The 112384-nt window shown below is 61.2% G+C and carries 108 protein-coding genes, 4 pseudogenes and 1 riboswitch (1 of these 113 cut by a window edge); of the genes and pseudogenes, 46 read left to right on the forward strand and 66 right to left on the reverse strand.

Annotated features, from left to right (window positions below; all coding sequences use genetic code 11):
* Nucleotides 1–125: the end of a molybdopterin-guanine dinucleotide biosynthesis protein B gene (gene mobB, locus QA644_RS09815; RefSeq protein ID WP_022715154.1), read on the forward strand. It extends 397 nt beyond the left edge of the window; the window shows 125 of its 522 coding nt (coding positions 398–522); its start codon lies beyond the left edge, outside the window; it ends in the stop codon at nucleotides 123–125.
* Between the two features lie 48 nt (nucleotides 126–173).
* Here the strand turns inward: mobB and QA644_RS09820 are convergent, their stop codons facing one another.
* Nucleotides 174–2300, reverse strand: coding sequence for an OmpA family protein (locus tag QA644_RS09820; protein ID WP_283072214.1), 2127 nt, complete (start codon nucleotides 2298–2300; stop codon nucleotides 174–176).
* A 323-nt stretch (nucleotides 2301–2623) separates the two neighbouring features.
* Between QA644_RS09820 and QA644_RS09825 the strand changes: the two genes are divergently transcribed.
* From QA644_RS09825 to QA644_RS09840, 4 genes are all read left to right on the forward strand, one after another.
* Entirely contained in the window at nucleotides 2624–3397 is a 774-nt protein-coding gene (locus tag QA644_RS09825; protein ID WP_074068473.1) for an ABC transporter substrate-binding protein, read from the forward strand.
* Between the two features lie 113 nt (nucleotides 3398–3510).
* Nucleotides 3511–4314 carry an ABC transporter permease gene (locus tag QA644_RS09830; protein WP_239598513.1) on the forward strand — a complete coding sequence of 268 codons (804 nt, stop codon included), beginning with the start codon at nucleotides 3511–3513 and terminating at the stop codon, nucleotides 4312–4314.
* Nucleotides 4311–5141 carry an ABC transporter permease gene (locus tag QA644_RS09835; RefSeq protein WP_283072215.1) on the forward strand — a complete coding sequence of 277 codons (831 nt, stop codon included), beginning with the start codon at nucleotides 4311–4313 and terminating at the stop codon, nucleotides 5139–5141. Before QA644_RS09830 ends, QA644_RS09835 begins: the two co-directional genes overlap by 4 nt.
* Nucleotides 5142–5299: 158 nt before the next feature.
* On the forward strand, nucleotides 5300–5566 hold the full coding sequence (locus QA644_RS09840; protein WP_039845088.1) for an usg protein: 267 nt from the start codon (nucleotides 5300–5302) through the stop codon (nucleotides 5564–5566).
* A gap of 5 nt (nucleotides 5567–5571) precedes the next feature.
* Here the strand turns inward: QA644_RS09840 and QA644_RS09845 are convergent, their stop codons facing one another.
* Complete coding sequence (locus tag QA644_RS09845) at nucleotides 5572–6297, reverse strand: DUF2270 domain-containing protein (RefSeq protein ID WP_074068482.1); 726 nt, start codon at nucleotides 6295–6297, stop codon at nucleotides 5572–5574.
* Between the two features lie 124 nt (nucleotides 6298–6421).
* Between QA644_RS09845 and QA644_RS09850 the strand changes: the two genes are divergently transcribed.
* The 3 genes and pseudogenes from QA644_RS09850 to QA644_RS09860 form a co-directional block, all read left to right on the forward strand.
* A complete protein-coding gene (locus QA644_RS09850; protein ID WP_194729853.1) occupies nucleotides 6422–7234 on the forward strand; it encodes a methyltransferase in 813 nt (270 codons plus the stop codon).
* Nucleotides 7235–7419: 185 nt separating this feature from the next.
* Nucleotides 7420–8112 (forward strand): glutathione S-transferase family protein, encoded by a 693-nt coding sequence (locus tag QA644_RS09855; RefSeq protein WP_283072216.1) that lies wholly within the window; start codon nucleotides 7420–7422, stop codon nucleotides 8110–8112.
* A pseudogene (locus QA644_RS09860) lies at nucleotides 8109–8375 on the forward strand (metalloregulator ArsR/SmtB family transcription factor); the annotation flags it as partial. The gene QA644_RS09855 and the pseudogene QA644_RS09860, both read left to right, overlap by 4 nt.
* 16 nt (nucleotides 8376–8391) lie before the next feature.
* Here the strand turns inward: QA644_RS09860 and QA644_RS09865 are convergent.
* From QA644_RS09865 to QA644_RS09880, 4 genes are read right to left on the reverse strand one after another with little or no spacing between them, the layout of a single operon-like run.
* Nucleotides 8392–9210 carry an ATP-binding cassette domain-containing protein gene (locus QA644_RS09865; RefSeq protein ID WP_283072217.1) on the reverse strand — a complete coding sequence of 273 codons (819 nt, stop codon included), beginning with the start codon at nucleotides 9208–9210 and terminating at the stop codon, nucleotides 8392–8394.
* A 10-nt stretch (nucleotides 9211–9220) separates the two neighbouring features.
* The gene (locus QA644_RS09870) at nucleotides 9221–10057 is read right to left on the reverse strand and encodes an ABC transporter permease subunit (RefSeq protein ID WP_283072218.1); all 837 of its coding nucleotides are present in this window, start codon (nucleotides 10055–10057) and stop codon (nucleotides 9221–9223) included.
* 25 nt (nucleotides 10058–10082) lie between these two features.
* Entirely contained in the window at nucleotides 10083–11258 is a 1176-nt protein-coding gene (ssuD, locus tag QA644_RS09875; protein WP_283072219.1) for an FMNH2-dependent alkanesulfonate monooxygenase, read from the reverse strand.
* 36 nt (nucleotides 11259–11294) lie between these two features.
* On the reverse strand, nucleotides 11295–12260 hold the full coding sequence (locus tag QA644_RS09880) for an aliphatic sulfonate ABC transporter substrate-binding protein (RefSeq protein WP_239598499.1): 966 nt from the start codon (nucleotides 12258–12260) through the stop codon (nucleotides 11295–11297).
* 271 nt (nucleotides 12261–12531) lie between these two features.
* Between QA644_RS09880 and QA644_RS09885 the strand changes: the two genes are divergently transcribed.
* Together QA644_RS09885 and QA644_RS09890 are read left to right on the forward strand one after the other, a co-directional pair.
* A complete protein-coding gene (locus QA644_RS09885) occupies nucleotides 12532–13401 on the forward strand; it encodes an NAD(P)-dependent oxidoreductase (RefSeq protein WP_283072220.1) in 870 nt (289 codons plus the stop codon).
* The gene (locus QA644_RS09890; protein WP_194729860.1) at nucleotides 13398–14081 is read left to right on the forward strand and encodes a DNA alkylation repair protein; all 684 of its coding nucleotides are present in this window, start codon (nucleotides 13398–13400) and stop codon (nucleotides 14079–14081) included. The genes QA644_RS09885 and QA644_RS09890 overlap by 4 nt, the downstream gene beginning before the upstream one ends.
* Before the next feature lie 272 nt (nucleotides 14082–14353).
* Here the strand turns inward: QA644_RS09890 and QA644_RS09895 are convergent, their stop codons facing one another.
* From QA644_RS09895 to QA644_RS09905, 3 genes are all read right to left on the reverse strand, one after another.
* On the reverse strand, nucleotides 14354–14842 hold the full coding sequence (locus tag QA644_RS09895) for an Lrp/AsnC family transcriptional regulator (RefSeq protein ID WP_074061474.1): 489 nt from the start codon (nucleotides 14840–14842) through the stop codon (nucleotides 14354–14356).
* A 68-nt stretch (nucleotides 14843–14910) separates the two neighbouring features.
* Nucleotides 14911–15540 (reverse strand): uracil-DNA glycosylase family protein, encoded by a 630-nt coding sequence (locus QA644_RS09900; RefSeq protein ID WP_283072357.1) that lies wholly within the window; start codon nucleotides 15538–15540, stop codon nucleotides 14911–14913.
* A complete protein-coding gene (locus QA644_RS09905; RefSeq protein WP_283072358.1) occupies nucleotides 15537–16043 on the reverse strand; it encodes a thermonuclease family protein in 507 nt (168 codons plus the stop codon). Before QA644_RS09905 ends, QA644_RS09900 begins: the two co-directional genes overlap by 4 nt.
* A gap of 153 nt (nucleotides 16044–16196) precedes the next feature.
* Here QA644_RS09905 and QA644_RS09910 point away from each other — a divergent pair, with 153 nt between their 5' ends.
* Complete coding sequence (locus tag QA644_RS09910; protein ID WP_283072221.1) at nucleotides 16197–17732, forward strand: MFS domain-containing histidine kinase; 1536 nt, start codon at nucleotides 16197–16199, stop codon at nucleotides 17730–17732.
* A 42-nt stretch (nucleotides 17733–17774) separates the two neighbouring features.
* A complete protein-coding gene (locus tag QA644_RS09915) occupies nucleotides 17775–18251 on the forward strand; it encodes a GNAT family N-acetyltransferase (protein ID WP_239598494.1) in 477 nt (158 codons plus the stop codon).
* Between the two features lie 11 nt (nucleotides 18252–18262).
* On the opposite strand, the gene QA644_RS09920 is transcribed toward QA644_RS09915, so the two are convergent.
* Together QA644_RS09920 and cobT are read right to left on the reverse strand one after the other, a co-directional pair.
* The gene (locus QA644_RS09920; protein WP_239598492.1) at nucleotides 18263–18655 is read right to left on the reverse strand and encodes a diacylglycerol kinase; all 393 of its coding nucleotides are present in this window, start codon (nucleotides 18653–18655) and stop codon (nucleotides 18263–18265) included.
* A gap of 122 nt (nucleotides 18656–18777) precedes the next feature.
* Nucleotides 18778–19794, reverse strand: coding sequence for a nicotinate-nucleotide--dimethylbenzimidazole phosphoribosyltransferase (gene cobT, locus QA644_RS09925; RefSeq protein ID WP_074068508.1), 1017 nt, complete (start codon nucleotides 19792–19794; stop codon nucleotides 18778–18780).
* A gap of 156 nt (nucleotides 19795–19950) precedes the next feature.
* Here cobT and QA644_RS09930 point away from each other — a divergent pair, with 156 nt between their 5' ends.
* From QA644_RS09930 to QA644_RS09970, 9 genes are all read left to right on the forward strand, one after another.
* Entirely contained in the window at nucleotides 19951–20733 is a 783-nt protein-coding gene (locus tag QA644_RS09930) for an adenosylcobinamide-GDP ribazoletransferase (protein ID WP_194729864.1), read from the forward strand.
* An 18-nt stretch (nucleotides 20734–20751) separates the two neighbouring features.
* Nucleotides 20752–20961, forward strand: coding sequence for a DUF1289 domain-containing protein (locus QA644_RS09935; RefSeq protein ID WP_074068513.1), 210 nt, complete (start codon nucleotides 20752–20754; stop codon nucleotides 20959–20961).
* Nucleotides 20958–21659, forward strand: a complete 702-nt coding sequence (locus QA644_RS09940) for a TIGR02281 family clan AA aspartic protease (protein WP_074068515.1) — start codon at nucleotides 20958–20960, stop codon at nucleotides 21657–21659. Before QA644_RS09935 ends, QA644_RS09940 begins: the two co-directional genes overlap by 4 nt.
* Nucleotides 21660–21872: 213 nt before the next feature.
* Nucleotides 21873–22196 (forward strand): metalloregulator ArsR/SmtB family transcription factor, encoded by a 324-nt coding sequence (locus QA644_RS09945; RefSeq protein WP_074068517.1) that lies wholly within the window; start codon nucleotides 21873–21875, stop codon nucleotides 22194–22196.
* Nucleotides 22193–22624, forward strand: a complete 432-nt coding sequence (locus tag QA644_RS09950) for an SRPBCC domain-containing protein (protein WP_239598486.1) — start codon at nucleotides 22193–22195, stop codon at nucleotides 22622–22624. Before QA644_RS09945 ends, QA644_RS09950 begins: the two co-directional genes overlap by 4 nt.
* Nucleotides 22625–22668: 44 nt before the next feature.
* Nucleotides 22669–22896 carry a hypothetical protein gene (locus tag QA644_RS09955; RefSeq protein ID WP_239598484.1) on the forward strand — a complete coding sequence of 76 codons (228 nt, stop codon included), beginning with the start codon at nucleotides 22669–22671 and terminating at the stop codon, nucleotides 22894–22896.
* Between the two features lie 5 nt (nucleotides 22897–22901).
* Nucleotides 22902–23369, forward strand: coding sequence for a DUF1801 domain-containing protein (locus QA644_RS09960; RefSeq protein ID WP_283072359.1), 468 nt, complete (start codon nucleotides 22902–22904; stop codon nucleotides 23367–23369).
* 9 nt (nucleotides 23370–23378) lie between these two features.
* Nucleotides 23379–23828, forward strand: a complete 450-nt coding sequence (locus tag QA644_RS09965) for a DUF1801 domain-containing protein (RefSeq protein WP_239598478.1) — start codon at nucleotides 23379–23381, stop codon at nucleotides 23826–23828.
* A 98-nt stretch (nucleotides 23829–23926) separates the two neighbouring features.
* Entirely contained in the window at nucleotides 23927–24136 is a 210-nt protein-coding gene (locus QA644_RS09970; protein ID WP_052451528.1) for a hypothetical protein, read from the forward strand.
* A gap of 241 nt (nucleotides 24137–24377) precedes the next feature.
* Here QA644_RS09970 and QA644_RS35150 read toward each other — a convergent pair whose 3' ends face one another.
* From QA644_RS35150 to QA644_RS09995, 5 genes and pseudogenes are all read right to left on the reverse strand, one after another.
* Entirely contained in the window at nucleotides 24378–24551 is a 174-nt protein-coding gene (locus tag QA644_RS35150; RefSeq protein ID WP_338112326.1) for a hypothetical protein, read from the reverse strand.
* A 72-nt stretch (nucleotides 24552–24623) separates the two neighbouring features.
* A complete protein-coding gene (locus QA644_RS09980) occupies nucleotides 24624–25385 on the reverse strand; it encodes an ABC transporter permease (protein ID WP_074061487.1) in 762 nt (253 codons plus the stop codon).
* Nucleotides 25382–26308, reverse strand: a complete 927-nt coding sequence (locus tag QA644_RS09985) for an ABC transporter ATP-binding protein (protein ID WP_074068527.1) — start codon at nucleotides 26306–26308, stop codon at nucleotides 25382–25384. Before QA644_RS09985 ends, QA644_RS09980 begins: the two co-directional genes overlap by 4 nt.
* A gap of 104 nt (nucleotides 26309–26412) precedes the next feature.
* Nucleotides 26413–27233 (reverse strand): annotated as a pseudogene (locus QA644_RS09990) (sulfite exporter TauE/SafE family protein).
* Between the two features lie 339 nt (nucleotides 27234–27572).
* Nucleotides 27573–27923: a VOC family protein gene (locus QA644_RS09995; protein WP_283072222.1), complete on the reverse strand. Its 351-nt coding sequence runs from the start codon at nucleotides 27921–27923 to the stop codon at nucleotides 27573–27575.
* Nucleotides 27924–28216: 293 nt separating this feature from the next.
* Here QA644_RS09995 and QA644_RS10000 point away from each other — a divergent pair, with 293 nt between their 5' ends.
* Nucleotides 28217–28660, forward strand: a complete 444-nt coding sequence (locus tag QA644_RS10000) for an SRPBCC family protein (protein ID WP_074068533.1) — start codon at nucleotides 28217–28219, stop codon at nucleotides 28658–28660.
* A 169-nt stretch (nucleotides 28661–28829) separates the two neighbouring features.
* On the opposite strand, the gene QA644_RS10005 is transcribed toward QA644_RS10000, so the two are convergent.
* Both QA644_RS10005 and QA644_RS10010 read right to left on the reverse strand, forming a co-directional pair.
* On the reverse strand, nucleotides 28830–30119 hold the full coding sequence (locus tag QA644_RS10005) for an extensin family protein (protein WP_283072223.1): 1290 nt from the start codon (nucleotides 30117–30119) through the stop codon (nucleotides 28830–28832).
* A gap of 111 nt (nucleotides 30120–30230) precedes the next feature.
* The gene (locus QA644_RS10010) at nucleotides 30231–32045 is read right to left on the reverse strand and encodes a methyl-accepting chemotaxis protein (RefSeq protein WP_283072224.1); all 1815 of its coding nucleotides are present in this window, start codon (nucleotides 32043–32045) and stop codon (nucleotides 30231–30233) included.
* A gap of 293 nt (nucleotides 32046–32338) precedes the next feature.
* Here QA644_RS10010 and QA644_RS10015 point away from each other — a divergent pair, with 293 nt between their 5' ends.
* The 3 genes and pseudogenes from QA644_RS10015 to QA644_RS10025 form a co-directional block, all read left to right on the forward strand.
* On the forward strand, nucleotides 32339–32725 hold the full coding sequence (locus QA644_RS10015) for an acyl-CoA thioesterase (protein ID WP_074068537.1): 387 nt from the start codon (nucleotides 32339–32341) through the stop codon (nucleotides 32723–32725).
* Nucleotides 32726–32729: 4 nt separating this feature from the next.
* Nucleotides 32730–33317 carry a hypothetical protein gene (locus QA644_RS10020; RefSeq protein WP_283072225.1) on the forward strand — a complete coding sequence of 196 codons (588 nt, stop codon included), beginning with the start codon at nucleotides 32730–32732 and terminating at the stop codon, nucleotides 33315–33317.
* Nucleotides 33318–33520: 203 nt separating this feature from the next.
* Nucleotides 33521–33670 (forward strand): annotated as a pseudogene (locus QA644_RS10025) (transposase); the annotation flags it as partial.
* A 165-nt stretch (nucleotides 33671–33835) separates the two neighbouring features.
* Here QA644_RS10025 and QA644_RS10030 read toward each other — a convergent pair.
* Entirely contained in the window at nucleotides 33836–34489 is a 654-nt protein-coding gene (locus QA644_RS10030; RefSeq protein WP_074068543.1) for an alpha/beta fold hydrolase, read from the reverse strand.
* 384 nt (nucleotides 34490–34873) lie between these two features.
* On the opposite strand from QA644_RS10030, the gene QA644_RS10035 reads away from it, so the two are divergent.
* Both QA644_RS10035 and QA644_RS10040 read left to right on the forward strand, forming a co-directional pair.
* Nucleotides 34874–35359, forward strand: coding sequence for a VOC family protein (locus QA644_RS10035; RefSeq protein WP_283072226.1), 486 nt, complete (start codon nucleotides 34874–34876; stop codon nucleotides 35357–35359).
* Nucleotides 35356–35577: a DUF4287 domain-containing protein gene (locus QA644_RS10040; protein WP_092587333.1), complete on the forward strand. Its 222-nt coding sequence runs from the start codon at nucleotides 35356–35358 to the stop codon at nucleotides 35575–35577. The genes QA644_RS10035 and QA644_RS10040 overlap by 4 nt, the downstream gene beginning before the upstream one ends.
* Nucleotides 35578–35731: 154 nt before the next feature.
* Here QA644_RS10040 and QA644_RS10045 read toward each other — a convergent pair whose 3' ends face one another.
* Nucleotides 35732–36058 carry a GYD domain-containing protein gene (locus tag QA644_RS10045; RefSeq protein ID WP_027509547.1) on the reverse strand — a complete coding sequence of 109 codons (327 nt, stop codon included), beginning with the start codon at nucleotides 36056–36058 and terminating at the stop codon, nucleotides 35732–35734.
* A 476-nt stretch (nucleotides 36059–36534) separates the two neighbouring features.
* Between QA644_RS10045 and QA644_RS10050 the strand changes: the two genes are divergently transcribed.
* Nucleotides 36535–38541: an ABC transporter ATP-binding protein/permease gene (locus QA644_RS10050; RefSeq protein WP_283072360.1), complete on the forward strand. Its 2007-nt coding sequence runs from the start codon at nucleotides 36535–36537 to the stop codon at nucleotides 38539–38541.
* Nucleotides 38542–38722: 181 nt separating this feature from the next.
* On the opposite strand, the gene QA644_RS10055 is transcribed toward QA644_RS10050, so the two are convergent.
* The 5 genes from QA644_RS10055 to QA644_RS10075 form a co-directional block, all read right to left on the reverse strand.
* Nucleotides 38723–39895: a DUF1501 domain-containing protein gene (locus QA644_RS10055; protein WP_283072227.1), complete on the reverse strand. Its 1173-nt coding sequence runs from the start codon at nucleotides 39893–39895 to the stop codon at nucleotides 38723–38725.
* A 9-nt stretch (nucleotides 39896–39904) separates the two neighbouring features.
* A complete protein-coding gene (locus tag QA644_RS10060) occupies nucleotides 39905–41428 on the reverse strand; it encodes a DUF1800 domain-containing protein (RefSeq protein WP_283072228.1) in 1524 nt (507 codons plus the stop codon).
* Between the two features lie 110 nt (nucleotides 41429–41538).
* Nucleotides 41539–41892, reverse strand: coding sequence for a DMT family protein (locus tag QA644_RS10065; protein WP_283072229.1), 354 nt, complete (start codon nucleotides 41890–41892; stop codon nucleotides 41539–41541).
* Nucleotides 41893–42034: 142 nt separating this feature from the next.
* Complete coding sequence (locus tag QA644_RS10070) at nucleotides 42035–42418, reverse strand: YciI family protein (RefSeq protein WP_194729877.1); 384 nt, start codon at nucleotides 42416–42418, stop codon at nucleotides 42035–42037.
* Nucleotides 42419–42704: 286 nt separating this feature from the next.
* A complete protein-coding gene (locus QA644_RS10075; protein ID WP_283072230.1) occupies nucleotides 42705–43952 on the reverse strand; it encodes a transposase in 1248 nt (415 codons plus the stop codon).
* 182 nt (nucleotides 43953–44134) lie between these two features.
* Here QA644_RS10075 and QA644_RS10080 point away from each other — a divergent pair, with 182 nt between their 5' ends.
* Nucleotides 44135–44443, forward strand: coding sequence for a transposase (locus tag QA644_RS10080; protein ID WP_283072129.1), 309 nt, complete (start codon nucleotides 44135–44137; stop codon nucleotides 44441–44443).
* Between the two features lie 249 nt (nucleotides 44444–44692).
* On the opposite strand, the gene QA644_RS10085 is transcribed toward QA644_RS10080, so the two are convergent.
* Together QA644_RS10085 and QA644_RS10090 are read right to left on the reverse strand one after the other, a co-directional pair.
* Nucleotides 44693–45943: an MFS transporter gene (locus QA644_RS10085; RefSeq protein WP_239598458.1), complete on the reverse strand. Its 1251-nt coding sequence runs from the start codon at nucleotides 45941–45943 to the stop codon at nucleotides 44693–44695.
* Nucleotides 45944–46130: 187 nt separating this feature from the next.
* Nucleotides 46131–46790 (reverse strand): dihydrofolate reductase family protein, encoded by a 660-nt coding sequence (locus QA644_RS10090; protein ID WP_283072231.1) that lies wholly within the window; start codon nucleotides 46788–46790, stop codon nucleotides 46131–46133.
* Nucleotides 46791–47013: 223 nt separating this feature from the next.
* Here QA644_RS10090 and uvrB point away from each other — a divergent pair, with 223 nt between their 5' ends.
* Nucleotides 47014–50088 (forward strand): excinuclease ABC subunit UvrB, encoded by a 3075-nt coding sequence (uvrB, locus tag QA644_RS10095; RefSeq protein WP_283072232.1) that lies wholly within the window; start codon nucleotides 47014–47016, stop codon nucleotides 50086–50088.
* Between the two features lie 197 nt (nucleotides 50089–50285).
* Here uvrB and QA644_RS10100 read toward each other — a convergent pair whose 3' ends face one another.
* The gene (locus QA644_RS10100; RefSeq protein ID WP_283068614.1) at nucleotides 50286–51644 is read right to left on the reverse strand and encodes an IS5 family transposase; all 1359 of its coding nucleotides are present in this window, start codon (nucleotides 51642–51644) and stop codon (nucleotides 50286–50288) included.
* 303 nt (nucleotides 51645–51947) lie between these two features.
* Nucleotides 51948–52553 carry a J domain-containing protein gene (locus QA644_RS10105; protein WP_028739613.1) on the reverse strand — a complete coding sequence of 202 codons (606 nt, stop codon included), beginning with the start codon at nucleotides 52551–52553 and terminating at the stop codon, nucleotides 51948–51950.
* Between the two features lie 787 nt (nucleotides 52554–53340).
* Between QA644_RS10105 and QA644_RS10110 the strand changes: the two genes are divergently transcribed.
* Nucleotides 53341–53553, forward strand: a complete 213-nt coding sequence (locus QA644_RS10110; RefSeq protein WP_018900054.1) for a cold-shock protein — start codon at nucleotides 53341–53343, stop codon at nucleotides 53551–53553.
* 64 nt (nucleotides 53554–53617) lie between these two features.
* On the opposite strand, the gene dusA is transcribed toward QA644_RS10110, so the two are convergent.
* Nucleotides 53618–54580, reverse strand: coding sequence for a tRNA dihydrouridine(20/20a) synthase DusA (gene dusA, locus QA644_RS10115; protein WP_283072361.1), 963 nt, complete (start codon nucleotides 54578–54580; stop codon nucleotides 53618–53620).
* Nucleotides 54581–54996: 416 nt separating this feature from the next.
* Here dusA and QA644_RS10120 point away from each other — a divergent pair, with 416 nt between their 5' ends.
* The 3 genes from QA644_RS10120 (at nucleotide 54997) to QA644_RS10130 (ending at nucleotide 56511) form a co-directional block, all read left to right on the forward strand.
* Nucleotides 54997–55356 carry a VOC family protein gene (locus tag QA644_RS10120; RefSeq protein ID WP_194729884.1) on the forward strand — a complete coding sequence of 120 codons (360 nt, stop codon included), beginning with the start codon at nucleotides 54997–54999 and terminating at the stop codon, nucleotides 55354–55356.
* Nucleotides 55349–55519, forward strand: a complete 171-nt coding sequence (locus tag QA644_RS10125; RefSeq protein ID WP_283072233.1) for a hypothetical protein — start codon at nucleotides 55349–55351, stop codon at nucleotides 55517–55519. Before QA644_RS10120 ends, QA644_RS10125 begins: the two co-directional genes overlap by 8 nt.
* A 287-nt stretch (nucleotides 55520–55806) precedes the next feature.
* Complete coding sequence (locus tag QA644_RS10130) at nucleotides 55807–56511, forward strand: substrate-binding domain-containing protein (protein WP_283072234.1); 705 nt, start codon at nucleotides 55807–55809, stop codon at nucleotides 56509–56511.
* 509 nt (nucleotides 56512–57020) lie between these two features.
* Here the strand turns inward: QA644_RS10130 and QA644_RS10135 are convergent.
* Nucleotides 57021–57560 carry a Pycsar system effector family protein gene (locus QA644_RS10135; RefSeq protein WP_283072235.1) on the reverse strand — a complete coding sequence of 180 codons (540 nt, stop codon included), beginning with the start codon at nucleotides 57558–57560 and terminating at the stop codon, nucleotides 57021–57023.
* A gap of 138 nt (nucleotides 57561–57698) precedes the next feature.
* Here QA644_RS10135 and QA644_RS10140 point away from each other — a divergent pair, with 138 nt between their 5' ends.
* The 4 genes from QA644_RS10140 (at nucleotide 57699) to QA644_RS10155 (ending at nucleotide 64757) form a co-directional block, all read left to right on the forward strand.
* On the forward strand, nucleotides 57699–61457 hold the full coding sequence (locus QA644_RS10140; RefSeq protein ID WP_283072236.1) for a FecR domain-containing protein: 3759 nt from the start codon (nucleotides 57699–57701) through the stop codon (nucleotides 61455–61457).
* Nucleotides 61457–63439 carry a CHASE2 domain-containing protein gene (locus QA644_RS10145; protein WP_283072237.1) on the forward strand — a complete coding sequence of 661 codons (1983 nt, stop codon included), beginning with the start codon at nucleotides 61457–61459 and terminating at the stop codon, nucleotides 63437–63439. The genes QA644_RS10140 and QA644_RS10145 overlap by 1 nt, the downstream gene beginning before the upstream one ends.
* Before the next feature lie 75 nt (nucleotides 63440–63514).
* Entirely contained in the window at nucleotides 63515–64216 is a 702-nt protein-coding gene (locus QA644_RS10150; protein WP_283072238.1) for a fumarylacetoacetate hydrolase family protein, read from the forward strand.
* Nucleotides 64217–64226: 10 nt separating this feature from the next.
* Nucleotides 64227–64757 carry a gamma carbonic anhydrase family protein gene (locus QA644_RS10155; RefSeq protein WP_283072239.1) on the forward strand — a complete coding sequence of 177 codons (531 nt, stop codon included), beginning with the start codon at nucleotides 64227–64229 and terminating at the stop codon, nucleotides 64755–64757.
* A 15-nt stretch (nucleotides 64758–64772) separates the two neighbouring features.
* Here QA644_RS10155 and QA644_RS10160 read toward each other — a convergent pair whose 3' ends face one another.
* From QA644_RS10160 to QA644_RS10170, 3 genes are read right to left on the reverse strand one after another with little or no spacing between them, the layout of a single operon-like run.
* Nucleotides 64773–65171: a Fur family transcriptional regulator gene (locus tag QA644_RS10160; protein WP_074068577.1), complete on the reverse strand. Its 399-nt coding sequence runs from the start codon at nucleotides 65169–65171 to the stop codon at nucleotides 64773–64775.
* Complete coding sequence (gene znuB / locus QA644_RS10165) at nucleotides 65168–65980, reverse strand: zinc ABC transporter permease subunit ZnuB (RefSeq protein ID WP_074068579.1); 813 nt, start codon at nucleotides 65978–65980, stop codon at nucleotides 65168–65170. Before znuB ends, QA644_RS10160 begins: the two co-directional genes overlap by 4 nt.
* Nucleotides 65973–66836 (reverse strand): metal ABC transporter ATP-binding protein, encoded by an 864-nt coding sequence (locus QA644_RS10170; protein ID WP_283072240.1) that lies wholly within the window; start codon nucleotides 66834–66836, stop codon nucleotides 65973–65975. The genes znuB and QA644_RS10170 overlap by 8 nt, the downstream gene beginning before the upstream one ends.
* 101 nt (nucleotides 66837–66937) lie before the next feature.
* On the opposite strand from QA644_RS10170, the gene znuA reads away from it, so the two are divergent.
* Nucleotides 66938–67924, forward strand: a complete 987-nt coding sequence (znuA, locus tag QA644_RS10175; protein ID WP_283072241.1) for a zinc ABC transporter substrate-binding protein ZnuA — start codon at nucleotides 66938–66940, stop codon at nucleotides 67922–67924.
* 219 nt (nucleotides 67925–68143) lie between these two features.
* On the opposite strand, the gene QA644_RS10180 is transcribed toward znuA, so the two are convergent.
* Nucleotides 68144–68881: an adenylate/guanylate cyclase domain-containing protein gene (locus tag QA644_RS10180; RefSeq protein ID WP_349254113.1), complete on the reverse strand. Its 738-nt coding sequence runs from the start codon at nucleotides 68879–68881 to the stop codon at nucleotides 68144–68146.
* Between the two features lie 238 nt (nucleotides 68882–69119).
* Between QA644_RS10180 and QA644_RS10185 the strand changes: the two genes are divergently transcribed.
* Entirely contained in the window at nucleotides 69120–69770 is a 651-nt protein-coding gene (locus QA644_RS10185) for a glutathione S-transferase family protein (protein ID WP_283072243.1), read from the forward strand.
* Between the two features lie 115 nt (nucleotides 69771–69885).
* Here QA644_RS10185 and QA644_RS10190 read toward each other — a convergent pair whose 3' ends face one another.
* The 12 genes and pseudogenes from QA644_RS10190 to QA644_RS10245 all read right to left on the reverse strand — a co-directional run bounded on the left by QA644_RS10190 (nucleotide 69886) and on the right by QA644_RS10245 (nucleotide 82981).
* Nucleotides 69886–70317, reverse strand: coding sequence for a hypothetical protein (locus QA644_RS10190; RefSeq protein WP_074068587.1), 432 nt, complete (start codon nucleotides 70315–70317; stop codon nucleotides 69886–69888).
* A 239-nt stretch (nucleotides 70318–70556) separates the two neighbouring features.
* Nucleotides 70557–70871: an RcnB family protein gene (locus QA644_RS10195; RefSeq protein ID WP_283072244.1), complete on the reverse strand. Its 315-nt coding sequence runs from the start codon at nucleotides 70869–70871 to the stop codon at nucleotides 70557–70559.
* A 113-nt stretch (nucleotides 70872–70984) separates the two neighbouring features.
* A pseudogene (locus QA644_RS10200) lies at nucleotides 70985–71296 on the reverse strand (GNAT family N-acetyltransferase); the annotation flags it as partial.
* 2 nt (nucleotides 71297–71298) lie between these two features.
* The gene (locus QA644_RS10205) at nucleotides 71299–72912 is read right to left on the reverse strand and encodes a glycoside hydrolase family 43 protein (RefSeq protein ID WP_283072245.1); all 1614 of its coding nucleotides are present in this window, start codon (nucleotides 72910–72912) and stop codon (nucleotides 71299–71301) included.
* Nucleotides 72913–73005: 93 nt separating this feature from the next.
* The gene (mgrA, locus tag QA644_RS10210) at nucleotides 73006–74037 is read right to left on the reverse strand and encodes an L-glyceraldehyde 3-phosphate reductase (protein WP_283072246.1); all 1032 of its coding nucleotides are present in this window, start codon (nucleotides 74035–74037) and stop codon (nucleotides 73006–73008) included.
* Between the two features lie 68 nt (nucleotides 74038–74105).
* Nucleotides 74106–75239 carry a Gfo/Idh/MocA family oxidoreductase gene (locus QA644_RS10215; protein ID WP_194729897.1) on the reverse strand — a complete coding sequence of 378 codons (1134 nt, stop codon included), beginning with the start codon at nucleotides 75237–75239 and terminating at the stop codon, nucleotides 74106–74108.
* A gap of 9 nt (nucleotides 75240–75248) precedes the next feature.
* Entirely contained in the window at nucleotides 75249–76010 is a 762-nt protein-coding gene (locus QA644_RS10220; RefSeq protein ID WP_283072247.1) for a sugar phosphate isomerase/epimerase, read from the reverse strand.
* Nucleotides 76011–76045: 35 nt separating this feature from the next.
* The gene (locus tag QA644_RS10225) at nucleotides 76046–78505 is read right to left on the reverse strand and encodes a glycoside hydrolase family 2 protein (protein WP_283072248.1); all 2460 of its coding nucleotides are present in this window, start codon (nucleotides 78503–78505) and stop codon (nucleotides 76046–76048) included.
* Between the two features lie 232 nt (nucleotides 78506–78737).
* Entirely contained in the window at nucleotides 78738–79823 is a 1086-nt protein-coding gene (locus tag QA644_RS10230; RefSeq protein WP_074068605.1) for an ABC transporter ATP-binding protein, read from the reverse strand.
* 2 nt (nucleotides 79824–79825) lie between these two features.
* Nucleotides 79826–80743: a carbohydrate ABC transporter permease gene (locus QA644_RS10235; RefSeq protein ID WP_074068607.1), complete on the reverse strand. Its 918-nt coding sequence runs from the start codon at nucleotides 80741–80743 to the stop codon at nucleotides 79826–79828.
* Nucleotides 80744–80755: 12 nt separating this feature from the next.
* Nucleotides 80756–81646 (reverse strand): sugar ABC transporter permease, encoded by an 891-nt coding sequence (locus QA644_RS10240; protein WP_074068610.1) that lies wholly within the window; start codon nucleotides 81644–81646, stop codon nucleotides 80756–80758.
* Nucleotides 81647–81745: 99 nt separating this feature from the next.
* A complete protein-coding gene (locus tag QA644_RS10245; RefSeq protein WP_239598427.1) occupies nucleotides 81746–82981 on the reverse strand; it encodes an ABC transporter substrate-binding protein in 1236 nt (411 codons plus the stop codon).
* Nucleotides 82982–83438: 457 nt separating this feature from the next.
* Here QA644_RS10245 and QA644_RS10250 point away from each other — a divergent pair, with 457 nt between their 5' ends.
* Nucleotides 83439–84479, forward strand: coding sequence for a LacI family transcriptional regulator (locus tag QA644_RS10250; RefSeq protein WP_074068614.1), 1041 nt, complete (start codon nucleotides 83439–83441; stop codon nucleotides 84477–84479).
* A gap of 429 nt (nucleotides 84480–84908) precedes the next feature.
* Here the strand turns inward: QA644_RS10250 and gndA are convergent, their stop codons facing one another.
* The gene (gndA, locus tag QA644_RS10255; RefSeq protein ID WP_283072249.1) at nucleotides 84909–86360 is read right to left on the reverse strand and encodes an NADP-dependent phosphogluconate dehydrogenase; all 1452 of its coding nucleotides are present in this window, start codon (nucleotides 86358–86360) and stop codon (nucleotides 84909–84911) included.
* Nucleotides 86361–86518: 158 nt separating this feature from the next.
* Between gndA and QA644_RS10260 the strand changes: the two genes are divergently transcribed.
* Together QA644_RS10260 and QA644_RS10265 are read left to right on the forward strand one after the other, a co-directional pair.
* On the forward strand, nucleotides 86519–86917 hold the full coding sequence (locus QA644_RS10260) for a polyketide cyclase (RefSeq protein WP_074068619.1): 399 nt from the start codon (nucleotides 86519–86521) through the stop codon (nucleotides 86915–86917).
* A 3-nt stretch (nucleotides 86918–86920) separates the two neighbouring features.
* Entirely contained in the window at nucleotides 86921–87277 is a 357-nt protein-coding gene (locus tag QA644_RS10265; protein WP_194729901.1) for a VOC family protein, read from the forward strand.
* Nucleotides 87278–87286: 9 nt separating this feature from the next.
* On the opposite strand, the gene QA644_RS10270 is transcribed toward QA644_RS10265, so the two are convergent.
* The 13 genes from QA644_RS10270 to QA644_RS10330 form a co-directional block, all read right to left on the reverse strand.
* Nucleotides 87287–87994 (reverse strand): PAS domain-containing protein, encoded by a 708-nt coding sequence (locus QA644_RS10270; protein ID WP_283072250.1) that lies wholly within the window; start codon nucleotides 87992–87994, stop codon nucleotides 87287–87289.
* A gap of 188 nt (nucleotides 87995–88182) precedes the next feature.
* Entirely contained in the window at nucleotides 88183–89118 is a 936-nt protein-coding gene (locus QA644_RS10275; protein WP_194729903.1) for a lipid A biosynthesis lauroyl acyltransferase, read from the reverse strand.
* 4 nt (nucleotides 89119–89122) lie between these two features.
* Nucleotides 89123–90151, reverse strand: a complete 1029-nt coding sequence (locus tag QA644_RS10280; protein ID WP_283072251.1) for a zinc-binding dehydrogenase — start codon at nucleotides 90149–90151, stop codon at nucleotides 89123–89125.
* Between the two features lie 54 nt (nucleotides 90152–90205).
* Nucleotides 90206–91492, reverse strand: coding sequence for a beta-ketoacyl-ACP synthase (locus QA644_RS10285; protein WP_239598414.1), 1287 nt, complete (start codon nucleotides 91490–91492; stop codon nucleotides 90206–90208).
* Between the two features lie 11 nt (nucleotides 91493–91503).
* Nucleotides 91504–92709 (reverse strand): beta-ketoacyl-ACP synthase, encoded by a 1206-nt coding sequence (locus QA644_RS10290; RefSeq protein WP_283072252.1) that lies wholly within the window; start codon nucleotides 92707–92709, stop codon nucleotides 91504–91506.
* Nucleotides 92706–93188 (reverse strand): 3-hydroxyacyl-ACP dehydratase FabZ family protein, encoded by a 483-nt coding sequence (locus QA644_RS10295; RefSeq protein WP_092585369.1) that lies wholly within the window; start codon nucleotides 93186–93188, stop codon nucleotides 92706–92708. Before QA644_RS10295 ends, QA644_RS10290 begins: the two co-directional genes overlap by 4 nt.
* Before the next feature lie 114 nt (nucleotides 93189–93302).
* Nucleotides 93303–93581, reverse strand: a complete 279-nt coding sequence (locus tag QA644_RS10300; RefSeq protein ID WP_027513277.1) for an acyl carrier protein — start codon at nucleotides 93579–93581, stop codon at nucleotides 93303–93305.
* Between the two features lie 190 nt (nucleotides 93582–93771).
* On the reverse strand, nucleotides 93772–94752 hold the full coding sequence (gene cbiB, locus QA644_RS10305) for an adenosylcobinamide-phosphate synthase CbiB (RefSeq protein WP_283072253.1): 981 nt from the start codon (nucleotides 94750–94752) through the stop codon (nucleotides 93772–93774).
* On the reverse strand, nucleotides 94749–95750 hold the full coding sequence (gene cobD, locus QA644_RS10310) for a threonine-phosphate decarboxylase CobD (protein ID WP_283072254.1): 1002 nt from the start codon (nucleotides 95748–95750) through the stop codon (nucleotides 94749–94751). Before cobD ends, cbiB begins: the two co-directional genes overlap by 4 nt.
* Nucleotides 95747–97054 carry a cobyrinate a,c-diamide synthase gene (locus tag QA644_RS10315; RefSeq protein WP_074068637.1) on the reverse strand — a complete coding sequence of 436 codons (1308 nt, stop codon included), beginning with the start codon at nucleotides 97052–97054 and terminating at the stop codon, nucleotides 95747–95749. The genes cobD and QA644_RS10315 overlap by 4 nt, the downstream gene beginning before the upstream one ends.
* Nucleotides 97051–97893, reverse strand: a complete 843-nt coding sequence (cobA, locus tag QA644_RS10320; protein WP_194729910.1) for a uroporphyrinogen-III C-methyltransferase — start codon at nucleotides 97891–97893, stop codon at nucleotides 97051–97053. The genes QA644_RS10315 and cobA overlap by 4 nt, the downstream gene beginning before the upstream one ends.
* A gap of 185 nt (nucleotides 97894–98078) precedes the next feature.
* On the reverse strand, nucleotides 98079–99029 hold the full coding sequence (locus QA644_RS10325; RefSeq protein WP_283072255.1) for a nucleoside hydrolase: 951 nt from the start codon (nucleotides 99027–99029) through the stop codon (nucleotides 98079–98081).
* Nucleotides 99030–99099: 70 nt separating this feature from the next.
* Nucleotides 99100–99519 (reverse strand): cobalamin biosynthesis protein, encoded by a 420-nt coding sequence (locus QA644_RS10330; RefSeq protein ID WP_074070300.1) that lies wholly within the window; start codon nucleotides 99517–99519, stop codon nucleotides 99100–99102.
* Nucleotides 99520–99619: 100 nt separating this feature from the next.
* On the opposite strand from QA644_RS10330, the gene QA644_RS10335 reads away from it, so the two are divergent.
* Nucleotides 99620–100432, forward strand: coding sequence for a TSUP family transporter (locus QA644_RS10335; RefSeq protein ID WP_074070299.1), 813 nt, complete (start codon nucleotides 99620–99622; stop codon nucleotides 100430–100432).
* A gap of 7 nt (nucleotides 100433–100439) precedes the next feature.
* Here the strand turns inward: QA644_RS10335 and cobO are convergent, their stop codons facing one another.
* The 4 genes from cobO to cobU are packed head-to-tail and all read right to left on the reverse strand — an operon-like array spanning nucleotide 100440 to nucleotide 106608.
* Nucleotides 100440–101072, reverse strand: a complete 633-nt coding sequence (gene cobO, locus QA644_RS10340; RefSeq protein ID WP_074068643.1) for a cob(I)yrinic acid a,c-diamide adenosyltransferase — start codon at nucleotides 101070–101072, stop codon at nucleotides 100440–100442.
* Between the two features lie 18 nt (nucleotides 101073–101090).
* Nucleotides 101091–105020 carry a cobaltochelatase subunit CobN gene (gene cobN, locus QA644_RS10345; protein WP_283072256.1) on the reverse strand — a complete coding sequence of 1310 codons (3930 nt, stop codon included), beginning with the start codon at nucleotides 105018–105020 and terminating at the stop codon, nucleotides 101091–101093.
* 9 nt (nucleotides 105021–105029) lie between these two features.
* The gene (gene cobW / locus QA644_RS10350; protein ID WP_239598409.1) at nucleotides 105030–106079 is read right to left on the reverse strand and encodes a cobalamin biosynthesis protein CobW; all 1050 of its coding nucleotides are present in this window, start codon (nucleotides 106077–106079) and stop codon (nucleotides 105030–105032) included.
* 4 nt (nucleotides 106080–106083) lie between these two features.
* The gene (gene cobU, locus QA644_RS10355; protein WP_074070301.1) at nucleotides 106084–106608 is read right to left on the reverse strand and encodes a bifunctional adenosylcobinamide kinase/adenosylcobinamide-phosphate guanylyltransferase; all 525 of its coding nucleotides are present in this window, start codon (nucleotides 106606–106608) and stop codon (nucleotides 106084–106086) included.
* Nucleotides 106609–106925: 317 nt separating this feature from the next.
* Nucleotides 106926–107321, reverse strand: a riboswitch (cobalamin riboswitch).
* Nucleotides 107322–107485: 164 nt separating this feature from the next.
* On the opposite strand from cobU, the gene QA644_RS10360 reads away from it, so the two are divergent.
* Nucleotides 107486–109276: a chloride channel protein gene (locus tag QA644_RS10360; protein WP_283072257.1), complete on the forward strand. Its 1791-nt coding sequence runs from the start codon at nucleotides 107486–107488 to the stop codon at nucleotides 109274–109276.
* On the opposite strand, the gene QA644_RS10365 is transcribed toward QA644_RS10360, so the two are convergent.
* Nucleotides 109273–110727 (reverse strand): cobyric acid synthase, encoded by a 1455-nt coding sequence (locus tag QA644_RS10365; protein ID WP_283072258.1) that lies wholly within the window; start codon nucleotides 110725–110727, stop codon nucleotides 109273–109275. The genes QA644_RS10360 and QA644_RS10365 overlap by 4 nt on opposite strands.
* Before the next feature lie 591 nt (nucleotides 110728–111318).
* On the opposite strand from QA644_RS10365, the gene QA644_RS10370 reads away from it, so the two are divergent.
* The gene (locus QA644_RS10370; protein WP_283072259.1) at nucleotides 111319–112314 is read left to right on the forward strand and encodes a glycine betaine ABC transporter substrate-binding protein; all 996 of its coding nucleotides are present in this window, start codon (nucleotides 111319–111321) and stop codon (nucleotides 112312–112314) included.
* Nucleotides 112315–112384 lie beyond the last annotated feature (70 nt).

A 112384-nucleotide genomic window follows, 5' to 3' on the forward strand; every position in this document is an offset into this window, starting at 1 on the left:
TCTGCGCCATCGCCGCCGACCATCCCATCACGGACACGGATCTGCCGGTCTTCAATCTCGACGACACGACAAAGATCGCCGATTTCATCGCCGCCAAGATCGGACTTTCTCCGGCTTGCAAATAGAAAAAGCCGCCGCGCTAGCGACGGCATTTTCTCCTCGAGCTGATTACCTTACTGGTTCGACGCGACCGGGCGCACCAGAGCCGTGACGCGGCGAATGGTCACGCGGCGGTTTTCCTGTTCCGGGCCATCCATATTGACCTTCAGATAGCGCTCGCCATAACCCTGCGTCGCAAGGTTTTCCGGCGGAATGCCATAGACGTCCGTCAGCACGTTGGCGACCGATTCGGCACGCTGGTCCGAAAGGACGAGATTGCTCTGGTCGGAGCCGACCGCATCCGTATGGCCTTCGATCAGGAAGGTCTCGCTCTGATCCTTTTGAAGCACCTCGTTCATCGCATCCGCAACCTTGCGCAGGCTCTGGGCCTGGCTCATCGGGATCTCGGCGCTACCCGTCGCGAAGGTGATCGTATCGAGGTCGATGCGACGGACTTTGTCGCGGATACGGGCCGAATACTTCACCTCGTTCAGCGAATAGACGCGCTCGACGGGTTCCACGGGCGGCTCGCTCAGGAACTCGTAGTAATCGCGATCGGGATTGCTGCTTGTGTCGATGATATAGTCGCGCACCGGGATCCCCAGCCGCATCGGCGGCAAATCAGCGCCCGGATCCTCGAAGTAGCCGCGGTCCGGATCATCGTAGAGTTCCGGCGAATAGTAGAGAACGTATTCGCGGCCGCCGCTGTCGATGCGCGAGCGCTGGATGATATCACCATAGCGGTTGCGGATGGTCACGATGCGATAGCCTTCCGGGCGCTCGATCGTCTCGCGGTAACGGTCCCGCGAAAGCTGCTCGTAGAGCGGCCGTTCGCCGTCCCTGAGGAAGCGGCGGTCGTCATCGCTGCGCACCACGATCCGGTTGTTGTACTGTATGATGGTGCGGTTGTCGTCACCCTCGTAACGTTCGACGCGCGCACCTTCCGGGCTCATGAACTCTGGCCTGCGGTCAAGCCTGCGGCCCTCTTCGCTCGTCACCGCCTCAAACTTGACCGGAGGACGGCGTTGGCCTTCCGGCGCGAGCTGCGCATCGGCATCGGATTTCGGGGCGGCGATGACCTGCTGCTCTGCAGCGCGCAGGCGATCACGTTCACGCCGTCCGCCCCGGCCGGCAGCCCGGTCGGCATCCTTGTCGCTGTCGAGCACGGCGGCACCGTTTTCGACCGGCAGGACAACGGTCTCGTTGCTCTTGCTCGGATCCTCGGCGATCTGCTTGCGGCGATCGAGCTCTTCCGGTGTCACCTTCTCAGGAGCAGGAATTGCCTGTTCTGTCGGCTGCGCATCACCGGTCGGCTGTTCGCCAGTCGGCGCTGCGGGCTTGACGGGCACCTGCTCGCCCTGCTGTTGCAGCGGCTGTTCGCCACCTTCGGCAGGCTTCTGCGCCTCGCCCGGCTCTGCGGGAACCGGCGGCTTTTTGGGTGCCGGAGATTCGGCGGGCACAGGAGCCTTCTCGGGCGCCGGTGATTCCTGCGGTACGGCTGCCTTATCTTCGGCCGGCTGCTGCTCCGGCTGAGCTTCTTTCACGGGCTTGCGGCCGGGTTTTGCCGCGGGCTGCTGCTCACCTTCGGTTGCTTGCTGCTGCCGCTTGCGCGGACGCTGCTGCTCGGGCTGCGCCTCTTCCGTCTGCTGTTGCGGCTCGTCGGCCTGCGGCTGGGCTTCGCCCTGCTGGGGCGCTGTTTCCTGCTGTGCAGGCTGCTGCTCGCGCTGCTTGCGGCGCGGCCGCTCGCGATTTTGCGCGGGCTGCTGTTCCGGCGCAGCCTCAGGCGCTACCTGTTCCTGCTGTGGCTCGGGCGCGGCCTGGTCCGGGGCGGCTTGACGCTTCTTGCGTCGGGGCTGCTCCTCGCTTGGCTGAGCCTGCTGCGCTTCCGGGGCCTGCTCGGGTTCGGGTTGTGCCTTGCGCTGCTTGCGACGCGGCGCTTCCTGTTCGGCCTGCGGCGCCTCCTGCTGGGGTTCTGCCTCAGGCTGCTGCTCCTCGGCAGGCCGCTTGCGTCTCTTCTTCAGAAGCTCTTCATCCGAAGGCGCAGCATCCTGCGCGACCTCGTAGCTGCCGCTGATCACCTGCGGTATGGGCCGCAGCGCACTTCCACCGGCTGCGGTCGCTGCATGGGCCGGCGACATAGCCAGCGACAGCGAAAGCAGCGGGAAAGCGGCGCTGGCAAACAATCTTGATTTCATACCCATGGGGTTCCTCGTCTTCTTGTTGAGCCTTTTGGAACACCTGCAGGGCGTCCCGACGTTTGGGGCGGACTCAGGATCGAAATCGACCAAATCCGGATTTGTTCCCCCTGTTTTAGGAAGCCCGTCATTAACCCGGTATGAATGCTGCGGTTCGGTGCCGTTCATCTTTGCCACAGTTTGCGCCGCACCATTCCGCTGCGATTCCAGTTGCAATTTGCAAAAAAAAGGATTGATTATCGCGCCAAGGCGGTGCCCCGTGCCCGCCGCATTCCGGTCGCTGGCGGATAAGAAGAAGACGCAGCGGCCAACCAACAGAGAGGATCCTCATGCGTATCTCCACCCGCTTTCTCGCAGCTGCTTCACTCGCAGCGCTGTCGCTTTTCGCAGGTTCGGCAATGGCCGACGGCGAGAAGTACGTGATCGGCACCGACTCGACCTACCCGCCCTTCGAATTCGTAGACGCCAGCGGCGAGATCAAGGGCTTCGACATCGACATCGCCAAGGCGCTCTGCGCTGAAATGAAGGCCGAATGCACCTTCGTCAGCGCCGACTGGGACGGCATCATTCCGGCGCTGCAGGCCAAGAAGTACGATATGATCGTTTCGTCGATGTCGATCACGCCGGAGCGTCTGAAGCTCGTCGACTTCACCAACAAGTACTACAACACGCCGCCGGCCGTCGCCGTGCCGAAGGACTCGACGATCACCGACGTCGCCGGCCTAAAAGGCAAGACGATCGGCGCACAGACGTCGACGACGCACGCCAACTACGCCGAAAAGCACCTTGCCGACACGGAGCTCAAGCTCTATCCGACCGCCGACGAGTATAAGCTCGACATCTCGAGCGGCCGTATCGACGCCGCCATCGACGACGTCGTGGTTCTCTCCGAATGGGTCAAGTCGGAAGCCGGCGCCTGCTGCAAGATCCTGACGACGCTTCCCGTCGACAAGGAAATCAACGGCGAGGGCGCCGGCATCGCCGTGCGCCAGGGCGACCCGCTCAAGGACAAGCTGAACACCGCGATCGCAGCGATCCGCGCCAACGGCAAGTACAAGGAAATTCAGGACAAGTACTTCGACTTCGACGTTTACGGCGAATAAGAAAACTTGTAACTGACCGGCAAAGATGGTGGCGGAAGGCTTGCTCTTCCGCCATTTTTGTTTGACAACCTTGGAAAGATCAAAACGGCATAAGCCGTGAGGGGAAAGTTGGCATGGGCGGATTGTTTTCCGCGCCGGGCTCGTTCTGGGCCTGGATAGGATATATCTTTGATCCGCTCTGCGGACCTGCCGGCGTTTTCACCTGGTTCGGGCAATCGACCATCCTCGCCTGTGGCGATGCAGGCTGGGGAGACGAAATCGCGCTCGGCCTGAAGACTACCGTCGCCGTGGCGCTTTTGACGCTTCCCGTCGGCCTCATCATCGGCTTCTTTGTCGCGCTTGGCCAGCAATCGGAAGAAAGGTCGGTGCGCCTTGCGTCGGGCATCTACACCACGATCTTCCGCGGCCTGCCCGAGCTCCTGACGCTCTTCATCATCTATTACGGCCTGCAGATCCTGATTCAGTCGGTGCTCACCTCCTTCGGCTACGAGCAGCGGGTGGAGATCAATGCCTTTGTCGCCGGCATGATCGCGCTCTCGGTGGTCTTTTCCGCCTATTGCGCGGAAGTGCTGCTGTCGGCCTTCCGCGCCATTCCGAGGGGCCAGTACGAAGCCGGCTATGCGCTCGGCCTTCATCACGGCCGCACGCTCGGCCTGATCGTGCTGCCGCAGTTGATCCGCATCGCCCTGCCCGGCCTCACGAACCTGTGGATGATCCTGCTCAAGGACACCTCCTACGTCTCGATCATCGGCCTTGCCGACATCCTGCGCCAGACCGGTGTGGCCGTCCGCGTCACCAAGCAGGCTTTCTTCTTCTACATCATCGCCTGCGGCCTCTATCTCGCGCTTGCGGTCATCTCGTCGATCGGCCTCAGCTATATCGAACGCTGGGCGAAGCGCTCTGGGGCCCGCCGATGAGCTATGCGCAAACCCTCATCCCGCCGCAGCCGGCGCCGAAGGAAATCGTCAAGCCGATAACGGGCACGCGCGTCGTCGGCTCGCTCCTCGTCCTCCTTTGGGCGCTGCTTGCCGCAAGCCTGATCTACATGGTGATCGCCGGCTGGGACGTGGACAAATTCACGCGCTACGGTCCGCGCTACCTGCACGGACTGATGACGACGATCATCCTGGTGGCGATCTCCGTCATCTTCGGCGCAGCACTTTCCCTGCCGCTCGCCTTCGCGCGCATGTCGAAGAACAGGATCATCAGCACGCTTGCCTATTGCTACGTGTACGTCTTCCGCGGCACGCCGCTCTTGGCACAGCTCTTTCTGATCTACTACGGCCTCGGCGGCTTCCGCGCGCAGCTCGAAGCCGCCGGCCTCTGGTGGTTCTTCCGCGACGCCTGGTATTGCGGTCTCTTCTCGATGACGATCAATACCGCCGCCTATCAGGCCGAAATCCTGCGCGGCGCCATCGAAAGCGTGCCGAGCGGCCAGCACGAGGCAGCGTCAGCGCTCGGCATTCACAAGACCGTCGCCTTCCGCAAGATCGTTCTGCCGCAGGCGCTCATCGTCGCGCTGCGCCCCTACGGCAATGAAATCATCCTGCTGATCAAGGGCTCTGCCGTGGTCGCCATCATCACCGTCCTCGATCTGATGGGCGAAACCCGCTACGCCTTCTCGCGCACCTTCGATTACCAGACCTATCTCTGGGCGGCGATCTTCTATCTTTCGATGGTCGAAGCGCTCCGGCATTTCTGGAACTGGATCGAGCGCCGCCTGACACGGCATCTAAAGCGCTGACCGCTTGGTAGCACTCCCACATGAGTGCTGCCAAGCCATTGAAATCAAAAACAAATAGCCTTTTCCTCCCACATCTGTCAAGCTTGCGTTAACCGACGCGTGTTTCCATTTCATATAATGTTTCACAAACGTGACATGGGAACGAAACCGAGGCTGAGATGAACAAGGATTTCGAAAAGCAGCTTCAGGGATACGGGCTGACCACCGCCCACATCCTCTACCACCTGCCGGATCACCCGGCGATCCTCCAGACCTACATCTGGCAGGAATACGATCTTGCTCCGGATTTTCCCGAAATGCGCGGCTTTCTGAAGTTCTGGCAGGAAAAACTGGACGGCCCGCTGCATTCGGTGCGCTACATCCACCGCAAGCTGATTTCGGCAACGGAATGGCGCGCCCTGAAAGGCGAGTTCATTCTGCATTGAGGCCGCTAGACATGCGCCTCGCCATGAATGAACTCGCCTTTGTCGGGTTCCCGGCGTAACACGCCGTAGAGGATGGCGAGATAGAAGGCCACCACGAGGGCAATCACCACGAGCCCCGGAAGCGGTCCGAGCACGGCATTGTCGATCACATAGGTCCAGGAATGTGCCTGTGCCAGCGCGCTGCCCTCGGTCTGCAGTTTCGGCGTCGTGATTTTCAGCGCCCAGGCAAGCAGCATGATGAGATACATCCAGCTGTAGTTGCGCCGCAGCCGCCGCTGGACGGCATCCGCATAGGTCAGCAGGAACGTCGGCTTGCGCAGGCTCCTTGCGACCACTGGACCCCAATCGCGCGCGGAATTCGCCTCCGGCGACAGGATCTGCGCGAAATAGTTTTTTTCGACCTGCCGGACCCGGGCCCGGTAGATATCGAAGAACCGGTAGCGCCTCGCCTCGATGAGCAAGAGCAGCGAGATCAGCATTATTCCGAAGAGAAGCACGCCATGATGCGCGGTCGGCGTCGACAGCGAGAGGGAGAGCAATGCTGCGACCACCGTGATCGCCCAGTTCGACGTCCGGTCGATGCGATCCCGCCAACTCGTCATGCGTCCGAGTTCGCCGCGATAATAGTGCGCGAGCGTATTGGTGATTTCGACCGGCGTCAGCGGCAGTGGCGGCGTTGCCTCCTTCCGGGCGCTCTCGTCAAGGCCGGGCTTGCTGATGTCCGTCGTCATGGCATTCCTCCCTTTCCTTTTTATTGACATCTCCATTTCGCATTCTGCGCCTCCAAGGCCGCCATTGCAAAAGGCGGCAAGCCGCCTTAGAGGCTTGCCTGAACTTAAAAAGGTGGCGACGGCAATGGCAAAGAAGATCGACGAGGAAGCGCTTGCGGAAGCCTATAACCGCGCCCTTGCCCTCGAAAAGGCCGGTGACATCGACGCTGCCGTGAAGGCCTATGAGGAGGTGCTGGCAATCGACCCCGAAGACCACGGCGGCGCCGCCGTCCGCATCGCCTCGATGGGCCGCGGCGAAACGCCGGTCAGGGCGCCGGATGCCTATGTCGAAACCCTTTTCGACCAGCATGCCGAAGTTTTCGAGGACGTGCTTGTCGAGCAGCTCAGCTACCACGTCCCCATGCTGGTGCGCCAGCGCCTGCAGGAGCTGAAGCTCGATCGCTTCAAGCGCCTGCTCGACCTCGGCTGCGGCACGGGGCTCACGGGCGGCACGCTGCGCGACCTCTGCGAGGAGATGACGGGCATCGATATTTCCGAAAACATGGTCGAGATCGCCCATGAGAAGGAAATCTACGAGACGCTCTTCGTGGCCGAGGTCGAGGACTTCCTCGACGACAACGACGAAGACGCCTTCGACCTCATCACCGCGACCGACGTGCTGCCCTATCTCGGCGCCCTGGAGCCGCTCTTCTTCGGCGTCGCCGAAAACCTGACGCCCGGGGGCCTCTTCATCTTCTCATCCGAGACGCTCCCGCCAACCGACGGCCGCCTTTACGCCGTCGGCCCGCACCAGCGCTTCCTGCACGCCGAAGCCTATATCCGCGACCGCCTGATAGCGACCGGCTTCGACCTCGTGGAGATGTGCGAAATCAACGTCCGAATGCAGGAAGGTCAGCCCAGTCCGGGACATCTGGTGATCGCGCGGTTGGCCGGCTGAGGCGCACGATCCTTCAAGCTAACTGCCTTCGCTTATAAGCATCTAGCCTCCCTGACACGACATAAGAAATAACGGATCGCGCTGCATCGGACACTTACCCAATCAGGAAACCATCCCTTGCGGCCCGAGCAGCAACCTGATACTTAGCCATTCAGTAAACTTTCCGATCACTGAAGGCTCGATCCATGTCGCTGGTTCTTTACGGACATCCCCTCGCCTCCTTCTGCCACAAGGTGTTGATCGCGCTTTACGAGAACGGCACGCCTTTCGAAAACCGCACCGTCGATCTGGCCGATGAAATGTCGAGCGCCGATCTGTTCCGCTTTTGGCCGGTCGGCAAGATGCCGGTCCTGCGCGACGAGGCGCTGGACAGCACGATCCCCGAGACGAGCATCATCATCGAATATCTCGACCGACATTACCCCGGCACTATCCGCCTGTTGCCGGACGATATCGACCGGGCGCTTCGCGTCCGCCTCTGGGACCGCTTCTTCGATCTCTATGTGCAGACGCCGATGCAGAAGATCGTCACCGATACCCTCCGGCCGGACGGCGGCAAGGATCCGCATGGCGTGCAAGAGGCACGCGGCACGCATGCAACGGCCTACGGCATGATCGAGCAGCAGCTCGGCAGCAACCAGTGGATCACCGGCGACAGCTTCACGATGGCCGATTGCGCTGCGGCACCAGCCCTCTTCTATGCCGAAACGCTCGTTCCCTTCGGCGACGACCAGCCGAAGCTCCGCGCCTATTACGAACGCCTGCTCGAGCGGCCGTCCTTTGCGCGGGTGCTGAAGGAGGCATTGCCCTACTTCAAGTTCTACCCGTACAGTCACCAGCTCCCCGAGCGCATCCGCAGCGAAATGCCCACCGAATGATCATGGAACCTGCCGCCCTCGACCGGATGTTTCACGCTTTGTCCGACCGCAGCCGCCGCGGCATGGTCGATCGCCTCGGCCGCGGCCCTGCCTCCGTCATGGAGCTGGCAAAGCCTCTCTCCATGACGCTGCCGACAGTGATGAAGCATCTGAGCGTGCTGGAATCGAGCGGCCTCGTGCAGTCCGAAAAGGCCGGCCGCGTCCGCACCTACCGCCTGCAGCAGGACGCGCTTGGCCATCTCGATCGCTGGATTTCCGAGCGAAATCAACAAAACTGACCTAACGCGCCGCTTCCTTGCCGAGGATCGCCGCAAGCAGCTTGCCCTCCAGTTCGGCGAGTTCGGCATTGCCGTGCCTGCGCGGATGCGGATAAGGGATCGCCAGATCGAGCGCGATCCGCCCCTCATCGAGCACGATCACCCGGTCGGCCAGATGCACCGCCTCGCTGACGTCATGCGTCACCAGTACGGCGGTGAAGCCGAGTTCGCGCCAGACGCGATTGAGGAGTTCCTGCATGCTGATGCGCGTCAGCGCATCCAATGCCCCGAGCGGTTCGTCAAGCGCCAGCACGCCGGGCTTGCTCACCAGCGCCCGGGCCAGCGCCACGCGCTGCCGCTGGCCGCCGGAAAGCCGTGACGGCCATTCCGACGCCTTCTCGGCAAGCTGCACTTCGGAGAGCACCGCCGCCGCTTCCGCCAGTGCCAACCGCTTCTCCACATTGTCGCCAAGCCCGACGGCTGCATTCTCCGCCACGCTCAGCCACGGCAGCAGGCGCGGCTCCTGGAAGACGATGCGCGCGTTCGGCTGGCCCTCGGCACCGGCGGTATTTTCGAAGCTCAACTCACCGGCCGTCGGCTGATCGAGCCCCACGAGGATCCGAAGCAGCGTGCTCTTGCCGCAACCGCTCTTGCCGATCACCGCGACGAACTGGCCCGCCGGAATGTGCAGGTTGATGCCGCGCAAAACCCGGTTGCCGCTGAAACTCTTCTCAAGGCCCGTCAGCGTAATCGAAGCGGCACCGGCTTGCGCAACGGCCGCTTCCGTCTCGTATTCCGGCTCAAGAGCCCCCTGGAAGCGCTCATGCGTGATGACGGTCATTGCGTCTCTCCTATTTCTGATAGACGGGGTTCCACGTCAGCGCCCGCCGCTCCAGCGCCCGCGCCACGACATCCGCCAGCTTGCCGAGCACGGCATAGATCACCAGCGCCAGCACCACGACATCCGTCATCATGAACTCGCGGGCATTGTTCGCCATGTGGCCGATGCCGGAGGACGCGGCGATCGATTCCGAAACGATCAGCGTCAGCCACATGATGCCGAGCGCATAGCGCAGCCCGACGAAGATCGAGGGCAGCGCGCCCGGAAAGATCACCTTGCGAAACAGCGTCCAGCCGCCCATGCCATAGACCCTGCCCATCTCGATCAGGTCGCGGTCGACGTTGCGCACGCCGTGATAGGTATTGAGATAGACCGGGAAAAGCACGCCGAGCGAAGTGAGGAAGAGCTTCGATTCTTCACCGATCCCGAACCAGAGAATGACAAGCGGGATCATCGCCAGATGCGGAATGGTGCGCAGCATCTGCAATGTCGTATCCGTCAGCTGCTCGGAAATCTTCGAAACGCCGTTCGCAATGCCGAGCAGGAAGCCGATCGACCCGCCGACGATGAGCCCCGCGAAAGCCCGGCCCGCACTGACGAAAACGTCATGCGGCAACTGCCCGGATAGCGTGGTCGACCAGAAGGCGACAGCCACATCCGCCGGTGACGGCATGACACGCGAGGAGATAAGCCCTGCCGAAGACGCCGCCTGCCAGGCGAGAATGATTACGAGCGGTACCAGATAGGGCAGCAGCGCTTCGCGGCTCGGAAGCGAAAATCGAGAGCGCACCTTGCGGCTCTCCTGCCCGGCGATCGCTCGCGTGAACGGCGTTTCGAAAACCGACATGCTTATCTCCTTGCGTGTTTTGAAATCAGGAGCCGGAAACGACCTTCAGGTTGCCGCCATGGCTGCCGCCGCCGAAGACCCGATGACGGCCGAAATCGCTCTTGAGGCCGTGGCGCTGCTCCTGGCGCTCGAGCCCGAGTTCGGGAAACAGCAGTTCGGCGACACGGTAGGCCTCTTCCAGATGCGGATAGCCGGAGCCGATCACCGTCTCGATGCCGAGGTCCTGGTATTCGCGAAGCCGTGCGGCGACCGTCTTCGGCGAGCCGACCAGTGCTGTCCCGGCACCGGCGCGCACAAGGCCGACGCCGGCCCACAGGTTCGGCGAGACCTCCAGCTTGTCCCGGCGACCGCCGTGAAGGGCCGCCATGCGCGCCTGGCCGACGGAGTCGGACTGCTTGGCGAAACGCTGCTGCGCTTCCTCGATCGTCGCATCGTCGAGCTTGGAGATCAGCCGGTCGGCCGCCGCCCATGCTTCCTCATCCGTTTCGCGGACGATGAAATGCAGGCGGATGCCGAAGCTCACGTCACGGCCTTTCTTGGCCGCGGCGGTGCGCACGCGCTCGATCTTTTCGCCGACCTGTGCCGGCGGCTCGCCCCAGGTAAGATACTTGTCGACGCGGCCCACCGAGAAATCGATCCCGGCATCCGACGAGCCGCCGAAATAGAGCGGCGGTCGCGGGGTCTGGACGGACGGAAAGCCGAGCTGCGCATTGGTTGCCTTGATATATTTGCCGTCGAAGCTCGCGACACCCTTTTCCAGCAGCTCTTCCCAGACGGTGAAGAACTCCTCGGCATGCGCATAGCGCTCGTCATGCTCAAGATGGATGCCGTCTCCGGCAAGCTCGCCCGGGCTGCCGCCAACGACGATGTTGAGCAGCACGCGGCCGTTCGAGATGCGGTCGAGCGTCGTCGTCAGCCGCGCATAATAGGCGGGTGACGCGGTGCCTGGACGGATCGCGACGAGGAACCTCAACTTCTCGGTCTTGGCCGAAAGGGCTGCGGCCGTCACGAAGGACTCCTCGCAGGCGACGCCCGTCGGCAAAAGCACGCCGGAATAGCCGAGCCGGTCGGCGGCCTGCGCGATCTGCGTCATGTAGCCGATATCCGGCGCGCGGGTCAGCTCGCCGGAGCCGAGATAGGCCCCGTCGCCGGAGGTCGGGATGAACCACAGGAAATCGATAGGCTTGGATGAAGCGCTCATGGGTCGGAAATCTCCATTGAAAACCGGAAACAGAAATCAGCTCGCCTTCGGCCGCCAGACGATATCGCCGGTGGTCAACTGCTTCGGCACGATGCCGAGCTTGTAGAATTCATCGGCAAGCGCCTGCTGGTAGGCCGCCGCATCGTCGGTGATGGTCGTCACGGCGCCTAGATCGGCGCCCGGCCGCGACAGCGTCACGCGGGTCACCTCAGCCGGCACGCCGGTGATTTCGGAGAGCTCCTTGACCGTATCGTCGAGCTTGCCCTGCGCCGACTTACCGACTTTGCCGAGTTCATCGATCACGTCGACGATCACCTGAGCGTTGGCATCGGTGAATTCCTGATTGGCGAGGAAGTAGCTGTATGAGGGAACGATGCCCTCGGCCGTCGTCAGGATACGGGTCTCCGGATCGGCCTCGGCGATTGCAAGATAAGGGTCCCAGATCGACCAGGCATCGATGCTGCCGTTCTTGAAGGCAGGGGCCGCATCCGGCGGCGCAAGGTCCAGCGGCTGGACATCATCGATCGTCAACCCCGCCTTGCGTAAGACTTTTACCGTAACGTTATGCGCGCTCGACCCGCGCTTAAACGCAACCTTCTTTCCCTTCAGGTCTTCGAGGGTCTTGATCGGAGAATCCTTGCGCACGAGGATCGCCGAACCCGCCGGGCTGCCACGATAGGTGCCGACATAATAGAGATGGCCGCCTGCAGCCTGCGCAAAGAGCGGCGGCACGTCGCCTGTCGCGCCGAAGTCGAGCGCACCGGCACCGAGCGCTTCGAGCAGCGGCGGGCCGGAGGTGAATTCTGACCAGCTGACCGAAATGCCGCGATCGGCAAGCCGGCTCTCCAGCGCCCCGCGGCGCTTGGCGAGCGCCAGCACGCCGTTCTTCTGCCAGCCGATCCGGAATTCGGTGGCTGCAGCGCGTGCGGGTTTGATGGCCGGCAGAACGGCAGCCGCCGCAGCAGCACCGAAAAGTCCGAGCGTCTGGCGTCGAGAAATCATGGCAATCCCCTTTCCTTCGCGGCAGCATTGATCTGCCGGTCGTTGCGATGACTCGATAATGATAATGTCTATATATTATATCGACAATTTTATTTGTAAGTTTTGCCGCCCCGGCAATTTTCCTGACCGGAATGTGCCCGTTTTGCGAAATTTTATTCCAAAGCACGCCGTCGAGGATTTTCGCAGGCAAACCGGACCGGCGTTACTTTGGCTTTCCTGCCGCGGCACTTTCGGCTAATCATGCCCCGAATTCAGGAGAAGGATCTGGCATATGGCAAAAGTCGCGTTCATCGGTCTCGGCGTCATGGGCTTCCCCATGGCAGGTCACTTGAAGACGAAGGGCGGCCACGACGTCACGGTCTATAACCGCACGGCATCCAAGGCTGCGGACTGGGCCGCCAAGTTCGGCGGCAAATCCGCCGCGACGCCTGCCGAAGCTGCAGCAGATGCCGATTTGGTCTTCACCTGCGTCGGCAATGATGACGACCTGCGTTCGGTCACCACCGGCAAGGGCGGCGTTTTGGAAGGCATGAAGAAGGGCGCCGTGCTCATCGACAACACCACCGCCAGCGCCGAAGTCGCCCGCGAGCTTTATGAAGCCGCCAAGGCAAAAGGCAGCGATTTCATTGACGCGCCGGTTTCCGGCGGCCAGGCAGGTGCGGAAAACGGCGTGCTCACCGTCATGTGCGGCGGCGATGAAGCCGTCTTCGAAAAGGCAAGGCCGGTCATCGACGCCTATGCCCGCATGGTCGGCCTCATGGGTCCTGCCGGTTCCGGCCAGCTCACCAAGATGATCAACCAGATCTGCATCGCCGGCATCGTCCAGGGTCTCGCCGAAGGCATCCATTTCGGCAAGCGTGCCGGCCTCGACATCGAGAAGGTTATCGACGTCATCTCCAAGGGTGCTGCCGGCTCCTGGCAGATGGAAAATCGCCACAAGACCATGAGCCAAGGTAAATACGATTTCGGTTTCGCCGTCGACTGGATGCGCAAGGATCTCGCCATTGTGCTCACCGAAGCACGCGCCAACGGCGCGAAACTGCCCCTCACTGCCCTCGTCGACCAGTTCTACGGCGACGTCCAGGCGATCGGCGGCAACCGCTGGGATACGTCCTCCCTGCTCGCGCGTCTGGAAAAATGATCGGCCCCTCCGCAAGCGCAGCCGAGCTGATCGCGCATCTGCAGACGCTGCGCTCGGAGGAGAACATTGCCGGCATGATCCGCTTCGGCATCGTCACCGGTAGCGCGCTTGGCATCTCCAATCCCGATCTCCAGAAAATCGCCCGCCTTGCGAAGAAGGACCACGCCCGCGCGCAGGAGCTTTGGCAAAGCGATATCCGCGAGGCACGCATGCTGGCGCTCTACACAGCCGAGCCGAAGAAGCTCACGCCCGCCGAAGCCTGCCGCTGGGTAAAGGATTTCAACTCCTGGGAAATCGTCGATTGCGCCGCAGACCTCTTCGTCGAGGCGAGGCTCGATGACGTGATTTTGCAATTTGCCGCCGACGATCGCGAATTCGTCCGCCGCACCGCCTTCGCCATGATCGCCGGCGCTGCTGTCCACCGCAAGCAGGACCCGGACGAAACTCTCCTCGCCTGGCTCCCCTTGATCGAGGCGCATTCCGGCGACCCGCGCAACTTCGTGCGCAAAGCCGTCAACTGGGCGCTGCGCAACATCGGCAAGCGCAGCCGCGACTGCCACGCCCCGGCTCTGGCCCTCGCCGAACGCCTTGCCGCAAGCCCCGACAAGATCGCCCGCTGGATCGGCAAGGACGCCGTCAGGGCGTTGACCAATGAGAAGGTAATGGGGCGATGGACCTAGGAGCCCGGCGAGTGCGAGCATGAGGGAATGCAACGGCAGACGCGACGTTCGCTATTTGCAGCATCGTGTCTGCGCCGTGAATGACTGATGCGACGTTTAAGGGTCTTCCGCGCCCAAGGACTTGGGCGCACTGGTCTGTGACGAGCACAAGGCATGAGGCGGGGCAATGACAGCACAAAACAGCAACGTTGCCGGTGCGGTTACTTGACCGCGATAGCCGCGATAATAGGCGGCATGTGCCAACCTTGCTCTTCCCGCACAATGGCTAGACCTCAATCCTCGCTGGACTTCGCATTGTCCAAGACCATGTAATCAAGCGGCAGCTGCGTCGAATACTTGATCTGCTCCATGGCGAAAGCCGAGGAAACGTCGCGGATCTCGATCTTGGCGATCAGCCGCTTGTAGAAGGCGTCGTAGGCGGCGATATCCGGCACGACCACGCGCAGCAGGTAATCGACGTCGCCGCTCATGCGGTAGAATTCGACCACTTCGGGAAAGTCCGAGACGACTTCGGAAAAACGCCTCAGCCACTCGATCGAATGCGTCGCCGTGCGGATCGAGACGAAAACCGTGACCTTCGTGTTGACCTTCTCGGGGTCGAGGATGGCGACGCGGCGCTTGATCACGCCGTCCTCTTCCATCTTCTGGATACGGCGCCAGCACGGCGTTGTCGAAAGCCCCACCTTCTTGGCGAGATCGGCAACTGCCAAAGTCGAATCTTCTTGCAAAAGACGCAGTATCTTGCGGTCGAGACGGTCCATATGCGAAAGCCCTTTTCGAATTATTTTCTCTATATAACGCGATTCCGGCGCCAGAAAAGAATTTTGTTTCAGGATATGAGCAATTTTACTCTGTTCCGCAGCACCGGAAGCAGATCCTCTTCGAACCAAGGATTGCGCTTCAGCCAGCCGCTGTTGCGCCAACTCGGATGCGGCAGCGGCAAGACCGCCGGACTGCGGTTTGAAAACAGCGTCTCGCGCCACGCCTTCACCGTTTCGGTCATGTTCGGCTTGCGCAATCCGCTCATATGCCATGCCTGGGCATATTGCCCCACAGTGAGCACAAGCTCGATCTGCGGCATCCGATCGATCACCCTCTGGCGCCAGAGCGGCGCGCATTCCCGTCTCGGCGGCCGGTCGCTGCCCTTGGCGTCGTAGCCCGGAAAACAGAAGCCCATCGGCACGATCGCGAACCGCTTTGCATCGTAGAATGTCTCGCGCTCCACCTGCAGCCAGTCGCGCAGACGGTCGCCGGAGGCATCGTTGAAGGGAATGCCGCTTTCATGCACCCTAAGGCCTGGCGCCTGGCCGGCAATCAGGATGCGCGCGGTGGACGACATCACGACGACCGGCCGCGGCTCGTGCGGAAGCCGATCGTCGGCCCGCAGTGGCCGATCGCGGCAGATGCGACAGTGCGCAATTTCGCTGTGCAGCGCGGCAAGCGCCGCTTCGCCCGTCACTGCCATCCCGTCACCTGCCGGACAAGCCGCCTCGCATCCTCGAATCCCGATTGCCTGTGCTCATGGTCGCGCACGTCGCGCGGCCGCTCGAATGTCCCCGCCCAGAGACCGGCCCTTACCGCCCGCGCCCTCTCCTCTTCCCGCTCGTAGTTCCCATAAGAGACGGCCATGCCTCTGGCCACCATCTCACCGTTGAGATCGATGCCGCCGCTCCGGCAGACGACGAGCAGCCGGTCATACTGGTCCCGTTCGGCGCCGCCGCATCGGGTATCCCGTCCAGCCACCAGACCCTGCAATGTCTCTTTTGCCTCCCGGCCGCAGGCCCAGCGCCTTCCGCCGCGCTCGCAGATCTGGTTGAGCTCCGGCGCATCGATGCCCTTCAGCCGCATGCGTTCTGCACCGATCGTCAGGCTGTCGCCGTCTGCCGCATGAAATTGGCCGGCGTGCACGGTATCGGGCTTGTCGTTGAGCTTTGCGGCGATCAGCCAGATCAGCGCGAGCATTGCGAAAGCTGTGACACCGTCGCGTATCGTTTCGAAACCACGCGCCACGCTTTCGCCTCCTTGAAAAACAAACCGTTGGCAAAAATGGCAAACAACTTCTTAAGAATTGCGGGTTACGGTGGAACCATCCGCGGATCAAGTATCATTGTGCACATGAGTACCGGCGTTAGCACATCGACCGATAAGATTATCGTCGACAAATCCCGCAGTCACCGCAACAAGCCTGTCTCCAGGGCTGTGCGGCAGACGCGCGAGCGGCTGCAATCCGGCCATTCCTCCGCCGCCGCCTTCGATCGGGAGGCGCTCAGGATGTATATGAGCGCCTTCATTCAGGGCGCGTCGATCATGCCGCTCTTCGTCATCATCATTGCGGTCCTCGGCATCTATTTCACCGGCAACACACAAATCTTCCTCTGGGCCGTACTGACGCTGACTGCCTATGCGGCAAACGTCTATCTCGTGCGCCGCGCCCGCAAAAAGGAGATAACTCCGGAATCGGCGCGCAAATGGCGCCGCGTCTTGCTTTTCGGCCAGCTGATGATCGGCAGCTGCTGGGCCGTCTTTGCGCTTCAGGACTGCAGGGCCTGCGATCCCTCCGGCTTCATCCTTTTTAAGGGCGCGACGCTTCTCATCGCACTTTCCGTTACGGCAATGTCGAATTTCATGCTGACGCCCGCCGTGCTCGTTGCCTTCGCACCCTCCGTCGTGGCACTCGCTGCAAAGGCCGGCATCTCGCGCGACCTGCTTGAGCTCAGCCTCACTGCCGTTTTCACGACGACCATCATTTTCTTCAACTACATCAGCGACCGCCTCTTCCAGTCGAATCTCAAGATCCTCTCCTTCCAGTCGGAAAAGGACGACTTGATCGCCGAGCTCGAAGTCGCCAAATCCATGTCCGACGAAGCGCGCCGGCGCGCGGAAGAGGCCAACCTTGCCAAGTCGCGCTTCCTCGCCTCCATGTCACATGAGCTGCGCACGCCGCTGAACGCCATCCTCGGCTTCTCCGAGGTGATGTCGACCGAGGTCATGGGCCCGCTGAACAATCCGACCTACAAGGAATATACGAACGACATCCACCGCTCCGGCCAGCATCTGCTGAACCTCATCAACGAGATCCTCGACCTATCGCGCATCGAGGCCGGGAAATACGAGCTCATCGAAGAAGCGATCTCGCTCCTTGATATCGCGGAAGATTGCATCGGCATGGTGCAACTGCGTGCCAGGGGCAAGAACATTTCCATCACCCAACAGTTCGAACCGGAGCTGCCTTCTGTCTGGGCCGACGAGAAGTCGTTGCGCCAGGTGGTGCTGAACCTGCTCTCAAACGCAGTGAAGTTCACGCCGCAAGGCGGTGAAATCCATGTCAAGGTCGGCTGGACGGCAGGTGGCGGCCAGTACATCTCCATCAAGGACAACGGCCCTGGCATTCCAGAGGACGAAATCCCCGTCGTGCTCTCCGCCTTCGGCCAGGGCTCGATCGCCATCAAGAGCGCCGAACAGGGCACCGGCCTCGGCCTGCCGATCGTCCAGGCGATCCTTGCCAAGCATGACGGCCAGTTCGTCCTGAAATCAAAGCTGCGCGAAGGCACCGAAGTGATCGCCATCCTGCCTGCCCGGCGCGTGCTGCAGAGCCTGCCGGCCGTCGAGGAAGCGCAGCCCGTTTCCCGCAAGCGAAAGAGCTTCGCTTAATCTCGGCAATCTGCGCGAAACCAGGGTGACAGATCAGTGCAAATGATATTGACCGTCAGAGAGGAAAGCCCGCGGCAAGATGACGTGGCGTCGCTTCTCTTACTGTCCGATGCAGTTGCGGCTTCGCTCTATCCCGGCGAGTATCGAAGGCCGCTCAATCCGGAGGCATTATCCGCACCACATATTTCAGTCTTTGTCGCACGCACTGGCGATCTTTCCGCAGCAGGGTGCTGCGCGCTCGTCGACGATCATGATGGCACGGCGGAGCTCAAGCGGATGATCGTGGATCAGAGGGTCAGACAAAGGGGCGTTGGAAGAGCACTGTTGCAAGCCGTGGAAGCAGCGGCCTTGTCCAAAGGAATTCGTCTTATCAAGATGGAAGTCGGTATCAGGAATACGGATGGACAAAGCCTGTATCGTTGGGCCGGATACAAGGAGCGCGGCCCCTTCGGCGCCTACAGGCCGTCACCGATCAGCCTGTTTTTCGAAAAAGCGATCGGAGAAAATCCTGATGCCTGACGCCATCCGCCTCAGGCGAAGACGATCGCGATGAGGCGCGTGCCGATCGTGACGAGAAGATAGAGCCCGCACGCGGCAATCGCGCAGAGGACGGCAAAGGAGCCAAGATCCTTCGCATGTTTGCCGACCATCGAGATTTCCGGCGAGATGCGGTCGATCACCTCCTCGATTGCCGTATTCAGCGCCTCGACGGCGAAGAGCACCAGAAACAGCACGACGGCAATCATCATTTCCCACAGCGATGCACCGACGGCGGCAAGCAGGATCAGCGAAACCGCGGCAAAAAGCAGCTCCTGCCGGAAAGCCGATTCCTTGATCAGGCGCTGGAAGCCCGCCCAGGAATAGACGGCGGCAGCGAAGAAATGGCTCACACCCGTCAGTTTGCCTATGGCAGGTTTGGTCAAAGCGCGCCCTCGTCTTGCAGTCGGCGGCGGCCGCAGCCGCCGTCTATCGGTCAAAATGCGAATACCGGTTCCAGGCTTCCGCCGCAAGCACCCGTCATCCATCTGACACAAAGCCGCAGCGCTCAGTGTCTGTTGGTAACGCCCGCCTGCGAGAATGTCGCCATTCCGGAATGGCAGGCCGCGGCGGCCTTCACGATGCCGGCGGCAAGGGCCGCACCCGTCCCCTCGCCAAGCCGCATGCCGAGCGAAAGAAGCGGCGTTTTGCCGAGCATCTCGATCGCCCTGAGATGCCCCGGTTCGCCTGAGACATGGCCGATCAGGCAGTGATCGAGCGCCGACGGATTGGCCGCCTGCAGGATGGCGCCTGCCGCCGTCGCCACATAGCCGTCGATCAGCACCGGTATCTTTTCGACGCGCGCAGCAAGAATGGCGCCGGCCATTGCCGCAATCTCGCGGCCGCCGAGGCGGCGCATGATTTCCAGCGGATCGTTCAGATGGTCGCGATGCAGCTCGACAGCGCGCTCGACGGCTGCCACCTTGCGCTCCAGCATCTCGCCCTCGGAACCGGTTCCCGGGCCGACCCAGTCGCGCGCCGAGCCGCCGTAAAGCGCGTAATTGATCGCCGCAGCGATTGTCGTGTTGCCGATCCCCATCTCGCCGATGCAGAGCAGGTCCGTGCCACCCGCAATCGCCTCCATGCCGAAGGCCATGGTCGCCGCGCAGTCGCGCTCGGAAAGTGCTGCCTCTTCGGTGATGTCGCCGGTCGGATAGTCGAGCGCCAGATCGAAGACCTTCAGCCCGAGATCGTAGGCGACGCAGATCTGGTTGATCGCCGCACCACCGGCAGCGAAATTCTCCACCATCTGCTGCGTCACCGCCGGCGGAAAGGGCGTGATGCCCTGTTTCGCCACGCCGTGATTGCCGGCGAAGATCGCAACCAGCGGCCGGTTGACGGCCGGCGCCCTGCCCGTCCAGGCCGCCAGCCAGAAGGCGATCTCCTCGAGCCGCCCGAGCGCGCCCGGCGGCTTCGTCAGCTGCGCGTCGCGCTCGCGCGCTGCCACCAGCGCCCGGGTATCCGGTCCTGGCAGATCGCGCAGCAGCGCACGGAAATCGTCGAACGGCAGGCCTGAAACGCTCATGAATGCGGCTTCCTTGTATTTGCTTCGGTCCGGAGATCCGGGGTCAACTTGTCTTTTGCAGACAAATCGGCTTCTTTCGTCGCGACTCTATTAAAGGCAGCGGCCAGGCGTCACAACTCGAAAAGCGTCGCACCTTTCATGCATGAAGTTGGGGACATGAACATCAAGGCCTATGCGCTCGACACCGCCCGCGCCGTCGCTTTCCTGAGCCGGCTTCCCGTGCCGCAATGGGTCTTTTGCGCAGACGACGGCAAGCTCAGTCGCACGGTACGCGCCTTCCCGCTCGCCGGTATTCTGATCGGCCTTCTTCCAGCCCTCGTCTTTCTCATTCTCCTTGGCCTGCGCGCCGACCGTCTGATGGCGGCGTTCGTCGCACTCGCCGCCCAGACGCTCATCGTCGGCGCGCTGCACGAGGACGGGCTCTCCGACACTGCCGACGGCATCGGCGGCGGACGCGACCGCGACCACGCGCTGGCGATCATGAAGGACAGCCGCATCGGCAGCTACGGCGCGATTGCCCTCGTCTTCTCGCTAGCACTTCGCGCCGCAGCCCTTGCCGCCATCGCCCGCGAGGTCGCCCCCCTTGCCGCCGCCTTCGCTATTCCCGCGGCCGCCTGCCTCAGCCGTGCCGCCCTCGTCTGGCACTGGCACCGTCTGCCGCCCGCAAAAACGGACGGCATCGCCGCCTCCTCGGGCCAGCCCGGCGAAAGCGCAATGCATGTCGCGGTCGTGTCGGCCTGCCTCTTTTCGGCCCTTCTCGTCTGGCCGGCGCTCGGCCTGCTGGCGCTTGTCTGCAGCCTGCTTGCAACCGGCATCGCGGTCATCGCCTTCACGCTCTATATCCGCCGCAAGCTTGCGGGCCATACGGGGGATACGCTCGGCGCCGCCCAGCAGATTTCCGAAATCGCAGCTTTCTGCGCCCTTGCCACGGCCTTGTGAAATCACGATATTCCGCTCATGCAAACGCCCTGCATCCACGTATGCTCGATCGATCCCGCAACCGGCTTTTGCACGGGTTGCGGCCGCACGCTTCAGGAGATCGGCAACTGGATGTCCTATTCGGATGAGGAAAGGCAACGCATCATGACTGTCCTTGCCGCGCGCCTCTTTGCCGAACCGGCGGCCCTGGTCCGCGAGGCGGCCGCAATGCCGGAGCACCGTTCATGAACCGGCTCGGGCTCTTCCTTCTGATCCTCGCGATCGGCCTTGCGGTGCTCGTCTACAACCACGACAGCGACCGCGTGCTCGGCATGAACATCGACGATTTCGGGCGCATGGTCTATCTCCTGCCGATCGTGCTGATGCTGTCTGCCGGCATTTGGGCAAGCCGCCGCAGCGCCGGCGAAACCATGCGCAACCTGATGATCTGGCTGGTCATCATCCTGGCCCTCGCAACCGTCTATCTCTACCGCCAGGACCTGTTCGGCGTCGGCAACCGCCTGCTTGCCGGCCTCGTGCCTGGCCGTGCCGTCGTCGTCACCACCAGCGAGGGCAGCAGCGAGATCATCCTGCACAAACTGCTGAACGGCCATTTCGAGGCCGACGTCTCCGTCAACGGCCAGACGATCCCGATGCTCGTCGATACCGGCGCCAGCATGGTGGCCCTGTCGCATGCGGATGCCGAGCGGATCGGTATCATCCCTGAAAACCTCACTTATTCGATGACCGTCATGACGGCGAACGGCCGCGCCCGCGCCGCGCCCGTGACGCTCGACCGCATCGCCATCGGCCCCATCGTGCGCACCGACGTCGCCGCCAGCGTCGCCGAAGACGGCGCGCTCGACCAGAGCCTGCTCGGCATGAGCTTCCTCCAAACGCTGGGTTCCCTGCAGATGCAGACGGACGAGCTCAGGATGCGCGACTAGGCTGCTCAATAGCAGCAACCTGGCGCGCTTCGCCTCATTGCCACGGCCACGCATCTTCGGTAACGACAATGCACCACGCATAGCCAACGGGGTATGGTAAAATCGTGGATGCCTTATTCGGTGATCGGCACATCCCGCTCCGCGTTTCAGCTTGACTCACTCATACCTCTACGACTATACGTCGATCAATAGTCAGCGGGGTATGGATCCCAAATGTCGAACGATCCCGATATGCTCTTCAGAACGCTCGCCGATCCGACCCGGCGAGCTCTCTTCGAGCGGCTGTGCCGCGAGGGAGAAAAGACGGTCGGGGCCTTGACGGCCCGGGCCGGGGTCTCACAGCCGGTCGTCTCAAAGCATCTTGGAGTCCTGAAGCAGGCCGGGTTGGTGCGCGACCGACACGAAGGCCGCCATACGCACTATAGCGCGCAACTCGGCGCCCTGGCCCCGCTGATCGACTGGACAAGCCAGATGGCGGGCTTCTGGCAGAGCCGGTTCAACGACCTCGAAGATCTGCTCAAAAGGATGGACCAATGAACAAAGCCGCGACCGAATCGCTTTCCGTCATTGTCGAACGGGAGATTCCTTTTCCGCCGGAAAAGATCTGGCGCGCGCTCACGCAACCACACCTGATCGAGGAGTGGCTCATGAAGAACGACTTCAAGCCTGACGTAGGCCACCGTTTCAATCTTCGCGGAGACTGGGGCGGCGTGCTGGACTGCGAAGTCCTCGCCGTCGAGCCGAACAGAACACTATCCTACACTTGGAATTTTGCGCACAATGATGCAGCCTTTAATCTGCAGAGCGTCGTGACCTTTACGCTCACCCCAACGAGCACGGGGACCCACCTGCGTATGGAGCAGTCGGGCTTCCGGCCGGATCAGAAGCAGGCTTACGGAGGCGCAAAGGCAGGGTGGCAGCAGTTCTTTGCAAACCTGGAGCAGGTCTTGACGCGGGCAGACTGATGTTTTCCGTGTTGCGCTTCGGCTGATACTCAGAGGAGGTCCCATTGAACTGGAATTATTGGATTCGGCAGTTCCACCGCTGGCTGTCTATCGCCTTTACGGCGAGCGTGATCGCCAACTTCGTCGCGATGGGATTGGGAGAACCTCCCGGCTGGGTCGTCTACTCGCCACTGCTGCCGCTATTCTTGCTCCTGTTTAGCGGTCTCTACATGTTCGTGCTGCCTTACGCCACGAAGTGGCGCAGCGCGCGAAGCGTCAGCGGGGAGGCATGAACACAATGGACCGCAAGACGCCCAGGAAGTCAGCGAAGGCCGCAAACGAGGCCACAGCCAAACCGGCCTCCACAGAACCAGTCTTCCTCTCAGGCGGCAACCCTCAGATCGCCAAGGGTTACGGCGACGCCCCCGTGCAGGCCTACGTCGCGGCCATGCCGGGCTGGAAGAGCGACGTCGGGCGCCGCCTCGACGCGCTCATCGAGCGCACCGTCGCCGGCGTGCACAAGGCGGTCAAATGGAACTCGCCCTTCTATGGTGTCGAGGACCATGTCTGGTTCCTCAGCTTTCATTGCTTCACGAAATACGTGAAAGTGACGTTCTTCCGCGGCACATCGCTTCGCCCTCTTCCGCCCGGCCGATCCAAGCACAAGGACGTGCGCTATCTCGACATCCATGAGGACGAACTGGACGAAGCTCAGTTCGCCGATTGGGTGAAGCAAGCCAGCCAGTTGCCCGGCGAACGACTGTGAGCGACCACCATGATGAAAGCGACAACCACCATGAAGAAGAACGCCGTGAAGGAAGCAGAAGCCTCTCCGTCTCAACTGATCGATGCGAAAGTAGCGGCGCTGGGCGATTGGCGGGGCGAGACGCTCGCCCGGCTGCGAAGCCTCATCAAGAAGGCCGACCCCGAAGTGGTCGAGGAGGTAAAATGGAGAAAGCCCTCGAACATGTTAGGGGTTCCCGTGTGGGAGCACGCCGGCATCATCTGCACCGGCGAGACCTATAAGAATGCCGTGAAGTTGACCTTCGCCAAGGGAGCCTCCTTGGAGGATCCCTCAGGCCTCTTCAACTCCAGCCTCGAAGGCAACACGAGGCGCGCCATCGATTTCCATGAGGGCGACGAGATCGATGAAAAAGCGTTGGAGGCGCTCATTCGCGCCGCTGTGGCACTGAACACCTCGCAGAAGGCACCCAAGAGCGCTTGAGGAGCGGCGCATAGCGTCGCGCCCGGCTCTATATTCTTCAACCCATGGAACCTTGCGTCCCGCATCTGGGTTGAAAGGATTGAAAGGAGGCGCTGGCCATGGATAATCCCTCGAAGCAACTCGCGGACGAATATATACGCCTGGGCGGCCATCGCCGGGCGGTGATCGACGATAACATCGTATCCACACGCTGCTGGGAAAAAGATACGCCCGAGGCCGCACAATTCTGGAAAGACCGTATAGACACCCTGGATGCCGCCAACCGCAGGCAGGTCGTTTCCTTCCTGCCGACAATCAACAGGATCTGATCGCCGGCCGGCACAGTCTTGCAAAGGCGGCCGATCATGTCGAACAGCGCCAAGACCGGCGGCACGGACGCGTTTAACTGGCATCAGCCGCACACGCTTCGGTAAATCGGTCGAAAGCCAAGCGCAGATCGATGATGCTGCGAAGGAAGCTTCCGCAGCAGCGGGCGATGGCGGAGCGCTCAATGTCTATCGCCTGGTCCCGGTCGCCGCCGCCAACGATCTGAACTGGCAAAATTCACCCTCACAGGGCGAGGTCGTGGTCGAAGCCCGCACGGCAGACGATACCAGCATCGCCGCCGCAAGCTGCGAACTCGATTTTCATGGAGGTCGATTCAGCGCCGCCGAAGACGTTACCACGATGAACGCCAGCGCCTTCCGCAACGACAAGCTCTATACCGTCGTCGAGATCGAGCACGGCAGGCGCTTAGAGCGCGGCGTTATCGAAGGCGACATCGCCGTCGACAACATCCGCCGGCGCAGGCCTGACTCAGTTCCGCAGCCGGTATCCCGTCTTGAAAATCCAGCCAAGTGTCGCAAGGCAGATCGCCAGGAACATGGTGATCATCCCAAGGCTGAGCAACGGATTGACGTCGGCGATGCCGTAGAAGCTCCAACGGAAACCGCTCACCAGATAGAGCACCGGATTGAAGTGGCTGACGGCCTGCCAGAAGGGCGGCAGCATGTTGATCGAATAGAAGCTGCCGCCAAGGAAGGTCAGCGGCGGCACCACGAGCATCGGGATCAGGTTCAACTGCTCGAAGTTGCCTGCCCATATGCCGATCATGAAGCCGAACAGGCTGAAAGTGACCGCCGTCAGCAGGAAGAACAGGATCATCATGAAGGGATGCTCGATCCTGACCTCCACGAAGGCATTGGCCGTCAGAAGGATAATGAGCCCGATCAGCAGCCCCTTGGTGGCCGCAGCTCCCACATAGCCGAGCAGGATCTCCGTCATCGCAACCGGCGCTGACAGCACCTCGTAGATCGTGCCGGTGAATTTCGGAAAATAGATGCCGAAGGAACCGTTGCCGATGCATTGCCCGAGCAGCGTCAGCATGATGAGCCCCGGCGTGATGAAGGCGCCGTAGGAAACGCCTTCCACCTCTTGGATGCGCGAGCCGATCGCCGCGCCGAAGACGATGAAATAGAGCGAGGTGGAAATCACCGGCGAGAAGACGCTCTGCAGCAGCGTGCGGCGCGTGCGCGCCATTTCGAAGAAATAGATCGACTTGATGGCTTCGAAGTTCATTTCGTGCCTCCCACGAGCGCCACGAAGATATCCTCGAGCGAACTCTGCCGCGTCGAAAGATCCTTGAAGTGGATGTTCTGCGCCGCAAGCCGGGTGAGCAGCGCGGCGATGCTCTCCTGCTCGCTATGCGCATCGAAATCGTAGATCAACCGGTTTCCGTCGGGTTCCAGCGACAGGCCGTTTCCGGAGAAACATTCGGGCAGCTCGTCCAGCGGTTCGGCAAGCTCGAGGATCAGCTGCTTGCGGCCGAGCTTGGTCATCAGCGCGGTCTTGTCTTCGACCAGCAGCAGCTTGCCGCCGTTGATCACGCCGACGCGGTCGGCGATCTCTTCGGCCTCTTCGATGTAATGCGTCGTCAGGATGATGGTGACGCCGGACTCGCGCAGCCTTTCCACGACCCGCCACATATCCTTGCGCAGCGTCACGTCGACGCCCGCCGTCGGCTCGTCGAGGAAGAGGATCTCCGGCTCGTGGCTGAGTGCCTTGGCGATCAGCACGCGCCGCTTCATGCCGCCGGAAAGCTCCCGCAGCATATTGTCCTTCTTGTTCCACAGCGAAAGGTCGCGCAGCACCTTCTCGATATGCGCCGGGTTCGGCTTCTTGCCGTGCAGCCCGCGGGAAAAGCTCACCGTATTCCAGACGGTCTCGAACTGATCCGTCGTCAGTTCCTGCGGCACGAGCCCGATCATCGTCCGCGTCGCCCGGAAATCCTTGACGACATCGTGCCCGGCGACCAGCACTTGGCCGCTGCTCGGATTGACGATGCCGCAGACGATCGAAATCATCGTCGTCTTGCCCGCGCCGTTCGGCCCGAGCAGGGCCAGGATCTCGCCCTTCTCGACATCGAGATCGATGCCTTTCAGCGCCTCGAACCCGTTGGCGTAGCTTTTTGTGAGATTTCGGATGGAAATGATGGGTGCCATTGCGGATTTCTTGAGTATTTCCTCGTTTTTCGTCCGCTATATAGCCCCTTTGTTACACTTTGACATCCTGCCGGCGCTGAACAGACTATTCAGCGAAAGCATCTTTATGCGTAGATGCTGATGAGGAACCGCGCCGCAGTGACGATCAGGAAGATGCCGAAGCCGATCTCCAATTGACGCTTGCTCATCCGGTGGGCGAGCCGCGCGCCGATCGGCGCGATATACATCGTCAGCGGAATAATGAACACCACGGCGATCCAGTTGATGAAGCCGGTCGAAAACGGTGGCAGGCCCGATACACCCCAACCGGCCCAGACATAGCCGAACAATCCGGGCAGCGAGATCAGCACGCCAACGCCTGCAGACGTCGCCACCGCCTGGTGCATCGGCCGCGAATAGAGCGTCATGAAGGTATTGTTGAGAACGCCGCCGCCGATCCCCATCAGGCCGGAAAGAATACCGATGCCCGTCCCGACCAGGAACTTGAATGGATTACCCGGCAAGTCGCTGCCGAGCCGCCAGCTCGCGCGGTTGAACATCATGCGGAAGGCGACGAGCAGCGCGACGGCTGCAAAGATCAATCGCAAGGTCACGCTCGACGCTTCAGAGGCAATCACCGCCGCGATAATCGCGCCGAGCGGCACGGCGATGATCCAACCGCTCAGGAGCTTCTGGTCGACCGCCCCGTGACTGCGATGCGCCATATAGGACCTGAGCGACGTCGGAACGATGATCGCAAGCGAGGTGCCGACCGACAGGTGCATGCGCACCGCCTCCGGCACATCGAGCCAGCCGAACACCTGATAAAAGACCGGAACGAGGATCGCGCCGCCGCCGATGCCGAAGAGACCGGCAAGCAGGCCCGCAACCGCGCCCGCAGCCGCCAGCATCAGTGCAAAAGGGCAAGCTCCGAAACAGCCGGCATCGCGATCTCCCCACCTTCCAAGCAGGCCGGATCACTGAAAAGAAAATCAGCCGCAGGTTTTATTTGTCATCAAGCGGTGATCTTCTTCGCAGATAAGAAGTGTCGAGGCAAGCAACGGCTTCCGCGCCGCCGCCCATTCCTTTGCGGAACCGTTTCCAGGGCGCTCGTTACGTCCGATTTTCGCTGCCTCGCGTATAGTAAGCAGTCATTGCCAGTCACGAAATCCTAAGAATCCGGCCTCGCGTTCCCCTGCCCGGCCGGCCCAGCTTGAGCCGGCTCCTGGGCCGGCTTTCTTTTTTTCGTCTAAAAGCATCCGATTCCTGCCATACCGCAGTGAAATTACGCATGCCTCAGGATATTCACCAGGCGGCCGAAAGGGTCGCGCACGTAAAACCGCCGCACCCCCCAAGGCTCGCTCGCCGGACCATATTCCACCACGATACCTTCGCGGATGACCCGCTGATAGACCTCATCGAGATTGTCGACTTCGATAGAGAGGTCGGGCACAGCCGTTCCGGAGCCACCTTCGGTCGCAAAGCTGACCTGCGGCCCCGCGCTCGCATCCGCCGCATAAGTTACGATCCATCCATGATCCATGACGACATCCATGCCGAGGATGCCTTGATAGAAAGCCTTGGCGGCTTCCATATCGGAAACCGCAATGTTCGCGACAATGCGTTTGACGGTCATGTCGTCCTCCCTGGTAGCGTGCCATGGGACAATACTCACGGTCGCAATGGTGGGATGTAATTTGGTCGCCTATGCGGCAGCCGGTCAGGTAAGCTGCCTCTAGTGGGCAACGTCTGCGTTTTGGCGCAAAGCGGAAGGGTTTGTTTTTCCGGCGATGGCTGATCTCGGTTAAAATCGTACAGCGTGGGGCCTCAGTAATTTTACCTCAACAACAGATCGATCCGGTGTCGGATTGGCAAAGCCTCGTACGTCCTTAGGATCGTCAATTCCATCAATTCAAAAGGATCACGACCATGCCGAACACCATACGCTTGCATCGCGTCCTGGCAACCAGCCCGGAGAAGGTCTATCGCGCGTTTCTCGAAGCGGATGCGCTCGCCAAGTGGCTTCCCCCTAACGGCTTTACCTGCACTGTGCATCACTTTGAACCGACAGTCGGCGGAAAGTTCAAAATGTCCTTCCGGAACTTTACAACGGGCAAAAGCCACGCATTTGGTGGCGAATATGTCGAGCTCGCCCCAGGCGAACGCCTGCGCTACACGGACAAATTCGACGACCCCAACCTGCCTGGCGAAATGGAAGTCGCTGTGACCTTGAAGAAAGTTTCGGTCGGGACCGAGCTGGAGATAACGCAGGCAGGCGTGCCCGACGTTATTCCACCAGAGGCTTGTTACCTCGGTTGGCAGGAGTCGCTGCGAAACCTGGCACGGCTCGTCGAGCCGGAGATCAATGAGTAGCACTCAGGATCGAGCAAAGGTTGTCGGGATCGGATCGCGTTGACGATCTTCGCGATCCGGTCTGAGAATACGCTTTAAGTCGGCATTGCCAATGTGAGCGCTCCGCCTGGCTCTTGGCGCCAAGCTGCCATCCGCTACCCACCGGTCCCGCATCGGTCGCCCACCAGGTTTAATTGCAATAAACCCTGCCGCCTTTGCGGGATCTGAGATCGAAGTGAAAATGGTTCCAGTGCTCCGGGTTGCTGCCGGGACCGAGCACGGTGTTGAAATACCGGCAGCTGTCGGAGCGCACGGCCTTGAGTAGCCTGCCCTCGCGGAACGAGAAGAGGCCCTTCCTGCGCACGTCGATCTGGTGGCCGTTCTTCAGCACGAACTTGCCGACGTCGATCGCGTTGCCGCGTGCGTGTTCGGACATCGGATTGTATCTCTGGCGGCTGTTGTTCATGCGCCGGCAGGAATAGCCGCCGAGCGGCTGGATTGTCTTGACGCCAGACCAGTAGCGAAAGCGGGCCGATGGCGCGAGTTCGTTCTTCACCCATTTGGCGAAGGCAAGCGTCACCTGGCAGTTCAGCGTCACCGCAGGCCTCACGCCGATATTGCCGGAAAGCCCCTGCAGCGAGACCGGATAAGGCACCTGGCAGGACGGGCCGTCGTTGATCGCCGGCTTATCGGTGAAGATCACGCCCATGCGCTTCAGCTCACGGCGGCAGGCAAGCTCGGAGGCCGGCATCACGTTCGGGTCCGGGGCGACGGGCCGGCTCATCATCGGGTCGTTCGGCCTGAGCATCGCCACTTCCTGGCTCTCGTCCTCTTCGGGAACGCGCGACGGCTCGATCACCGAACTGCCGTCGTTCCACACGGGGGCACGGCTCATCTCGGCTTGTGCGGCGGGCCGCGGCATTGCCGTCCGGTTCAATTGCGTCGGATTGTCGGTGCCGATCCCGTCGACCACAGGTTCAGCCGAATTTCCTTCGGCGATCTGCATCTGCTGTTCCTGCGCCAGCCCGACGACGGGTTCCGCGCCAAGCTCCGCATCCATGTTGACGCCACCGGAAGGCACTGCAAGCTGCTGGCTGCCGCCCCAGTTCCGCGGCTGCCCCTGCCCTTGCGCCAGTCCCTCATCGCTGTCGATCATCGGCAGCTTCTTCGGCATCGGCTGGCTGCCCGCGCGCGCAGAATGCCCGGCGCCTGCAAGGTTCGGCGTGTCGAGATAATCGATCGAGCCTTCCGTGTTTGAAACCGGTGCGTTGGAAACGGGATAGGACGGCTGCGCATCGGCGGGCGCCATGCGCTTCGCGCCTTGCCCCGGCATGGGCGAGATCGAACTCACCTTGGTGCCCCGGTCGATGCTTGCCGGCGGTATCATGCCGTCGCTGATGGAACAGGTCGCGAGGGTGGTGGATATCAGGACCGGCAGCGCGACGCGCCGCAAAAGGGAGGTAGACACAATACTCTCCATCGCTCCCGCAGCCCTGCTTGCATTGAAGAATTTGACTCGAATTTAGCTAAAAACGATGAATGAAAGCTTACCCCTGGGAGTGGAGCCGGGCGAGCCCGGCTCCACCGCTGATCAAGCTGCGTGCCGTGCGTAGTGCTGCGACGTGCGCGAGCCGAGGCGGAACTTGGCAAGCAGCGTACGAAGCTGGCTGCTCTCTTCGGCAAGCGTCTGGCTCGCCGCCGTCGTCTCCTCCACCATGGCAGCGTTCTGCTGGGTCATCTGATCCATGTGGTTGACCGAGGTGTTGATCTCGTGGAGACCCGTTGCCTGCTCGCGCGCCGCGGTGGCAATTGTATTCACATGGTCGTTGACCTTGTTCACCAGCGTCTCGATCTCGACCAGAGCATCGCCCGTCGAGCGAACCAGCGCCACGCCGGATTCGACTTCCGCCGCCGAATTGCTGATCAGCGTCTTGATCTCCTTGGCGGCATTTGCCGAACGTTGCGCGAGTTCACGAACCTCTTGCGCCACGACCGCAAAGCCCCGGCCGGCCTCGCCTGCGCGTGCGGCCTCGACACCGGCATTCAGCGCCAAAAGGTTGGTCTGGAACGCGATCTCGTCAATCACGCCGATGATCTGGCCGATCCGGCTGGAGGAGTCCTCAATCCGGCTCATCGCGCTAACGGCATTCCGCACGATTTCGCCGGATTTTCCAGCACTCGCCTTGGTCTCGGCGACCATCTCGCGGGCTTCGGTCGCCCGTTCGGACGCGGTCCGCACCGTTGCGGTAATCTCATCGAGTGCGGCTGCCGTCTCTTCGAGAGCAGCAGCCTGCTGCTCGGTGCGCTTCGACAGATTGTTGGTAGCCTCGCTGATACCCGATGCGTTGTCGTTCACGACATTGCTCGATTCGGCGATCGCCTGGATGACGTCGTTGAGCGCGCCGACGGCGGCATTGAAGTCTGTGCGCAGCTTTGAATAGTCCTCGCCGAGATCGCCGATCGAAACCGTGAGATCGCCGGCTGCAAGCTTCTCGAGGCCGGCCCCCAGCGTCTGCATCGCGTGGTTCTGGCGCTCGGCTGCGGCGCGCAGGCTCTCTTCATTGCCGCGGCGTTCGCCGTCGATCTCGCGCTGGCGCTCGTCTTCACGGGCACGCATTTTGGTGCGGTCGAGCATCGAGTCGCGCAATACCAGCAGGGCCTTTGCCATGTGGCCGATCTCGTCACGCCGATCGCTGTCGGAGACTTCGACCGCCCCGTTCTCGCCTGCGATCTCATGCATCGCCGCCCCGATCCGTGCGACGGGTGCGGTAACGCTCTTGACGATCGCATAGGCGACGGAAACGATGATCGCAGCTCCGATCGCGCAAAGGATCGCCGTCCAGATCGCATTCTGCCAGTAGAGGGCTGCAAGGTCGTCGGAATAGACGCCGGTGCCGACGATCCAGCCCCAGGGCTCGAAGCCAGCGACGTGCGAGTATTTCAGGACGGGCTGTTCAGCACCTGGCTTCGGCCAATAGTAGTCGACAAAACCCTCGCCATGGGCCTTCACGACATTGACGAATTCCATGAATAGGAATTTGCCGGCCGGGTCCTTGTTCTGCGAAAGGTCGGTGCCGTTCAGCTCCGGCTTGATCGGATGCATCACCATGACCGGGTGCATGTCGTTGATCCAGAAGTAGCCGCTGCCGCCGTAGCGCATGGCAGCGATCACGTCTTTCGCCGCCGTTTGCGCCTCATCGCGCGTCAGCGTGCCGGCCTGTTCCATCTTGTAGTATTTCTGCAGGATGTTGACCGCCGTCGCGTCCATCTGCGCAAGACCGGATTTTCTTTCCATTTCCAGTTCGGAATAAGAATAGTTCAGAAAGAAAACCATCGTCGCCACAAAGATCGCCAGCGTCAGGCCGACGAGACAATAGAGACGCGTTGATATCTTGATGTTACGCATGAATTCCCCCGGCATTCCCATGCAGAATCGATCTTTGAATGATGAGGGGGATCCATTACTGGACGGTGAACTAATATTAGAGTGAGGCGACATAACGTAACGGAAGGTGGATGCCGGCGGTCCGGCTCCCGTTGCAACAATCTGAATTATCTTAGAATTTTATATTAAAGAGATTTATTTCAGTACCGGCGACGCCTAGCGCACAAACGCCGGCCGTTTGCGTGTTCATTTCGCTTGCGCTTTGCATTACCGTGCGGGCGGAATCGAAACCGCAAACATCACGAAGTAGGACCATGACCGAGACCCCGAAGCCGAAAGGCGAATTGACGCTCCGCACGCTTGCCATGCCTGGCGACGCCAACCCCGCAGGCGATATCTTCGGCGGATGGGTCATGGCGCAGATGGACCTGGCGAGCGGCATCCGCGCCGCCGAACGCGCCAGGGGCCGCGTGGTCACCGCCGCGGTCAAGGAAATGGCTTTCCAGTTGCCGGTGAAGATCGGCGACACACTTTCGGTCTTTACCGACATCGACCGCGTCGGCCGCACCTCGATCACCCTCTGCGTCGAGGCCTGGGCGCACCGTTCGCGCTACAACAAGATGGAAAAGGTCACGGCCGGCACCTTCATCATGGTGGCGCTCGACGAAAACGGCGCGCCGAAGCCGGTCCCCGAGGAGTGACATCGTGCAGGCGGCGGCGACACCGGAGGTCTTCGTTTATATCCGCGCCATAATGGCGATGGTCATCGGCCTCAGCCTCACCCGCCTGCTCACGGGTCTCGCCGGCATCGTCCAGTCGCCTAAGAAACACCGCGTCTACCACGTCCATCTCGGTTGGGTCGCGTCGATGTTCCTCTTCATCATCCATTTCTGGTGGTGGGAGTATCGCCTCGGCTCGCTGGTCGTCATCACCTTCGGCGTTTACCTCTTCCTCATCAGCTTCTGCTGCCTGTTTTATTTCCTTAGCGTCCTGCTCTTCCCGACCTCGATCGAGGAGTATGGCGACTACGAGGACTATTTCATCTCCCGGCGCACATGGTTCTTCGGCATGCTGGCGCTGACCTATGCCGTGGACCTCGGCGATTCCTGGCTCAAGGGCCAGGCCTATGTCCATGCGCTCGGCCGTGAATATCTCATCCGCAACCTCGCCTATATCGTCCTCTGCGTCGTCGCGGCTTGGACGCGGAACCGCCGCTTCCACATCGCCTTCGTCAGCCTCGGCCTGCTCTATCAGATCAGCTGGATCTTCCGGCTCTATGATGTGCTTGGGTGAGGTATGCTTAGGTCTCCGTCTCACCCGTAAGCGGGCGACTTCATCTTTTATGGCGGCAATTGGTTCCATCCATCCTCATTCCTGTGCCGGTCGCAGGAATCCAGCCACCTGCGCAGTTCGGTAGAAGAGCCACAGCGGCAGCTTCCTTTCTTGAAGTCGATCGACGTGTCCGAAGGGTAGCTCACCAAGACTCCGTCACCACGCGGTTTATGAGTGTTCCAGGTGTCGGATACGCGACGGCATTGAGCTTCAAGGCTGCAGTCGACGACGATCCGGGCCGCTTCAAAAGCTCGCGGACCGTGGGAGCCCGCTTCGGGCTCCCGCCGCGGCGTTTCCAGTCAGGTGAGAAGGACAATCCCGGCCGTCCTCGAATGCTGCGACGCTCTGCGCTGCCGCTAACGAGGGAATTTTGCGACAGAGATTTCCTAAAAATTCAGCACCGTCGGTTTTTGGCGCGAAAATTAGGGAATTTCGCTGCACGGCATGTCGTATTGGGGTGGATTGCAGTCGTTGGTTTGTCAAACCTGAGCTAGCAATATCTCGGTCAGAGCCTCGGGCTCCAGCCGTGCTACATTGTGCCCGCAATCGAGGGCAAAGGTCGACCACTCCGGCTCGCCGTTTAAGCGTTGATAAAGGTCAAGGAACGGACTTCCTTCCCATCCAAATGCGCCGATGAAGGTCTTGCGCGGCACTTCACGCCAACGTCCGCTGAGATTGATTGATTGGAGAAACGTCCCAATCGGATGCGGTCGGCATCGCGGGTCAAGATTGGGAGGCGGCGCGCAAGTTAGTCCGTCAGCCTTCGCGCCCGCGACGAAGACATCTCGAAAACGAGGCGTCGTCAGGGACCAGACAGAGTCACCGGAATCAGGCACATAGGCGTCTACATAGACTAACGCCCGGATTTGCGATGCCGCAGCATCAGCTGCGCCGCTCACGACCATCCCGCCGTAGGATTGTCCAACAATCACCAGGTCGTCGCGATGCGACTTCACAGCACTAACGACCTCATCTATGTGATCTTCAAGATTGGCCGTTGGGGCGGGAGCATCGCCGAGCCCCGAAAGAGTGATCGGTAAGGCTTTGTGCCCGTGCGCAGTAAGTATATCTGCCACCTTTTGGTAGACCCAACCGCCCTGCCAGCCTCCGGGTATAAGGATAAAGGTGGCCATATTATTCATCCCTGATTTTGACGCCTACGGAGCTTCGACACCTCTTTCGCCGAAATTAAGACCACTGTGCCGGCTGACTGTGCTGAGTGTCCGTAAAGGCGCCGAAAGCGGTCATTGACCTTTCGCAGAAGTCCCCGATTAAAACGACACTTGTTTTCCTGACTTTTACGACATCGCAGATAGGGAATTCTGCAACGGTCGCAATGGCCGCTCTTGGCGCGCAAGGCGGCCTGTCGGCCCGAGGCGTTTGGTCTGCGCAAGACGAGAGGGGTTAAAAAAGAGCAGCGATTTTGATCATGATGTCGGATCGGGGGCGGCTGGTGCGTCATCGTATCATCAGGTCGGGCTCTCGATCTGAAGGACAACGACCAGGAGAACGACGCGATGTCTAAGAACACCATTTGTCTGTGGTACAACAAGGACGCTGAGGAAGCCGCCCGCTTCTATGCCGACACCTTCCCAGACAGCAAGATCGGAGCCATCATCCGCGCGCCCGGCAAATACCCCGACGGAGAAGAGGCAGACGTGTTGGTCGTCGAGTTCACGGTGGCGGGTGTCGCGTGCATCGGATTGAACGGCGGCCCCACATTCAAGCACAGCGAAGCCTTCTCATTCCAGATCAGCACCGAGGATCAGGAAGAAACAGATCGCTATTGGAACGCCATCGTCGGCAATGGCGGTCAGGAAAGCGAATGCGGCTGGTGCAAGGATAAGTGGGGAGTATCCTGGCAGATCACACCTCGCATTCTAATGGACGCGCTTGTAGCAGGTGGCGAACAAGCAAAGCGCGCATTCGACGCGATGATGACGATGAGGAAAATCGACGTAGCTGTGATCGATGCGGCACGAAAAGGGGATGACGCGCTATGACCACCGAGAAGATCAAAGGACCTGCTTCCTATTTTCCATCAATCGAGAAGAAATACGGCCGTCCTATCGATGACTGGCAAGAGCTCGTGCGAAAGCACTATCCTGCGAAGCACATGGAACTTGTCGGTATGCTGAAGAGCGAACACGGAATGGGCCACGGTCATGCAAATGCGGTCGTGGCGCACACTCTCGCGGAAGACAAGCAGCCAGCCTCTTAAACGGAGTGTGGTGCGAGGCGAAACGTCTTGTCTGCTTCCGGCCCCATTGCGGACCCTTATTGCCTCCGGCGCAATTCACAGAGAGATTGCGCCGGGGACGAGACAGGCGCGAAGCACTCGTCTTCAACATGGATGGGAAGCATTGGGCCGCCGCCTACGCTGCCGGGGGACGATATCGAATCGACTTCGCCTTTTCCAAGGCTTCGATCGTATCCTCGACGCTGAGGAGGACAGTGGTCTCAATAGAGCTGAGCGCGCCTCCTGCGCCGATAGCAAGCGCGACAGCCGCCATCGATACGTTATCAGGCGCCTCCCACAGATTCCAACCATCATGCTCGCCAAAGGCGTACCAGAACCCATGGAGCTTTCCGCCCACGGATTCGATATAAGTACGTGCCGCCTCTCGGCGGTCCTCGGGGTTTTCGATCATGCGCGCCCACGTCTCGGGCGTGTAGCTGAAGCGCGTGAGATACATGGCCATGGTTTACCTCCTCCGTCAGAACAACAGTTAACGCTCAAGCCGGGGAGAACGCCAGTCATTTCCAATGTGCGGAACAGGCCTCCCTGCCTGTTTGGTTCGCAAAGAGGCAAAGTATGGCACGTGTCGCGAGAGCGAGGGGCAGGATGTCGCGGGAAGCCGCCTTACATTCATTGAGGACGTCATAACTACGGGAGGAGCGGTACCCGACGCCTACCGGATGGTAGCCGAAGAAAGGGCTCAAGTTCTTGCATTTGTCTTGCCGGGCGTGGTGAAGGTGCCCCTCACATCAGCGTTGTGCCCGAGCCTCCCCTTCTCAGCATCCACGCATGCCGACTTGAAAAATGCGCAATGTGGCTTGGCGTCCCGGTGCCTTGTGAGTTCGAGCGGCGACCGCCTCATTTCTCGACACGCCCTCCGATGCCATGTTCGACACTGGCATCATGAAACCTTTTGATTTTTACGCCGTTGTCGTGCGTATGACCGACGCTAAATTCAATCCGAAATCGGTCGACGGCACCAACCCGCACGGTGCCGAGACGTCGCGCCAAGAGAAGGCATCGACTGTCGAGGTCGCACCGCCCCCAAATGTCATCGAACCCGATACAGAGTTGACGCCTGAGGAGGCCGAGCAGGCGCGCAAGAGGTATTTGCTAACGCGTTTCTGGATCAGCGCGCGCGGTTACCGGGGCCGCGGCGGCGACAGCCTCGCTTGGCCGTGCTCAATCGGGCTATTGACCCTGATCGGCATCAATGTCGGCTTCCAGTATGGAATCAATGTCTGGAACCGCGCAATTTTTGACGCCATAGAGCAACACAATGCCCGCACCGTATATTTTCTGAGCGCCGTATTCCTGCCACTGGTGCTCGGAACCGTCGTCCTTGTCGTTGCACAAGTCGCCCTTCGTATGACGATTCAGCGCCGCTGGCGTTGCTGGCTCACTACCGCAGTCATCGCGCGCTGGCTCGCAAACGGCCGTTACTATCAGTTGAACCTCATCGGCGGCGACCACAAAAACCCCGAAGCGCGCGTCGCGGAAGATTTGCGGATTGCCACCGAATCACCCGTCGACTTCATCGCGGGTGTCATTTCTGCATTTCTGTCTGCCTCGACCTTCATCGTGGTGCTTTGGACCATCGGCGGAGCCCTCAGTCTGACAATCGCAGGTTCGACCGTCACTGTTCCTGGCTTCCTTGTCATCACCGCGGTACTCTATGCCGCGATCACATCGAGCTCGATGGCGGTCATCGGCCGCCATTTCGTCCACGTCTCTGAGGTCAAAAATCAGGCGGAAGCCGAATTTCGCTACACGCTGACGCATGTACGGGAAAACGGCGAGAGTATCGCATTGCTCGGCGGTGAAGAGGAGGAGCGTAACGACGTCGAGAAGACGTTCGCCAAGGTGCTCAGGCAATGGGCGCTCCTTGCGCGCCAACACATGCGCACAGCGCTTGTGTCGCAGGGATCGAGCTTGTTTGCGCCAGTCGTGCCGGTTTTGCTTTGCGCTCCAAAGTTTCTCGAAGGCAGCATGACCCTTGGACAGGTGATGCAGGCTGCCTCTGCCTTCGCCATCGTTCAAAGCGCGTTCGGATGGCTGGTCGACAACTACCCCCGTCTCGCCGATTGGAACGCCTGTGCACGCCGCATCGCTTCGCTGATGATGTCGCTCGACGGGCTCGAGCGCGCGGAACAGAGCAACGCCTTGGGACGCATCAAGCGCGGTGAAACTGAAGGCGATACGATGCTCAGCCTGAACGATCTCTCCGTGTCGCTTGACGACGGCACTGCCGTGGTCAAGGAAACCCAGGTCGCGATCGAACCCGGCGAGCGGGTGCTCGTAGCCGGAGAATCCGGTTCAGGCAAGAGCACGCTCGTGCGGGCCATCGCAGGTCTTTGGCCGTGGGGTGACGGCAGCGTCAATTTCCACGCCGACAGACGACTGTTCATGTTACCGCAACGGCCCTATATCCCTTCCGGGACGCTTCGCCGTGCAGTCGCCTATCCCCGCGCCGCCGATAGCTGGACGCTGGATGAGATCAAGGCGGCCCTCGAGAAGGTGGGACTTGATTATCTGAACGACAAGATCGAGGAGGACGCGCCATGGGACCAGACGTTGTCGGGTGGCGAAAAGCAGCGGCTCGCCTTTGCGCGTCTCCTGCTACACACTCCCGATATCATCGTGTTGGATGAAGCAACGTCAGCACTCGATGAGAAGAGTCAGGACAAGATGATGGAGATGTTGATTTATGAATTGCCGAAGGTCACCATCATAAGCGTAGCGCATCGAGCTGAGCTCGAAGCCTTCCATAGCCGCAAGATCACATTGGAGCGGCGCGAGGGCGGCGCAAAGCTTGTCAGTGATATTGATCTTGTCCAGCGCAAGAGAAAACGGAACTTGCTGTTGCGCCTTTTGGAGAACCGGCGCTCCCCACCGAAAGGACGCACGACCTCGAGTAACGCGGCGCTGCCCCAGAATAGAAATTGAAGTCCGCCTTCCTTTGTTGGCGCAAAGAGAGCCTCCCTGCGCTCAATGCCGGGGCGGGCTGGATGCCGGTGACAAGCACAGGCATGAGCGAAGGCAATAGGCATACCTCCGTGGGCATCGATTGCAGCAACAAACCCCGGCAGGAGCTAAGGACTCCTAACAACCTAACGCACGGCCTTCATCACGCCTTCAAAAACTGCGAGCCCTTGTCGAAGCTCAATCCGGGGAAAATCTTGCCCGTCAGGTCCCCGGCCGTCACGTCGAACTGCCGGTAGAGCATCGCGGCGGCAATCTCGCGCACGTCGGCCGTCGGCATCAGGTCGCGGTCGTCGAGCAGTTGGCCGGCGCCAATGCCGGGCCATTTACCGAGAATGCGTCCGCCATGGATCGCCCCGCCCGCCAGCACCGCGCAGCCGCCGGTGCCGTGGTCGGTGCCGCCGGAGCCGTTCTGACGCACGGTGCGGCCAAATTCCGTCATCGCCAGCACCACGGTCTTCGACCAGACCTCCGGACCGAGCGTCGCCTTCAGTGTATTGATCGCCTGTGACAGATCCTCTACCGGCCGTTTGAACTGCCCAGTCTGTGCCACATGCGTATCCCAGCCAGTGATCGAGAAGCTCGCGATGCGGTAGTCACCCTTCAGCATATTGCCGGCGAGCGTCGCAACGTCGACGATCTTCTCGCCGCGCTTGCCGTCCGGCTCGGTGATCATCGCCGCATTGTTCGCGCGCGTCGCCTCTTCCATCGCCTTGGCAAAGGCCGGATCGCCGGCATAGAGCCGCATCAGGAACTGCATCTCGTCCTTCGCCGTTCCGAGATTGGAATCCGAGGCCCAGACGTCGACATTGTTCGGGCCCGAAAGGATCAGCTCCGTCGAGGTATTCACGTCGATCGCCTTGCGGGCATCCGAGCGCGGGATCACCGAAAGCGCCCGGTTCAGCCAGCCGGTCTTCTCCTCGGCCACATGTTCGCCGCCCGATTCCAGCATGTCCTGCCCGTCGAAATGGCTGCGCTGGTCGCGATAGGGCGTCGAAACCGCATGCACGAAGGCAAGCTCCCTTCTCTTCCAGAGCGGCATCAGGTCGGCCGCCGCCGGATTGAGCCCGAAATGCCCGTCGAGGTCGAGAAGCCCCTTATCCGGCGTCAGCGCCAACGTCGGCCTCAGCGCCGCAAAAGCTGCGTCGCCGTAGGGCTGCACGAGGTCGAGGCCGTCCATCGCGCCGCGCAGCACGATGGCTACGAAGCGGCTGTCGCCGGGCATGGCGGCGAAGGTGACCGGCGTGAAGATCGGAACGGCAGCAAGGCAACAGGCGGAAGCGAGAAAGCCGCGGCGGGAAAGCGTAATCTCGGTCATGACCAGCTCCTATCGGCGGTTGAATTCGGGGGAAGCAAGAACCAGCGTCAGGCCGCTGATCTTGCTCGGCGCCTGCGAAACCACGCGGATCGTCTCGTCGCGCGCCGCATCGGCAAGCGTCGACCTTAGGAATTCGCGCGGATCCTCGTCCTTGCCGAACTGGGCGCAAGCGCGCCGCGCCCAGGCAAGCCGCTCGGCAAGCTGGCTCGCCGTTATCCAGGCGGAGAAATTCTCCTCGAAGCCTGCGGGGCTCGGCGGCAGCCAGGTCGGCTGGCCCATACGGCGAAGCGCACCCTGCCCCAGCGCCCGCTCCGTCTGGAAAGCCTTGCGCCGCTTGGACTTGGCTTCATTGACAGGATCGGGCGCCATTGCGCCCGCATCGCCGCCCATGGCATTGTCCTGTCCCGCCATGTCCTTCGGCGGCGCCATCACATCGTCGTCGTCTTCCTGATCGGCCTTCATGAAGTCGCCAGCAATACCGTTACCGCTGCCGGCGTTCAGCGCCCGCAAGCCCGTCACTACATAGTCGAACGGCTGGCGCGCCTTCGCGCCCTCGGCGCGCCACGCTGCGGGATGGTCGAGCATTGCGCCATAAACGGCCGTCAGGTCGCCGTCCGTCCGTTTCCAGACATCCGCCATCGCCGTCACCATCTCCTCCGGCGGCTGATCGGAGATGAAGTGAGCCGCGAGCTTGCGGCTGATATGCTGCGCCGTCTTCGGATGGACAGCGAGATCGTCAAGCAGCGCCAGATAGTCTTTCCGCGACCGTTTCGCGCCGCCATAGCTGACACCGAGAACCGTATGTCTGCCGGGCTCCGAAATGCCGGGACGGAAAGCCGCGTCCATCTCCTCGCGATCGATCGTCAGCCCGGTCAGCACCATCGCCGCGGCGCGCACGTCGGCCTGCGTGTAGCCACTGCCCGCACCCAGCGTATGCAGTTCCAGCAGTTCGCGGCCGAGGTTCTCGTTGAGACCCTTCTTCTGCTTCATGCCGCGGGCCGATTCCGGCCCCTGCGATTGCGCCTGATCGAGATAGATGAGCATCGCCGGATGCTCCGTCGCGACCCGCAGCAGGTCGCGGAACGATCCGCCGATACTGGGCCGGATCGCCTCCGCCTCGTAAAGCGGCACGATCATCCGCATCGGCAGGCTTTTGTTCGCGCTCGTCGAGAAATGATTGGTCCAGAAGGTCGCAAGCCGCTCGTAGAATCCGTTCGGCGAAAGCACGGCCTGCATGAGCCGCGCGTTGGCGTCGCGCTCGAACCCCTGCTGCACCTGCTTCTGGATCGCTTTGCGCCTTTTCCGGCGCAACTCATCGTCGCTGCCGCTCTGGCGCAGCTCCCGGAGCCGGTCCTGCAGATCGACAATCTGCTGATGGCGTCCATCGATGCCGCCGGCCGGAAAAGACGGCGCGCGCAGTGCGGCGTCCTTCACCTGACCAAGCAGTTGATCCTTGTTCTGCGGCGGCGCCTCGCCCGGCCGGAATCCATAGCCGAACCGGATCGCCGCCATCGTCTGGAAAGAGAGGCTCATGACCGGTCACCTCCTGATCACTGAATGGTGACAGCCTCCCAGCCAAATGCGTCAGCAATTCGGTAGATTTCCCGACATGGACTATTTGTAATCCATTAGAAAGGTAGCGTTCATGCGCCGAAAATGAAGGAGGCGCCGACGGCGATCAGCGCAAAGCCGATGGCGTGATGCCAGGTCAGGTTCTCGCCAAGCCAGAAAACCGAAAAACCGGAGAAGACCATCAGCGTGATCACCTCCTGCATCGTCTTCAACTGCGCCGTCGTATAGACCGCCGAGCCGATACGGTTCGCTGGCACCGCCAGGCAGTATTCGAAGAAGGCAATCCCCCAACTCGCGACGATGGCAAGGGCGATCGCACTGCCCTTGTGCTTCAGGTGCCCGTACCAGGCAAAGGTCATGAAGATGTTGGAGGCGAAAAGCATGACGACAGGCCAGACGGCGGCGGGGCTTAGCGAAAAATACATGGGCGAATCCGATGGGAGAAAACTTGCGCCAGCTTGTATCTCCAAATAGCCATGGCTCAAGGGGCCATGGCGACATGCCGCAGCCCTCCCCACCGAAGACGCCGGTATAGCGGTGCGAATGCCACCGCCGACAGCTCGGGCGCTAACCCTCGTCCTCCGATGCCAGTGGCGCACCAGGGAGATAAAGCGAGATCGGCCGGATTTCATAGACCGCGGAGGGATTGGCGCGGCGCAGGTCGCGCGCTGCGGCGACGGCTGCCTCAAGCGTTGGATAATCCACGACGTAGAAGCCGAGCAATTGCTCCTTGGTTTCAGCAAAGGGCCCGTCGGTGATCATGCCGGCACCCGTCCCCCGCAAGGTCACGGCGCGCGCCGTCGGGCCAAGCCGCGCAGCCGGTCCCAAATGCTTCTCCTCGACGAGGCGATCATTGACCTGGAGCAGTTCGCTCATCAGCGCTGCATCCTCCTCTTTGGTCCAGGATTCGACCACTTTCTCTTCGTGATAGGCCAGGATGGCGTAAAGCATGGAATGTCCCTCCTTGTGTCATTTTCCGCCACTCGAACGTCATCGCACAAAATCCTCACAGTCCAAGCGGATTCGACTGAAGCCAGAAACTGAATGCATGCGTTGATTACATAGGATGGATACCTGGCGAGCAAGTTCGCCCGATTCAAATACTGCGGTCCTGTGGCCAAAAACCCGTCCTATCGCAAGCCTCCCAACAATAGATCATAAGACACTGACAGGTTGCGATCGATTTATTCCAAATCGCCGTGAGATATGGATTGGCATGCCTGCTTGAAGGAAGACATTACCATCTTCCCCCGCTTGCAAGCGGGGGATTTCCGAGGGGGCGCGAAGCTCCGCCGATCGTTATCGCTTCAACGGAGAGCCGCTGCCCTTCCTCCACGATCATAGACGCCGTGTTCCGACGCAGGATGTTGATTGCAGCATTGTGGTCGGCATGGGCGCGCAAGCCGCATTGGCAACAGCGGAAAGACGCTTGGCTTTCGCGGCTTTCCCTGTCCACGGCTGCGCAGGCCGAACAGGTCTGCGAGGTGTGGCGGGGATCGACCTTGCACAGGTATCCGCCCCGTTCTTCGAGCTTGTCGGCCAACACGGTTTCAAAGCCGTGCCAGCCTTGTTCGAGGATCGCCCGGTTCAGGCCCGCCTTCTGGCAGACGTTGGTTGCGGGCGCGTCCACGGTTCCCCTGGCGCTGCGCGTCATGTTGCGCGTGGCGAGGTCTTCCAGCACGACCGTTGCGAAGCGACGGGCGATATCAAGACTGGCCTTGTGCCGCCAATCCTGCCGGATGCGGGCAGCACGGGCCTGCAAGGCTGCAACGCGGCGGCGGGCCTTGGCGTGGCGGCTCGACCCGCGCTTGCGCCGCGCCAGAACGCGCTGGGCCCGGCGCTTCCTGCGCTCGATCTCCGCAAGGCCGGCAGGCATCCACCAATGCTCCCCGGTCGAAAGCGTCAGCGTGTTCGCCACGCCCCGGTCGATCCCCACGGCGGGCAAATCGTTTTGCGGGACGGCATGGTCGATTTCGCAGGCGAAGGCGATGTGCCAGCCGTTCGCCGCCAGGCTCACCGTCACATTCATGGTCTTGCCACGCAGGCGCCGCGTGTCGCGGAACTTCACCCAGCCGATCTTGGGAAGGCGCGCGGCGGACCACTTGCCGTTCAGGCGCTTGACCTCGATCTCCCGCCCCTGAAAGCGGAAGGCGCCGTTCACGCCCTTCTTGCGGCGCGAGGGATATCCTGCGCGCCCGGCGAAGAAGTTAGCATACGCCTTATCCAGATCGCGCAGGGCCTGCTGCTGGGGCGTCACATGCACGGCGGCAATCCAGTCGAACGCGGCCCGCAGTGCGGTCAATTCCCGCGCCTGGGCGATGTCGTTCAAGCGGTTCCCGGTCTGCCGCCGGTAATGCCGCCACCAGTCCCTGCGCTGCTCCAGCGCCAGATTATAGACCAGCCGCACAACACCCGCGAACTGCCGCAACAGGACTTCCTGTTCGGCGGTCGGAGCGAGCTTGTAGCGGAAAGCGCGGTGGATCATGTTACGATTCTATCAATTGCTCCAAGGAGCGCAACCGTGGATCGCACCGGCAGGCATTCGTCGACATGCTCCATGTTTCATTTGGTCTTTGTCACGAAATACCGCCATGACGTTCTGTCAGAACCGGCAATCCGAACCTGCGGCGCATCTTCGCCAAGCTGTGTCGCGACTTCGAGGCCGAATTGATCGAGCGACGGCGAGGACGATCATGTTCACCTCTGGTGCATTACCCTCCGAAGATCGCCCTGTCGAAGCTGGTCAACAGCCTCAAAGGCGTATCCAGCCGACGTCGGCGCGAGAGCCGCCCGGAAATCACCGGGCGCTACTACAAGGGCGTTTTGTGGTCGCCGTCCTCCTTTGCGGCAAGCTGTGGCGGCGCACCGCTCTCGGTGATCGCCGAATATCTCAAATCCCAGCGGGAAGCGGCCCAAGGCCGCTCTCGCGTTCCTCCCCGGCCTGAACGCCGGGGTATCCCGCGAGGTTCACGGTGACCAGATTTTCGGCCGATGCTGTGGTGCGCTTCGCGCGATCCGAACCGGGCGACGAGCAGGAACGTGCAGCCGAACGTCAGCATCATGACCGGCAGCAGAAAAGCGAAATTGTCGGTGGAAGCCATCAAACCCTCCGGTGGGACGCAATAGCTGACCTCCGCGCGAAAAACATTAGCGTCGGGCGGTTAAGAAGGGCCCATGGCAAGACGACGAGGAACCCGGCGCACATCGCGCCAGGTCCCTCGCCGTTCAGCTGTGCAAAACGCCCTGCGGCGTTTCGGCCTCCTCCGTGCCGAAACGCACGTTCTTCTTCTCGTAGCCGAAGCCGGAAAGAAGCGCGACGGCTACCGCCACCGCGCTGGCGACGATCAGCAGCGCCGTCGCATAGTCGCCGTTCCAGCGCGCCGCGAGCCCCGCCTGCATCGTGGCGTTGCCGGAGGCAAGCAGGTTGCCGAGCTGGTAGGCGAAACCCGGGAAGGTGCCGCGCACCTCGTCGGGCGACAGCTCGTTGAGATGCACCGGCACGATGCCCCAGGCGCCCTGCACGAAGAACTGCATCACGAAGGCGCCGACGGCGAGCAGCACCGGCCCCGGCGCATGGACCCAGATCGGCGCAACGGGCACGGCAAGCAGCGCGGCGATGACGATCGCCCGCTTCCGTCCGATCCGCTGCGATAGCTGGCCGAAGAACAGCCCGCCGCAGATCGCGCCGATATTGTAGACGATGGCGATTGCGCCGGTCGTGTAGCTGTCGTAGTTGCGCTGCGTTTCCAGGAAGGTCGGGTAGATGTCCTGCGTGCCGTGGCTCAAAAAGTTGAATGCCGTCATCAGCAGCACCGACCAGACGAACAGCGGAATGTTTTCCCTGAGGATGGTGAGGAACGGCCGCCGTCCCTCCGCCTGCCGCTTCAGGAAGACCGGGCTTTCGGCGACATTGCGGCGGATATAGAGCACGAGAAGCGCCGGCAGCGCTCCGACGAAGAACATGCCGCGCCAACCGATCACCGGAAAGAGCAGGAAGAAGACGATCGAGGCGACGAGATAGCCGGAGGGATAGCCCGCCTGCAGGATGCCGGAGACGATGCCGCGGCTCTCCTCCGGCACGGTCTCCATGACCAGCGAGGCGCCGACGCCCCATTCCCCGCCCATGGCGATGCCGTAGAATGCGCGCAGCACGAGGAACATGGTCAGGCCCGTCGAGAATCCGGTCAGGAATTCGAACAGCGAATAGAGCAGCACGTCGGCCATCAGCGTCACGCGCCGCCCGAACCTGTCGGCCGCAAGCCCGAAAATCAGCGCGCCCACCGCCCGCATCGCAAGCGTCAGGAAGATCGCCACCGAAACAGCCGGGACGTCGGTGTGGAACTCCTCGGCGATATGCTTGAGAACGAAAACGAGAATGAAGAAATCGAAGGCATCGAGCGTCCAGCCGAGATAGCTGGCAATGACGGTGTTGCGCTGCTGCTGGCTGAGCGCGCGCAGGCTTTCCAATGCGGACATTATGCTTCCTCCGTCCGAAAGCGGCGGCGAGGCGGGCAATGTCCGGATGCCGTCGAAGAGAGGTTGGCCCGGAACCGGGGTTGCCGGATGGCAACGCCGGACAACGGCAGCACTCTTGCCCTTGTTCCGCGCCTGCGACAGTTTGACCGCCACAAAGCACCGGCCTGGCCGGCCGCGCCCGTTCGCCTCAGCTCAGGTTCCTGCGCCGCTCAAGCTCCGCTGCGGTCGGCTGTTCGAATTCGAATGAGCCGGTGACGACGTCGCCGTCGCGGACGTATTTGTTGATCGTGACGCCGGATCCGGAGACCTTCGATCCGACGAGTTTCAGCGCGCCCGCAAAGGCACCGTCGCCGAACAATTTCTTGCCCTTCCCGAGCACGACCGGAAAGAAGAAGACATTGATTTCATCGACCAGGTCGTTTCTGAACAGGGTCTGCAGAAAGTCGGTCGAGCCCTGTGTCAGAAGATCCGGCCCCTCCCCGCTTTTCAGCGTCCTGAGTGCGCCGACCACGTCGGCCCCGAGCACCCGGCTGTTCTGCCAGCTGAGCTTGAAGTCCGGATTGCGGGTCGCGACATATTTGGTGATGCGGTCGAACAGCGGGCCGATCGGGTCGTCGGCAGCGACATAGGGCCAATGCGCGGCGAAAATATCGTATGTCTTACGGCCGAGCAGAAGATCGAACGGCCGGGCGAACATATCGCCCACGGCCTTTCCCATCGCCGCGTCGAAATAAGGGGCAACCCAGCCGCCGTACTTGAAGCCCCCGACGGGATCTTCGTCTGGGCCGCCCGGGGCCTGCATGACGCCGTCGAGACTGACAAATGCACCGGTGATGATCTTTCTCATATCTGCTCTCCTTAGTGGCGCCAGTGGCCGTTAGATGCCCCCGGTACATGCCCCCGTTACATGCCAAGGACGTGGGGCAGTTGTCCGCGCCGACAACGGCCGGGAAAAAATGGCCCGGGGAAAAATTGATCGGCACTATTCACCAAATCCGAACGATTCATTCGTTTCCCTTTTGTACTCTTTGCCTCTTCCCTTTAGCGCTGACTCTCTCCATATTCCGCGCATGGCCAAATCGACGAAGAAATCCCCCGCCCCGAATGGCTTCGAGGAAGCCCAGCAGTCGTCCATTGAAGGCGCTCCATTGGAGGGCTCCGTCGCCGACTGGGTGAAGCAGCTCGAGGCCGATGCCGAGGCGTCGAGCGTCGAGACGCAGCGCGAGTTAGCCTCCAAGGCCGGCAAGCACCGCAAGAAGGTGGAGATCGCCGCCTCGAAATCGGCGCGCGGCACCTCGATGGGCGGTTCGACCGATCCGAAGACTCGCGCCGCCGCCGGCCTCAATCCGGTCTCCGGCATGGATACGACGCTGGAGGAGGCCTCGCAGCTTTCGGCCGGCACCGCCGTCACGGCCACGGTCGAGGCGCTTTCGGCGCTCATCGAGTCCGGCAATCCGCTGCACAAGAACGGCAAGATCTGGACGCCGCACCGCCCGGCCCGGCCGGAGAAATCCGAAGGCGGAATCACCATCCGCATGGCTTCTGACTACCAGCCCGCCGGCGACCAGCCGGCCGCCATCAAGGACCTCGTCGAGGGCCTGGTAAACGGCGATCGCTCGCAGGTGTTGCTCGGCGTCACCGGCTCGGGCAAGACCTTCACCATGGCCAAGGTGATCGAGGCGACACAGCGCCCCGCCGTCATCCTGGCGCCGAACAAGACGCTCGCCGCCCAGCTCTATTCCGAGTTCAAGAACTTCTTCCCGGACAACGCCGTCGAATATTTCGTCTCCTACTACGACTACTACCAGCCGGAGGCCTACGTCCCGCGCTCCGACACCTATATCGAGAAGGAATCCTCGATCAACGAGCAGATCGACCGCATGCGCCACTCGGCGACACGCTCGCTGCTGGAGCGCGACGACTGCATCATCGTCGCCTCCGTCTCCTGCATCTACGGTATCGGCTCGGTCGAGACCTACACCGCCATGACCTTCCAGATGTCGGTCGGTGACCGTCTCGACCAGCGCCAGCTGCTCGCCGATCTCGTCGCCCAGCAATACAAGCGCCGCGACATGGATTTCCAGCGCGGCTCGTTCCGGGTCCGGGGCGACACGATCGAGCTCTTCCCGGCGCACCTCGAAGATGCTGCCTGGCGCATAAGCATGTTCGGCGACGAGATCGACGCCATCACCGAGTTCGACCCGCTGACTGGCCAGAAGACCGGCGACCTGAAATCGGTCAAGATCTACGCCAATTCGCACTATGTCACACCACGCCCCACCCTCAACGGCGCCATCAAGGCGATCAAGGAGGAGCTGAGGCTCCGCCTCGCCGAGCTGGAAAAGGCCGGCCGCCTGCTGGAGGCCCAGCGCCTGGAGCAGCGCACCCGCTACGACATCGAGATGCTGGAGGCCACCGGCTCCTGCGCCGGCATCGAGAACTATTCGCGCTACCTGACCGGCCGCGCCCCCGGCGAGCCGCCGCCCACCCTCTTCGAATACATCCCTGACAACGCCCTGCTCTTCATCGACGAGAGCCACGTCACCGTGCCGCAGATCGGCGGCATGTACCGCGGCGACTTCCGCCGCAAGGCGACGCTCGCCGAATACGGCTTCCGCCTGCCGTCCTGCATGGACAACCGCCCGCTGCGCTTCGAGGAATGGGATGCGATGCGCCCGGACACCGTCGCTGTCTCCGCCACACCGGGCAGCTGGGAGATGGAGCAGGCCGGCGGCGTCTTCGCCGAACAGGTCATCCGCCCGACCGGCCTCATAGACCCGCCGGTGGAAGTCCGCTCCGCCCGCTCCCAGGTCGACGACGTGCTCGGCGAAATCCGCGAGACTGCCGCCAAGGGCTACCGCACCCTCGTCACAGTACTTACCAAGCGCATGGCCGAGGACCTCACCGAATACCTGCATGAGCAGGGCGTGCGTGTCCGCTACATGCATTCCGACATCGATACGCTTGAGCGCATCGAGATCATCCGCGACCTGCGCCTCGGCGCCTTCGACGTGCTGGTCGGCATCAACCTTTTGCGCGAGGGCCTCGATATCCCCGAATGCGGCTTCGTCGCCATCCTCGACGCAGACAAGGAGGGATTCCTGCGCTCCGAAACCTCGCTGATCCAGACGATCGGCCGCGCCGCGCGCAACGTCGACGGCAAGGTCATCCTCTATGCCGACACCGTCACCGGCTCGATGAAGCGCGCCATGGAGGAAACCAGCCGCCGCCGCGAAAAGCAGGTGGTCTACAACGAGGAACACGGCATCACCCCGGAATCGGTGAAGGCCCGCATCTCCGATATCCTCGATTCGGTCTACGAACGCGACCACGTCCGCGCCGACATCTCCGGCGTCTCCGGCAAGGGTTTTGCCGACGGCGGCAACCTCGTCGGCAACAACTTGGCTGCTCATCTCAACGCGCTGGAAAAACAGATGCGCGACGCTGCCGCCGACCTCGATTTCGAAAAAGCCGCCCGCCTCCGCGATGAAATCAAGCGCCTCAAGGCCGCCGAGCTGGCGGTCATGGACGACCCGATGGCCCGCGAGGAGTCAAGGGCGATGGAGGGCGGACGTAAGGATGCTTCGAGGCTCCGGTCTTCGACCTCCGCGCCTCAGCATGGGGGTGGAGCAAGCCGTGCCGCAACTGGCGCCAGCAGAAGCCCTCATGGTGAGGAGGCTCAAAGGACCGTCTCGAACCACGAGGGCGGGCGTGGAACCTCCTCCTTCGCCAAACCCAGCCTCGACGACATGGGACCCGGCACCGACACCGCAATACCGCTCTTCCGCAAGCCCGATCTGGATGAAATGGGCCGCGACATCGCCGAACCCGCGAGGAAGCCCCTTTTCCGCAAAAACACCCTCGACGAAATGACCGTCGGCCGCACCGAAAAACCGGTCACCGGCAAGCTGCCGATAAAGCCGGATGCCGCGAAGAGCACGAAGCCCTTCTCACCGCTGGAAGAAGGCCAGCCGGAACGCGCCGACGCGCCCTCCTCGCCGTCATCCTCGGGCTTGACCCGAGGATCCAGTGACGACCCCCGCCCCCTCGTCCGCGGCAAAACGGGCGCCGGCTCCTACGAGGACCCTGCGGATCAGAAGCGCAAGGGCCGGACGAAGGGCAAGACCGGGCGTCCGGGCCACTGAACTTCCTCCCCATCCCGGGTTCGGTCCGGGATCCAGCCACCGGGCGTCGGCGCGGTGAATGACCCTTTTTCTATGCACCCTTCAGCCAAGCCACTGATCGATGTGCAGCACCTGGTCGGAAGTCGTTGTCGATCACGACATGCGAAAGCAGCTTCCGACCGACGGTCCATAATGCGTCGATCGTGAAGAACTCGTTTTCAGGCAGGGAGATACCGCTTTGGTCGGCTCTGGAACGGGAAGAGTAGTGCGGCTAACAGACACAAAAGCTGCCTGAACCATCGCAGCAGGAGGGAGAAGTTGTATCCGGCGGCCGCCAGAACGGCATTGACGGCATCACCCTGTTCGCCAGCGAAATAATTCCGCTCCATTCTGTGTTCGCTCTTGAGGTGTCCGATGACGGGCTCGACCGCCGATCGTCGCCGCATCTGGCGTTTGATGGCGGGCGTGAGGCGGCGCTTCTGGCCGCTGGTGAAGACCCTCAGCTTGTGACTTTCGGGAGCATTATGGCCGCGGTATCCAGCATCGGCCAGAATGCGGGAGAGCTCGTTGCCGATCATCTTTTCCATATCCGGAATGACGGTCGCGAGCGTGTGGCCGTCGTAGGGATTGCCGGGCAGCGCCGTCGCGTGCAGCGCGAACTGCCCGCCCTTTGAACGGTTCAGTGTTGTGGCCACGGACACCTTCACCCCGAACTCATAGGGCTTGTGCGCCTTGCCTTTACCAATGCACTCGACCTCGTCGGCATGCAGGCTGTAGATCTTGCGGCCATGCTGACGTTGCCGCTGTTCCATGACCGTTTTTGCCTGATAGACCGGCCATTTGAAGATCGCGTCGAGTTGTTCGTCGCCCGCGATCTGACGCTCGATGTCGCGAACGGTCCGACCGAGATAGGTCTTCAACTTGCGCAGCGCCTTGCCAGCCCGTTTGAATTGCTTCGCATGAGCATAGCGCTGATGCTGGATCAGGGCGAATTTACCGAGCCGAACATAGGTCTGGCGCAGGTCGAGCCCCATTTTCTTCGCCAGCCGCACCAGCCGTTCGCGCGCCCGGTGAATAAGCTTGGCATCCGTCGGGAACATGACGTTCTTCGGTTGAACGGTCGTGTCCACGATCACTTGCCGCGTATCCTGTGGCTTCATCGCGCCTGTCTTGACTGCCACTGCCAGGCTCTCCTGCAAGAGCGCGGCGATCCGCTCCTCGCCCATGCGCTGCCGCCAGCGCGTCATCGAGGAGCGGTCGAACGATAGTTCGTGCCGGAAGAACTCCTCGCCGCACAGGTACTGAAAATAGGGGTTCTCCACCCAGCGCTCGCACAGGGCCTCGTCCGACAGGTTGAACGTGTGCTTGAGAATGGCCAGCCCCGCCATGAGCCGCGTCGGCAATGGCGGCATGCCCGCTCCGTCCGAATAGACATCACCAAAACGGGCTTCCAGCACTGACCAGTCAATGGCCTGCGCCAGACGCACCAGTTCGTGCTTCATGTTGATGATCTGGTCGAGCCGGGATCGGAATAGATCCTGTTCACCCGTTTCGCGCCGTTCACGTGGTTTGCCCATGCCTGGCTCTCCGATTCACCGCGATAACCCAGTGAATCACGCTTCGCCAGCCAGGGAAACCTCAAACTGATTTTGCAAGGAAACAGCCTGTTCGGCGGCTGTTTCCTGCAACTATAAGATCTGCAGATCATTCAATTCTTACGTCAAATCAGCGGCTTCCGAGTTCTTCACGGCCGACTAATGCGCGCATATGATCCGTATCCTCATGCCTGCGATGCGCCTGCGAGGATCGATATCCAGAATTGGGCGTTAGCATGGATCCTCGGGTCAAGCTCGAGGATGACCGAGAGCTGTGGAGCGCCCCTACTCCGCAGCCTCCCCCCGCCGCTCCGTTACGGTCACCATCGCCACCATTTCCACCTCATAGGAATACCCCTCGAGCATCTGATAGGCATGCTCTATCGCCTCGATCTGGCCTTCCGCCTTGCGGATGGCGTCGGTGATCGACTGGCTGCGCGCGCGCAGCATGGAGCCGAGCACGTCGGTTTCCGGGCGACGGCCGAGGCGGTCGATGTGCTGGCGCACGCGGTTGCGGTGGCGCTCCAGCTCCAGGATGTGGAAGCGGTTCTTGACGATGTCGTCGGAGAGTTTTCTGCGCATGGCCGCCACCGCGTCGAAGCTGCCGGGCTCACGCTCGTCGAGGATGACGTCGTTGACGAGCTTTTCCAGCATCAGCACGCCTTCGAGGTCCTTGGGGTCGGCAAGCTGCGGATCGTAGCCGGTGTCGTCGTAGACGCGGCGGCGCACCGGGTCCTTCAAGAGTTCGTAGGCGGTCTGCAACCGGCCGAAATGCTCCGCATCGCCGCCCGAGTCGGGATGCGCGGTCTTGGCGGCCTTGCGCCAGGCGCTGCGGATCGCCTGCTCGCCGGCGTCGCGGTCAAGTCCGAGCAAAATATAGGGATCGATCAAACCGCCCACCTGTCCTTTAGCATTCACCTGTCCCCACACCCGTGACCTACCCCCTCGGCCCTCCGGCATCAAGCCCGAAGCACCCGCGCCCGCCATATTCGGGTCCAGTCGGGACGAAATTGTGGAGCGGCATGTGAATTCACTGGGGCGCACGAGCGCTTCGATGAGCCAATTTCGGCGGCCATCCCTCATCCCTATGCCTGTCACAGGGATCCAGCGGCGCCATGTCCATGGCGCGGGAGGCTCATTCACACTGTAAGACAGTCACTCACGGCGTCGGCATGGCGCCGACGCGCCGTGGTTGGATTGCTCTGAAAAACACAGGGAATGAGGCGCGCGGCAGATGGCGGCGGGTACGGAACCGCAGGGTGCAAGGCGGCGGTCGATATCGCTGCAGAGGAAGGGTGGCACGGTCCCGTTCCGGTACGGAATCCGAAAATGACACAGGCCGCACTTTGAAAGGTAACATTTCGTCAAGTGTTTGAATCTTTGGCGTTTCCGGGCTTGCATCAGCGCATGCCACAATATTGCCGCTTGCTTTTTTCCCGAAATGCTGTCACCAATTGCAGCACTCGGGCATTAGCATGCCGGTGACTGGACAGATGTGGTAAAGCCTTCCGTTACGGAAGGCGGCGCGGGTAACCCCCGCCTGCGTAGACGTTCTTTCCCCGTACGTGACTTCTCCGACTGACCCTTCGTTCCGGTCTAACGGGACGAAAGCTAAAGCCGTCCGCTTCCTCTCGGGGGCGCGGATACCAGACAGACTAAGGGAAAAGGACTATCCCACATGGCCACCAAAGGCGTCGTAAAATTCTTCAACCAGGACAAGGGTTTTGGTTTCATCACTCCTGACGGCGGTGCAAAGGACGTATTCGTCCACATCTCCGCTCTCCAGGCATCCGGCATCCAGTCGCTGCGCGAAGGCCAGCAGGTCACTTTCGACACCGAGCCGGACCGCATGGGCAAGGGCCCGAAGGCCGTCAACATCTCGGCCAACTGATTTTAGCTTCTGCCACGGCAGGAATGAGAACGGCGCCTCCCGGGCGCCGTTTTTGCTTTGGGCCTCAGGCGCTCAGCGCCTCCTTGGCACCGGAAAAATCCACCGCCGCAAACGCCGCCGCGATCACCTCCGGCCCGGCACCTGCCTTTGCCGCATCGCTCGACAGAATCTGCCGGTAGCGCCTGGCGCCCGGCAGCCCGGTGAAGAGCCCGACCATATGCCGCGCCACATGCTGCAGCCGCCCGCCGCTTTCGATATGCCGCACGGCATAGGCCATCATGCGGTCGCGCAGCCCGTCCCAGTCCGGCTTGGCCGCCGGCGCGCCGAAGAAGCGGTGATCGAGATCCGCCAGGATCCCCGCATTCTGATAGGCTGCCCGCCCCAGCATCACGCCGTCGACATGCTCCAGATGCGCCGCTGCCTCGTCCAGCGTCTGGATGCCGCCGTTGATACCGATAAAGACCTCCGGCCACCGCTCCTTCATGCGGTAGACGATGCCGTAGTCGAGCGGCGGGATCTCGCGGTTCTCCTTCGGGCTCAGCCCTTTGAGCCAGGCCTTGCGCGCATGGATCCACACGGCATCGGCGCCTGCGTCCAGCACCCGCGCCAACAGTTCCGGCAGTGCCTCTTCCGGCTCCTGCTCGTCCACGCCGATCCGGCACTTTACCGTGACCGGTACCTTGGAGACTGCCTTCATGGCCTTAACGCAATCCGCCACCACCTCCGGCGTCAGCATCAGGCAGGCCCCGAAGGTTCCCGACTGCACCCGGTCCGAAGGACAGCCGACATTGAGGTTGATCTCGTCGTAGCCGTAGGGCCCGGCGATCCGCAGCGCCTCGGCAAGTTTCACCGGATCCGATCCGCCGAGCTGCAGCGCCACCGGATGCTCGTCGCTATCAAACGACAGCAGCCTCTCCCGCGGCCCGTGAATGATCGCGTCCGCCACGACCATTTCGGTATAGAGCAAAGCATTCCGGCTGATCTGCCGGTGGAAATACCGGCAATGGCGATCGGTCCAGTCGATCATGGGTGCAACCGCGAGCACAAGGCCATTGGAATAGTGGGATTTTCCTTGTGTTGCAGGCCTTCTGGTGAGTTCCGTCATGTCTCGTTCGATCTCGTTTTCTGCCTTTTGCGCCCGTTTTGACATGCCAATGCTACGGCGTAGCACTTGCAGGAGGTTTTGTAGCACTCTAATGGCGCCGGTAGCCATCACTATCAACCCGAGCCTGCGCTGATACAGGGCCGCTTTTTTGAAGCCGAACTAAAGAATAGTTGCCCGCGTCTGCATTCAAAGCAGCTCGCTTTTTCGGCCGTTCTTTGACACTATACGTCACGCTTTCTCATTGAAACGGGGCGGCCGCCCGCGTCGCGCTCCAGATGTCACGGCAACCTTGCTGGTCGGCCAGCGTTTCACGCCGAGTTTGGCCCGGAGAAGAACAAATGAACCTGCAGAAGATCTACACCGCATTGCTCACCGCAGACCTTGCGGCGGCCGAAGGCTGGTATACGAAGCTGCTCGGTCGTGGACCGGATTATCGGCCAATGGACACGCTGGTGCAGTGGGAGCTCTTTAATCAGGGCGGGTTAGCGCTTTCAACCGACGACGAGATCGCCGGCAGGGGCGTGATGTTCCTTGTCGTCGACGATGTCGCGGCCGAGCGCCGCAGGCTGCAGGGCGTGGGGATCGTGCTCGGGGACGACATTGAGGGCGACTACTCGACGCTGGCGCAGGTGCGTGATCCTGACGGCAACCTGCTCACGCTAGCGACGCCGCCCTCGCGGCCCTATCCGCTTGCATGACCGCGATGAAGGCTGGCTCATTGCGCGCGATCTTGCCGGCCGAAAGATCGAGGCTCGCCGGAACTGCGATCTGCTAGTGCCCTCGCTGCTGGCGCGGCACGGACGGAACTCGGCACTCGATGCGGTCGCCATTGCGGTCGAGGCCAATGACGAGAGATCATGAAGTTCGAGAGATCATCTGCAACTGCGTTCGGCACTGAATGCTGGGTGGCCGCCGGTCAAGGTTAGATCGAATGCACCGCCAATTGCGGCTTGGGCGCGCCTTTCCCCTCTCTTTGAGCGTGCTTGAGAAGTGCATTCCCAGCATGACTCTGGTATTGATTCATTGGGTGTCGGTTTGTTTCGGAGGCCGACACGATGGACGCTGAACATAGATTGGCGGGCAGCCGTGGAACGCGGGCTGGCTACGCATTGTAAGGAAGATCATTTCGACCGATTTCAGGTTAGGCCATGAATCAGGAAATCCGGCTTTTTGGCGCTATTGCGGTCCGACCCGCCGTCCTCGCTCTCATATCCCAGTTCGAAACGGCCACAGGATTGACAGTTGCAGTCAAGTGGGAGCTCAATCCGACGGTAAAGAAGCAGATTGAAGCTGGGGAACCTTTTGACCTCGTCATCATCAATCCGAACCTGGTTCAGGATCTGACCGCCTTGGGAAAAGTCAAGGCGGGAAGCCAGGTAGCGTTCGGCCGGATAGCAATGGGGGTGGCGGCCAAGGCAGGCAGTCGACCGCTCAACATTGGGTCCGTAGGAGCATTCGAACATGCGTTGAAGAGCGCCAGATCAATCGCCTACGCCAGTGAAGGAACCAGCGGTGGCTACTTCTCCGGTTTGCTGGAACGCTTGGGAATAGCGGATGAGGTAAAGCCCAAGCTGGTGGCCGTACCAGGTGGGCAGACAGCGTCGGCCGTAGGCCGTGGGGAAGCCGAGCTGGCGGTCGTTCCCGTGACTTCGATTCTTGCAGCCGCTCCCCAGGTCATACTTGTCGGTCGGTTTCCGGCAGAACTCCAAAGTTACGTTGACTTCGCCATTGGAATTAGCGCCGATTCAACGGACGCAGAAGCTGCCAAGCAGCTGTCGGAATTTCTGATGTCGACAGCCGTTGATGACATCTTGGTGGCAATGGGCGTCGAGCGCCACTCAAAGCGTGTTTGATAGAACGGTGGCAGGTCGTGCGGCAGAAACCGGCAAGCAGGAAGTAAACGCCGCCGCCCCCGGGCTCGGCTTTTGGAAGCATCGGCGCGATCAGCGCCCACTGCCCATCCGCCAGGTGCGTCGCGTATGGACAAGTCGCGTAAAGCGCCTCACGATCAGGCTGCGTGAACTATTGAGACGTATGATGTCCACTGTGAAGACCGGTTCAAGGATCTCTCAGGCAACGGGTTTTTATGATGCTCCGGCGAATTGCCAGAGCTGCCTAATTTGATCTTATGGAGCCGCGGGCTTCCGCCGCCATGTCGCTCCCAGTCTAGTCGATCATGGGCGCAAGTGCGATACACGGGCCATTGGAATAATGCCGCTTGCGGTCCGCCACAGAGATCTTACCGCCTTTTCGCTGTCGCCCCGTTGCTCCGAACCGGAGCATGGTGAGCTTAGCTCGGGCGGGACGAGGGCTTATAGCGAAGAAATAGGTCCAAGGCCGGCTTGCGCCGCAGCTGCATCGCTCAAGCCGCAATGAGCAGGAGCACATAGGCGATCACGGTGACCATCAGCCCGCGGAAGGCGAAGGTCACGCAGCGGTACTTTCCACGCGCGATGGCCGAGAGAATATCGGCATTATTCAGGTACTCGTTGAATAGATAGACCTCGTCCCGGCGCTGCGCCGCATCCCAGAAGCGATGGCGGTGCTTGCCCCAGGAGCCCCAGAACAGGGAGGTCGACTTGTTCACGTGGCGCGGCAGCACTACGAGGATGGCCGATATGATTGAAAAGACCGAGGCCGCGGCAAGCAATCCCGAGAAAAACATGCTTTGATGATAACCGTTCACATAGCGCTCTAAGGTAAATACGTTGCGTACATCGCTTGAACTCACCAAAAATGCGAGCATAAAAGTAAAGATATACGCGGCTTTCTGGTCAGAAATCTTGATCTGGTCGTAAAAGATATCGTTGATTTTCTTTATATGATCAAAATACTCTGCGCCGATGTCCTCCGTCGAAGGCCCACTCCTCATAAGCTCTGCCGCACTTTCAAAATCCGTCACGTTCTCAACTCCAGCCCAAAAGTGTTTCCGTGATATTACACTTCACAGCCAAAGCAATAGCGCGGATGCAGCGCATCTTGACTTTTCAACTTCATATCGACAAACGCTTTAGACATGAGGGGTAGATTCATCAGTTCCATGTCCGCCGTTACGGCGTTGAGCGTGGCGGCGTGCTGTCTTGCGCGGCCGGCAGCCGCTGAACCCATACAGCGCGCGGCGCCGGCCGCAGGCTCCGTCATCGACCGCAAGGTCGGCGAGGAAGTCCGCTTCGTCGACCTGTCGAACTGGCAAAATGTCGACCTGCACCAGGAGCTGCTGGGCGGTGACGTGCTGCGTACCAATGCCACCGGCCAGCTCGCGGTCCTATTCGCGGACCGCACGCAGGTACGCCTCGGCCGGAATTCGTCGCTGCAGGTAAAACAGATGGCGCCGGCGGGCGATACGATCCTCCACCTCCAATCCGGCACGATGTGGGCCCGCGCCCAGCGCGGCGGATCGGGCCTGACCGTTCAGACACCGGCCGCGGCAGCCGCCATCCGAGGCACCGACTGGACGCTGACGGTCAAGGGCGACCAGACCTCGCTGATCGTGCTGGAAGGCCGCGTGGAGCTGAAGAACGAGCACGGCAGCGTCGAGGTTGCGCAGGGCGAAGCGGCCGTCGCCACCATCGGCCAGGCGCCGCGCAAGCTCGTCATCGTTGCGCCGGACGACCGCGAGCAGATGCTGTTCTACCTGACGCTGCGCAGCGGCTTCACCTTCATGCCCGCCTCGCCGCTGACCGTGCAGAAAATGCGCAGCGAACGCCTTCGCATCAATAACAAGCCGCCGCAGAGCCGGACGGCGGAAGACTGGCTGACGCTCGCCGAAGTGCAGCTGACGATCGACGGCCGCGCTGCCGCCTTGCAGTCGCTTGCCAGGGCGCGCGCTCTTGGCCTCTCCTCAAGCCAAAGCGCTCGGGCTGACATGATCGAGGCACTCATTGCAGGCGCTGAAAAACGCTATACGGACTCAGCCCGTCTGTTTGCCAGGGCCCAACCCCGCCTCGACTCAGAACGCCGCGGCGTGGCTGCCTATGGTGCCTATTACGCCCGCTCCCTTCTCAATCCCAATCGCGTAGAAAATCAGCCTGCAAGAACAACGGGGCGATATGCCGAAGTGATGAGGGCATACACTGCGGGCTTCCTCGAAGACATTCCGGCAGCGATCGAAGTGATCAAGGGCGCCGAAAAGCAACATCCGAGCGACTCGACCCTTCCGGCGCTGCGTGCGCTGCTCTCGTTGCTGATCGATGATCGGATGCAGATGAAGGAGGCGATCGACCGGTCGCTTGCTATCGACCCGACCGATCCGAACGCGCTTGAGGCGCGTGCCAAGTACCGTGCAGGTTACGAGAGCGACATGAACGGCGCGCTTGCCGATCTCCAGCAGGCTATCAAGGAAATGCCGGGCTCGGCCTCGGCCTGGAACGACCTCGGCCTGCTCTATATTGCGCGTGACGCCCATCGTGAGGCGCAAGAGGCCTTCAAGAAGGCGATCGAACTCGATCCCGCCGATCCGATCGCCCACGCCAACCTTTCCATTCTTTACCTCGACCAGTCGCGGATGAAGGAGGCAAAGCGCGAAATCGACGCGGCGCTCGCGGCCGATCCAGCGTTCGATATAGCGCTGCTTGCCCGCGGCCGGTACTATCTTCAAATGGGCGAAAGAGATAAGGCGCTGGACGATCTTCTCGCCGCCTCCACGGCAAATCCGGCTCATTCGCAGTCGCAGCTCATGCTGGCCGCCGCCCACTACGAAAAGGGTGACCGCGATCCTTCCAACCAGGCGCTCGACAATTCCGACCGGCTGGACAAGAACGATCCGGTTGTTTCCTCATTCCGAACAGCGCTCGCAATCGACGATTACGACGCCGATGGCGCGATCCGCAACGCGCAGGAGTTCCTGCGCCGCTCAAGGGCGCGCGGCGGCGACTACGGCTCACTCGGCGCCAGCGAGGACGCGGGCTCGACCCTCAACAACGCCTTCCGCCTGCAGGGCCTGGATGCATGGGGACGCTATTACGGCGACGCCGTCTTCGATCCCTTCGAAGGCAGCGGCTATACGGACCAGGCGATCAAAGGCAGCGTAGACCCCTTCAGCAATGCAATTCTCTTTGGGGACAGTGTTGTCAACTACCAGACAAACGCCTCAAGCTTCTCGTCGCTCTTCCAGGGCCTCCTGCTCGACCCTCATATGCTTGCAGGGCGATCACGCTCAGCCAATTTCCTGAATATTCCATTTATCGAAGGATCGGTTGGCGGAGGCATCACGAATATAGATGGCCAAACTCGGCGCACCGGGGAAGCTGAAATCCAGGGTTTTAGCAATGAGACGATCCCGCTGAGTTTTTACGGAAATCTCCGCTGGGAAGAGATTGCGAATGAGGGCAGCTATGACGATTACGGTGGCTTCTCGACCGAAAACAAGATTCTCGACGGCAACGGATACCTGACAGCAAGTTTAACGCCGGACGATCATATTGTCGCTTATTTGAATACTGCGAAAAATGACCTTCGGCTGAATGCGCTGACCGAGGATACGGCCGCCTCGACGCGGCTGAATAATGAGTTTTTCATCCCTATTTTCGGTGTTCCGCTTGCGCCGAGCGTATTGCCTTTATATCGCGAGCAGAGAAATACGGTCATGAGCACGAATGCAGGCATCGGCTGGAGTCACACATTCGGGTACAGGAACGTGTTGAATGCCGCCCTGCTCTATTCGGAAGTGAAGTCCAAGACCACAAACTACCTAGAATTTGACCGGGCCCCGATGTTCGGCTTCACCGATCCAGACCTCGTTCCGTTTGGGCGCACCCGTCAAGAAGCGACCGCAAAGACATATATTGCTGCCCTCAGTCACAGCATCGGTGACGATGACCTGACCTGGCGATATGGTATAGAGGGTGGCTGGATCGATGCCAGCGCAAGCGACTATTCTGAGCTCTTTGCAATCACTCCGCTTCCGCCGCTCCCGCTGTCTATCCCCGGTGTTGTCAATGGTCCGAATGAAGTGAGCAGCCGGCTTGATCTTGGTCGCGCATATGTTGACGTAATCCATGAGATTACGCCGAATCTGAAAGGCGAATATGCCCTTTTCGGGACTTACATGAATGGCGGAAACGTCGACGTAAGCCGTCTTGAGCCGCGCATCGGCTTTGCCTGGGCACCTTTCGACGATCATTGGCTGCGCGCTGCTTTCATGCGTCAGAGCGTCGAGACCGGCTCGCCGACGCTCGCGCCAATCGGTATTCTGGGTCTGCAGCCCAACCAATTCGCAATCGGCACGGACGGTTATAGCGATACCGCCGCATTCCAGTGGGACGCCGAATGGACCGATCGCTTCTTTACCACGGTCGAATATCAACATCAGGAGCTACACGATTTCTCGGTCGGCTTTCCCCTGACTGCACTTCCTCTTGTTGACAGCCTTCCGCTTTCGAGAGGAAGCCTCGATCGCGCAAGTGTGACCGCAAATGTCGCCGTCGGCTATGGATTCGGACTGTCGGCGACTTATGCCTACATGGATTCGAAGAATAAGGACGAGACGAGCGCGAATTTCGGCGGCTCACTGCCCTATGTCCCGGAAAACTCCGGCCAGATCGCCTTGACCTGGGTTAACGAGGCAAAGGTCAAGGCAACCATCGCTGCCAACTATATCGGCGAGCGTGATGGCGATGACATTGGCACAAAGCTCGACGATTACTGGACCTTGGACGCAAATCTTATCTGGGAGCCGTTCGATAAGCGTTTCGCACTCGAAGCCGCCGCCTACAATCTTCTCGATGAGGATTTCGAAGTTGCTCCGCGTGTTCGAGGCTGGGGCCGCGCCTTCAAGGCCACCCTCAAAGCGCGCTTCTGATGATTGGGGAGGTCGGACCCGGGCATAGAGTACACCAGCCCGGCTGGCCGTTCAGCAGCCGGCCGGTACGGTTGGGGGTGCTAGTGCTGATCACGCTCATCGCCATCTCGCTGCTGTCACGCCTCCCCGCCTGGTCGCTGCTGGAACTGCGGAGCTTCGATTATCTCTCCACGGTCGACGACCCGCTGCCGCCTGCGGATGCGCCGGTGATCGTGGCGATCGACGAGCCGTCACTGGCGGAGATGAATGAGCAATGGCCCTGGCCGCGCAGCCTGCATGCCCGGCTGATCCGGCAGCTGCGCGCAGCGGGCGCCAAGGCGATCGGCCTCGATATCATCATGGCCGAACAGTCTTCGCGAGAGGACGATGCGGCAATAACGGCGGCCGTCGGGCCGGACATTGTGCTTGCCGGCGACGAGACGCTGATCCAGACGCCGCAGGCCGACCAGTTGATCCGCGCCACGCCGATGCCGCAACTGACAGAAGCCGGCGCGAGAACCGGCATCGCCTCGATCGATCTCGGCGGCGACGGCGTCTTCCGCAACATCCCGTCCTATCAGGACGGATTTGCCATCACCCTTGCGCAGGCAGCCGGAAAAGCACCGGGCCGCCTGCCCGCCAACGCGCTGATTCAGTCCTTCGGACCATCACGCAGTTATCCGACGGTTTCCTATTATCAGGCGCTGGACCCAGAGAACTTTCTGCCGAAGGATTTCTTCAAGGACCGCGTGGTGTTCGTCGGACTCAGCCTGCAGAATGCGCCGGAAATCGACAAAGGCGGTGCCGATGCGTTTGCGACGCCTTACACGGTCCATACGGGCAGACTGGTCGCCGGCGTCGAAATCCAGGCGACGATCTACGACAATATCGTGCACCGCTATTCGATCGAGCTGGCGCGCCTTCCAGTGGTTGCCTTCGCCATCCTGATTGGCGCCATTCTCGCGGCTGCGACCGTCTGGAAATCCACGGGCTGGCGGACATTCGCCGCCACGGTTGTCTTCATCGGCGTGGCGGCGGCGCTGAGCTATGCCGGCATCCGCTTCGGCAATCTGTTCGTCTCGCCGCTGGGGCCGGTCGTGGCTTATGTGTCCGTCGCCTTCGGACAGGCGGCATTCGATTTTGCCGAAGAGCGGCGCAAGAAGAAGCAGGTCACCCTCGCCTTCTCACAATATATATCGCCCGATCTCGTCAAACGGCTTTCCGAGGATCCATCACAGCTGAAGCTCGGCGGCGAGCGGCGGACGCTCTCGGTCCTGTTTTCGGACGTGCGGGGCTTCACGACAATTGCCGAAACGCTGAAGGACGATCCGGAGCAGCTCACCGGCCTCATCAACCGCCTGTTGACGCCGCTTTCCGATGTCGTGATGGATCACGCCGGGACGATCGACAAATATATGGGCGACTGCATCATGGCGTTCTGGAACGCGCCGCTCGACGATGCGGATCATGCGCTACATGCTGTTGCCGCCTCGCTCGCGATGCAGGAAGCGATCGCGAGCCTGAACAGGCAGCTCGAGAAAGAGGCCAGGATAAACGGAACGCCGCTGCATGCGCTGAAAATGGGCGTTGGCATCAATACCGGCGAGTGCGTTGTGGGCAACATGGGCTCGAACAGGCGTTTCGACTATTCCTGTCTCGGGGACGCGGTCAATCTCGCCTCGCGCCTGGAGGGAGCCTCGAAGAATTATGGCGTCGCTCTGCTTCTCGGCGAGCAGACTGCGAAGCTTGTGGCGGGCACCTATACGGTCGCCGAGCTCGACCGTGTCCTCGTCAAAGGCAAGACGCTCCCCACCCCGGTTTTCACGGTGCTGCATCACGCGGATGCCGCGGCGCTGGCGGCGCACCAGGCCTTCGTGGAAATGAAATATGCCGGCAAGCTTTCGCCGGACGATCCCGTATTCCAGACGCTGCCGCAGGTGATCCCCGAACTTGCGGCCTATTATGCGATCGTTCGCAGCGATGTCTCGGGCACGGAAGGATAATCGTCCCGTTGCGCTTTCCCCGCTTGCGATTTTCCGTTTAAGATCGCCGGACTCGATAACAGCAAGAGCATCTCAATGTCCGCAACAAGCCCCGACACCGTCATCCCACTTCCGCAGCCGGTTCTGCTTCCCATCGAAGCCAGCAGCGACGTCTTTCCGGTGCGCCGCGTCTATTGCGTTGGGCGCAACTATGCGGACCACGCGATCGAGATGGGGCACGACCCGAGCCGCGAGCCGCCCTTCTTCTTCCAGAAGAACGCCGACAACCTGCTGCCTCCCGGCAAGCCGTTTCCCTATCCGTCTCTTTCGAATGACGTGCATTACGAGGCAGAATGCGTGATTGCGCTGAAATCCGGCGGCGGGAACATTCCCCTCGGCAACGCGCTTGACTGCATCTATGGCTACGCCGTCGGTATCGATTTCACCCGCCGCGATCTGCAGGCCGAGGCAAAGAAGCTCGGCCGTCCATGGGAAGTTGCGAAAGCGTTCGAATATTCGGCGCCCGTTTCGGCAATCGTGCCCGCAAGCCGCCTCGGCCATCCGGACGCGGGCCGCATCTGGCTCGACCACAACGGCAAGCGCGTTCAAGACGGCGATCTGAAGCAGATGATCTGGAAGATGCCGGAAATCATCGCTGAGCTCTCCAAGCTCTTCGTCCTGGCGCCCGGTGATGTCATCATGACCGGCACGCCGGCCGGTGTCGGCGCCGTCAAGAAAGGCGATCGCGTCGAATGCGGCATCGACGGTATCGCGACGCTTTCCGTAACCGTCGCCTGAGGAGATTGCTATGCCCGTTTACGCGCTTGGGGGATTGTCGCCGAAACTGCCGCCGAGCGGGCTCTACTGGATTGCGCCGGACGCGCATGTAATCGGGCAGACGGAGCTTGGCGAAGGTGTCGGCATCTGGTTCGGCGCCGTGCTTCGCGGCGACAATGAGCCGGTCACCGTCGGCAACAACACCAATATCCAGGAAGGCGCGATGCTGCACACCGATCCGAGCTTTCCGGTGACGATCGGCGAAGGCTGCACCATCGGTCATCACGCGATCGTCCACGGCTGCACGATCGGCGACAATTCGCTGATCGGTATGGGCGCAACCGTCTTGAACGGCGCAAAGATCGGCAACAACTGCCTTGTCGGCGCCAATGCCCTGGTGACGGAAGGCAAGGAATTTCCGGACGCTTCACTGATCGTCGGTTCGCCTGCCCGCGCCATACGGACGCTCGATGAAAAGGCGATCGACGGGCTTAGGCGCTCGGCGGAAATATATGTCGCCAACTGGCAGCGTTTCGCCCGCGACTTGAAGCGGATCGACTAACTCCCCGGAATTGCGCTAGGCGGCGCAGGTCTCGCAAAGACCGCGGATTTCGATCGTCGTCTTCTCCGCCTTGAACTTCTTGCCGCGCGTCCAGTCCATCAGCCGGTGATCGACCTCGTGATCGTGGAACTCCATGACATGGCCGCAACTTTCGCAAATCGCGAAGGCAACGGTGCCGTGGCTGTGGCAATTCTCGTTCGGATGGGCGCAGACGACGAAGGAATTGATACTCTCCAGGCGATGCACGACGCCATATTCGAGCAGCTTCTCCAACGCACGGTAGACCTGCAGTGGCGCGCGGAACCCGTGGTCGCGCAGCTTGTCGAGGATCGTATAGGCGCTGAGCGGGCCGTCGGCCTTTTCCAGCACGTCGAAGACCAGCGCCTGGTTCTTGGTCAGTTGCGGTGCGTTCATGAGCCTTGTCCTTGCGGTTCCTTGCGCCCCAGCCGCGGCAGCAGGCTGAGGACGAAGAGAATAAGTGCGGCAACCACGATCGAAGGGCCTGACGGCGTGTCGTAGGTGAGCGAGCCGAATAGGCCGCCGACGACGGCGGCAGCACCGATCAGCGATGCGAGAACGGCCATGACCTCCGGTGTCGACGAGAAGCGGCGGGCCGCGGCCGCCGGGATGATCAGCAGCGACGTGATCAGCATAATGCCGACGATCTTCATGGCGATGGCGATGACGACCGCCATCAGGAGCATGAAAAGGAGCCGCGCCCGCTCAGGCTGCAGCCCCTCGGCCTCGGCAAGCTCGGGGTTGACGGTCGATGCCAACAGCGGACGCCACAGCCAGGCGATCGCGGCGACGACAAAGAGGCCGCCACCCCAGATCAACGCGATGTCGGTTTTCGAGACGGCGAGGATATCGCCGAAGAGGAAGGCGATGAGGTCGATGCGTACCCAGCTCATGAAGGCGACCATGACGAGCCCGATCGCCAGCGTCGCGTGCGACAAGATGCCGAGCAGCGCATCGGCTGACAGCGCCTGCCGCTTTTGCAGGAAGAGCAGCAGGATCGAAACCGTCGCCGCAACGGCGAAGACGGCAAGCGTCAGGTTGAATTCAAAGAGCAGCGACAGCGCGACGCCGAGCAGCGCGGAATGAGCGATCGTATCGCCGAAATAGGCCATGCGCCGCCAGATGATGAAGCAGCCAAGCGGCCCGGTGGTGAGCGCCAGACCGACACCGGCAAGGATCGCGCGGACGAAGAAATCGTCAAGCATGGCGATCTCCCGCATGATGGTGGTGGTCATGATCCGAGTGGTCGTGATCGTGGTGATGGCCGTCGTCCGGATGGCAATGATCCGTCACCGAACCATCCGAATGCAGCACGCGGCCGTCCGGCAGATGCGTGTGGTCGTGGTGGTGGCTGTAAACGGCGAGCGTCTTTGCCGCGCGGCTGCCGAAGAGGCGCACATATTCCGGGCTCTGGCTGACCGTCTCCGGCGTGCCACGGCAGCAGACATGGCCGTTGAGGCAGATCACGGTATCGGTCTCGGCCATGACGACATGGAGATCATGCGAGATCAAGAGGATGCCGCAGCCGGTGGAATTACGGATCTGCTTGATGAGATCGTAAAGCGCGATCTCGCCGGAGAAATCGACGCCCTGCACCGGTTCATCCAGCACGAGCAGATCGGGCTTGCGGGCAATGGCACGCGCCATCAGCGCCCGCTGGAACTCGCCGCCGGAAAGGTGCTGCACCTCGGCATTCAGCATATGAGCCATGCCGGCGGCCTCGAGCGCAGCCATCATCTCGCGTTCGGGAAGCGGGCCGGTCAGCGTCATGAGGCGCCGGACGGTGAGCGGCAGCGTCCAGTCGATCGCAAGCTTCTGCGGCACGTAGCCGACCTTGAGGCCGCTTGCCCGCTCCACCCTGCCCTCATCGGGCTTCAAAACGCCGATCGCCGCCTTGGCGCTTGTCGATTTTCCGGAGCCGTTCGGACCGATCAGGGTCACGATCTCGCTGCGTGAAATCGAAAACTCCACGCCCCGGACGAGCCAGCGGCCATCCCGCCGGACACCCACATTGTGGAGGGAAACCAGCGGCTTCGAGGCAGGGTTTGCGGGAGATAACATCATTTTTCCGACAGTGCTGTTGCGTCATGCTATCGCACACGTTATAGCATTACGCAATTGATGTAATAACATTACAATTGCTATTCAAGCGGAGCGTGAACATGAAACTGGCTATGGGTCTTTCCCTCGCGATCCCGGCGATCCTGCTGGCCGGGGCCTCCAAGGCGGCGGATGCGCCGGCAGTCGTTACTTCGATCAAGCCGATCCATTCGCTGGTTTCGGCGATCATGCAGGGCGTCGGCACGCCGGAACTGATCGTCGATGGCGCCGCCTCCCCGCATACCTACAACCTCAAGCCGTCGGATGCGAGCGCACTGCAGAGCGCCAAGGTGATCTTCTGGGTAGGTCCTGGCCTCGAAGCATTCCTCGAAAAGCCGCTGGAATCGCTAGGCTCCGGCGCCAGCATTGCCGAGCTGGAGGATGCGCCGGGCCTTGTGAAGCTGAAGTTTCGCGAAGGCGGTGCCTTCGAACCGCACGATGACGGCGACGAGGCGGAGGCCGGGCATGAGCACGAAGAGGCCGGGCATGAGCACGACGCGCATGCAGAAGGCGATCACGATCACGGCGAGTTCGACACGCATCTCTGGCTCGACCCGATGAATGCCAAGGCCATGGCTGCGGAAATCACCACGACGCTGGTGGCCGCCGATCCCGCCAACGCGCTGACCTACCAGGCCAATGCCAAGGCGCTCGACGAAAAGATCGATGCGCTGGACAAGGAAATCACCGGCATCGTCGCCCCGGTAAAGGACAAGCCTTTCATTGTCTTCCATGACGCCTACCAGTATTTCGAGCACCGCTATGCCGTCCGCGTCGCTGGCTCCATCACGGTGAGCCCGGAAAACATGCCCGGCGCCGAGCGCGTTTCGGAGATCCACAAGAAGGTTGCCGACCTCGGCGCCACCTGCGTCTTCGCCGAACCGCAGTTCGAGCCGCGCCTGGTCAATGTCGTCATCGAAGGCACCGATGCGAAAGCCGGCGTACTCGACCCGGAGGCGGCAACGCTGGAGGCCGGTCCCGATCTCTATTTCACACTGATGCGCGGCATCGCCAACAGCATGAAGGATTGCCTTTCGCGCGAAAGCTGAGCCGGAAAGGCGAGCGCTTATGCTCGCTGCCGCCGATCGAGGGACTGAGCGAGCCCGCCGAGAATGAGGCTAAGTCCCGCGGAGTCCGCCAAGGGAGATTCTACTATCTGCAGCCCAAAAGCTGCGTTGGAAACGGAAAGCCGCCTGAGCAAACGAAAAGGCGTCACCCGGCCCGGCCCTAAATGTGCGGTATTCAAGCGACCCGGCATTCAACGGTGCTCAGATCGAGTAAAGCTCAATCGGCTTCTCAAAGCCCTTCAGGCGGTATGCCCGACCTTTGCTGTCGGCCGTTTGGCTCTGCGCCCGCTCGCAAACGGCCCTGGTGACGAGAATCTGCCCTGCGTCAGCAACTGACTGCGCGCGCGCGGCAGTATTCACAACCGTTCCAATCGCAGTCAGGTCGCGATGCGATCGGCCAAACTCTCCGAAGCTGGCCTCGCCGGAGTCGATGCCGATACCAATGCCGAGTTCACTTCCGTCCAGGCCGGCACCTTCAGCCATGTGACGTTCACGACGCAACTGGCAGCGGCGCTGAATCTCCCGCGCAGCGAGCACAGCACGTTCGGCGTGGTCCTGGTGGTGGATCGGAAAGTTGAATATTGCCATGATGGCGTCCCCGACCGTCTTGTTGAGAAGGCCGTCGTATTCCCAAATGGCTGTGGCACATTCATCGTAGAAATCATCCAGCAGCGACGAGACAGTATCTACCGAAAGCGATTGCGAAAGCGTCGTATAGCCTCTCAGATCTGCAAAAAGCACCGATACATCAACAGTGATCTTGCGGGCTTTCATCACGCGTGTGAACATGAGTTCGCAAATCGTGCAGGTGTTCGGATTCATCCGGCTCGGGCGGATGCCGAAGGCGCGGAAGGGAATGGAAGCCGGTCCGCGCAGAGGCACCGGGAGACGCATCTGCTGCCAGCAGCCCTTGCAAATCCTGGATTGAGAAAACGACATCTTGCCGCCGCCCTGTTTGCGTGCCGTTTCGCGATTTTCGCACATCCGGGCCAGATAATCTTCAAAAAAGCCTGCAGTTGCTTTGCAACCGGGACCGCGTCATCAGAACTCCCATTCCACGATTTGCGACATACAAACTGGAGCGAAAGAAATTCATGGATGAAGCGATCGCAGACATGGGGTGTCGGAACTCGTTTAGCCACTCGTCTTCAAGACAGACGTGCTATGGAGAACAGCGATGACTATCACTATTACCGCCTTTGAACGGTCGCCCGATGGCGGCAAGGGTCTGGCGCGTGACATGCGCGTTCGCTGGGCGTTCGAAGAGGTTGGCGAGCCTTACGAAGTTCGTCTTCTTTCGTTTAAAGCGATGAAGGAACCCGCGCATCTCGCGCTTCATCCTTTCGAGCAGATTCCGACCTATGAAGAAGGCGATCTTTCCCTGTTCGAGTCGGGGGCAATCGTGTTCCATATCGCGGAGCGCCATGCGGGCCTGCTGCCAGACGATGCGAATGCCCGGGCGCGGGCGATCACATGGATGTTTGCCGCGCTCACCACGATGGAGCCGCCGATCGTCGATCGCGAAATCGCCAGGCTCCTGGAGGGCGACGAGACTTGGTACGCGCAGCGCCTGTCTGTCGTCGAGGAACGCATCCGTATGCGACTGAGCGAACTTTCCGATCGCCTTGGCGATGCCGACTGGCTAGAAGGCGAGTTCAGCGCCGGTGACCTTCTGATGGTGTCGGTGCTGCTCAGGTTGAAAGGATCGGGTATACTGGACGAATATCCGAACCTCTCCGCCTATGTCGCCCGCGGTGAAGCGCGGCCCGCATACAAGCGTGCCTTCGACGCTCAGTTGGCGGTTTTCATCGCCGCATCGACCGGCTGACAAAAGTCTGCTCTGGGCGGCTCGAAGCGGTCATGCGAGTCTTTCGCTCAGTTATGGATCCTGACCCCAGGAATTGCGCGACGGAGCGGTGTCGTGATCGGGTAGTGAGCGGACTTCAGATGATGCCGTGCTTCCTTAAAAGCGCCTGCTCGTCGCCTGATACCCAGCCGAAAACTTTCGGCTCCCCGTCCAGCTCTTGGACGAAGTAGTGAACATCAAAATCTATCGCTACGTCCGATTGATCCTTGCGGACATAGGTTGCCCTCCAAGCGACATGGGCCACGCAATGATGTTCATCTATGGTCGAGAGGCGGACATTGCGTATCCGCATCTCCTTCGTCCCTATCGCCCGATAGTGCGCATAACCTTGCGCCATGACTTGCTTGAGTTGATCGTCGTTCTTTCCAGTCATCACCCCAGCGGGCGAGGCAGCTATGAAGTCGGATGCATACAAAGATGCGACCTCATCCATGTCTATGTCGCCGCCGAGGGACTGCTTGAAACAGCGTTCGTATCGCTCGAAAAGCTTCCTTACGCTGGCCTCCATGGTTTCTTCTCCGACTGCAGATAGTTCTGTAGTGTCGTGAGCCGAAATGACCCTATCGCGAAGTTCCCGATTAAAGCGCCAGATTTGCAGCTGATTCTTACACCGTCGCAAAATTGGACTTTTGCCAGCACCAGCATTCACCAAGGCCTCGTGAAAATATCTTCAATAAGTCGAGCCGCCCGCAGCGTCTTGCTGCGAGCGACTTTAGAGCCCAAAGGTGGCTTTTTAAAAACGCCCGATCAGCGGGTAGCGATGATGCTCGAGACAATCCCGCTCGTGACGCCGATCAACAGGAACTCGTTGTCGACCCTGACCCAGCGATAGCCGCGCGGCGGCGCCGACAGGCGGTAGCGGCGGTAGTCGCGGACTTCGGCCATGTGGCGGCGTTCGGCAGCAGTCATGCGATGACCCTTCGTCCAGCGGTATTTGTGGACCACGACCTTCTTTTCGACAACGACCGGATGGCGGTGCTCGGCAGCACTTGCCTCTGATGCGAACGCAATCGGCGTGATCAGGAAGGAAACGGAAAGCAGGGTTGTGAATATCTTTTTCATCGGGACGTCCAGGAAGGTGAACCGAATCTGAAAATTAAATTAAACTTTTGTAATAGAAAACTGACGCTTATAAGCATAATCTTATACTTTTGTTTCGCCTTTTAAAGCGGCCGCATGAGACGCAAGCCGAGGCCCTGTCCGCGGTGGGCAGGGACAATGCCCATGCCGAGCGTTCCTCGGTGCGCATGTGCCGGGCGGGAATGCCGGCGGATATCGCACCAGCCGATCACCCCGCTGTCCTTTACTGCGACAAATTGCGGATGCCTGTTCTCGATCATGTCGAGAACGAATTTCCGTGTGTCTTCGAGCGGCGGGGCCTCAAGGAAGGTGAGATACCTGCGTTCACGCGCAACAACGTCGAGAGCCTGGTGATAGCTCTCGACGTGCCGGACGGCGATCGGTTCGATGACGATATCGGGCGCCATTTTCAAAGCTCTTCGTAGTTGAACCAGTCGAAATCGGCTGTCTTGGCACGCCCAGATGTGTCGAAGGCGAAGACGCCGGCGAAGGCACCGGTGAAGGAGCCGTGCTCGCCGCGGCCACCCTCGTCGGAGACGACGCCGGCATCGAGAACCGGGCCGATCGGCTGCCAGGCGCCCTTTCCTTCCGTCTGCCAGAAGAACTGCAGGTCGTTTTCGCGGATTTCCATAGAAAGCTGGACGCGGCCTTCCGCCGGAAGGGCGACGCCGCTGCCAGCCGGGAAGCTGAGACGGCCATTCGGATAATCCCCATTGCAGGAAAGGATGGTGACGCAACGGCCGAGCTTTTCGTGCAGCGTCACCGCTACGGCGTGCAACTTGTGGCGATTGTAGTAATGCGTCAGGCCGGCGACCTGCTGGTAGGTGTCCGGGTCGAACTCTACGACAGTCTCGGCTCGGAAACTGTGATGCTCCTGGCGGCGGGCGACGAGCGCCTGCTCGAACCACGAGCCGATGCTTTCGCGGGCGATGAGGCGCAGATGGCCGGGGCGTCCGGTCAGATCGAAGATGCGCTCCGGCTGCGGCGTGCGCAGCCACTGGAAATCCGCAGGCAACTTGCCGCCATCGAAGCTATATTCGGTGCGAACCGGTTTTTCGGCGCGAACCGCGCCCTTCAGGCCCGGAACGTCGACATCCGGCACCGTCGTGCCGTTTTCGAGGTAGAGCCAGCCGTCCGCCTTCCAGACGCATTTCTGCAGGCTGGTTTCGCGACCAAGCGTGCAGCGGCGCTTCGGCGGCAGCGGCCGCCCGCAGAGATGCGTGTGATAGACTTGCCCGTCGGGCGTCTCGACATACTGCCCATGCCCTGCCCGCTGCAGAACGGCTTCCGGATTGTCCTTGGAGGTAATGAGATGGATATTCGGATGCATCTCGTAGGAACCGTCGATGTTGCGCGAACGCGCCATGGTGACCGCGTGATCATAGCCCGTGCCGCCTTCGGCGGTCGTTAGATAATAGTAGCCGTTGCGCTTGAAGAGATGCGGGCCTTCGACAAGGCCGAGCGGGCTGCCGGCGAAGATGTTCCTGATCGGACCTTTCAGCGCCTTCGTGACTGGATCCCATTCCTGAAGCAGGATGCCATCGAAGGCCGGATGCTTGGGCGCGCCGCCATAGCTTTCCGTGCGGTGGTTCCACTGCATGTTGACGAACCACTTGCGGCCGTCGTCGTCATGGAAGAGCGACGGGTCGAAACCCGAGGAATTGACGTAGACCGGATTAGACCACTCGCCCTCGATGGTCGGCGAGGTGACGATGTAGTTGTGCGCGTCCTTGAAGTTGCCGTCGAAGCGCTTGACGTCGGTATAGACCAGCCAGAACTGCCCATCGGCATAGGAAAGACACGGCGCCCATACGCCGCAGCTATCGGGATTGCCGCGCATGTCGAGCTGCGATTGGCGCTCCAGCGGACGGCGCACCAGTGTCCAGTTCACCAGATCGCGCGAATGGTGGATCTGCACACCCGGATACCATTCGAAGGTCGAGGTCGCGATGTAATAGTCGTCGCCGACGCGGCAGATAGACGGATCGGGATTAAAACCAGGCAGAACGGGGTTGCGGATCATGACAGCTGCTCCTCCGGATAGCCGCAGACTGCGGCACGTACGTCAGACTGAATGAGAAACGCCCGGCAGTTTCCGGCCAGGCGTTGCTTGCGCTTATTCTCGCTCTGCGGATTTCGCCCAGAGATTGACGTCGGCCTCGCGGGCGTAGACATCGATCTCCTTCAGCTCTTCCACCGTGAACTCAAGATTGTCGAGCGCCTTAACGCAATCGACGATCTGCGACGAACGGCTGGCTCCGATCAGCGCCGACGTCACCCGGTCGCCGCGCAATACCCAGGCAATCGCCATCTGCGCCAGCGTCTGGCCGCGGCGTTCGGCAATGCTATTCAGCTTGCGGATGTTGTCGATGATCGACGGGCGGATGAAATCACGCTTCAGGAAGTGGTTCTGAGCCGCACGGCTGTCTTCCGGGATGCCGGCGAGATATTTGGTCGTGAGCATGCCCTGCGCCAGGGGTGAAAAGACGATCGAGCCCATGCCGACCTCGTCCAGCGTATCGAGCAGCTTGTCGTCCTCAACCCAGCGGTTGAGCATGGAATAGCTCGGCTGGTGGATGAGGCACGGCGTGCCGAGATCCTTGAGGATCGCGGCTGCTTCCCGCGTGCGCTGCGAATTATAAGAGGAAATTCCAACATAGAGCGCGCGGCCGGAGCGGACGATATAGTCGAGCGCGCCGCAGGTCTCTTCGAGAGGCATATCCGGATCGAAACGGTGCGAATAGAAAATATCGACGTAGTCGAGGCCCATGCGCTTCAGGCTCTGGTCGCAGGAAGCGATCAGATATTTGCGGCTGCCCCACTCGCCATAGGGACCCGGCCACATTTCGTAGCCGGCCTTCGACGAGATGATGAGTTCATCGCGCAGGCCCGCGAATTCGGTACGAAGGATTTCGCCGAAGGCGGTTTCGGCCGAACCTGGAGGCGGGCCGTAATTGTTGGCAAGGTCGAAATGGGTGATGCCGAGATCGAAGGCAGTGCGGCACATGTCGATCTTGCGCTCATGCGGCGTGTCGCCGCCGAAATTGTGCCAGAGACCGAGGGAAACGGCAGGAAGCTTCAGGCCGGAGCGGCCCGTGCGGTTATACTTCATCTTCGAATAGCGGTCGGAAGCCGGTTGCCAGCTCATGGTCCTGATCCTTTGGAAAAGTGCGCGCGGGCCGAAAAAGCCCGCGCGGAAAATAGCCCTTTGGAGGCCTACTTCAAGAGCGCCTGAGCCTCTTCGATGCCAAGCGCGGCGGGCTGCGTGCAGGTCGTCGTGAGTTCCACGAACCTGCCCTCCTCGCCCGATTTCAGGATCGAGGTCATGACGTCGACGCCATGCAGCGTGCGCTCCAGCGAGCAGCGGGCATCGCGGCCGTCGATCAGCGCCGCGACCATGTCAGCAAGACCTGCCGTGCGGTAGTTGGCGCGCGGGCCTTGCGGGCTTTCCTGGTTGAACCTGCCGAAGGGATGCTCCCAGGCTTCAAGCGGCTTGATGTCCTTGTCGCGGCCGCTGGCCTCGACGACGCCGCCAAAGAAGTTCGGGTCGGGAACGAAAAGGGTGCCATCGGTGCCGTAGAGCTCCATATTGGCATGGCGATGCGACCAGACATCCCAGCTCGCCGTCAGCGTCACCGTCGCACCGCTGACGAATTCCAGCAGTGCCTGGACCGTCGTCGGCGTCTTGACCGGAATCGTCTCACCGTGGCGTGGCTGGCTGGTGATTGTGCGTGTCTCCGACGCCATCGAGGTGATCGCGCCGACGCGCTTCACCGGGCCGATGAAATTGATGAGGTTGGCGATGTAATACGGACCCATGTCGAGGATGGGACCACCGCCCGGCAGGAAGAAGAAGTCCGGGTTCGGATGCCACATCTCCATGCCCGGCCCCATAACATAGCAGGCGCCGGAGGTGATGCGCCCGATGCCGCCCTCGTCGACATATTTGCGGGCAAGCTGGTGCGCACCGCCAAGGAAGGTGTCCGGCGCGCAGCCGACGGAGAGCTTCTTCTCCTTGGCGATGCGGCGCAGATCCTCACCCTGTTCCAGCGTCAGCACGAGCGGCTTTTCAGAGAAGACGTGCTTGCCGGCCTCAAGCGCCGCCTTCGAGACCGGATAATGCGCATCGGGGATCGTGAGGTTCACGACGACGTCGATCTCGTCATTGGCAAGAAGCTGCTCGATGGTCTGAGCGGTGACGCCGTATTCCTCGGCGCGAAGTTCGGCTACCTGCACATTGATGTCCGCGCAGGCCAGAATTTTCAGCCCCTTGAAGAGGGGCGCGAGCGAAAGGTAAGTGGTGGAGATGTTGCCGCATCCGATGATGCCGACGCCAAGTTCCTTGGTCATGGTTTGCCCTCAGTAGGTCTTGAAGGATGCGATCGAGCGTGTGATCAGGCGATCGATGTCGCTCGGATTGTCGTGCTCGACGACGTAGTGCTTCACCCTGGTGCCCTTGAGCGCAGCGATCAGCTTGGGCCAGGCAAGTGTGCCGTGACCGATATCGGCCCAGCCGTCCTCGTCCTTGTTCTCGCCGACCGGCGCGATGTCCTTGACGTGTACGGCAGTGATGCGTGAGCCGAGCTTCTCGATCCAGGCGAACGGATCCGCCCCGCCACGGACGACCCAGGCGATATCCGCTTCCCACGAAATGTCGGGCGCGCCTTCGAAGATGCGCTCGATTGGCAGCGAGCCGTCGGCAAGCTTCACGAATTCGAAGTCGTGATTGTGCCAGCCGAATTCGTAGCCGGCGTCCTTATAGGGCTTGGCCATTTCCTGCAGGCGCTTGCCAAACGCAAGCCAGCCGGCGCCGTCCGCCGGACGCTGGTCGGGGGCAAGATGCGGTGCGTAGATCGAATCCATGCCGAGCGTCTTTGCGATGTTCAGCGATTTCTTGACTTCGCCGTCGAGGAAATCCGGGCTGAAATGGCCGGTTGCCATCGTGAGACCATTCTTGTCGAGATCGGCGCGCAGGCCCTTCAAATCAGCGTCGTTGAGATCGGCATAGATGCCTCCGAAGCCTTCGACCTCCGAATAACCGGCCTTGCCGAGCTTTTCGAAGATTGCCGAATAGGGCTGGAAATTGCGGGCGCTATAAAGCTGGAAACTCAGTTTCGTCATCATTTTCTCCTCGGGCCTCGTGCCCTTTCTCAAAATCAATCTGCGGACTGGCAGGAATGCAGGTCGTAGAAACGGAAGTCCGGAAGCTCGCCGTCTTGGAGCGGCTTTGCCGGGGTAAAGAGGATGCGGCGGGTCTCGCCAGCTGCCAGATCGAAGGCATTGTCGGAATATTTGCCGTCGGTCTCGGTCTCGATCATCACGAACAGCGCCAGTCCCTTGGCGGTGACATTGAGGCAGACCGAGCCGTCTTCCTCGACATATTCGCGGGTCACCTGGAGACCGGCAGGCTCCAATTCGAGTGCCTTGTAGGTGCCGTGAACGTAGTGCCCCTCACCGCCCATGCCGTTCGACGCCGTGAAGCGCCAGCCAAGCAGCGTGCCCTCGGGGATATCCGAGACATTGATCGCCGTTGCCGTCACGGCAGCATCCGGCGTGCAGACGGCTTGGATATCCTTCAGGTGCCTGCGCTCGCCCTTCATCGTCAGAATGGAAATCGATAGATCGGCGCTGACCTCCGAAAGCGTGTCGTTGACCAGCGAGAATCGGATCGTTTTGCCGTCCTCCGATGGAATGGCGGCCACGGCGACCGGCTGGAAGAATCGCTTGACGAGATAGTGCATCGCCTTCCAGCGCCCGCCGTAGTCGAGGCTCGACCAGGACGCGACCGGCCAGGTGTCATTGAGCTGCCAGTAGATCGTGCCCATGCAATGGGGTTTGAGCGACCGCCAATATTCCACCGCCGTCTTGATCGCCAGCCCCTGCTGGATCTGGCTGAGATAGACGAAGTTCGGAAAGTCCTTGGGGAAGCGGAAATAGCGGAACATCGTGCCCGCGATCCGCTCATTGCCGCCGGCATTCTTTTGATGCAACTCCATCACCGGCGACGCGATGTTCATGTCCCTCTTATCGGCATAAGTCTTGATGACCGGCAGTGAGGTATAGGACTGAAAACCGAATTCGGAGCAGAAACGCGGCCGCACCGAGCGGTAATTGTCGAACGACTTGTTTTCGTGCCAGACCGACCAGTAGTGCATGTCGCCGGAGCCATCTGCATGCCAGGCGTCGCCGAAATCCAGATAGCCGGAGGCCGGGCTCGACGGCCACCAGATCGCACCTGGCGCCGCCTTCTTCATCGCCTGCTCGATCGTGCGGTTTAGCCGATCATAGGAGACGAGATAGCGGTCGCGGTCCCGCTTCGGCTCGTCGAACCAGGTAAGCGCACCGACCAGTTCGTTATCGCCGCACCAGAGCGCGATCGAGGGATGCGAGGCCAGGCGTTTGACCTGATAGTCGACTTCGAGCGCGACATCGTCGAGGAAGTCTTCTGTCGAGGGATAGAGGTTGCAGGCAAACATGAAATCCTGCCAGACCATGAGGCCGAGCCGGTCGCACAGGTCATAGAACCAGTCGTGCTCGTAAAAGCCGCCACCCCAGACGCGGATCATGTTCATGTTCGCAGCTTTTGCCGACTGCAGCAGGTCCTCCGTCTTCTCCGCCGACGACAGCGAAAACAGCGCATCCGCCGGAATCCAGTTCGCACCTCGGCAGAAGATCTCGCGGCCGTTGACCTTGAAAGCGAAGCGGCTGCCGGCCGCATCCGGCGTAGTGATGAGTTCGACGGTGCGAAGGCCGATCTGCTTCGTCACCACATCTGACGGCAGATCGACTGTCAGCGCATAAAGCGCCTGCTCGCCGCTGCCGGAAGGCCACCAGAGGCGCGGTTTTTCGACATAGAAGATATGATTGACCACCGTCTCGCCGGCATTGACACCGACATCGAGTCGGATACGTTCGCCGTCGAGCGCGAAGTGCACCGGCACGATGCCGGGGTCTTTCGCGAAGAGCATTGCCGTGACCTGCAGTTCGACGCTGCCGTCGAGGCTATGCGTCTGGCGCGTCGTGACGTGCTCGATGCGCGCCGTCTCGAGCTTCTTCAGTGCGATCGTGCCATAAAGCCCGAGCGGCGCGATCGCGATGTTCCAGTCCCAGCCGAAATGGCATTGCGGCTTGCGCAGCATATTGCCGTTGGCGATCGGCGAGTTGCCCGGGTGATAGGGTACGTAGAAAGGCTGCCTGCCCTGCCGCTCTGCGCCGGCGGCAATGCTCGAATGCAGCACGACGCGGATCGTGTTTTCACCTCCCTTCAACATGCTCGAAACACCCGGCCGGTAGCGGCGAAAGCAATTGTCGGCCGCTAGTACGACGAAGCCGTTGATAAAGACAGAGGCAACGGTGTCGAGGTAATCGATGTCGAGATACCAGTCGCCTTCGGCATCATCGAGCTGGAAGCTTCGCTCGAGCACCCAATCCCGATGCGCGACCCACTGAACCTGCTCTTCGTTGCGGCCGAAATAGGGATCCGGAATGAGCTCTGCCGCGTGAAGCGCCGTATGGAGGTCGCCCGGAAGCGTGATCGATGTGGTGACTTCGCCTTCAGCGGAGGCGAGTTGCCAGGAACCGGAAAGATCGATGGACGAAGTATTGGACGTGGTCATTCTCTGATCTCGAACATTGGAACGAGGATGCCCTCGCTTGCCCAGGAGCACGTGACTGCCCCTCACCCTAGCCCTCGCCCCGCCTGCGGGGAGAGGGAACTTGCCGAATGCAATATTGCGATCGGGGAAGGCGCTGCGGCATATCTGCTTCTTGCAGTCTGCGGGAAGAAGGTGCCAGGCAGGCGAATGAGGGGCTGGTTACCGCCCTCGCCCACCGCACACTCGCCGCCTCCTAAATTCTCTCCTCCGTTTCTGCATCGAAGAGCGATGCCAGCGACATGTCGAAGCTGAGCTTCACCGGTGTTCCCACCTTGAAGCGGCGCGCGCCATTGATGCGCACCGACATCGTGTGACCGGCGTGCTTCAGCCAGAGGAGGTTGTCGGCACCCATCGGCTCCTCGATGTCGACGGTCGCATCATGCACTTCGGGGCCGAGATTTTCGTCGACCTTGATGTGCTCCGGGCGCACGCCGAGCACCACCTTGCGGCCCGATTGCAGCGGTTGAGCCGCATCATAGCCGTCGAGCGAGAAGCTGACGCCGTTAGATCTGAACACCGTCTTGTCGCTGTTCTTGGTCAGCTCGCCGTGCAGGAAGTTCATTGACGGCGAGCCGATGAAGCCTGCAACAAAAAGATTGCGCGGCCTGTTGTAGATGGTCGTCGGATCGTCGAGCTGCTGAATGATGCCGCTTTTCATGATCGCGATGCGGTCTGCCAGCGTCAGCGCCTCGATCTGGTCGTGGGTGACGTAGATCATCGTGTTTTTCAGCGACTGGTGCAGGCGCTTGATCTCGACGCGCAATTCCGAACGCAGCTTGGCATCGAGGTTAGACAGCGGCTCGTCGAACAAGAACACATCGACATCGCGCACCAGTGCGCGGCCGATCGCCACGCGCTGGCGCTGGCCGCCGGACAGTTCGGCGGGCTTGCGCTTCAAAAGCGGCTGGATCTGCAGGATTTCGGAGGCGCGCGCCACGCGCTTGTCGATCTCGGCCTGCGGCACCTTTGCAACGCGAAGTCCGAAGGACAGGTTCTTCTCGACACTCATCTGCGGGTAGAGCGCATAGGACTGGAACACCATGCCGATGCCGCGGTCCTTGGGCTCTTCCCAGGTGACGTTCTTGCCCTTGATGAAGATCTGTCCCGCGGATGCATCAAGCAGCCCGGCGATGCAGTTGAGCAGCGTGGACTTGCCGCAGCCGGACGAGCCGAGCAGGACCAGGAATTCGCCGTCGTTAATGTCGAGGTTCAGGTCCTTGAGGACGCTGACGGCGCCGAAATTCAGCGACAGATCTTTGATGGAAACGCTTGTGTTCATGATCAACCTTTCACTGCGCCAGCGGCGATACCGCGGACGAAGAGACGTCCGGACACGAAGTAGACGATAAGCGGCACCGCACCGGTGAGCAGCGTTGCGGCCATGTTGACGTTGTATTCCTTCACGCCCTGAACGGCGTTGACGATGTTGTTGAGCTGCACCGTCATCGGGAAATTCTGGTTGCCGGCAAAGATCACGCCGAACAGGAAGTCGTTCCAGATACCGGTAATCTGGATGATCATCGACACGACGAAGATCGGCAGCGACATCGGCAGCATGATGCGGAAGAACACCTGCCAGAACCCTGCCCCATCCACACGCGCAGCCTTGAAGAGTTCGGGAGGCAGTGATGCGAAATAATTTCGGAAGAGCAACGTGTTGATCGGCATGCCGAATATCGTGTGCACCAGGACGACGGCCCAGATGGTCGAGAAGATGCCGAGCTCGCGCATGATGATGACGAGCGGATAGAGCATCACCTGATAGGGGATGAAAGCGCCGAAAAGCAGGATCGTAAAGAAGACTTCCGAACCCTTGAAGCGCCAGTAGGACAGGCCGTAGCCATTCACCGAGGCGATCGCCACGGAAATAATGACGCTCGGAATGGTGATCTTGACCGACTTCCAGAAGCCGACGCTGATGCCGGAGCAATCAAGGCCTGTACAGGCCTGGCTCCATGCCTTGACCCAGGGCTCGAAGGTGATCTGCACCGGCGGAGCGAAGATGTTGCCCATGCGGATTTCTGTCATGTCCTTGAGGGAGGTCACGACCATCACATAGAGCGGCAGAAGATAATAAAGCGCGGCGACTGTCAGGATGCTGTAGAGGATAATGGTCGAGGGCGCGAACATGCGACGCGGCCTTGCGCCTGCCGGCTCGACGACGCTGGCGATGCTGTTGGTGGTGGTGGCTATGGCCATGATCGTGCTCCCTCAGGATCGCTTCTGGCGGAACTCGGCGAGAGCCCACGGAACCAGGATGATGAAGACGGTGACGAGCATCACGGTCGAAGCCGCAAGGCCCTGCCCGAGATTGGCGCGCTCGAACATGAACGAATAGACGTATTTGGCGGGCACTTCCGATGCAAAGCCGGGTCCGCCCTGCGTCATTGCGACGACGAGGTCATAGACGCGTACGATGCCGGAAGCGACGATCACCAGTGTGGTGACGAAGACGCCGCGCATCATTGGAATGATGATGAAGAGGTATGTGCGCCACGCCGGAATGCCGTCGACGCGCGCCGCCTTCCAGATTTCGGAATCGATGCCGCGCAGGCCGGCAAGCATCAACACCATGACCAGCCCCGTCCCCTGCCAGAGGCCGGCGATGACGAGCGCATAGATGACGGTATTCTTGTCGCCGAGCAGCGCGAGGCTGCCCCCCGGAAGGCCAAGATCGTTCAAAACCTTCGGCACTCCGAGGCCGGGATCGAGAATCCACTGCCAGACGAGCCCCGTCACGATGAACGACAGGGCGAACGGATAGAGAAAGATCGTGCGGAATGTGTTCTCGAACCTGATCTTCTGATCGATGAGAACAGCCAGCAGGAAGCCGATGATGAAGACGAATGTCAGCACGCAGACGCCGTAGGTGGCAAGATTGAGAACCGACTGGTTCCAGCGCGAATTGCCGAAGAGGCGGCTGTACTGGTCAACGCCCACGAAATCGCTCGTCGGTAGCAGCCGCGACGACGTGAACGAGTAGAAAACGGTCCAAAGCGTGCAACCGATGAAAATCACGATGACGGTCAGCATCATAGGGATTGCTGCGACCTTCGCATTGAGGTTGCGCAATAGGCCAAACGGCCGGCCGGCATGAGCCATCAATACCTCCTGTTGGCGGTCAGGGGCGCGACCAGACTGGAAAGCTGTGTCCGCTCGCGCCCCATAAAACCGTCTCAAGTTATGAGAGCGTCTGTGGCCTTACTGGGCCTGCGAGATGATGTCGGCCTGACGATCGATTGCATCGTCCACAGACATCTTGGAGCTGAAGAATTCGAGCGCGAGATCCTGCAGCTGGCCCTGCGTATCGGAATCGAGCATCTGCTCGGTCGAAGGCAGAACGTTGTTGAGGTCCGACAGGATTTCGATGCCCTTCTTCATGCAGGCGTTCGCAGCTTCGAGATCGACGTCGCCTCGAACCGGCAGCGAACCCTTGACCAGATTGAATTTGACCTGGACTTCCTTAGAGAGAAGCAACTTGGCAAGTTCAAGCTGCGCCTTGGTGATTTCCGGATTGCTGTTCTTCGGGAAATAGAAGGCGTCGCCGCCTGTATCGAGCTGCGCATTGAAGCCGAGACCGGGCAGGCAATCGTAGTCGGTGCCGGCAACCTTCTTCGCGACGCCGAATTCACCCTGCGCCCAATCGCCCATGATCTGAGCGGCAGCCTTGCCCTCGATCACCATGTTGGTGGCAACGTTCCAGTCGCGGCCGGAATAAGCCGGATCGACCATATCGCGGGCCTGGGCGAATGCGGTCCAGACCTTCTTGTTCTGATCGCTGCGAACGGCCTCTTCGCTCTTCTTGTCGTTGATCTGCAAGTAGAGGTCTTTGCCGCCGATGCCGGCCTGCATGACGTTGCGGATGCCTTCGACCTGCCACGGGGCGCCGGTGGCGAGCGGCGTGATGCCCTTCTCCTTCAGCTTCGGCGCGTCGGCTGCGAGCTCGTCCCAGTTTTTTGGAACAGCCATGCCGTTGTCTTCGAAGACGTGGCGGTTGAGCCACATCCACTGCCAGGAGTGGATGTTGATCGGCACGCAATAGATCTTGCCTTCATAGACGCAGGCGTCGAGCAGCTTGGCCGGACGGATGACGTCCTTCCAATGTTCCTCCTCGGCAAGGGGCGTCAGATCCGTCATGAGGCCTGCCTTGATGAGTTCCTCGGCGTCGCGGCCGGTGTTCATCTGGGTAGCGCCCATGGGGTTGCCGCCGAGAATTCGACTAATGATGATCGGGTTGGCGGTGGAGCCGGAACCGGCAATAGCGCCGTCGACCCACTTGTTGCCACTCGCATTGAAGCTGTCGGCAAGGACCTTGACGGCGGCAGCTTCACCGCCGGATGTCCACCAATGGGTGACTTCGAGATCGGTCGCGTTGGCCGCGCCAAGCGGCAGCACGACGGAAGCGGCAAGCACAGCCGCCATCGAACGAAAATTCATGAGTTCTCCTCCCTCACTGAAACGTTGCCGGAAAAACTTAGTGCAATCGACATTTTGGCGCAACAGCCCGCTGTCAAAATTCTATGCGAAACTCGCCATTGCTACCCATGCCTGTTCTTGCTTCACAACTCCGCGACATATGGCGTTAGGTTGGGCATTCAAGATTGCATGATGACGAACGGAGCAATACATTGATATTATATATTAATTTCTATTATGGCGCATGTCGTCTGAAGAAATCGCCTTCGCAAATGCAAAAGATCCAAGCTTGAAACCGCAATTCAACCTAAGCGTCTAGTGATGGTGCGAACATCATAAAAAGTGCTCGACATTTCCACTGTATCGTTACAGATTTAATGGCTCAAGTGAGGAGTGTTGTTCAGCGGGGAATGTGCTTACGGCTTTACGAAAAACATTCCGTAAGCGGACCGAAATCGCGCGAGGGTGACATAAAGGGATGGAAAACAAGGGAAATTCCGGGGGAGCGGCAGCGGCTATCCAGCGCGAACGGCCGACGCTGAAGACAATCGCCTTCATGACGGGCCTGGGCATTACCACGGTTTCGCGCGCACTCAAGGACGCACCGGATATCGGCGCGGAGACCAAGGAGCGCGTGCGTATGGTCGCCCGCCAGCTCGGCTACCAGCCGAACCGCGCCGGCGTACGCCTCAGGACCGGTAAGACCAATGTCATCGCGCTCGTTCTTTCCATCGACGAAGAGATCATGGGTTTCTCGAGCCAGATGGTCTTCGGCATTTCCGAGGTGCTGACCGGCACGCCGTACCACATCGTCGTGACACCGCACTCGCACAGCAAAGACCCGATGCTGCCGGTGCGCTACATCCTGGACACTGGCTCTGCCGACGGCGTCATTATTTCCCGCATCGAGCCCGACGATCCGCGCGTGCGGCTGCTCGCCGAGCAGAACATGCCCTTCGCGACGCATGGCCGGACAGATGCGGGACTGGTCCACCCCTATCACGATTTCGACAACGAATCCTTCGCGCACGAGGCGGTGAAGAGGCTCGTCGAGCGCGGCCGCAGGCGCATCGCTCTGCTCCAGCCGGCGAGCAAGCTCACTTACTATGCCCATACGAGGATCGGCTTCCAGACCGGTCTTCACGACTATGGCGCCGAGGAAGTCCCCCTGCGCGTCAACACCGATACGCCGCTGGAGGAGGTCAAGACCGCGGTCGAAGCGATGATGCGCATGCCGAACGCGCCCGACGGCATCGTCTGTTCGGCCGGAAGTGCCGCTATTGCCGTCAACGCCGGCATCGAGGCGACGAGTAAGCGTGTCGGCTACGATATCGACATGGTTTCAAAGCAGTCCGCGCCGATCCTGAACTGGATCAGGCCGGAGATCATCACCGCCAATGAAGACGTTCGCCACGCCGGCCGCGAACTGGCCAAGGCCGTCATCGCCCGCATCGATGGCATTGAGCCGGAACTGCTGCAGAGCATCAGCAAGCCGGTCTGGCCGGACGATCGCAGATAGGCGGTCACGTTTCCTGGTGCAGAGGCGCCGAATTATCCTTCTTCGCCGCAGTTCGGCACGGAAAAGCTGGCGCGCGCTTTTCGCGGAGTTATCCGATGCGGCTATCCTGGCTGGACACTCCCTCTCCCGCCTCAGTGGTTAAGGGTGAACGCTGCTCGCGGCGACTTGGAGTGTGTTGAGACGGTGCCAATACTTCTGGCAATCAAGCTCACCTAAGGCGCAAGATCGCACGGCGCGACCCTCAAGGCTGATGGCATGTCGTTTTTCCTCGCTCCTCACCGACTGACTTGATGAGGCCGCAGGAAAGCAAATGTGGAAGAGACCACGGGAAGCGGACAAGCAGTGCGCAGCTCCATGATCCTGCTTCGGTATGTTCAAAATAAAATAAGCCCGATCGAAACCGGGCTTTTTCCTTGTTCGATCGATACCTCAGAACGTCGAAGCGCCGCTGCCCCATGGGCCATGGTGGAAATCCTTGCCATCGAGGCGGTCGAAGCCGTGGGCGCCGAAGAAGTCGCGCTGGGCCTGGATGAGGTTCGCAGTGCCGCGGCCCTGGCGGTAGGCGTCGAAATAGGTGAGCGCCGAGGTGAGCGCCGGAACCGGCAGGCCGGCCGCAAGTGCTGCCGCAACGACGCGGCGAAGCGACGGGATCGATTCCTTGACCATTTCGGAGAAGGCCGGCGTGACGATGAGGTTTGCCGCATCCGGCGCCTTGGTGAAAGCGCTGGTGATTTCGTCCAGGAACTGCGAGCGGATGATGCAGCCGGCCCGCCAGATCTTGGCGATCACCGGCATCGGCAGCGACCAGTTGAACTCGCGGGAAGCCTCCGCCATCACGGCAAAGCCCTGCGCATATGCGCCGATCTTGGCGGCAAACAACGCCAGTTCCAGATCCTTGTCGAGGTCCTGACCGTAGGCGATCGGGAAATCGTATTTCGGCTTTCCGAAGATCCTCTCGGCGGCTTCGCGCTGGTCCTTCATCGAGGAGATGCTGCGGGCCGCAACGGCAGCTTCGATAGCGGTCGCCGGAATGCCCATGTTCTGTGCTTCGATCGCCGACCACTTGCCGGTGCCCTTCTGGCCGGCCTTGTCGAGGATCATGTCAACCATCGGGCCCCCGGACACGGGATCGGTCGCCGCCAGCACCTTTTCGGAGATTTCGATGAGGTAGGAATTCAGGCGGCCCTTGTTCCATTCGCCGAAGATCTTGCTGATTTCGCCGGCGCTCTTGCCGAGGCCGTCGCGCAGGATGCCGTAGATTTCGGCGATCATCTGCATGTCGGCGTATTCGATGCCATTGTGGATCGTCTTGACGAAGTGACCCGCACCATCGTTGCCGAGCCAGGCGACGCAGGGATCGCCGTTGTACTTGGCGGCAATCGAGGTCAGAACCTTCTCGACGCGCTTCCAGGAGTCTTCGGTACCGCCGACCATGATCGACGGGCCGTGGCGGGCGCCTTCTTCACCGCCGGATACCCCCATGCCGATGAAGGTCAGCTCGGTATCCTTGAGGCGGTCGAAACGGGCGATCGTGTCACGGAAATTGGCGTTGCCGGCATCGATCATGATGTCGCCTTTGGAAAGGTGCGGCCGCAGCGCTTCCATCTGCTGGTCGACAGCCTCGCCCGCCTTGATCATGATGATGATCGGACGCGGCGGGCGGATGGCCTCGACGAATTCCTCGATGGTCTTGCAGGGGACGATCTGCTTCTTGAGATCACCGGCGCTTTCGTAGAACTCGTCCGTCTTTTCGGGAGTGCGGTTGAAGACTGCAATCTTGTTGCCTTTTTCCGCAATGTTGAGTGCCAGGTTGGAACCCATGACGGCAAGGCCGATCAGCCCGATTTCTGCCTTTTCCACGATACACCTCCGATGAGTCATTTTGGACCGGTGTTGTGGCACTCTCCGGGAAAAACGGCAAGTCTGGAAGGACGCCGATCAGTTCGGCAGCGCACAGTTCGGAGGCTGACCGGCCGTTTCTTCAATACGCCGCCTTCCTGTCTGCTATTATCGGCGGAGGAAACACCAAGGAAAATCCGATGAGCACCCTGCCTGCCAAAATTGTTCACTGCTCGATCAATCGGTACTGGAAGGAGGTCTACGACTTTGCCGGCAAGCCGGAAAACATGTCGCTCTGGGCCTCGGGGCTGGCCTCCGGCCTCGAACCGCAAGGAAGCGACTGGATCGCGCACGGTCCTCTGGGAACAGTGCGTGTGAGCTTCGTCCCGCACAACGAGTTCGGCGTCATCGACCATACGGTAACAATCGAAAGCGGACTACGGGTCTACAACGCGCTGCGAATCGTGCCGAACGGCGACGGCTGCGAGGTGATGTTTACGCTGTTGAAACAGCCAGGCATGACGGACGACCAGTTCGCCGCTGATGCCGCCCATGTGCAGAAGGACCTCGGCGCCTTAAAATCGCTGATGGAGATATAACCGATGGAAAAAAGCGCAAACGACCTGAAGATCGACTACATTGAATTCAACGTCGCCGACATAGCGGCGGCAAAGGCCTTCTACGGTAACGCATTTGGTTGGAGTTTCACCGATTATGGCCCCAGCTATTGCGAATTCAATGACGGCCGCCTGACGGGCGGCTTCACAAATATCCAACCGCCGCGCCCGGGTGGTGGCCCGCTTGTGATCCTATACGCCGACAAACTTGAGGAAGCGCTGGAGAAGGTCGAACAGGCCGGAGGCAAGATCGTAAAGCCGATCACCGCCTTTCCGGGCGGCCGGCGGTTTCACTTCCTTGACAAGGATGCCTACGAACTGGCCGTGTGGAGCAAGACTTAAAGCCGGAAGCTAGGCAGCGATTGTCGAGATCGCATCGGCAGATTCCAGCACGACAAGCGCACCTAGAACTTGCCCGGACAGGTCGCGCAGCGGCGACATGCGGCAACGCGTGCGCCTGCTTTCACCGCGCTGTTCGTAGTTGTATTCGACATGCTGCCCCGCGAAGCAGGCGTCGAAGTTGGCTTTCGCTTGTGCCACGAACTGTTCCTCGCCGATGAATTCCATCACATGGCGGCCGATCATGTCGATCGGCCTTCGTCCGAGATATGCACAGTTCACCGGATTGGAATAAAGATAGCGGTAGTCGCGCGTGAGCACCGCAACACGATCCGGCAACGTCTCGAGAATCGCCGAATTGAGAAAATTCCCGTTGTCGACATTGGGCGCATAGGCCTTCGGTGCAGGTAGCGGCAATTCCCGCGGCAACGCGAAATCCGCACGCGGCAGCGCGCCGAAATAGCGCTCCAAAAGGGATATGAGCATGGCTGAGTGATGGCTGACGCTGGCAGCGTCATCGGCATCCTGCTGCAGCAGATAGCCGACAAACTGAAGCTGCATGTACATCTCCATCAGGTTGGACGCGTGATGGTCCACAATTGTTTGGACCAAAAGATCGAGACCACCATCAAGAGTTGCAACACGCCGATCGTCGCCAAGACGAATTGCCTCTTCGATCTGCGAGCAGCGTGATGAGAAAGCTTGCAAAAGCTCGAGCAAGGCGCCTCCAGATCCCTTATTCTCCAAAGGGATTCACATTCTCCTCGCTTTGGCAGAATTCAACGCATATGACATAAACATGAATCCCGCTACTCGCCCTAGTAGCGACGGATAACATGATTAGGATTCACGTTCAACGTGGACGGCACATGGGTTTTAGTGGATGAGATATGAGAGGTTGAAATCCTTCACTTAAGAACTTCGTGCTTTACCTTCCAACGGTCGTGGTACCAGAGCCACTGGGCCGGGTATTCCCGCACCCAGCTTTCGACCTTGTCGTTCAGCATCTGAGCGGTCGCCGTCAGGTCGAGATTGCCCTTCTCGTCGCGCGGCATGTCCAGCTTCGGCTCGATCTCCAGCCGATAGCGGTTGCCGGGAAGCCGGATGCAGCGAGCGGGATAAACCTCGCAGTTGAACTGGCGGACGAGTTTCGGCAAGAGCGGGTTCGTCTTCGTGTCCAGGCCGAAAAAGGTGGTCTTCAGCCCTTTGCGGAACTTCTGATCGACGAGAACGCCGACACCCTGCCCGGCTTCGAGCTGACGCGCCAACGCAAAGGCCGAGCCGGCATGCGACGGCACGAGCTTGCCCATGCGGGCGCTGCGGAAATCGAAGACCTTCTGGGCGACATAAGGATTGTTCGGCGGACGGAAGAGAACCGTCACATGCAGACCGAAGGCAGCGCTGCTGACGGGCAGGAGTTCGAAATTGCCCGTATGCGCCGTAAAGACGATGAACGGCCGGGGATTGTCCCGCAGGTCGAGGAAGATCGGGATGCCCGAGACCTCCACCCTGCCCGGATCGGTCCTTTCCGGATCGAAATCGAACAAACGGTCCAGAAAGACGTATTCGGCGGCGAGCCTTCCCATATTGCCCCAACTCGCCAGGGCGATTTCTTCTAGCTCGGCCCCACCCTTCTCGGGGAAGGCGTTGCGCAGGTTGAAGAGCATCAGCTTGTGGCGCGACGTGTGCGGACCGATCTTGCGGGTCAGCCAATCAGCAAATCGGATCGCGCTATCTGCCGGAAACAGCTTCAGGAAATTCATGAAGCCAAAGGCCAACTGAGCGATCAGCCATTGGCGAAAATGCTCGAGCTTCAGAACGATCCGGGTGAGGAAGAGCTTCACCGGTTCAGTCCATCTTCAGGATGATCTTGCCGAAGATCTGGCGGGATTCCATGCGTTCGAGCGCACGGTCGATATCGTCGAAGCTGACTTCGGTGTCGATAACCGGATGAACGAGGCCGCGGCCCATCTTCTGCATGGCATTCGCCATATTCTCGATGCGGCAGCCGAAGGAGCCGAGCAGCTTCAGCTGCTGCTGGAAGAGCATCATCAGGTTCATGTCGGTGGAAACGCCCGACGTCGAGCCGCAGGTGACGAGGCGGCCGCCGCGCTTCATGCACAGCATCGAGCCCGCCCAGGTGTCCTTGCCCACGTGTTCGAAGACGACATCGACGCCCTTTTTTTTCGTGAGCTTGCGCACGACGCCCTCGAAGCGGTCCTTGCGGTAATTGATGACGTGATCGGCGCCGAGCGCCTTGGCCTTCTCGATCTTGTCGTCCGAGCCGACGGTGGTGATCACGGTGCAACCGATCTTCTTGGCGAGCTGGATTGCCGCCGTGCCGATGCCCGAACCGCCGGCATGCACGAGGATCGTCTCGCCGGGTTCGAGCTTGGCATTGTCGAAGAGCATGTGCTCGACGGTCCCGAAGGTGACGGGCGCCAGAGCCGCGCCGATGGCATCGACGCCGGGCGGTGCCGGAACGAGCAGGCGGGCCGGAAGGTTCACCTTCTCCTGCGCAAAGCCGTCAAGATGGAAGCCATGGACGCCGGAGACGTGTTCGCAGAGATTGTCGCGGCCTTCGCTGCACGGACGGCAGAGACCGCAGGTGCGCGCGCCGTAGATTGCGACCAACTGGCCGGGCAGGACATTCGCGACGGCCGGGCCGATCGCCTCCACGACGCCCGAGGCCTCCGCGCCGATGACGAGCGGCATCTTGCGCTTGGCGAATGCCATGCCGCGCCAGCCCCAGACGTCGATATGGTTGAGGGCGACTGCCTTGACCCGCAGCGTCACCTCACCGGCAGCCGGAGCATCCGGTTCCGGCAGATCGGTGATCTCAAGCTTGCGGTCATCGATCAGTTGCAAAGCGCGCATAAAAAACCTCTCGCCTCGAAGGCGTCTTCTCTCTCTTATTTTGTCGGCAACCGCTTAAGCCGGTTCGAGCGCCATGACAAGGCTGGCGTTCTGCCCGCCGAAGCCGAAAGAGTTCGAAAGCACGGCGGAGACCTGCTGTTCGCGCTTCTTGTTCGGTACGACATCGAGAACGATAGATGGATCCGGGTTGTTGTAGTTAATCGTCGGCGGCAGCGTGCCGGTGAGCATGGTCTGCAGCGAGAACACCGCTTCGACCGCGCCAGCCGCCGTCAGCGTATGGCCGATCATCGACTTGTTGGAGGACAGCGGAATGGAGGCCATGCGCTCGCCGAAGACGGCAAGCATCGAGCCATATTCCATCTTGTCGTTTTCCGGCGTCGAGGTGCCGTGAGCATTGATGTAGCCGATGCCGCTTTCATCGATGCCGGCATCGGCAAGCGCGGCACGGATCGTCGCGATCGCCGGGCCGCCATCCGGCGACGAACGGGTGCGATGGAAGGAGTCGGCCTTTTCACCCGCGCCCTTCATGATGCCGAGTACCTTGGCGCCACGCGCGACAGCCGCTTCCAGTGATTCGAGGACCAGCGTCGCTGCACCTTCGGCGATGACGAAACCGTCGCGATCCTTGCTGAAGGGCTTGGAAGCCTTGGTCGGCGGATCGTTCTGCGTCGACAGCGCGGAAAGCAGCGAAAAACGGATGAGCGCTTCGGCGCTCAGCGAACCATCGGTCGCAACCGCAAGGGCGCGATCGGTACGACCCTGGCGGATCGCCTCGATGCCGAGCTGGATCGCGGTGGCGCCAGAAGCACATGCGGTCGAAAGCGTCACCGGCAGCCCGCGCGTGCCGAAACGGTCGGCCAGACGCTCGGAGATCGCGCCGAAGAGTGCTGCTTCATGGAAGGCAGCATCCGTGCGCTGGCGCATCGCGGCCAGGAACCGCTCGTAGGCATCGCCCGGATGGTCGGACGGCGGCGAACGGTCGGCGAGATCGAAGCGGGCGCTCCATTCCGGCTCGATCGGCGGCGCGGCGAGAAAGAGCGGACCGTTGAAATCGCCGGAGATACCGGCATCGCAGAGCGCTTCAACCGTCGTTTCGCGGGCGAAGGCGTAGGAACGCTCAACGGCGTTCGGCACCGGGATGTCGATGAAATCAACAGTGCCGGCAATGCGGGTCGAGAGCCCGTCGGTCGGAAAGCGCGTGATGCCGTGGATCCCGGAAGTGCCGGAGGTCAGCGCCGCCCAGTTGTCCTTGAGCCCTTGGCCGAGCGAGGTGATGATTCCCATACCCGTGACCGCGACGATCGGGCGGCCGAGATGATCCTTGTAAGTCGCTTCTGTCATTTGATCACTCCTCACGCATCCGCGGAAAGAACGGCGACACCCTCGCCGCGCTGGTGGCCGACTGCGGTGACGACAGCGGCCGTGGTACTCGCGCTCATCGGTTTTTCGTGCGCGGCATCGAAAGGCGGCACCTTCGCCTTGCTGTCGACGGCGAGTGCCGCAAAAGCAAGTCCAAGGGTAAACTGCGCTTCGATGGCATGGCCGGACACGCCGCCGAAGCCGCGGACGACCGCGCCCGGAAGCTGATGCTCCAGAACCGCCTTTTCGCGCTCTGCCAGATCATGCATGCCGGTCGAGCCCGAGAAGATCGCAGTCGTTTCCGGCGCAAGCTTCTTGGCCGGCTGCAGCAGGCGCTCGAGACGAACCTCAAGGTTTCCGGCATTCCGGTTACCGCGGTCGCCCTCGATGGAATCGATCGTCGCATAGATATGCGCCCCCCGCGCTTCCGCGTGCTTGCGCGATTCCAGAACGAGAAACGCCCCGGCCGAACCCAGGATCATGCCGCCGCCTTCGGTATCCTTGCGCGACCAAAGCGGCGCCCATTTGCCCTGCAGGTGAGCGCCGATCGATTCGGGCAAAAGGATCATGTCCTGACGCTCGGCGGCAAAGGCGCCGCCGACGAGCGCATGCGAGGATTCGCCCGACTTGATCCGGTAGAATGCGGTTTCGACGGCGGAGATGCCTGCAGCCTCCTCGCCCATGAACGTCCGCGAGGAACCGGTGACCTTATGGACGATCGAAATATTGCCGGCAAGGAGGTTGGAAAGCTGCGCCAGGAAGAGCGTCGGGCGCAGTTCCGTGGTCAGCTTCTCGTTGAGTAAGAGCTCGCGATCATTGCGCTTCAGGCCCTCGTCGACGATCAGCGTATCGACATTGATGTCACGCTCACCGCCGCCGGCGGCCACGATCATGTCCATCCTGCCGCAGGTTTCCGCATTCTCCTTGAAGCCCGCGTCATCGAGCGCCAGGCCGGCGGCAAAGACGCCGATGCGCTGCCAGTTCTCCATCTGGCGCTGGTCGCCGCGCTTGGCGATCTGCTGCGACCAGTCGATTTCCGGCAGCGGATGCACCGGATAGGGCTTGAATTTTTCGGTCTCGATGATCGGTTCCGGCGCTCGACCTGCCGTCAAGAGCGCGACATGCGCATCCTTGCCGACGCCCTGACAAGTGACGATACCGACGCCGGTGATGACGACATCATTTTGAGCCTTGCTCATCCCTTTACTCCCTGCGCGGCGATCGCATCCATCAGGCCGACCTCGCCCGCGCGCTTTTTCACGATATCGCCGAGCGGAACCTCGCTGAAGGGCATGGTGCGCAACTTCAGTTGCGCATCGCAGACCTTCTTGCCGCCGCTCGTGATCTTTGCCTTGGTCACGGCAAAACCGGACCCGTCATGCTCCAGAAACGCCTCGATGTCGAGAACCGCCTCTGGCTCGACGAAGGTTCGCATCTTGGCGCCATCCACCGACATCAGGAACGGCATCGCGGCAAAATCAGTCGCGGCCAGCACCAGCATGCCCGAGGCCTGCGCCATGGTTTCAATGAGAAGCACGCCCGGAACGAGCGGCATACCCGGAAAATGGCCTTCGAAGACGGGGCTTTTCGCCGGCACAACGGAACGCGCCTTGAGCACACCCTTTTCGAGGTCGACCGCTTCCACGCGGTCAATCATCTGGAAATATTCCAGCAGCATCGGATCCTCCGGCCCGGCGGGAAAGCGAGCGCCGGATACGCCTAGTTAGGAACAAAACCGCCCGGCCGCTACGGTTCGCAGAGGCAGGGCGGAGAAAAAAGATAGCTGTGTCGCTCAGGCCTTAGCGGCGCGAAGCTCATCGATCTTGGCACAGAGGTTCTTCAGCACGAAATATTCCTCGGTGGAAACCTTCCCCTCGTTGACTTCCTGCGTCCACTTTTCGAGCGGGATCTTGATGCCGAATTCCTTGTCGATGGCGAAAACGATATCGAGGAAGTCGAGGCTATCGATACCGAGGTCGTCGATCGTATGGCTCTCCGGCGTGATCGTCTCGCGATCGATCTCGCTGGTTTCTGCAATGATGTCGGCAACTTTATCGAATGTAGCGGTCACGCGCTGTACCTCTTTCAATGACGAATTTATCCCCTCATAGGCAAATCCATTTCAAAAGCCAATGCTTTCGCATGATCTGCTTTCAAATTTGACGGGCAACTGTTGCCGAAACAGCAATTCGCATAAAGGCTCGGAACACCAGGCCAGCATTCTTATCTGGATAGCGCCGAAACTCTCCTGCGAAGCACAGTCAAAGCAGAGCGACGAATGCCAGAAACACGGCGATCGCCAGTATCATGCAACTCGCATTGAATACTGCGATCCCGTCTTCGACGTCCTTGACGGTGGCGGTGCCGCGGCCCGCGCCGTTGATCATCGGTTCGTTGACGACAATGCCGGAATAGACGCGCGGACCTGCCAATTGAACATCAAGTGCACCGGCCATGGCCGCTTCCGGCCGGCCGGAATTCGGTGAGCGATGCAGACCGCCGTCGCGGATCGCAACCTGGAAGGCCTCGCGGCTGGCGCTTGCGCCGCGCCGAAGCCAGGCGCCAGCGGCAATCAGCATGATGGCAAGACGGGCGGCCGGCCAATTCGCCAGATCGTCGAGGCGAGCCGAGGCCCAGCCGAAATCGATGTACTTGTCCGACTTGTGTCCGATCATCGAGTCGGCGGTATTCAGCATCTTGTAGAGGAAGAGGCCGGGCAGGCCGAGGACGACATACCAGAGCGCCGGTGCAACGACGCCGTCGGAGAAGTTTTCGGCGAGGCTTTCGATCGCCGCACGGCAAATGCCCGGCTCGTCCAGTGTTTCTGGATCGCGCCCGACAATGCGGGAGATGGCCTTGCGACCGCCGACGATCCCCTCGCCGCGCAAGGCTTCCGCCACCGCAGACACGTGATCCGCAAGGCTCTTCTGCGCCAAGAAGATCGCGACGCAGGCAACTTCGAGAAGAATTCCCACAAAGCCGAACAGTCCGAAGAACCAGTGCAGCACGAGCCCGGCGGCGGCGCTGAACGCCAACAACACCGTGATCGAGACGGTGCCGTTCAGCCGCCGCTCGGCCTTCGTCAGTGTCTCGCTGTTGAACTGCCGGTCGAAATTGGAAATCGCTTTGCCGAAGAGGACGACGGGATGCGGCAGCCGCGACCACAGCCAATCCGGATCGCCGACGATCCGGTCGAGAAGGAGCGCCAGCAACAGCACGAGGAGATTTTCGTCGATCGTCATCCGTCAAAACTTTCCAAAGCGACCACAAGCCTGTTGTCGGCGGCGAAATCGGGCGGGAGGCCGAAACGCAGCCATTCCGGCGCATAGTCGAACTTGCGGACGAGAATATGGTGGCGGCAGAGATGCGTGTGAATGCGGCCTGCGCGGCTGTCTTCGACGAGCGAAAAGAGCCGAGTTCCGCCGGTCATTTCCAAACCGGCGCCTTTCAACACGCCCTCCAAGGCATCCTGGCGCTCGGCGATCCTGCGGATGATCGGAGCCGTATCCGACCGCAGCAAGGACGCGGCAATCGACAGCGCCGGGCCGGACACCGCCCAAGGGCCGAGCCAATCCTCGAAACGCGCGCGGATATCGCTTGCAGTCACGACGAAGCCGAGCCGCAGACCTGCGAGTCCGAAGAACTTTCCGAACGAACGGAAGATGACGAGATTTGAAAACCGCGATGCCAGAGGCACGAGACTCAAATTCGGCTCAGCATCGCCGAAGGCTTCGTCGACGACGAGACAGCCGCCCTGCCCTTTCAGCCGGTCATGCAGCGCGGCTAGCTCGTCCGGCTTATAGCTTTGGCCATCGGGATTGTTCGGATTGACGACGACGGCAAGCGCGTGCCGGTCGTCGACAGCCCCGATCCCATCGACCGCATCCACGATAAAGCCGGCTGACCGGAACGCCTTGTCGTATTCGCCATAGGTCGGCGAGACGATCGCGATTCGCCTGCCGGGCTCGACCAGTCTGGGCAGAAGTTGGATCACCGATTGCGTGCCTGGAACAGGCAACGGCGGGAGATCGCCGCTGCGGTAATAGTCGCGGGCAGCGGCAACGGCCGATTGCACCAGATATTTGTCCGGCAGGCGATGCCAGGATTCAGCAGGAATGTCCGGCAGCGCCGCCGGGCACGGATTGATGCCGGTCGATAGATCAAGCCAATCCTGCGGCCTTCCGCCAAAGGCAGCGGCGGCGGCCGAGATCCCGCCGCCATGCAGGATCGGAACACTCATGCGGCGGCTCCGGCAAGGTCGATCAGATGCATATAGGACCCAGCGATCTGGCCGCGGCGAAGGCCGGCTTCACCGAGACCGATGCCGAGAGCATCGCTCACCGTGAAGAGCCTGTCGGCGTCGCCTTCGCGAACGACAGTGGAGTAATGATATTCATGGGCCGTCATGGCATGGTCGAAGAATGCCCCGTCGACCGGCTGAACGCGGCGATAGCCGAGATGCCGGCTGCGCTCTTCATAGCTGGTCACAAGCGGCAGCAGGCCGAGCATCTCGTGCCGCGTGCCGCCGGCATCGATCAGCCCGTCGCCAAGAACCATGTAGCCGCCGCACTCGCCGTAAATGCGCGTGCCGCGTCCTGCAGCCTCGATCATCGCCCGACGGAAATTCTGCGCACCCGCGATCTCTCCGGCATGCAGTTCCGGATAGCCGCCCGGCAGATAGATCGCGTCGGCATCGGCAGCGGGTGCTTCGTCGGCCAGCGGCGAGAAGAAGGCGATCGTTGCCCCGCGGCGGCGCCAGCCGAGCAGCATATGTTCGTAGGAAAAGGCAAAGGCGATGTCGCGGGCAACGGCAATCCGGCTTCCGAGCGGCGCCAGCCGATGGATATTCGCCGCCGAGGGAACGTTGAGACCCTGGCGCGCGGTGCGCAGAAGAAACTCGAAATTGCACTCGTCGGATACGGCTTCGGCAGCATGCTCGATAAAGTCCTCCAGCCCCTGATGCTCGCCCGCCTGGACGAGGCCCAGATGCCGCTCCGGAAGCGCCAGTGTCTTGTCGCTGCGGATGACCGCGATGACCGGCATGCGGATCGCATCGAGCGCCTGGCGCAGCATCGTCTCGTGCCGCTCGCTGCCGACCTTGTTGAGAATGACGCCGGCGATGCGGACATCGGCGCGGAAGCTCGCAAAGCCGCTGACGAGCGGCGCGACCGAATGCGACATGCGCGAAGCGTCGACAACGAGCACGACGGATAGGCGAAGCATGGCGGCGAGATCGGCAGCGGTCCCCTTGCCGTCGGCCGCACCGTCGAAGAGGCCCATCATCGCCTCAATGACCAGGATGCGATCGCCGGACCGGTGCAGCGCGGCATTGGCGGAAATCAACTCGGGCCGCATGGCCCAGGCGTCGAAATTCAGGCAAGGCGTGCCGCTGGCGGCGGAGTGAAAGGCAGGATCGATATAGTCCGGGCCGGCCTTGCCGGGAGCGACCGCAACACCGCGGTTGCGAAGCGCCCGAAGCAGGCCGAGCGTGATCGTAGTCTTGCCGGAGCCGGAGGACGGCGCAGCGATCAGCAACCCGCTCATGCCGTCACCTTCCCTCCGGTGCGGCGAAACGGATCGGGCTGTAGCCTGCGCCCCGCCAGAGCACCCAGCCAATCGAGCGACGGGCGCAATCTCACGACCTCGCCGACGACGACAATTGCAGGCGGCTCCAAGCCGGACGCCGCGACGGCGCCCGGTGCTTCGCCAAGCGTCGTTTCCAGAACCTGCTGCCCGCTGGTTGCCGCGTTGCAGACGAAGGCGACCGGCTCCGACGGATTGCGGCCCGCCGTGATGAGGTTGGCGCTGATCTGGGCGATATGCTTCATCGCCATATAGATGACGATCACCGGCGAACCGCGGCCGATCGCCTCCCAATTGATCGCATCCGGCACGATGCCGGAAGAATCATGGCCGGTGAGGAACGTGACCGCATGGTTGATGTCGCGGTGGGTGACTGGAATGCCAGCATAGGCGAGCCCGCCGATCCCGGCCGTAATGCCCGGCACGATGCGGAACGGGATGTTGTGCTCGACCAGCGTCAGCGCCTCTTCGCCGCCACGGCCGAAGACGAAGGGATCGCCGCCCTTCAGCCGCAGCACGCGTTTGCCGGAGCGCGCAAGTTCGACCAGGCGAAGCGAGATATCCCGCTGATTCGCGGAAGGCTTGCCGCCTCGCTTGCCGGCATATTCGAGAACGGCATCGGGCCGCGCGAGCCTCAAGCATTCCTCGTTCACCAGCGCGTCGTGAATGATCAAATCGGCTTCCGCCATCGCCTTAGCGGCAAGCAGCGTCAGCAGGCCAGGATCGCCCGGCCCGGCGCCGACGAGCCAGACGCTGCCCGGCTCCAGCGCCGGCAGATGGGAGAATGCGCTTTCGATCATTCAGGTGATCTAAGCCCGGCAGCAGGCAAGGTCAACGGCAACGGTGAAAGCCGACCACAGGCTGCCGGGTGAAAACTGACTCAATTTTGGAAAGGGTTGAATCCGAACTTAAGGAAAGCAAGCCATCCCATTGATCGGATTCAGCAAGAACCGGCCGGAGGAGACGCCGGCCGGTCGGCAATTCATCAGGCGCGCAGCAGCGTCTCGCGAACGAGGCCGATCACCTTTTCCGACTCGACGCCGGTGCAGACGATCTGGCTCGGCAGGCCGTCCCAATCGCCGGGCGGGAAGCGGCGGCCGTCCGGCTTCACGATCGTCTGGCCGTCGGCAATACCGCCACAGACGACGCGAACAGAACCTGTGATGGTCGAAAAGAGTTCCGGCGCCACGACATAGACGCAGGCGCAGCTGTCGTGGACCATCATTCCGTCATCGACCGCATGCGCGTAGAAATCGATGTAGAACTGCGAGAGATCGTTCAGCAGTTTGACGGCCCTGTCGCCCTCTGCGGCGGCAGCGGCGAGATAGCGCCGGCTCATGGTCGTGACCGCGGTCACGTCGAGGCCGATGACCACAACCTTCCAGGGAGCGGTCAGGACGATGTCGGCAGCTTCCGGATCGCCGTGAATATTGGCTTCCGCGACCGGCGAGACATTGCCCGGCACATAAAAATTGCCGCCCATGATGACGACGGCCTTCACGAGCTTGGCGATCTCCGGATCTTCCTTCAGCGCCAGCGCAAGGTTCGTCATGCGGCCGACGGCAACGAGCGTCACCTCGCCCGGATTGGCGCGCACGGTGTCGACGATGAACCGGTAGGCCGGGCGCGGATCGAGCGGCACATCGACCGTTTCCGGCACGTCGATATTGCCGAGGCCATTGTCGCCATGCACGAAGGTCGGCCAGTCGATCTCCTTGCGCGACGGATCGATCGTCGTACCCGTACCCTTGGCGACGGGGGCTGAAATATTCCATTCGCGCTTCAAAAACAACGCGTTGCGCGTCGTCGCTTCGATCGAGGCATTGCCGAAAACGGTCGTGATGCCGATCAGATCGACGTCGGGGTGACGATGCAGGAAGAGGAGCGCCATGGCGTCATCGACGCCCGGGTCCGTGTCATAAATGACCTTGTGCATGAGATTTCCTTTTATGCTGTTCGCCGCGTGCCGGAAAACGCCTCGCGAAGTGGCGACACCATAGCGCCCGTTATTCTTTCTGCAACCGCATGCGGGCGATCGCCGCAGTTGCGTGCGCAGATTTGATCTTGGGCACCGCAAGCTCTGCGTTGCGGCCGCAAGCGGCAAGCGCAGCGGACTCGGCAACGCCGTGGCAGCCGACCCGGGCAAAGACGATGTCGGATGGATTCTTAAGGCGCGGCGTCTCTTCCTCAAGGCGTGCGGCACTGAAAAACAGCATCGGCACGCCGAAATGCCTGGCGGCCTCGATAATAGCAGGCTCCCCGGCCCGGCCGTCGATCGACGCGATCGCGGCGAGTTCACCGGGCGCCAGACCGCCCAGCCACAAAACCTCGGCCGCAAGCGCCATGACTTCGTCGGGCGGCGTGCCGCGCTCGCAACCGAGGCCGAGGACATGGCGGCGTGAAATATCGAACGTGATCCCTGTCATCGGCCCTATTTTGAAATGCATGCGTGTCCTTCCAGCCATTGCAGCCGGAAGCCGGAAATGCAACATGGCGCGGACTTCAGTCCTGCCTTCGAGTTCCGCCGTGTCCGATATCGCACCCCATCTTCTTCTTCTCCTCTGCCTTGCCGGCTTTTTTGCCGGCTTTGTCGATGCCATCGCCGGCGGCGGCGGGCTCATTACCGTCCCGGCGATGCTGATCGCAGGGATTCCGCCGCTCCAGACGCTCGGCACGAACAAGGTACAATCCGTTTTCGGAGCAGCGTCCGCGACGATCGCCTATGCGCGCAAGGGCCATGTGAACCTTCGAGAACAACTGCCGATGGCCATGATGGCGGCTATGGGCGGTGCGCTCGGTGCGGCCCTTGCGACGATCGTGCCCGGCGATGTCCTGCGCGCCATCATGCCGGTGCTGCTTATCGCGATCGCGCTCTATTTCGCCTTCAAGCCAAACCTCAACGACCTCGATACCCACCGCCGCATCACGCCTTTCGTCTTCGGCATGACCTTCGTGCCGCTGATCGGCTTTTACGACGGAGTTTTCGGCCCGGGCACGGGTTCCTTCTTCATGCTTTCCTTCGTGACGCTTGCAGGTTTCGGCATGCTGAAGGCGACGGCGCATACCAAGCTTCTGAACCTTGGCTCGAATATCGGCGCGCTCATCGTCTTCGCCTCCTTCGGAGCAACGCTCTGGACGGTCGGGCTGATGATGGGTGTCTGCCAGTTCCTCGGCGCACAGGTCGGCTCACGGCTTGCGATGCGCACCGGCGCCAAGCTCATCAAACCACTGCTCGTGACGGTTTGCATCGCGTTCACGATCAAGCTTCTGTCCGACCCGACGAACCCTCTCCGCCTCTGGAGCCTGGCAATGGCCTCCGATTACCTGCCGGGAAATTGATCCGCCATCAGAACTCCACGCCGGGCTGTCCCTTGATACCGGAGCGGAACGGATGCTTGATCAGCTCCATTTCCGTGACCAGATCGGCGATCTCGATCAGCTCGTCCTTGGCGTTCCGGCCGGTCAGCACGACGTGAGTCATATAGGGTTTCTCGGCCTTGAGAAATGCGGCCACCTCGTTGACGTCGAGATAGTCATAGCGGAGCGCAATATTGATCTCGTCGAGCAGCACCATGGAATTGCGCTCGTCGCGGATCAGTTCCTTCGCCTTCTCCCACGCAGCCCTCGCCGCTGCAACATCGCGCGCGCGGTCCTGCGTCTCCCAGGTGAAGCCTTCGCCCATCGTATGAAACTGACAAACGTCGGAGAAATGCTTCTCGATCAGGTCGCGCTCCCCGGTCCACATCGCGCCCTTGATGAACTGCACGACGGCAGACGGTTTGCGGTGGGCGATATGTCGGAAGATCATCCCGAAGGCGGCAGACGACTTGCCCTTGCCTTTTCCGGTATGGACGATGATCAGGCCTTTCTCGTCGGTCTTCGTGGCCATGATCTTGTCGCGCGCGGCCTTCTTCTTGGCCATCTTTTCGGCGTGACGTGCATCGTCCTTCTCGCCGCTTTCCACTGGTTCTTCGCTCATTGTTCTTCCCTCTAAACCTTATGGCGTTTCTGTGTGACGTGACGGTGCGAGATCGAAGCGCGCCGAATTGCTGCGCGGCGTCCAGAGCCTGCGCTCGATCGCTTCGAGCAGCCGCTCCTTCATGTCCGCAAGCGCCGCCGGGTTCTTCTCCGCCATGAAATCGCGGACTTTCGGATCGGCGACGAAGGCCTGGTAGACGGCCTCGAAATGGTGGTTGCCGACGGCACCCGTCGTCGCTGCAAAAGCGAAGAGGTAATCGACCGTCGCGGCGATCTCGAAGGCGCCCTTGTAGCCATGGCGCATGACGCCATCGATCCATTTCGGATTGACCGCACGCCCGCGCACGACGCGACCGATCTCCTCCTCCAGCGAGCGGATCACCGGCTTTTCGGGCCGCGAGTGATCGTTGTGGTAGATCGCGGGACGTACTCCACCCAGTTGTTCGGCCGCGGCCGCCATGCCGCCTTCGAATTGGTAGTAATCATCGCTGTCGAGCAGGTCATGCTCGCGGTTGTCCTGGTTCTGCACCACGGCCTGGATGGAGCGCAGGCGCTCCTCGAAGACGCCGCGTTCGGCCCTGCCTTCCTCCGCCGCGCCGTAAGCATAGCTGCCCCAGACAAGATAGGATTCCGCCAGATCGGCCCGCCGCTCCCAGCCCTTTTCGTCGATCAAAGCCTGCAGGCCCGCACCATAAGCACCAGGTTTGGAGCCGAAGATGCGGTAGCCGGCGCGTTTCTGTGCGGATGCCTCATCGAGGCCGGCTGCGGCAAGGCGCGCGGCTTCGCCGCGCATGCGGGCGGCGATCGGGTTGTCGGCGGCATCTTCATCCAGAGCACCTACAGCGCGGATTGCCCTGTCAAATAGCGCGATCTGTTCGGGAAAGGCATCCCGGAAGAAGCCGGAGATGCGCAGCGTCACGTCGACCCGCGGGCGCCGGAGCAGCGCAGGCGGAATGATCTCGTAGCCGGTGACGCGCCGCGAGGTCATGTCCCAGACCGGCTTGACGCCGATCAGCGCCAGCGCTTGCGCGATATCGTCGCCGCCGGTGCGCATGTTCGATGTGCCCCAGGCCGTCAGCCCGAACGAGACCGGCCAGTCGCCATGGTCTTGAACGTAGCGCCGGACGAGCAATTCGGCGGATTTTTTGCCAAGTTCGAAGGCTGCAGGCGTCGGAACGGCGCGGCTATCGACTGAGTAGAAATTCCGCCCTGTCGGAAGCACGTCCGGCCGCCCGCGCGTCGGCGCGCCGGACGGACCGGGAGCGACGAAGCGGCCGTCGAGACCGCGAAGAAGGCCCGCGATTTCAGCCTTGCCGCAGGCGAGGATGGAAGGCTTCAGGCGGGTTTCGATCTCGGTGAGAACCGATTGGGTTGCCGGCCAGTCCGGCGGGCATGGAATTTCACCGGCGACCAGTTCTGCGGCAAGCAATTCGATGCGCTCGACGGTGTCGCCGTTGGTGCGCCAGGGGGTATTGCAGGTCTCTACCAACAGCGAGGGCCGCGGACCGAGCCAGGGCGCCGACATATCGCAATCGAGGGGGTCGAAGGCTAGCGACTGTCCCCCAACGGAGAGAACGTGGCCTGAAGGGTCGGACGAGACGCAGGGGGCGGAATGTTCGGCCTGGCTGGCGCCTGCTCGTTCGCTCCTTTTGTCGCTTACCCCCTCATCTGTCCTGGCGGACATCGTCTCCCCGCGCAGGAGAAGAGGGAACCCAAAAAACGCATCTGCCGCAATCGCCCGGTGCAGGCTGGCATCGCCCCGCTCGCCCAGACTGCGCGGAACGCGGGCCAGTGCCACCGTGAGATCAGTCAGTAACCGGCCCTGCGGCGCAACACCGAACACATGCAGGCCATCGCGAATCTGCATTTCCTTCAGATCGCAAAGATAGGCGTCGAGCTTCTTCAGCGCCTCGTCTCCGCTCTCGCCTTTGGCGATCCCCGCATCCCGGTCGAGACCAATATCGGCGACGAGATCAAGGATCTGCTTGGCGAGCAGCCGAATGCGCCGCGGGTCGCCGCCAAAGGCCTCGTAATACTCGTCGACCAGCGCTTCCAGGTCCTTCAACGGGCCATAGCTCTCGGCCCGCGTCAACGGCGGCGTGAGGTGATCGATGATCACGGCGCTCGAGCGCCGCTTGGCCTGCGTGCCTTCGCCCGGGTCGTTGATGATGAAGGGATAGAGATGTGGCAGCGGGCCGAGGATCGCTTCCGGATAACATTCCGAAGACAGCGCCAGCGCCTTGCCCGGCAGCCATTCCAGATTGCCGTGCTTGCCCATATGGATCACGGCATCGGCGCCGAATTCCTCGCGGAGGAAGGCATAGAAGGCGAGATAGCCATGCGGCGGCACGAGGTCCGGTGAATGGTAGCTTTCCTTCGGATCGATGTTGTAGCCGCGTGCAGGCTGGATGCCGATGAGGAGATTTCCGAAGCGGGTGAAAGGCAGGGCGAAACTGCCGTCCGTGAAATAGGGATCGGACGCCGGGTCCCCCCAGCGGGCGGCAATCTCGTCTTGAATCTTTTTCGGAAGAGATGCGAAGAACGCTTTGTACCCATTCAAGCAAAGCGTCTCGCGGATCACCTTGCCATCGTGTCCGGAATTGGTCGGCCCCTCGGCGAGGTGCCGCATCAGCGCATCGCCATCGGCCGGGAAACCGGAAACAGCGTAACCCGCATCCCGCATCGCCTTCAGCACCTCGATCGTGCTGGCTGGCGTATCGAGGCCGACGCCGTTGCCGAGGCGTCCGTCACGGTTTGGGTAGTTTGCAAGCACCAGCGCGATGCGCCGCCCCGCAAGCTGCCTGTTTCGGAGGCGCGCCCAGTTGGCGGCGAGTTTCGCCGTATAACGCATGCGATCGGTATCCGGCTCGCTGGCGACGATATTGGCCTCGACGGCCGCGTCGTAACGGGCGGCAGACTTGAACGAAACGGCCCGCGCCAGCACGCGGCCATCGACCTCCGGTAGCGCGACGTTCATGCCGAGATCGCGGGCGGAAAGGCCTTGCGATGACGAGGCCCACGCCTCCTTGGATGTGGCGGAGAAAATCGCCTGGAGAACGACGGCGCCGTTTGTTTCAAGCACGCTCGGCGCGCGATCGGCGCCGGGCGCAGACACGGCAAAGCCGGTGGTGTTGATCACCACCTCGGGCGGCGCTTCTGCAAAGATGCGCTCGAGAATGCCGGTCGACAGCGGATCCTTGAGGCTATAGGCGAAGATCGGCAGAGGGCGCAGGCCTTCCGCCGCCAGCGCTTCGATGAGCGCTTCGACGGGGGCCGTTTCGCCGCTTTGCACGAGCGCGCGGTAGAAGCTGATGGCGACGGTGGGTTTGAATCCGGCCTCTTCCTTCGAGTTTGGGATACCGCACGCGGAAACAACTTTCCACTCCTCAACCCCAATCACACCTCGACCCGGCCACCAGATACCCGCCTTCATCAGCGGCGCAGCCGCGCCCGGCTTCTCATCGCCGGAGAGCATCGCCGTCGCGTAATCGAGAAAGCTTCGCGAATTCCCGTCGCCGCCTTCGATCAGATAAGCCCAGAGCGCGTTGAGATCGTCGAGCGGCACGTTCGAAAACGGCGTCAATCCCGCATCCGGCTTCGAATCCCCAGGCAGCACCGCAATCATCGCACCATGCCGCGCCGCGCAGGCATGCAGCGCCTCCAGCGCGTAGTGGAAGTAGCTCGCGCCCCCAAGCGCCCGGACGATGATCAGCTTTGCGCACCTCGCCGTGCGCTCGATATAGGCATCGACGGACATTGGGTGCTTGAGGCTCATCAGGCTGGCGAGCCGGAGCGTGAAAGGCCTTCCGCCTTGCGCGTGAGCCGCGGCGATCGCCGCAAGCTCCGTATCCGCCGCAGACAAAAACAGGATATCGGCGGGCGATTGGCCGAGGTCGATCGCCTCGTCGCCGTCGCTGATCGTTCCTCTCTGGGCAAGAAGCAGATGCATGGCCGAGCCTTAGACGAGTGCCTGGATGGCCTTGCGGACGGTGTTCTGATCCATCTCGTGCAATCCGATCACCACAAGCCGTGTGCCGCGCGCTTCGCCCGGCGCCCAAGCGCGGTCGAAATACTGGTCGATACGGCTGCCGACGGCCTGGACCTGCAACCGCATCTGCTTGCCCGCGACATCGGCAAAGCCCTTCAGGCGCAGAACATCGTGCTCGGCAATCACGCCTTTCAGCTTCTCGGTGAAGCCTGCCGGATCGTCGATCGGGCCAAGGTCGACCACGAAGCTGTCGAACTCGTCGTGATCGTGCGGCGTGCCGTCCTCATGCTCCAGCTCGTGATGAGACTTGCGGTTGCCGATGTCCTCTTCAGTACCGATGCCGAGGCCGAGCAGCACGCTTGCCGGAACCTCGCCGTTCCTCGCCTCGATCATCGCCGGCTTGCGGGCGATGCGGGAGGCCACTTCGTGGCGCACGCGGCTGAGCCCTTCGCCGTCAAGGAGATCGGTCTTGTTGAGCACGATGAGGTCGGCGCAGGTCAGTTGGTCCTCGAAGAGTTCTTCGATCGGGCTTTCATGATCGAGCGAGGCGTCGTCTGCGCGGCGCGCATCCACCGCATCGTGATCGTCGGCAAAACGGCCGGCCGCGACGGCCGCGCTGTCGACGACGGTGATGACGCCATCGACAGTCACTTCGCTGCGGATATCCGGCCAGTTGAAGGCGGCAACGAGCGGCTGCGGCAGGGCAAGGCCGGAGGTTTCGATGACGATGTGATCCGGACGCTGGGCGCGCTCGAGAAGCTTCGTCATCGTCGGAATGAAATCGTCGGCAACGGTGCAGCAGATGCAGCCGTTGGTCAATTCGATGATATCGTCCTCAGTGCAGTTTTCCGCGCCGCAGCCCTTCAATACATCGCCATCGACGCCGAGATCGCCGAACTCGTTGATGATCAGCGCGATCTTCTTGCCGCCGGTGTTGGAAAGCAGGTTGCGGATCATCGTCGTCTTGCCGGCGCCGAGGAATCCGGTGATGACGGTTGCGGGGATCTTCTGCTGGCTCATAGGTTCAACCCTTCATTTTCAGCGGCAAACCGGCCGCGATGAAATACACTTCCGCGGCTTCCGCCGCTATCATCTGGTGCAGCCGTCCGGCATGGTCGCGGAAATCCCGGGCCATGCGGTTCTCCGGCACGATGCCGAGGCCGACTTCATTGGAAACGATGACGAGCCGCGCTCTTGCCTTCGGCAACCAAGCGGCAAGTGCTGCGAATTCCGCTGCCATGTCGCGCTCCTCCATGATCAGATTGGTGACCCAGAGCGTCAGACAATCGACGAGGATCGCCCGGCCCTCGCGGTCGATAATGGAAAGACGGGGGACGAGCTCCAGCGGCTCCTCATGCGTCGTCCAGAGTGGGCCGCGATCGGTTTTGTGGCTCTCGATCCGCTGACGCATCTCCTCGTCCCAGGCCCGGCCCGTCGCGACGTAGTGGCGCTCAAGCCCGCTATCGGCAATCAGCTGCTCAGCAAAACGGGATTTGCCGGAACGCGCGCCGCCGAGGACGAAGGCGGTGCCGCATGTGGGATGAGTCATCTGGAGGCCTGCGGCGTAAGAAACGGCGCTGCCGAGGTATGGCGCAGCCAACCCTCATTCCTGTGCTTGTCACAGGAATCCAGTGCCCCCAAGTCCTTGGGCGCGGAAGACACCCTCGAGATGGCTGTTTCATTTACGGCGCGGACGCGCCGTGGCGGGTTTCTTGTGACAATCCTCGGGTTAAACCCGAGGACAGGAATGCGGGAAGTCGAAAGTGCGGTGTCCCGCAAAGACGCCACAAAATGCGGCATGGAATTCCATCGTTCAGCCATGACAACCTCCGTGCTGGCAGCGGGGAACAATGCCCCAGAATGGGCTCTTCGCCCGGCACGCATGGCAGGTCTCCTGGCTCGCGGGTGTCGGCCGACCGGGGCGACCATCTAAGGTCGCCCCTGATCGCGCCAGTGGATCTTCCTCGCCTTCCCGGCTGCATTCTCGTGAAAAGGCGGACGATTCGTAGAAATAGAGGCGTCCTGCCCCGGCTGATCACAATGCATTTCCAGTGGCTTTTCCGGCGCCCCAGCCACTTCACCTGATCCGCAACATGCGAAAGGAGCCGTGAAATGGCCTGAACGCCGGACGGAAGACCCTGACCGCTCTACAGTCGCGGGGTCGGCTGTGATAAAGACGCCCGGCTTGGGTCCGTCCCTTCACATTCCCTTTTCATCCGGAACGGCATCTGCCGTCCCGGAACCATCCGTAAGTATATTCATCGTTAGGCAAGCCGCCTTCCGAAGTCAATTGCGGGCACCCAAATGAAACCGGCGGCGAACAGCTTCCAATTCGCGGTGCCTTTCGCGCCGGGCTTTCGCCACATTTCGGGAGCAAGCGCCCCTCTCGCCCTTGACGCTGTTGGCCGCCACCTAGTTCTTTGCATATGCTCACGAAATTGAATTTCCCGCGCCTCTACCGGCTCTACCGCCTGCTCGACGCCGGGCGGCTTCGTGCGCTTGCCCGCCGCAGTGAAATGGGCATGGTCTTCGCCGGGATCGCCGTCGGCGTGACGTCGGGCCTGGCTGTCACCGGCATGAGCCTCCTCTCGCGCGAGCTGCATCGCTTGATCTTCGGCATCAGCGACATCGAACGGCTGAGTTCATCGCAGACAAACGACAAATTCCTGCTTCTGATGGCGCCGGTCTGCGGCGGGATGCTGCTCGGCCTTCTGTTTTTCATTCTCGCGCGAACCCGCAAGAAGCCCATGATCGATCCCATCGAAGCGAACGCTTTGCATGGCGGACGGCTGTCGCTGACGGATAGCATCATCGTCGCCGTGCAGAATCTGGTTTCGAACGGCTTCGGCGCCTCCGTCGGCCTCGAGGCGGGCTATGTCCAGCTCGCGGCGGGTATCGCCTCCAAGCTCGGACTGAAGCTGCAGCTCCGCCGTGCAGACCTGCGCGTCCTTGTCGGCTGCGGCGCCGCCGGTGCGATCGCCGCGGCCTTCAATGCACCACTGACAGGCGCCTTCTATGCATTCGAGCTCATCATCGGCACCTACACGATCGTGTCGCTGACGCCGGTCGTCGTTTCCGCGCTCGTCTCGACGCTCGTCGCGCGCCTGCTGGCGGGAAGCGATTTCATGATCGATGTCGGGGAGTTCGGCACGGTGGTTCCGGCTGATTATATCCCTGCCCTGTTGCTTGGCGCCTTCAGCGCCGGCGTCGGCATCCTGATCATGCAGGGCGTAGCCTTCATCGAGGAGCTGGCGCGCAAAAGTTCGGTTCCGACGCCGCTTCGCCCGGCGCTCGGCGGCATCGTCGTCGGCCTTCTGGCGATGATTACGCCGCAGGTGCTTTCGGCGGGCCATGGCGCGCTGCATCTGAACCTTGGCCGTGATGTTGCCGTCCCGGTCCTGGTCGGTCTTCTCCTGCTGAAATCCTTCGCATCGGCGATCTCCATCGGTTCCGGCTTCAGGGGCGGCCTCTTCTTCGCCTCACTCTTCATGGGCGCTCTGCTCGGCAAGCTTTTCGCCTATGCTGCCCCCTATTTCGCCCATGCGACGCTGACGCCCGTGATCTATGCCGTGGTCGGCATGAGTTCGCTCGCCGTTGCGGTCATCGGAGGGCCGCTGACGATGACGTTCCTGGCGCTCGAGATAACCGGGGACTTTCCGATCACCGCGCTGGTACTTGCGGCCGTCATCACCTCGTCGCTCGTCGTGCGCAACACGTTCGGCTACTCCTTCGCGACATGGCGTTTTCATCTTCGTGGCGAAAGCATCCGCAGCGCCCATGATGTCGGCTGGATCCGCAATCTGACGGTCGACAAGCTGATGCGCTCGGACGTGAAAACGGCGAAGGTCAGCATCACGATTGATGATTTCAAGAAGGCCTGCCCGATCGGATCGAGGCAGCGCGTCATCCTCGTCGACGACTCCGACAAATATGCCGGCATCGTGCTCGTTCCGGAAATCTACGCGAGCCCGGTTGCCACCGACGACGAGGGCAAGGATCTGAAGGATTTCATCCGTTACCGGAACGACTTCCTGCAGCCGCAGATGAACGCAAAGCAGGCGGCGGCGATATTCGACAAGACGGAGAGCGAAGCACTCGCCGTGCTCAGCAATCTGATCGAGCGCCGCGTCGTCGGCCAGCTCAGCGAAAGCTATACGCTGCGCCGCTACAGCGAAGAGCTCGACCGCAGGCGCCGCGAGGTCTCCGGCGAAATCTAGCCGAGAAGCCCGGCCAGCCAGCCTTTGTCGAGATGGGTTTCGAGTTCGTCCGCGACCTCGTCGAGCGCCTGGTCGACGCTTTGACGGTAGCTCCGCCGTTCGCCGGATAGGCCGAAGCTCTCGAGAAGCTTGCCGCGATAGGCATCGCTGCCGAAAAGGCCGTGCAGATAGGTGCCCATGATCCGGCCGCCAGCAGATACCGCGCCATCGGCCACACCGTCGATCACCGCTGATGGCCTGGCGCAGTCCGGCCCGGTCGTGACGCCCAAATGGATCTGGTAGCCGGCAAGCGGAACGCCGTGTTCGGCCGAGACCGCCAGGCTGTTCCGCACGGTCTTTTCTGGCGCCATTTCGGTCTCGACATCAAGCAATCCGAGACCCGGTGTCGCAGTGCTCGCCCCCTCGATGCCGAGCGGATCGCGAACCGTGCGCCCGAGCATCTGATACCCGCCGCAGATGCCTATGACGCGCCCGCCACGCCGGATGTGCGTCTCCAGATCGCGGTCCCAGCCGGCAGCGCGCAGATCACGGAGGTCGGCAATCGTCGATTTCGACCCGGGCAGGATCACCAGCGCTGCATCGCCCGGCAGCCGGTCTCCCGGCTTCACGAAGACGAGCTCGACATCGGGCTCGGCACGCAGAGGATCGAGATCGTCGAAATTGGCGATGCGCGGCAGAACCGGTACGGCGATCTTCAACGCACCGGAGGTGCCCCTGACGAGGCGCTCCAGCACGACGGAGTCCTCCGCCGGCAAGCGGGCGGCGGCCTTCAGCCAGGGCACCACGCCGAAACACGGCCATCCGGTGAAGCGATTGATCGCTGCGTTGCCGTCATCGAAGAGCGAAACATCGCCGCGGAACTTGTTGATGATATAACCGGAAATCATCGCCCGGTCGTCATCCGAAAGGATCGCGTGCGTGCCGGCAAGAGAGGCGATCACGCCGCCACGATCGATATCGCCCACGAGCACGACTGGCACCTTGGCGCGGGTGGCAAAGCCCATATTGGCGATATCGCCGGGACGCAGGTTGATTTCGGCCGGCGAGCCCGCGCCCTCAACGATGACGAGATCGGCGCCTTCCGAGACGATCGCAAAACTCTGCAGGACATGTTCAAGAAGCAGCGGCTTTAACCTCTGGTAGTCACGGGCCTTCGCCTGCCCGAAGACCTTGCCCTGCACGATGATCTGGCTGCCGTTTTCGGATTGCGGCTTGAGGAGAACCGGGTTCATGTGTATCGACGAGGACGTGCGCGCCGCAAGCGACTGCAGCCACTGCGCCCGGCCGATCTCCCCGCCGTCATCGGCAACAGCCGCGTTGTTCGACATATTCTGCGGCTTGAAAGGCTTCACCTTGAGGCCGCGATTGGCCGCAAGCCGGCAAAGCCCGGCAACGAGCACCGTCTTGCCGACATCCGAGCCGGTTCCCTGCAACATGATCGCCTTGGTCATGCGATGAGGCCTACAACGCTGCACGATCCGCGGTCAATCGTCTGTCCGAAATGCGAAAACCGCGCGGGCTGGCGGGCGCGCGCGGTCTGCCGAAAACTCTGGCGTATTCGCCAATACACGGCGAAACTCGTATTCTCCGGGACGCACTACCTGATCCGGAGAAAGCGGCGGTTGTCCCCCGCCGTGGTTCAACTGATAGCGTGACATTCTTACCGGAGTGTTATTGCGGAACTCAGCAATGGTGGATTTTGACCTTTTTTGACATTTTACCGATTCTCGATCCGCATGCAGTTCATTGAGTTCAAGCTCGATGCAGACTTTCGCTCGTGGATCAGTGGGAATATTAGCTCATTCAAATCAGTCGTTTAGCTCAAAAAAATTCGGCCGCAAGCGGATTTCAATTGCCATGTCAAAGGCGTAGGCTGGGATGTAATCGGAATGTCCCAGGCCGGCGATCGCGATGCAAAAAAACGCATGGCACCTGAAATTGCGACGGCCAAACTGCTGCATGCATTCATTGAACGAACGCATTGGGCGGTTAGTATTACATCCAAAAGCTGCATGTCAGCATCAAAAATCGGGGAACGAGCGATGAAGATCATCCTGGCTTGGCTGTTTATTGCCGTATGTCTCGTCGCCGGCGGCCGCGCCGCGCAGGCTGATTGCGGTAATGTTTCGATCGCGGAGATGAGTTGGGCCTCGGCGGCGATTGCCGCCAATTTCGACAGCTTCATTCTCAAAAACGGCTATGGATGCAATATCAGGACCGTGGCCGGCGATACCGTGCCCACTTTTGCTTCGATGGATCAGAAGGGCGAACCCGATATCGCACCGGAACTCTGGACCGCGTCCGTCAGGACTCAACTCGAGGCGGCAGTGAAGAGCGGGCGCCTGATCCAGGCCTCCGAGATTTTGTCGGATGGCGCAATCGAAGGCTGGTGGATCCCGAAATTCATCGCCGATGCAAATCCCGACATCCGCTCCGTACAGGATGCCCTGAAACGGCCAGACCTCTTCCCCGCGCCGAAAAATGCCGCCAAGGGCGCCGTCCACAATTGTCCGCCGGGCTGGAGCTGCCGGATTTCGACAGCCAATCTCTTCAGGGCCTTGAACGGCGAGAAGGCCGGTTTCGAGCTGATCGACAGCGAAAGCCCGCAAAGCCTGGACGATTCGATCGGCGCAGCCTTCGACGCCAAAGTTGGCTGGCTCGGCTATTACTGGGCACCAACGGCGATCCTCGGCAAATACGACATGACACGGCTCAGTATGGGTGTCAGCCACGATAAGGCGGAATGGCTGGCCTGCACCTCGGTCGAAGGCTGCGCGCGTCCGCAGCTTAACGCCTATCCCGTCTCCCAGGCCTTTACCGTCGTCACCAAGGCCTTTGCCGACCGTGCCGGTCCGGAACTCGCCTACTTGCGCTCCCGCACCTGGGACAACAACACCATAAACGACATTCTGGCGTGGCAGGACGAAAACCGGGAAAGCAGCGAGAACGCCGCGCTCTATTTTCTGCGCAACTACCCCGAACTCTGGACACGGTGGATGCCGGCTGACGTCGCGGAAAAGGTGAAGGCCGCTCTTTGAGCAATTCCAGCCTCGCGTAGGCTATCGCTCCTAGGCTGACGGCATATTCTAGTCAAACGACTGCCGGGCC

Source organism: Rhizobium sp. CC1099, from assembly GCF_029714385.1.
Lineage (GTDB): Bacteria > Pseudomonadota > Alphaproteobacteria > Rhizobiales > Rhizobiaceae > Rhizobium.

Coding starts and splice junctions, on each gene's coding strand:
- QA644_RS10035 (WP_283072226.1), top strand. CDS start 34,874: ATGTCTAAGAACACCATTTGTCTGTGGTACAACAAGGACGCTGAGGAA.
- QA644_RS09980 (WP_074061487.1), bottom strand. CDS start 25,385: ATGAACTTCGAAGCCATCAAGTCGATCTATTTCTTCGAAATGGCGCGC.
- QA644_RS10265 (WP_194729901.1), top strand. CDS start 86,921: ATGGAAAAAAGCGCAAACGACCTGAAGATCGACTACATTGAATTCAAC.
- QA644_RS09885 (WP_283072220.1), top strand. CDS start 12,532: ATGGCAAAAGTCGCGTTCATCGGTCTCGGCGTCATGGGCTTCCCCATG.
- QA644_RS10370 (WP_283072259.1), top strand. CDS start 111,319: ATGAAGATCATCCTGGCTTGGCTGTTTATTGCCGTATGTCTCGTCGCC.
- QA644_RS10365 (WP_283072258.1), bottom strand. CDS start 110,727: ATGACCAAGGCGATCATGTTGCAGGGAACCGGCTCGGATGTCGGCAAG.
- QA644_RS09995 (WP_283072222.1), bottom strand. CDS start 27,923: ATGACCGTCAAACGCATTGTCGCGAACATTGCGGTTTCCGATATGGAA.
- QA644_RS09940 (WP_074068515.1), top strand. CDS start 20,958: ATGAACCGGCTCGGGCTCTTCCTTCTGATCCTCGCGATCGGCCTTGCG.
- QA644_RS10190 (WP_074068587.1), bottom strand. CDS start 70,317: ATGGAGGCCAGCGTAAGGAAGCTTTTCGAGCGATACGAACGCTGTTTC.
- QA644_RS10065 (WP_283072229.1), bottom strand. CDS start 41,892: ATGTATTTTTCGCTAAGCCCCGCCGCCGTCTGGCCTGTCGTCATGCTT.
- cobA (WP_194729910.1), bottom strand. CDS start 97,893: ATGATCGAAAGCGCATTCTCCCATCTGCCGGCGCTGGAGCCGGGCAGC.
- QA644_RS10250 (WP_074068614.1), top strand. CDS start 83,439: ATGGAAAACAAGGGAAATTCCGGGGGAGCGGCAGCGGCTATCCAGCGC.
- QA644_RS09825 (WP_074068473.1), top strand. CDS start 2,624: ATGCGTATCTCCACCCGCTTTCTCGCAGCTGCTTCACTCGCAGCGCTG.
- QA644_RS09845 (WP_074068482.1), bottom strand. CDS start 6,297: ATGACGACGGACATCAGCAAGCCCGGCCTTGACGAGAGCGCCCGGAAG.
- QA644_RS10120 (WP_194729884.1), top strand. CDS start 54,997: ATGAACCTGCAGAAGATCTACACCGCATTGCTCACCGCAGACCTTGCG.
- QA644_RS09830 (WP_239598513.1), top strand. CDS start 3,511: ATGGGCGGATTGTTTTCCGCGCCGGGCTCGTTCTGGGCCTGGATAGGA.
- dusA (WP_283072361.1), bottom strand. CDS start 54,580: ATGATCGACTGGACCGATCGCCATTGCCGGTATTTCCACCGGCAGATC.
- QA644_RS10110 (WP_018900054.1), top strand. CDS start 53,341: ATGGCCACCAAAGGCGTCGTAAAATTCTTCAACCAGGACAAGGGTTTT.
- QA644_RS10260 (WP_074068619.1), top strand. CDS start 86,519: ATGAGCACCCTGCCTGCCAAAATTGTTCACTGCTCGATCAATCGGTAC.
- mgrA (WP_283072246.1), bottom strand. CDS start 74,037: ATGAGCTGGCAACCGGCTTCCGACCGCTATTCGAAGATGAAGTATAAC.
- QA644_RS10060 (WP_283072228.1), bottom strand. CDS start 41,428: ATGAGCCTCTCTTTCCAGACGATGGCGGCGATCCGGTTCGGCTATGGA.
- QA644_RS09970 (WP_052451528.1), top strand. CDS start 23,927: ATGGATAATCCCTCGAAGCAACTCGCGGACGAATATATACGCCTGGGC.
- QA644_RS09865 (WP_283072217.1), bottom strand. CDS start 9,210: ATGACCGTCATCACGCATGAGCGCTTCCAGGGGGCTCTTGAGCCGGAA.
- QA644_RS09880 (WP_239598499.1), bottom strand. CDS start 12,260: ATGATTTCTCGACGCCAGACGCTCGGACTTTTCGGTGCTGCTGCGGCG.
- QA644_RS09935 (WP_074068513.1), top strand. CDS start 20,752: ATGCAAACGCCCTGCATCCACGTATGCTCGATCGATCCCGCAACCGGC.
- QA644_RS10195 (WP_283072244.1), bottom strand. CDS start 70,871: ATGAAAAAGATATTCACAACCCTGCTTTCCGTTTCCTTCCTGATCACG.
- QA644_RS09820 (WP_283072214.1), bottom strand. CDS start 2,300: ATGGGTATGAAATCAAGATTGTTTGCCAGCGCCGCTTTCCCGCTGCTT.
- QA644_RS09870 (WP_283072218.1), bottom strand. CDS start 10,057: ATGTCGGTTTTCGAAACGCCGTTCACGCGAGCGATCGCCGGGCAGGAG.
- QA644_RS10130 (WP_283072234.1), top strand. CDS start 55,807: ATGAATCAGGAAATCCGGCTTTTTGGCGCTATTGCGGTCCGACCCGCC.
- QA644_RS10045 (WP_027509547.1), bottom strand. CDS start 36,058: ATGGCCATGTATCTCACGCGCTTCAGCTACACGCCCGAGACGTGGGCG.
- QA644_RS10075 (WP_283072230.1), bottom strand. CDS start 43,952: ATGATCCACCGCGCTTTCCGCTACAAGCTCGCTCCGACCGCCGAACAG.
- QA644_RS09855 (WP_283072216.1), top strand. CDS start 7,420: ATGTCGCTGGTTCTTTACGGACATCCCCTCGCCTCCTTCTGCCACAAG.
- QA644_RS10230 (WP_074068605.1), bottom strand. CDS start 79,823: ATGAACACAAGCGTTTCCATCAAAGATCTGTCGCTGAATTTCGGCGCC.
- QA644_RS09905 (WP_283072358.1), bottom strand. CDS start 16,043: ATGCTCGCGCTGATCTGGCTGATCGCCGCAAAGCTCAACGACAAGCCC.
- QA644_RS10180 (WP_349254113.1), bottom strand. CDS start 68,881: ATGTCGTTTTCTCAATCCAGGATTTGCAAGGGCTGCTGGCAGCAGATG.
- QA644_RS10185 (WP_283072243.1), top strand. CDS start 69,120: ATGACTATCACTATTACCGCCTTTGAACGGTCGCCCGATGGCGGCAAG.
- ssuD (WP_283072219.1), bottom strand. CDS start 11,258: ATGAGCGCTTCATCCAAGCCTATCGATTTCCTGTGGTTCATCCCGACC.
- QA644_RS10220 (WP_283072247.1), bottom strand. CDS start 76,010: ATGACGAAACTGAGTTTCCAGCTTTATAGCGCCCGCAATTTCCAGCCC.
- cobO (WP_074068643.1), bottom strand. CDS start 101,072: ATGAGCGAAGAACCAGTGGAAAGCGGCGAGAAGGACGATGCACGTCAC.
- cbiB (WP_283072253.1), bottom strand. CDS start 94,752: ATGACGATCGACGAAAATCTCCTCGTGCTGTTGCTGGCGCTCCTTCTC.
- QA644_RS10155 (WP_283072239.1), top strand. CDS start 64,227: ATGCCCGTTTACGCGCTTGGGGGATTGTCGCCGAAACTGCCGCCGAGC.
- QA644_RS09985 (WP_074068527.1), bottom strand. CDS start 26,308: ATGGCACCCATCATTTCCATCCGAAATCTCACAAAAAGCTACGCCAAC.
- QA644_RS10150 (WP_283072238.1), top strand. CDS start 63,515: ATGTCCGCAACAAGCCCCGACACCGTCATCCCACTTCCGCAGCCGGTT.
- QA644_RS10160 (WP_074068577.1), bottom strand. CDS start 65,171: ATGAACGCACCGCAACTGACCAAGAACCAGGCGCTGGTCTTCGACGTG.
- cobD (WP_283072254.1), bottom strand. CDS start 95,750: ATGAGTGTTCCGATCCTGCATGGCGGCGGGATCTCGGCCGCCGCCGCT.
- QA644_RS09910 (WP_283072221.1), top strand. CDS start 16,197: ATGAGTACCGGCGTTAGCACATCGACCGATAAGATTATCGTCGACAAA.
- QA644_RS09965 (WP_239598478.1), top strand. CDS start 23,379: ATGATGAAAGCGACAACCACCATGAAGAAGAACGCCGTGAAGGAAGCA.
- QA644_RS10090 (WP_283072231.1), bottom strand. CDS start 46,790: ATGAGAAAGATCATCACCGGTGCATTTGTCAGTCTCGACGGCGTCATG.
- QA644_RS09950 (WP_239598486.1), top strand. CDS start 22,193: ATGAACAAAGCCGCGACCGAATCGCTTTCCGTCATTGTCGAACGGGAG.
- QA644_RS09835 (WP_283072215.1), top strand. CDS start 4,311: ATGAGCTATGCGCAAACCCTCATCCCGCCGCAGCCGGCGCCGAAGGAA.
- QA644_RS10140 (WP_283072236.1), top strand. CDS start 57,699: ATGTCCGCCGTTACGGCGTTGAGCGTGGCGGCGTGCTGTCTTGCGCGG.
- QA644_RS10240 (WP_074068610.1), bottom strand. CDS start 81,646: ATGGCTCATGCCGGCCGGCCGTTTGGCCTATTGCGCAACCTCAATGCG.
- QA644_RS10325 (WP_283072255.1), bottom strand. CDS start 99,029: ATGCACAAGGTCATTTATGACACGGACCCGGGCGTCGATGACGCCATG.
- uvrB (WP_283072232.1), top strand. CDS start 47,014: ATGGCCAAATCGACGAAGAAATCCCCCGCCCCGAATGGCTTCGAGGAA.
- QA644_RS10000 (WP_074068533.1), top strand. CDS start 28,217: ATGCCGAACACCATACGCTTGCATCGCGTCCTGGCAACCAGCCCGGAG.
- QA644_RS10235 (WP_074068607.1), bottom strand. CDS start 80,743: ATGGCCATAGCCACCACCACCAACAGCATCGCCAGCGTCGTCGAGCCG.
- QA644_RS10330 (WP_074070300.1), bottom strand. CDS start 99,519: ATGACAGGGATCACGTTCGATATTTCACGCCGCCATGTCCTCGGCCTC.
- QA644_RS09840 (WP_039845088.1), top strand. CDS start 5,300: ATGAACAAGGATTTCGAAAAGCAGCTTCAGGGATACGGGCTGACCACC.
- znuA (WP_283072241.1), top strand. CDS start 66,938: ATGAAACTGGCTATGGGTCTTTCCCTCGCGATCCCGGCGATCCTGCTG.
- cobN (WP_283072256.1), bottom strand. CDS start 105,020: ATGCATCTGCTTCTTGCCCAGAGAGGAACGATCAGCGACGGCGACGAG.
- QA644_RS09930 (WP_194729864.1), top strand. CDS start 19,951: ATGAACATCAAGGCCTATGCGCTCGACACCGCCCGCGCCGTCGCTTTC.
- QA644_RS09915 (WP_239598494.1), top strand. CDS start 17,775: ATGATATTGACCGTCAGAGAGGAAAGCCCGCGGCAAGATGACGTGGCG.
- QA644_RS09850 (WP_194729853.1), top strand. CDS start 6,422: ATGGCAAAGAAGATCGACGAGGAAGCGCTTGCGGAAGCCTATAACCGC.
- QA644_RS10245 (WP_239598427.1), bottom strand. CDS start 82,981: ATGAATTTTCGTTCGATGGCGGCTGTGCTTGCCGCTTCCGTCGTGCTG.
- QA644_RS10205 (WP_283072245.1), bottom strand. CDS start 72,912: ATGATCCGCAACCCCGTTCTGCCTGGTTTTAATCCCGATCCGTCTATC.
- QA644_RS10315 (WP_074068637.1), bottom strand. CDS start 97,054: ATGAGCGGGTTGCTGATCGCTGCGCCGTCCTCCGGCTCCGGCAAGACT.
- QA644_RS10215 (WP_194729897.1), bottom strand. CDS start 75,239: ATGACCAAGGAACTTGGCGTCGGCATCATCGGATGCGGCAACATCTCC.
- QA644_RS10040 (WP_092587333.1), top strand. CDS start 35,356: ATGACCACCGAGAAGATCAAAGGACCTGCTTCCTATTTTCCATCAATC.
- QA644_RS10280 (WP_283072251.1), bottom strand. CDS start 90,151: ATGCGCGCTTTGCAACTGATCGATGACCGCAAGCTTGAGATCACCGAT.
- QA644_RS10015 (WP_074068537.1), top strand. CDS start 32,339: ATGACCGAGACCCCGAAGCCGAAAGGCGAATTGACGCTCCGCACGCTT.
- QA644_RS10285 (WP_239598414.1), bottom strand. CDS start 91,492: ATGACAGAAGCGACTTACAAGGATCATCTCGGCCGCCCGATCGTCGCG.
- QA644_RS10170 (WP_283072240.1), bottom strand. CDS start 66,836: ATGTTATCTCCCGCAAACCCTGCCTCGAAGCCGCTGGTTTCCCTCCAC.
- gndA (WP_283072249.1), bottom strand. CDS start 86,360: ATGACTCATCGGAGGTGTATCGTGGAAAAGGCAGAAATCGGGCTGATC.
- cobT (WP_074068508.1), bottom strand. CDS start 19,794: ATGAGCGTTTCAGGCCTGCCGTTCGACGATTTCCGTGCGCTGCTGCGC.
- QA644_RS10010 (WP_283072224.1), bottom strand. CDS start 32,045: ATGCGTAACATCAAGATATCAACGCGTCTCTATTGTCTCGTCGGCCTG.
- QA644_RS09960 (WP_283072359.1), top strand. CDS start 22,902: ATGGACCGCAAGACGCCCAGGAAGTCAGCGAAGGCCGCAAACGAGGCC.
- QA644_RS09895 (WP_074061474.1), bottom strand. CDS start 14,842: ATGGACCGTCTCGACCGCAAGATACTGCGTCTTTTGCAAGAAGATTCG.
- QA644_RS09945 (WP_074068517.1), top strand. CDS start 21,873: ATGTCGAACGATCCCGATATGCTCTTCAGAACGCTCGCCGATCCGACC.
- QA644_RS10360 (WP_283072257.1), top strand. CDS start 107,486: ATGCTCACGAAATTGAATTTCCCGCGCCTCTACCGGCTCTACCGCCTG.
- QA644_RS10100 (WP_283068614.1), bottom strand. CDS start 51,644: ATGGGCAAACCACGTGAACGGCGCGAAACGGGTGAACAGGATCTATTC.
- cobU (WP_074070301.1), bottom strand. CDS start 106,608: ATGACTCATCCCACATGCGGCACCGCCTTCGTCCTCGGCGGCGCGCGT.
- QA644_RS10070 (WP_194729877.1), bottom strand. CDS start 42,418: ATGCTTTACGCCATCCTGGCCTATCACGAAGAGAAAGTGGTCGAATCC.
- QA644_RS10225 (WP_283072248.1), bottom strand. CDS start 78,505: ATGACCACGTCCAATACTTCGTCCATCGATCTTTCCGGTTCCTGGCAA.
- znuB (WP_074068579.1), bottom strand. CDS start 65,980: ATGCTTGACGATTTCTTCGTCCGCGCGATCCTTGCCGGTGTCGGTCTG.
- QA644_RS10055 (WP_283072227.1), bottom strand. CDS start 39,895: ATGACCGAGATTACGCTTTCCCGCCGCGGCTTTCTCGCTTCCGCCTGT.
- QA644_RS10145 (WP_283072237.1), top strand. CDS start 61,457: ATGATTGGGGAGGTCGGACCCGGGCATAGAGTACACCAGCCCGGCTGG.
- QA644_RS10030 (WP_074068543.1), bottom strand. CDS start 34,489: ATGGCCACCTTTATCCTTATACCCGGAGGCTGGCAGGGCGGTTGGGTC.
- QA644_RS10290 (WP_283072252.1), bottom strand. CDS start 92,709: ATGAGCAAGGCTCAAAATGATGTCGTCATCACCGGCGTCGGTATCGTC.
- QA644_RS10005 (WP_283072223.1), bottom strand. CDS start 30,119: ATGGAGAGTATTGTGTCTACCTCCCTTTTGCGGCGCGTCGCGCTGCCG.
- QA644_RS09890 (WP_194729860.1), top strand. CDS start 13,398: ATGATCGGCCCCTCCGCAAGCGCAGCCGAGCTGATCGCGCATCTGCAG.
- cobW (WP_239598409.1), bottom strand. CDS start 106,079: ATGAGCCAGCAGAAGATCCCCGCAACCGTCATCACCGGATTCCTCGGC.
- QA644_RS10295 (WP_092585369.1), bottom strand. CDS start 93,188: ATGCTGCTGGAATATTTCCAGATGATTGACCGCGTGGAAGCGGTCGAC.
- QA644_RS10085 (WP_239598458.1), bottom strand. CDS start 45,943: ATGTCCGCATTGGAAAGCCTGCGCGCGCTCAGCCAGCAGCAGCGCAAC.
- QA644_RS10050 (WP_283072360.1), top strand. CDS start 36,535: ATGACCGACGCTAAATTCAATCCGAAATCGGTCGACGGCACCAACCCG.